Origin of the sequence: 'Nostoc azollae' 0708, assembly GCF_000196515.1 — a bacterium.
Classification (GTDB): Bacteria; Cyanobacteriota; Cyanobacteriia; order Cyanobacteriales; family Nostocaceae; genus Trichormus_B; species Trichormus_B azollae.
This window is the reverse complement of the sequence record NC_014248.1, coordinates 3,095,344-3,210,686: the sequence shown is the minus strand read 5'-3', so window position 1 is coordinate 3,210,686 and position 115,343 is coordinate 3,095,344. Positions and strand designations below refer to the sequence as shown.

The window sequence follows — 115,343 nt, the reverse complement described above, 5'->3', positions numbered from 1 at the left end:
TTTTTGGCAAGCTTTGAATGAGCAAAAATTTAATTTGCGGACTTTAACAGCACTTACTCTCAGTTTCACACCTCAGATCATAACTAATAAGTTACTGAGTGTTTACTAAATATTGTATTCATTTTTATCTGAAATTGATTTATAAAATTGAGAGGTGAGCAATGAGAATTTGCATTGTTACCCATAAAATCCGAAAAGGTGATGGTCAAGGACGAGTCAATTATGAAGTAGCTATGGAAGCACTCCGTCGTGGTCATAATTTGACATTATTGTCGAGTGAAATAGCACCTGAATTAGAACATAATACTGCAGTAAATTGGGTTTCCATTTCTGTTGATGGATATCCGAGTGAATTTGTTCGCAATTTTGTATTTGCTAAAAAAAGCGGTGATTGGTTACGTAAACATCGGGGCGAAGTTGATTTAATTAAAGCCAATGGTGCGATTACCATGGGCGCTACTGATGTCAATGCTGTGCATTTCGTCCATAGTTCTTGGTGGAAATCGCCTGTACATATTGCTCGTCAACGACGAGATTTATATGGTTTATATCAGTGGCTCTACACTGCTATTAATGCTTATTGGGAAAAAGAAGCTTTTCGCCAAACTAAAGTTGTTATCGCTATATCTACAAAAGTAGCTGAAGAATTAGTTAATATTGGCGTACCCCGTGCTAATATTCGTGTGATTGTGAATGGAGTTGATTTACAAGAATTTTCCCCTGGTGCGAGTTCTCGCCAAAAGTTGGGGATACGTGAAAATGTGACGTTGGCATTGTTTGCTGGAGATATTCGCATTTCTCGCAAAAACTTAGATACTGTACTTCATGCCTTAGTAAAAGTTCCTAGTTTACATTTAGCAGTTGTTGGTGAAACCAAAGATAGCCCCTATCCAGAAATGGTTGCGGACTTAAAATTAACTGAACGGGTACATTTTTTAGGTTATCGCCGTGATATGCCGCAAATTCAACAGGCATCAGATTTATTTGTTTTTCCTTCCCGTTATGAACCTTTTGGGTTAGTAGTAATTGAAGCGATGGCTTCAGGTTTACCTGTGATTACTGCTAAAACCACTGGTGCAGCTGATTTAGTAACACCAGCTTGTGGAATTGTTTTACCCGATTGTGATGATATTGATACTTTAGCCAATGCTTTGAAATTATTAAGTAGCGATCGCACACTACGTCAACAAATGGGTAAAGTCGCTCGTACTATTGCTGAACAACATAGCTGGGTAACTATGGCACAAACCTATTTAGATTTATTTGAAGAGTTAATGAAACATGAGGAATACAGTTCTTATCCCCACCTATCGCCGTCCTCAAGACTTGTTACACTGCCTTTCCGCACTGCAAGCCCAAACTAAACCAGTTAATCAGGCTATTATCGTAGTTCGAGATACAGATACAGAAACTTGGCAATTCTTGAACCTATTTTCTCCCCACAACCTACCTTTACAAACTGTCACAGTCACACAACCTGGAGTCGTCGCAGCCCTCAATGCCGGACTAGCAGAAGTAACAGGAGACATAGTTTCCATCACTGATGATGATGCCGCACCTCATCCTGATTGGTTGCAAAAAATCACTGCTCATTTTCAAAACGATGGTTGCATAGGTGGTGTTGGTGGCCGTGATTGGGTACACCGGGGTGAAAAGATAGAAGATAGTTCATGTTCAATAGTAGGACGCTTACAGTGGTTTGGGCGTGTAATTGGCAACCATCATCTTGGAGTAGGCGGACCCCGTGAAGTGGATGTTCTCAAAGGTGTAAATATGAGTTTTCGTACACAGGCAATCGGCAAATTGCAATTTGATCAAAGAATGCGAGGAACTGGCGCACAAGTACACTTTGAAATGGCATTTACCTTTGCACTACAACGATCAGGTTGGAAAATCATTTACGATCCCAGCGTGGCCGTAGATCACTACCCAGCCCAACGTTTTGATGAAGACCAACGTCAAAACTTTAATGAAATTGCCTGTACTAACTTAGTCCACAATGAAACAGTAGTTTTATTAGAACATCTGTCTCCATTACGCCGAATCGCCTTTTTATTCTGGGCAATATTAGTAGGAACAAGAGACTGTTTAGGCTTCGTCCAATGGCTGAGACTTTTCCCCAGTCAAGGCAAAATTGTTAATAAAAAATTGCAAGCATCTTTGCGTGGGCGATGGCAAGGATGGCAAACAAATCAGTTCAAAATACAAAATTAGAAATCTAAAATTAAATAAACTTCTTGCCTTCTGTCAAGTCAATTTTGGATTGACAACTTTAAATTTTAGATCATTCAATCCGAAATCCCAAATTCAAACTTGTATGTTTTCCAAACAGATACTTCCTAATAGTTTTTCACAATCAACCTTTTCTCCACAAGATCGATCTGCACAAAGTTGGATAGTTATTTTCAGCTTCCTATTACTCATCGCAACTTACTACTTTGGTGGTGCAGCGAGCTTATTGCGGATAGTTTTTCCTGCCACATCTTTATTAGTAGCCATATTTTTATACTTGCGTCATCCCATTCTTTACATCGGCTTTACTTGGTGGATTTGGTTTCTCACACCTTTACTCACTCGTTTAGTTGATTATCAGGTTGGTTGGGATCCCACCCGTCAAATGCTCATAGCCCCATATTTAGTGGTATTTGTCACCATTGCCACGTTGCTCAAATACCTACCTAATGCCATCCGTCAAGGTGGTTTGCCTTTTATCTTGGGTGTTATTGGCGTATCCTATGGTGGTTTAGTAGGGTTGATTTTTAATCAACCAGTTCCAGTCATACGCGGTTTTTTAGACTGGTTGAGTCCCATTATTTTCGCTTTTCATTTATTTATGAATTGGCGAGATTACCCTAGCTATCGCCAACACTTTCAGCGTGTATTTATCTGGTGCGTTTTAATTACAGGAGCTTATGGTGTATATCAATTTGTAGCTGCTCCTGAATGGGATCAATTTTGGTTGACAGAATCAAAAATGTTCACCAGCGCTGGTAATCCTGTAGCATTTGGGATGCGGGTTTGGAGTACATTGCACTCACCAGGGCCATTTGGTACCGTGATGCAAACGGGGTTGCTGTTATTATTTACCAGTACAGGTGCATTAATTTTCCCTGCCTCAGCGGTTGGTTATCTATCGTTTTTACTTTCACAAGTACGTACTAGTTGGGGTGGGTGGTTATTAGGAATCATCCTTATTTTTGGTTCAGTGAAAACCAAAATTCAACTGCGCTTAATTACGATCATTTTAGTCATGGCTATGTGTGTCTTACCATTAGTGACTATTGAACCTATTTCCAAAGTTGTGACTACTCGTTTAGAAAGTTTTTCCAACTTGGAAAAAGATGGTAGCTTTAAGGACAGATCAGAAACTTATGATCGGAATCTCAATTTAGCCCTAACTACTGTTCTCGGTAACGGTTTAGGAAATATTTGGAAGGTCAATGAAAAAACTGGACAAATAGAAGTTATCGTCATTGACAGTGGTATTTTAGATATGTTTTTTACTTTGGGTTGGTTCGGTGCTATACCTTATATTACTGGGTTAGTCTTGATGCTGGTCAGTGTGAGCAGGTATACCGAAGGTCGCTTTGATAGTTTTGTCAGTGCTGCTCGTGCTATTAGTATCAGTTCCTGCGCTCAGTTAATTATCTATAGCGGGATGTTGAGTGTGGCAGGTATGATTATGTGGGGATTTTTGGCTATGGCTATGGCAGCACATAAATACTATCAGCATCAAGGAATGAAAATGTAGCTTATATTGCCGTCCTCAATTTTTAGTGAACAACAAGATTCCCGGTTTCTTCAAGAAGTCGGGAATTTGATCCTTGTCAATTTCTAATTTTTATCAAAGTTTTGTCTAGATGAGGTAATTATGAATCCAATCAATCGATTGGCAATTGTGGGAGGAATTCATGGTAATGAATTAATCGGAGTTTATTTAGTCAAAAAATTCCAAAAATATCCCCATTTAATTAACAGAAATAGTTTTGAAAGTCTTGCATTATTAGGCAATCTTCAGGCTATTTTAGCCCGTAGAAGATATGTTGATATTGATTTAAATCGGTGCTTTATAGGAGATAATTTACCAGCTACTAAATCTTCAATTTATGAGGAATTAAGAGCCAAAGAAATTCAAGCAATACTGCAACCAGAAAATCAGGAATTTGTAGATGTAATTATTGATTTACATACTACTACTGCCAATATGGGATTATGTATTATTATTGGTAATATACATCCTTTATTACTTGGACTAGCTGCTTATTTAAGTGCAATTAATCCTTTAGTAAAAGTTTATATTCATCAGCAAGCTAGGAACAGTGGTTTTCTCCGTTCGCTGTGTCAATTAGGTTTTTCTATAGAAGTTGGTGCTGTAGCTCAGGGTACTTTAGATGGGGAATTATTTAAACAAACAGAAAATCTTGTTTATGCAGTCTTAGACTATTTCGAAGATTTTAACAAAGGTAAAAATCCCCTCATTCAGAATAGTGTTACTGTTTATAGAGCTAGTGGTGTGGTTAATTATCCCAGAAATGAAGATGGGGATATTGCAGCTATGATTCACCCCCAACTTCAGTTTAGAGACTATCAACCTCTATATTCTGGTGATCCACTATTTCTAACTTTTGAAAGCAAAGAAATTTTTTATGAAGGAGAATCTACTGTACATCCCATTTTTATTAATGAGGCTGCTTATTATGAAAAAGGAATTGCTATGTATCTCAGCCAGAAGGAACTGATTCATATATAGCAGGTAATAGGGAATAAAAAAGAGGGGAAGTAAATTTGTAAGTAGTTGATAATGGCTACTTACCTATTACTAATTCTCTCGGTTCGATTATTCTGACGAGATTATATTGTCTGGTTAATTCATGGTAAACATTCAATGTTTCTTCATTTACTCGTACGGCGCTAAATCTTTCTAGGTTTTGTTTGGCGCGAAATTTCCATTTCTGCAATTGTTTGGTATCGCTTAGTAATTGGGCCAATGCATTGGCTAACTTTTGACTATTTTTAGGTGGAACTAAAATACCAGCTTGCCGATGATCTAAGGTTTCTGGAATTCCATCTACATCACTGGCGACAATTGCACACCCGGCTTCTCTTGCTTCTGTTAAAACTAAACCAAATGATTCGCAATGTGAAGCTAAAACAAATATATCTGTGGATAACATATAACGTTGAGGTTCTGGTTGAAAACCTTCAAAATGGATACGTTGATGTAATCCTTTATCTCTAAAGATTTTACTATTAATAATAGTCTCAAAAATTACCCGATCTGGCCCATCTCCTACTAGATAAAGATGGGCTTTGGGAAAATCTTTTGCAATCAAATTGAATGCTTCAATTAATTCACCTATTCCTTTACGACTATACATTCCAGCTACAGTGGTGATGGCTGGATGATGGAGTGGGAGGGGTTGGTAATCTTGAATTTTCCTATGTCGAGGACTGTTTAATGTTCCGTTAGCAACTACCCGCAATTTTTTAGCTGGTATACCACGACGGATCATAGAATCACCTACTGCGTGACTAACTGCGATGACGCGATCTGCTAATCCCATTAATACGGCACTACGTTGAAATTCATTATGTACGGTAGAAACTAAACTATATTGACCACTATTTTTGAGAATACCTGCTAACACAACTCCTGTCATCATGTGGGCATGAACAATATCTGGTTGAAATTCTTTGATAATTTCTCGATAGCGCCAAGCAGCTTTGATCATGTTTACTGGTGTGCGCGATTGATCTAATTTAAAGTGGGAAATACCATAATTTGCTAATAATGTTTCATATTCTCCTCCTGCTGATGCCACAGCAACATCAAGACTCTTTTTAGTTTGTAAACAGGCTAAGTCTACTGCCACATTAACAATTCCGTTACCGATTTTTTGGACATGGTTTGTAATGTGTAGGATTCGCATTTAATTTTTCTCCATGGCAATTATTCTAAACAAATATCATGATCCTTATTACTAGATATTTCACCTTGATTCAATTCAGAAATAAGTAAGTTCGCAGGAACTAAGGTTCAGATTTAAAGAAGATTTCTGGTGAATTTAAGAATTGGTTAATAAAGCCACTAGGTAGGGTTTGTATTTGGGAAGGATAGGCTGCGATCGCTTGATTTTTTTTCTCTTGTACTGGTGTAATTGATAACTGATAAGCCGCTGTAATATCCTTTAATTTTAAAAGGATAAATAAGGGAGCTCTCCAGAATACCCAAATCGGATACTGTAGGAGTTCTACCGTAATTTTTGCTTGTGTGATTGCTTCTTTAACCAAATAAAATGTTGCCTCATGATCTTTATGACAATCTTTATGATGAGGAACATAAACTTCTCCTGGTTGATAACGCTTTAGCAATTCGGAAATTTGTTTAATTGTTTGTTCTCTTTCCTCTGCTGTTAAATCTGGTAAAGTGCCATCTGGTTTATCCAAAAAGTAAATTCCCGAAGGCTGTACTCCCAAAATACCTAACGCATTTAAGGATTCTTGTTTACGAATCTGAATAATTTGATTTTGAATATTTAGGTCTGAAGTGTATGAACCTCGTCCATCCGTTAAAAAAGTGACAACTACAGATAGTCCTTGCTCCCTTTTTTGGGCGATCATTCCACCACAACCCAAGGTTTCATCATCTTGATGGGGAGAAAAAACCATTGCTGACTTCTGACTAAATTCTAAGGGCTGACTTCCCCAACGTAAAATCCATCTAGAGAGTAAGTTTGCATGAATATATTGCATTAGGTTTAGTAAATCATTGGGGATGAGTTTTTCTAGTTTAATCAGACTAGTTTTATCCATTTGTTCTTTTTATCTAATACAATTAAATACTTATTTGATACTAATTCAGGTTGGAAATTTTTTAGATTCAATTGAAAATTGACATGAATAAACATTTATTATAACTCATTAAATCAAATCATATTTAAACAAACAACAAGTATTTATTTCTTATAATAATTAAATATGACCCCTCGTATTTATTTTTTCTGTAAATCTGCCTTATCAATATGAAGAATAAATCAGCAGTGACTCAGTAGTTATTTTCTACTTATATGGAAATCCAATTTGATTGCTCAAGCAGGTAATAGAAAAATATTACCAGTAATTAGCCCCACTTACTTAATATGATTCATATTTTGCTGATATTGTGGGAATGAACAATGTATAAAAGATTTTAAATAGGGGCTTAACAATGCCAGAACCCTACAAATTCAGGTTTTCTAGTGAATTTTAGGAATTTTTCTCCTCACATTGAGAAACGGTAAATAATCACCTTTCCGTTCATATTTTCCTCTGCAAACACTAAGTATTCACCATTAGCACGGCGAAAAGCCCGGATACCGTGGGGGATATCAACCCAGCCACTTTCTCCACCAACTTCTGGACCAGGACCGAACTTGAGTACAAGTTTGCCTGTAGCAGTTTTATAGACATAAACTTCTGCGGTTTTCACCGTCACTGCAAACACATAATCACCAGCTACACTGATGGCCGCAGTAGAAACTTCACGCTTCCCAGTAGAATCATAAGGAACTACAGTCCGCCATTTAGGAGTGCGATTTCCTTTACTCCAATTATCAAACCGGGCAATTTCTGATCCTATAACCCTGGTATCATCACCAGAAGCGGGATGTGCTGCTGTGAAACCTGATAAATACATAGTATCTGTTTCAGGAAAATACTCAATATGCCGCAAATCTTTAAACACACTAGGAGTTTTGTGTTTTTGTATTGAAGTATAAGTATAGATGGGATTTCCTTTGCTATCTAATCCCTGTAAAGGATAATGACGAATACCATCTTCAGTTCGCAAAGTTTTCCAAACATCACCTTTAGTATCTACCCACCAACCACCTATGTAGGGATAATCTTCACTGCTGTCATATTCATTTTGATCAAATGCACCATTACCATTTTTATCTCGCCAAATCCATTCACCTTTGGCTGGTTGATAGGGAGGCCAATTACCCTGAATAGATTTACCTTTATCATTAGTTACCACAAATAGCCCCGCAGGAATAGCAATATTACCGTCTGTAGTTGGTTGAAAACGATAAATCTGCAGTAAGCTGCCAAACATATCTGTGAGGAATAAAAAAGGCCTCCCTTGAATACGTCGGAAAATAGGGCCATCTGGGGATGTATGTAAACGAGGATCTTGAGGATATTTAAAAGGATTAAGTGTGTAGACTTTATAAGTCCATTGTTTACCAGATGGTTTACTATAATCTATCAGGTATTTTTCATGCTTGGTGAATACATCTACACCATCACTTTTGGGGTCAGTATCTGCATTATCTACAAATGTTAAACCCAATAATTGCCATTGTTGTTTCCCTGATTCGGAAAATTTTCTTAAATCTGTACCTGATTTATTAAAACCATTATTGTTGATATAGATATTGCCTGTGCTGTCTGTACCGACTCCCGTAATTCCATATAATTTTAAACTTTCAACTTCACCAGGAACACCACTATAGATACCATTTTCAGTCCCTAATGTTCCTACTTGTACAGGCTGATTTTCGATATTGTAAATCAGCACTTGTTGACGGATGCCATTTTCTGCTACTAATAACCTATCTTGTCTGTAAGTTGCGATCGCTGTTGGATCAACCACATCTACAATTTGTTGCGGCAGTTTTTTTCCTGTTTGCGAATAATGGACAATCTGACCAACCATAGTACCTTTTTTAGTTTGAATAATCCACAAATCTCCTTGTGGATCAATGGCTATTCCTCCAGGATTGGTAACAGCGAATTTGCCTATCTCCTGCATTGTTTCAGTATTGTAAATCTGTACAATGTTACCAGCAGCATTACTAATAAATAATTTATCACCTACAGTTGCTAATCCAGTTACTTCATGTTTATCACTGATAATTAACATACTTTTATCCCAGCCATTACCTCCCGGAAAAGGTACAGATTTTCCGGCTAAATTATAACGTCTGACACAGTACCAAATTTTACCTTCTGGTGGATAACCGTCTTTTCCATTATTCATTCCACTTTGGGACATAGCAATATAAATATATTTGCTATTGGCTGTTACTGCTTTACCACCGAGACGATTCCACCCATGAATATCTTCTAGAAAACCCATAACCTTACCATCTTTATATATTCCTGCTTCTCCTCCAGCTTCATCCCAATAACTATTAGTATAAATTTTACCATTAGTTGTTACATACATTGCCTCTACATTATTTTGGACTCGTAATTTACCTTTGCCGATAGTATTACCAAGCCAAGAAGTTTCATAGGTAAATCCAGCTACTGTAGTGGTTTTTGTCGTGGCTGAGTCCATTGTTATACCCACAAATATCACCATTAATCCACAAGTTAGACCGAGTAAAAAATTGAAGGCCATTTTTGTGCCTCCATATCTACTCTGAATTGAATTCCTAATAATTTGATTTAGTTTGTGACTGATATTTTTAATTTGCGAGATAAATATATTTTTCATATAATTGCTCTGATTGCATATTGGCAATTATCATTACTGAAAAAGTTATGGTTGTTCGATTTTGATATATTGCACAATTTCCAACTAATTACAGAGTGTAGGGTCAGCAGGATTGTTATATGTAGTAATGGAGAATTTGTATATGCACCTGTACAAGACATCAATAACCTAACAGATAAATGTTGTTAATTATATATTCTTATCGAAACTTTATAAAGAAAATATATTTCTTTAACACAGCAATTATTAATCAAGAGTAAAGTTTGATTTGCATTGAGAAAGTGTAATGATAAATATCATCTAAGTGAATTTAAATACAGGATTAATAAAGGTTTACCGCTATAAATAGATATACTGATGCAGTAAGTCGTAAATCCTAGAAGGTAGACAGAGAATTATGCACGGAAAACAGAAAATATTGAGCATCTATCCTGATGATTATCCTTTTTTTAAATCAATTATGAGAAGTAACATCTATCATGTGTACAGAATGATCAAAATCATTAAATCGGTATAATTCAAACCAATTTATCCTAGTAACATCACCCATATAAAAATAATTGATTGAAAACTACACTGATGAATGATTTTTTAACCGGACTGACAGTTTAGTCAAGTGATGATTTTGATCATAAATTGAATTTCGATCAAAAATTGGATCACCTGATTCAATTTTGGATTTTGGATTAATTCCACGGATGAATCTGAGGGCTTGTAGATCAAGAGATAAGTGGTCAAACCAAAATACTAAATACAGCCTTGAGAATTTCAACCAGTCAGTAATAGTAATTAAGGGCTGAATGTAAAAAAGTTAATTTTAGTGTGGAAGCAAACTAAATTCCCTAGAGGAGATAATTAGGTGGAAGGTAACAAAAAAGGTTATGAATCAAGTTCTGCATCTATCCTCACATTGGGAACTGGCTGGTTCCCCAAAACCCCAGGAGGATTAGAAAGGTATATTCATGAATTAACTCATAAATTAGCAGACAATCAAGATCAGGTAGAATTATGTGGTGTAGGTTTACCCAGTGAAGCCGAAAATATACCTATTAAGCTAACTAATTTAGCTGATCCAGATAGTCCTATTTGCCAAAGATTGTGGTCAATTCGCACTAATTTTCAGAAAAGCAGATTGGAAACACCAGACGCTATTAATCTACATTTTGCATTATATAGCTTTCCAATTATGGATCTTTTACCTAAAGACGTACCAGTTACTTTTAATTTCCATGGACCTTGGGCTTCTGAAAGTCAAGAAGAAGTTGTAGACCAGAAACTTAGTATTTGGCTGAAATGGAAGTTGATAGAAAAAAATACTTATAATCGATGCGACCGCTTTATAGTTTTGAGTGAAGCTTTTGGCAATATTTTACATCAAAGATATCAAATCCCTTGGAGCATAATTAATATTATACCTGGTGGAGTTGATATTCATCACTTTCAAAATAATCTATCTCGTCAAGATGCAAGATTAAAACTAAATTGGCCGACTAATCGACCGATATTATTCACATCTCGCCGTTTAGTACATCGCATGGGAATCGATAAATTATTGCAAGCATTAGCAATAATCAAACCGAGAATTTCTGATATTTGGTTAGCTATAGCTGGTCGTGGTCATCTTCAGGAAATACTCCAACAACAAGTTCTAGAACTAGGACTAGAAAACAACGTTCAATTATTAGGCTTTTTACCAGATGAAGATTTACCAATAGCTTATCAAGCTGCTAATTTAACTGTAATGCCCAGTCAGTCTTTCGAAGGTTTTGGATTAGCAATTCTGGAGTCCTTAGCATGTGGTACTCCAGTTTTATGTACACCTGTAGGGGGAATGACAGAAATCTTACAAGTATTTTCACCAGATTTAATTACTGATTCTATCACAGTTAAAAGCATTGCAGAGAAATTAGAACTAGCAATCTTAGAAAAGATTCCTTTACCTACTAGAGAAGAATGCCGCTATTACACAATCACAAATTATGATTGGACTAATATTGCTCAAAAAGTAAGGAAAGTTATTTTATCTAGATAAATTTAGAGAGCGACCATAGATAAACACAGATTAATACAAATTGAAAAATAGGATAATGAAAATTTTGTTTTTGGATCAAAGTGGTAAACCAGGTGGTGCTGAGTTATGTTTAATAGATATTGCTAAACCCTATGCGGATAGTTCTCTTGTAGGTTTATTTGCAGATGGTGATTTTAGATCATTACTACAGCAGCATCAAATACCTGTAGAAATTTTAGCTACTCAAGCTATTAAAGTTAATAAAGATAGTGGTTTGTTAGCAGCATTAGGGAGTTTAGGTCAGCTCATACCCCTAATTAATCGAGTAATACAACGTGCCAGGAAATATGATTTAATCTACGCCAATACTCAAAAAGCCTTAGTTGTAGGTGCTATTGCGAGTCTTTTATCTCGTCGTCCTTTAGTTTATCATTTACACGATATTCTCTCCATCGAACATTTTAGCAAAACTAACTTGCGTGTTGCTATTACTTTAATTAATCAGTTTGCTTCCTTAGTAATTGCTAATTCCCAAGCCAGTAAACAGGCATTCTTACACGCTGGAGGAAAATCAAATATTATTGAAGTTGTCTATAATGGCTTTGAATTAAATAATTATCAAATCTCCGCAGAAAGTGTGATGAAAATAAAACGAGAATTAGGTTTACAAGATAAATTTATAATTGGGCATTTCAGCCGTTTATCACCTTGGAAGGGGCAGCATATTTTAATTAATGCACTTGCCCAATGTCCAGACAATATCACAGCAATTCTAGTAGGTGATGCTTTATTTGGTGAACAACATTATGTAAAAGATTTACACCAAAGAGTTACCTCTTTGGGATTAGAAGATAGGGTTAAATTTTTAGGATTTCGTGCTGACATTCCCCAATTAATGACAACTTGTGATTTAGTGACACATACATCAACAGCACCTGAACCTTTTGGCAGAGTTATTGTTGAAGCTATGCTGTGTGGTAAACCTGTGGTCGCGGCTAAAGCTGGAGGGGTAATGGAATTAGTGGAACATGAAATCAATGGTTTTTTAGTCACACCAGGAAACCCACAGGAACTAGCAGAGGTAATTAACAGTTGTATTCATGAGCCGCACAACACTGCAATCATTGCTCAAAATGCTAGAATTAGTGCTAGTTTGCGTTTTGATGTAACAACTATTAATCAGCAGATTGGTAAATTACTGCATTTCTTAGCAAAGAATATACAATAAAGAAATTCCCATAAATACTAATATTGAACACCGTGTCAACTATCAATACTCTACACCCTATTCCCTGCTTATTGGTTCATGTTATATCTACGCTGCTTCTCGCCTTGATAAATTAATATTAACTTCTGGAAATGGCAGTGAAAGTTGTTTCACTGCTGGTACTGCTGCTTCCTCTAAGACGGTTACTTCAATCTTCACACTCACCAAATAACTGCCTGTATCCGCACCCACTGCTTCAGCAATTAATTTGGCAATGTCTGGGCGTTTTCCCCTTAGTGGGTTACTTAATATGTATCGGTCCCATTCATGCTTGGGAGTTGGATTAAGATTGAGAATGTAATGCTTTATCATAAAACTATCCATTGAATCAATCTTCCAAAAGGCTTTTAGAGAGTGGACGCTATAGAATAGGTATAGTATATATATACTATATAACCAAGATCAGATGGAAACCAACAAAACGGATGTATATACTATAAGATATAGAATATAAGAACTAATTACTGGGAGAATTGACTAGAATTCATTGGAGCTAAATAGTAATTACTAATATTAAGTTAGATATACAGGTCATAAACAAGACTAAGTACAAAGTTCCAGTTCTTAGGTTTTTTCTATGGAAAACCTGGTTCAAAATCATTAGACGTCTTGCAGAATTAATTTGATCTTATAAAAGATAACTTTCTTTGTTTTAGCTCAAAATCAGAGTTACACGGTTATGTTTGAATTACCGATCACAAAGAACACTGAAAATACATAAAATCTAAGACTTTCTATCATACCACAGAAACAATTTTTTAATAGGTTTATTGTTCCTTATTGAGAAGGCATCTGAATAAATTTTCCTATCCAAAACTTGTCTTTTTAGGTTTTAGTGCCACTATGAGTACCAAACTAACCTAGTACTGCCGTGAATTCAAACTGGTTCTTTCAGAAGAGCTACCCTAACGAAATTCAAAATATTGCTTCCAGGAGCCTGCGCCAACAAAATGCAAAATGAATACAGCCTGAGCTTTTCAGAGATTTGGAATGGTTGGTTTATTTACGCCGTGCTGTACTAGTAAAAGGGTAGCATCACCTGAATCTTTATCGGGTCGGCATAGGTTAAAGGGGTCTAAATCCCCAAAATTTGTAAGAGATTTCTGAAAAATAATTTTTTTATGCTTTGATGTGAGCAATTAATTTATTAGCCGGACTTCAACAAAAATCAACCCCAAATATAGCCCAAACTGGCTCTATCAGAAGGAAACATGTCCGGATTCAAGTTGAACCAATCAATCAATAGAAAAGATATGGGTGTTCTCAACGCTTCTAAAGCTTCAGTAAAAGTATTCAAAGGTTTCTTAGAGCACCCTTAGTCTTAATCCTCCAGTCCACTGATGGCAAAGAATAAAAGTGTAGGCACAGAAAACCAAAATAAAATGGCGCAGTCAACTACTGTTATCTCCAACTTGATATTCTTTGAATCCTACCCATCCCTTGGCTTCCCTGTAAACAACTTCTACCCAATTTCTTTGAGACTATGTATCAACTATCCATTGGGGTATGACAATTGATGAAGAAACATTGGTAATAAGAGGCTGATAAAGTAAATGTAAAGGGGAGTAGAAAAGGAATGTTGGAATGATAGGATACATCAGATATAGTGTATTTACATAGCTAATCATGGCACGAAAGTCTTACGCCACAGACTTAACTGATATGGAGTGGGAAATCCTAGCCCCATTGATTCCACCAGCCAAAGAAGGAGGGCATCCACCCACAAAAGATATAGGTGAAATATGTAATGCCATATATTTTCATTTGAAAACTGGATGTCAATGGAATATGCTTCCAGGTGACTTCCCGCCAAGGTCAACGGTATATAGCTATTACAGGAAATGGCAGGGCCAGGGGGTTTGGGAAAAATTCAACCATACATTGGGTAGTCAAGTTCGCTCGAAATTAGGTAAATCAACACAACTTACCGCGCTCGCCGCAGACAGTCAGTCGGTCAACACTGACCAAAAAAAGGGGATGTGTATGGTTTTGACGGATGTAAAAAGGTAAAAGGAAGAAAGGGGCAGACTTTAGTTGATAGCCTGGGATTTGTGTTTAAAGTTGTTGTTAGTGAAGCGAATGCCCCAGAACGAATACTTGCTGCCTATGCACTAATGGAACTGCTAGAGGAACCCACAGAATTATTGGAAAAAGTCCAAGTTTTATGGGTTGATTCCGGTTATGACGGTGATAAATTTGCACTTGCAGTTTGGTTCCTGATTCAAGCTCATGTTGAAGTCATAGGACCTACTGAGCAAGAATTTAAAGTTTTACCACAACCCTGGGTAGTAGAAAGAACATTTGGGTGGTTTAACCAATATTATCGTCTAAGCAAGGATTATGAGCGTTTAACACAAATGAGGTAAGGGGCTATATATGCTCTTATGACTAGAATTATGCTACTTCCTCTTCTCTCCTAAACATTTACTTTATAAATCATCTCTTAGTAGTTTTCATTGAGAATGGTCAAATCAGTATGAATATGAAAATTGATCTTCCATGTCCACGGGCTAGAGGAGATGCAAAGTTTGCCAAGACTGTAGAGAAGATCTTAGATAGAATCATGTGCAAAGGATAATCTCTGTCAACAAAGGCTGAAGGTACTTATTTATTGAGTTCCGTCTCTTGATAAATGCTACTATTAGAAAGTATTTGGAGCAAAAATTATGACTATGTCCAGATAATGTCTGCGAAAATCCAAATCTCCACACATATAGATTGGACTGGTCAATGGGAGGTTTTGCTTAACCATAGAGAGAAAAGTTTATACGCAGTAATTTTTCTGCGTCTTATAAGATTATTTAGAGTTAGTCGGTGAAACAGATAATGAACTTCTGTAGAAAACCCGCAGATTACTGTCTTGTGAATGTTAATCGTTAGTTGAAAATGCGATCGCTAATTCAGTTTTCTCTCAAATTCTCTTTCCTAGTCTCAACAAGCACAATATTAACGGGATCTAACAGAATTTACGTATTTTCACTCTCGAAAATCTCCTAGTTGATGATTTGATTCGCTATGTAGATGAAGATGCGATGGGTAAATCCCAAGAAGCCTATTCTCGGATGGTTTCAGTCGGACAATAAGGAAGGAATTACATAATGGTAGGCGGGAAACTTTAGAAATTAGCCCCAAAACCTCTTCACTCTTGCCTTTTGCCTCTTGACTTGTCATAACGACAATTTTTAACGCCCACCTACTTATTTCCCAAGTAAAGAATCGATTACCTAGAATTTTCTGGTTTTTTAACAGAGCAAAATATAAAAAAAGCAGATGCAGATCATGAAAATAAAATAAATAGGTAGAGATAAATAACCATAACTATCTAACAAAATGTAAATTACTTGAATCCCTTGGGATTGCCTGGTTCCGCTTTGCTGCATTCGCCATGACATAGTTATAAATTTTCCCGCCCACCTACTTTACTTATTTTGTTTTTAAATCTCTCTTAGGAGAGTATTCTTTGTTGGATTTTTTAGATAAGAGTTAGTAGTAATAAGTTTGTGGAGAGCAATTTTAAAATTTAAACCTCAATAATGAATTTTGTTTTGCTCAAAATTAACTGATATTATATCGTCTGGTGATCGCCAGAAGTAAGCGATGTTCCCTCTCCCTCTTAATAGCCAAAATCTCCCATACTCCGACCCCATACACCCGATTGTTGTCCATTTTGTAGCGATGGTGTTTTTCTCATTTATTTGTGATGTGGTGGGTTATTCCACGCGCAATGCACGTTTATTTGAGGTTGGTTTCTGGAATGTGTTTATGGGTGCGATCCCTATTTTTGCAGCCATGATTTTTGGACAGTTTGAAGCAGGGCTGGCACAAGTTTATCCAGCAGTCCAGCCCATACTTAATTTTCACACAGTCATGGGTTGGTCACTTACGGCGATCGTTGCTGCTATTACAGCTTGGCGGGTTGTGATTCACAATCGCAACCCGCTAAAATTGCCTCCTGCTTACCTCGGTGTAGCAACCTTTTTAATTGGTCTAGGAGTAATCCAAGTGTATTTGGGGAGCAACCTATTTTGGGTATACGGATTACACTTTAAGCCTGTCGTTGAAGCGATGAAACAGGGAATATCGTCATGAACTCACAGCTAATTGACTAATTAGGATTGAGGTTAGATGCTAATAGACTACCCTAGGAAATTCCCATGCACCCGCAGTTGGTGCATCTGATATTGCGTTTGTTTATAATCAATATCTTAGTTTGACCAGGAGCTATTTTTTCCATATAACGACCAATCTTCAAATTTTTGGGTCTTCCCGCCATCCGTTCTGGTTTCTTCGACGTTGGTCGGTAGATCCTTCTGTGGGCGGCTATTGTGATATTTTTTACTGTCGCCTTTGTTTTTTTCGAGTTACTGCTGACAAAACCACTAGTTAATCAAAAGAGTAATTGGGGGTTGAGCGTTTAGTGGACAATGCTTTTGCATGGTTTAGGTGGTGTTTTACTGCTAGGGGTTATCGTTGCCATAAACGTGTGGAGAGCTTTGTAACGCTACGATTGGCGCAATAATGCTTCTAGATAAGTGCAGTGGAATTATTTGTTAATAGGCATTGTGATGTTCGGTATGTTGTATTTCCACAGAACTTTAGGGGCACAATTAGGGGAGGAGTTTAGCATTCACGTTACGGCGGCTAAATTACTTCAATAGGGCGCAAACCCGCATTTGCTGCTCAAATAATTAAACGAGAAGCATTCTGAGTTTATGGTTAGATGTTTAGAATATTTACTAATAGCTGGTTGTATTGCAGTGCTGCTTGTTATCAGCCATTGGATTGGGCAGTTGGCGTATCCTTCGATGCCGCTTGAAGCTACAGCAGAAGCACAAACAGTCCATAGTTTATTTAGCTTCTTACTTTCAATCGGAGCATTTATTATCCTTGGGCTTGTAGGCATGATCCTGTACTCGGTACTTTTATTTCATGCACCCAAAAATGACTACAGCTAGGGACACTCATCTAGAGGTGATGATATCAAGCTAGAAATCTGATGGACGGCGACTCCAACCTTACTACTGCTGTGGATTGCTTTCCAAGGCTTCAATATTTATCAGCAATTAAATATTCTAGGTTTGAGGCAAATCCTACATTTGCATACACTCCCAAAATCAGAACCGGCCTATGCCGTAGCTAGTGATGATAAACGGAAACCAGCATCTGAAACTATTGAGGTTTTTGTGAAGCAATGGGATTGGTCTTTCCGCTATCCAAATAATATTACTGGCGATGAATTACATCTGCCTGTAAATCTTCGCACTCCTCTCAATATGCACGCTAAGGACGTACTCCATAGCTTTTACGTCCCTGAGTTCCGGTTACAGCAGTATATTATGCCTGGACCCAACATTAACCTTATAGTTACACCCAAACATATCGGCAGACATAGGTTGAAAGATGCCTTATTCAAGGGTACTTACTTTACTTTGATGGGTGCCAATATCCAGGTTGAATCCCTGGAGGAATATAACCAGTGGCTTACGAAAACTGAAAAAGAACCAAAGATGAGAAAAAATCAGGCATTAGCAGAGTATAGCCAATCACCAAAAACATGGTTTAAGACTGGCTGGTACACTGTCGTACCTTATCAAAGAGCGATCGGGCGGAGCGCACTGCCTACGGCAGTGTCAAAGGAAAATACCTAATAAATATTACATACTGATATGGACAATATCATTGGATATAGAGAATCCTCAACATCTCAAAACGAGCCTGAGAATAACTGGCGAAGATACTTCAGCTTCAGCACTGACCATAAAGTGATCGGCGTTCAGTACATGGTGATGTCTTTCATTTTCTTCTTGGTTGGCGGCCTGTTGGCAATGGTCATCCGTGCCAAACTCATTACGCCTCAGTCCAATGTAGTAGATCGTCCCCTTTACAACGGCTTGTTCACCTTGCACGGGACAATTATGATTTTCTTATGGATTATTCCATTCAATGCAGGTATTTCTAACTACCTAGTACCCCTCATGATTGGAGTGCGGGATATAGCTTTTCCTCTACTCAACGCCATCTCTTTTTGGATGATTCCACCAAGGGGTATTTTATTGCTATCTAGCTTCTTGCTGCCCAATGGTACGGCGCAGTCCGGCTGGTAGATATGACCACCAGCCGGACTGCAAATTCCTCCTGGTCAACCAATAAATGGGGAATTGATTTGGATTATCAGTTTAGTAATCATCGGCATCTCTTCAATTATGGGGGCTGTTAACTTCGTAACAACCATTTTTTGGATGCGCGCCCCAGGAATGACCTTCTTCCGAATGCCCGTTTTTGTTTGGTCAGTTCTCAGCGCCCAGTTGTTGCAACTAGTTAATTTACCTTCCCTAACAGGTGCATTAATCCTGCTCTTATTTGACCTCAATTTTGGGATGCAATTCTTCAAACCTTTAGAGAATGGCGACCCGATCATTTACCAGCATCTATTCTGGTTTTACTCCCACCCCGCAGTTTACATTATGACGCTACCAGCCTTTGGTATTTTTGCGGAAGTTCTGCCAGCTTTTTCCCGTAACCCCTTATTTGGTTATCGGTCATTAGCTGTCGCCTCTTTAGGCATTGCTGTAGTTAGTATTTTTGTTTGGGTACATCATATGTTCACCAGTGCTACACCTAGCTGGATGCGGATCTTATTTATCGTGACATCAATTTTGGTTGCCGTGCCTACAGGTGTGAAAGCATTTGGTTGGACTGCTACAATTTGGAAAAGCAAACTGCATTTAGAGACACCCATGCTGTTCGCTATGGGAGGTGCAGCCATGTTTCTGCTTGGTGGTGTCACTGGAGTGATGTTGGCAGCAGTACCATTTGATATCCACGTCCATAATACTCACTTTATAGTGGGATACTTCCACTACATTGTTTTTAACACCATCACAATGGCAATTTTTACCGCCATTTACTTCTGGTTTCCGAAGATTACCGGACGGATGTACCCCGAAGGTTGGGGCAAATTGCATTTTTGGTTAACCTTTATCAGTGCTAACCTTACGTTCTTTCCTATGCTTCCAGTAGGTTTACAGGGAATGGTACGGCGAATTTCCTCTTATGACCGACGCTATCAAGGATGGAATGTTATTGCTAGTCTAGGCGGCTTCTTGTTGGGAGTATCTATATTACCTTTTATTGGTGGCAATATGGTGGGTTCCTGGCTATACGGCACAAGGGCAGTCAACAATCCTTGGCATGCCACAGGATTGGAATGGACAACCACCTCACTACCTCCGCAAGATAACTTTGATGAAATTCCGGTTGTGAAAAGACCACCTTGTGATTACGGTTACCCTAAATACTCAGTGATAGAACCTCCTGACTATCATCAGCTAGAACACTAAGAATAAGGTACTGTATCTGGGATAAAAATTTTACTTAAACTATATAACTATATAACTATATAACTATGACCCGTTGGGTAATTCATGTAGATGAGAGTCCTATCCCTTTGGAACGCTGGTGGCGATACCTACCAAATTGGCTAAAGCGTTTCCTAGCAATTCGTGGTGGACGTGCTAAAAACCATCATGGTAAGGGTATGTTCGGGTTTACCGTGTTCCTGCTATGGGAAAGCATGGTTTTCTTGAGTTTTATCTTCACTTATGTTGCCCTGCGATTGACACATTCACAGAATTGGCTACCACCTGGTGTTTCCGGTTCAAAATTGTCTACCTTTGTGATTATTAACACGGTGGTGTTACTCTCCAGTAGCTTTGTCATTCAACCAGCAGAAAATGCTCTCAAGCACCATCAGCTAAATAAATTCCGTTGGCTTTGGTTGATGACAATTTGCATGGGAAGTTACTTCTTAATTGGTCAAGGAATTGAATGGAGTCAACTCGGTTTTAGGTCAACTACAGGATTAGTTGGTTCAACATTTTACGTATTAACAGGTTTTCATGATTTACACGTTATTAATGGTGTAATTCTCCAGATAATTATGCTTTTCCGTTCCTTAATTCCAGGTAATTACAACAAAGATCATTTTGGTGCAAGTGCAACGACTCTATTTTGGCATTTCGTTGATATAGTTTGGGTGTTCCTCTTCTCAATTCTCTACTTGTGGCAGGCTTAAAAAGTTAGTATTCAAAATACTCTACGGAAAGTAAGCTACAAAATAGTCAGAACCGCAGGCTTACGCTAACAAGGCAAGAACTATTTTTAGGAGTAATTTTATGAACTTATTAGCACAAGAACTACCATTGCCAAAATCAATTCAAGCAACTCCAATACCTGGTAAAAACCAAGACCCACTTATTGCACATAATTTACAAAAAGAGCAGTATGTTGGCATTATTGGATTAGCGATCGCTCTGGTTACGGCTGTGGGATTTTTTAGCCGCAGATTTGAGTACGCTATTGTATTCGCTCTTGTGCTTAGTGCTATTATCATTGCTTTCTTCTTATCGGTATAGCAAATTAATCATTAATCATTAGTCATTTGCTATTTTCCTCCGCGTGCATGTTCAGAAGAGATCTAAATCTGTAAAAATTTCACCCTTGAGGAGTTTTTATGAACAGCCCAGTTTATCAGACTGTGATCGTCGGTGGTGGTTTTACCGGTCTATTTACAGCCTTACACTTAGCTCACGAACACTATCCTCGCTCTGTGATCTTAATTGATAAAAATAAACGCTTTTGTTTTAAGCCATTACTTTATGAATATTTCGATGGAGAAATGAATAGCTCTCAAGTAGTACCACACTTTTCGGAATTACTTAAATGTAGTGGTGTCATTTTTGTTCAAGATATAGTACAGTCAATAGACCTGCATCAATCGGAAGTCGAATTAGCTTCTGGGAATTCCTACAAATACAGTAACTTAGTATTAGCTTTGGGGAGCGTTACTGGCTATCCTCACGTTGAGGGTGCTAAAGAAAATGCCTTTCCTTTTTGGACACAAGCTGATGCGATCGCTCTTGACCGACATTTACGTGACTGTTTACAAAAAGCCATCCAAACAGAAGATGTAGAACAACGCCGCAAACTATTAACAGTAGTTATAGTTGGTGGTGGTCCTTCTGGTGTAGAAATGGCAGCGACTTTAGCTGATTTTCTCCCACATTGGTATGGCGTATTAGGCGGTAGTTCTGCGGAAATCCGTGTGATTCTTCTCAATCATGGTCAGAAAATTCTTGATGGCGATATTAACGATCCGTTGCGTCCAATTGCTGAGACAGAATTACAAAAACGGACTGTAGAAATTGGAATTATTCTGGAAGCAGAAGCCACTGTTGTTCATCCTAACGCGGTGGAATATAAGAGCCATGGTGAAGTAAGAAAATTGCCAACGTATACCACAATTTGGACGGCTGGCACTTCTACCCATCCTCTGATCCAAGACTTACCAATTCCGCAAGAACATCGGGATCATCATCGCCGTCCCCTAGTCACTCCCACAATGCAATTGCTTGATTTTCCAGAAGTATTTGCAGGTGGTGATTGTGCAGCAGTTCAGAATAGTTCGCTACCACCTACAGCACAAGTAGCTTATCAACACGGAGCAAATATTGCTCGGAATTTGACAGCACTTGCTCTAGGAAAAGACCCAAAACCAGTTAAGGTTGACATCCGGGGAACTATGTTGAAGTTGGGCCTCAATGATGCGGCTGCTAACTTATTCAATATTTTTGAAGTTGCAGGTGAACCCGCGCATTTAATCCGTCAAGGGACTTACTTAACACTACTACCAACACCAATTCATAACTTTAAAGCTACTACAGAATGGCTGGATGAAGAAATTTTTCATCATCATATTAACCCCCGCAATTTGGGTCAGGAACTTGTCCATGTGATGGAACTGGTTGGTGCTGGAGTTGTTGGTGTTTTAGTGGCGAGAAAATTATTAAGAATGTTGGGTAATGAGGGGAAAAGGGAATAGCTAATAGTGATTGGGGACTTGGAAAAAACTTTTAGTCTAGATCTAATCCTCAATCTTTGATTTCCAATATCCAACAAGGTATAATTTTCTCATCAATAAAGTATACAGTAGATTGCAGATCAATGAGGTATAAAATCTAAATTGAAACCTAGACAGCAAGAGACTTTTACTCCTCAATCCTGCTGTAACTTTATTACATTTAATTAAATATTCAGAAATTTAAACAACTTCCTTAGGAAACTAACTATGAATCAAGCTGCTATCAATCTCATTGCTGTATTCGTATTCTTGATAACGCTTTCCACTTTGTTGGAACCATTAATACATCTGTCCCCAACTATCCCAATTTTAACTATGGTGGGGTTTTTGGGTATCGCTACCTTGGATAATTTCAGCTTTCAAGGAAAAGGAGGAATGATAGTATTAGATTGGTTAGCGCGATTTTCTCCAGAAAATCCCGATCGCATTTTACATGATGAAACAGGTCATTTCCTCGTCGCTCAACTGCTGGGTATTCCTGTCACTGGCTATACTCTCAGCGCGTGGGAAGCCTGGAAACTAGGACAACCAGGACAAGGTGGAGTGACTTTGGAAGATAGCGAAATTATTGCACAACAGTTGGAAAAGGGCAAGATAGGTGTTTCTATGGTAGAACTCTATTGTAATATTTGGATGGCGGGAATTGCCGCAGAAAATGTGGTTTTTAAATCTGCTGAGGGTGGTGGTGATGATAAAGCCAAGTTAAATCAGTTTTTGCAAGCTTTGGGTTTTGAGGAAAAGATTTTTGAACAAAAACAGCGTTTTTATTTGCTCCAAGCTAAAAATTCTGATTCAGGACAATTGGGATAGTTATCAAGCTTTAGTGGAAGCAATGAGAAAAGGTGTTTCGGTTGCGGAGTGTCAAAAAGCTATAGGTTAGTGAGAAAGCTTTACTTAATTAAAGGCTTACTCAAGAGGTAGGAATCATGAACTAAATAATCATAAATGAAACTAAATAGGGTTTGCTGAAAAGGTCATCAAAAGGCAAGAGAAGAACTGACTAAATTATCAGACAGGGAAAAAGATAAGTTTTCGTGGGCTGCGATTATCCAAAACTTAATTTTCATTAATGAGAAAGGTGAAAAAAGATGTGGTTTTGAAAAATCGCCATAAAAAGACACAAAAAAAGGTGTAAGAGAAGAGTAGCAAGATTCATAAGTAAAAAAGAAATAGCAATTGCAGTTAAAGGAGTATGAGAAAGTTGAGCCATCACTGTCCCAAGGCTAAATCTTCGTTTAGCCTGTCCGAATTCACGCTCAATACAGTTACGAATTCTCTCGTCCCTTAAAGCTTGTTTCTTCTTTTCTTTACTGACGTCTTTAGGTGGTCTTCCTTTCGGAAGACCACTTGTTCTAATACCTCTTTGTTTACACCAAGCACGGTTGTCTCTATTCCGATAAACTTTATCAACATGAACTGGTTCAGGATAATACCCCGTGTAGGTTCTGAATGCTTCAACTTGTGGTTTTAAGTCTTCTGATTCGTTAAAACTATCCCAACTTATGCGGTCTAGAAATACATAGGCGTCAAAATAAAGAGCTGAAAACTTTACCCCAAACTCTACGGCTGTTCCTGCTTTTCCACGGACAATCGGACGAATGTGTGGTTGACTTAAACTGACAATCCAGTTTTCTATACTCTGTTTTGTATTTTCATATAACCACAGTTCTTGACGGTAAACTTCTGCTAATACTAGCAACATCTTAATATTGCCTATTACTCAGTTTTACTAGTGATACACCCAAATATATTAGCGGGACGTAAACAAAAATCAAGCGCAAATGTGGCCCTAACTGGCTTGATAAGAAGGAAACACATCCGGATTCAAGTTGAAACAATCAATAAATAGAAAAGATATGGCTGTTCTCAACGCTTCTAAAGCTGCAGTAAAAGTATTCAAAGGTTTCTTAGCCCACCTTGGTCTTAATCCTCCAGTCCACTGATGGCAAAGAATAAAAGTGTAGGCACAGAAAACCAAAATAAAATGGCGCAGTCAACTCTTATTATCTCGAACTTGATATTCTTTGAGTCCTAACGGGACTTAAACGAAAGTTAAGAGTAAAAAGGAGTATAATGCAATTTTGGTGTAGCTTTCACGTTAAAAGAAGCTGATGAGAGAAACCACTGCCGTAGCAATGGCACGATGGTTTAAAAGATGGTGTCATTTGATGATATATTTACTCATAAAGCGCAAACAAGAGAGTTTAGACATGATTTAGGGGCATGATTGGGTAAAAGTGAGAGAAAAAACCTATTTAAAATGGCAGAGAATACCCTAGGCGTGACTTACCACCGATTACACCACTTTTTAACTGAAGCACCTTTTTTAACTGAAGCACCTTGGTCCAGTTCCCAACTCAATGACCGTCGGTTAGAGATTATGAACAAGTGTAGTCAGAGGAGAATCACCAGAGGATTTAGCTTAATAATTGATGATTCTCTCCATAGAAAAAGGGGGAATTTTAGGGATGGAGTAGGAAGAAAATATATTGGAGAAATTGGGAAAAGGGATAATGGAATAGTAGTAGTAACAACACATCTATATGATGGCAGTTAAGGCTTACCATTAGATATAGAGTTATATCACCACGGCGATTCTTTAGCCAAAGGGAAACAAGACCCTCTATTTGAGAAGAAAGAAGAAACCTGAGTTAGGAATTAAATTAATAGATCTGACCTTAAGCCGTGGTAATCAACCAGGAATAGTAATTATAGATCCTGGATATAGCCACAATAGGTCTTTCTTATTAAAGATAGAAAATCGGCGTTGAAAGTATTGAGGAGGATTAGCTAAACATCCCAAAGTCCTTGCCAGTGACTAAGAGGATAGTCCACAAATAATTAGGTTAGATAAATTAGCACAAAGTTTACCCCAATAGGCTTTTACAGAAATTCAACTGGAGTTAGATAAAACCAAAACATTATGGGTAGTAACTAAAGAAGTAGAAATATCAGCCTTAACTGGAAAGGGTAATATTGCTGTCGTCATCAACACTTCTACTTTCTGTCAAGCAACTGATATTGACTACTTTATGCCCAATATTTCTTCATCAATTATCACACCCCAATGGATAGTTGATAGATATTCTCAAAGAAATTGGCTAGAGGTTTTTACAGGGAAGCCAAGGGATGGTTAGGACTTAAAGAATATCAAGTTGGAGATAACAGCAGTTGACTGCGCCATTTTATTTTGGTTTTTTGTGCCTACACTTTTATTCTTTGCCATCAGTGGACTGGAGGATTAAGACCAAGGTGGGCTAAGAAACCTTTGAATACTTTTACTGCAGCTTTAGAAGCGTTGAGAACAGCCATATCTTTTCTATTTATTGATTGGTTAAACTTGAATCTGGACGTCTTTCCTTCTTATCAAGCCAGTTAGGGCTACATTTGGGTTTGATTTTTGTTTACGTCCCGTTAACTAAATTGCAAACTCCATCATGACCATCGCCCAAACAGCCAAGGGGGTTAACCAAAGACTGGCTATCACATAATCAACTAATGATTGGTTGTTATCAATAAATACGCCATAATAAATTCTAGGACTGACGCAACTGGCACAAATAGGGGGAGGGATGTAGCCCTGGCACGCAACACATTGAACTCAAACCAAGCACATAGGAAGACTTGGGCATTTTAGTTGCTGAGTTAAATAATTAGAAAGCAATCTATGCTTGATTTGATAAACAGTTTAACCAGTTTGATAGGCTAAATTCTTCAATCTAATCCAAATCAATATTGCACAAGCAATATTATTTCTTTGAAACCTAGGTTTACGACATTGACAAGATTAAATGCCAGTTATTTGTTGAATCTCTCGGTGAAAATCCTCGATTTCCTAACGAATTTTACATACCTCTTGTACAACATTCGTAGAACTTTGAGATAAATCCTTAGTAGCGACATAATCCGTTCTGTTGGTAGAAACAGCAACCCGGAATAGTTTCACTTTTTTCTGAGCGGGAAACCACTTAATTTTCATAATTTTACCACATTCTAACTCTTCAGTACTCCATTCTTCTAATAATTCAATAGGTTTATCTTTTTCTTTGGCAAATGTACCATCAACTAACCGATTTTTTTTTAGGGCAATCATGAATTTTGTCTAAATTATCAATCAATATACAGCATTAAACTGTTTACCGCATACCATGTGTCCATCAAAACCCTATCAAAGGGGAAAAGCTGATGATACACCAGGTTTTGCAGCATATCTTTCACATGGTCTATCTTGGTTTTACCATCCACATCAGGATTAAAACCGCGGTAATCTATTACCCCAAATCTTTGAAGTTTAGTATTCACATATACACAACTGACTACACCAATTCCTTGGAGTATGCCATGTTCATTACCACTATATTGTCTCCTCACCATCTCTATTTCTTCAGAATATCTTTTGTCTAAAACACTATCATCAAATATGATGTACCCATTACCATCAGGTTCTACTACCTCTTTCACCTTATCCCATAGTAAACGAGATGTTAACTTTTCGGTTTTTAAATAATAGTTAATTGCATTATAGCTAATACTTTCTAAATGCTCTACTAAATTAGTAATTGTATAATTAATTTGACTACTTCATAAGTATTGCTAGTAATCAAGTTTAGTAAATCTCATGACCGTCAGCAACATTTATCTAATACAATCTCCTACCTATTTTCTCATGAATATTTGAATAATGTTTCCTGTTGCAGCTACTTCTTATGGGTTGATAAAGCTTTCGGTATCCGATTCATTTAATACCGAATGTGCTATATTTCACCCATCGCCTGTGCCAGTTGCCTAAGTCCTGATTCCTTGTAGACGAAAGGTTTTATAGTCTCCCCAGTAGCAGCCTGCTTGTAGTTTACCCCCTAGTCGTACTTTTCCACCATCCATGCTCACTTCACAGACAGCTTGTTTTCCTTGTGGTAGCTCCCAATCTTCTTCCACAACTAGTTTTTGTTGCCTCCTATGGCCAAATTTTAGTCCTGTTAATGCCTCAATTTCAACTTCTGCTATTTGATTTGATATGATTTCTTAGCTGATAGCCTCAAGCAGCACTTTTGAAGTAATGGACTTAATCGACTTCTTAGCTTCAAACCCAGTTTCCGCAACTGTTTAGCTTTTAGTTTTAGTTCTCCTACTAAGGTTTTGACTTTCCTGGTTTTACCTACTTTCCTTCCAGTTATTTCTTCCATAAAAAAAGGGCTATTTCTGGACTTACCACTTCTAATATTTGACTCCTTACTGTTTTTTCTATCCCTTCCAAGTCTGTTATCTGACTTTTCTCTGCTTTTTTATATAACAATGTTGCCTATTCTTCTAAGCAGGCTTTGAGCCCTTCTTTTCCTGGTTCATGGTTACTAATCTACAGTTTATCCTTATATTCTCCTCTCACTTGTGTCTCTTCCAATAGTGGATGCTCCCAGCATCAAATTGAGCTTCGTTACTATATGTTGACATTTCCATAAAGTATTGCAGATAGGGATTCTCCCTCATCTGTTCTACTGTTTCTCTATCACTTATTCCTAATTTCTCTTTGACTATTAATGCTGCCAACACCATCCTAAGTGTTTTGGCTTGTGCCCCTATTCCTTCTGAAAATATGGCTGCATATTCTCCTTTAAATTCTGACCAATGTATCATCTGCCCCATGATTATCCAGCGGTTATCTGATACTAGTTTCCCACCAAAGGGTAGTTCAAAGTTTTCTGGCACTGCTTCCTAGCATTGCGCTTTTATATACATGTAGATGCAGCTTTATGCTATTATTCTCACCTATTTTAACTCTTTCCTTTGCACTTTTTCCACTTGTTATAGCCCGAATCTCTTATTATCAAGGTTTTTCGTTTATATGGCTTAACGCCACGCTACGCTATCAGCAAGCCCTAAATAAACTAAATATTTATGCACATCATTACCTGGAGGAGACTGTCCGACTTTTGGGAAAAACATCCAAATGCACAAACTAGCCTAAAATCATCGTTTAAAGCTGTTCTAATTTTTTCTGGTAAACCTTCTAAGTAGTAACAGTGGCGAAAATTTATTCTAAAATCTCTACTTGCATAAATCAATTATGCCACATTCATCAATTGTTCTAAAGATTTCGCTAAAGGTAAAAGTTTTCAATCTTCTTGATATTCGGCAATGTTAATTGCTATCACTTACTGAGTATTTCCAACAGCTTCTTCACAAGAATCACCATGAGTATAATATTTTTGACAGTATAATATTTTTGAGTAGGAAGTTCAGCTAAATGAACTAAATAGCAATAGAGAGGGATAAAAATTTACAAAGGAGTCTGTGTCTGGCTTTCCATAGTGTTAAGATTAGGAAAGAGCCAAGGAAGGAAGCAGGGTTGGGAATAGTTACGGATAGTTCCTATCCATGAAGATGTTGATGACAAATTCATAAATGACCTCATATCCATAAAATTTATGAAATGGGCAAAGCTAATGAACCAATTACTAATGTGACTAAACCACAAATAGTAAGAATTACTTGTGAGTAAATTGGGAAATTCAGGGGAAATCTTTGTTGAGGTACCCGGAATATTTTTACAAATCTAATGACCTGTTCAACAAAAATACCCTTGGTGGAAAACTCTTTATTTCCTGCCTTTTGTTCTGAGTCGCCATGGTATAAGCGCTATGAGGTTTTTCTACCTGTTTAAGGAGACTAGGAGGGAAAACATCTCGTAATATCTCTAGCCAGTAATGAAATGTGTCCTTTGCTTCCGTTTTCCATATACCGAAATGCAAACCTAAAACCTCAAATGTTGGCATTTTCCTCCAATAGCACAAGCATAGACATACCTGTTGTTTTATCTCTAGTTTCCCTTTCCCCCCTCCTCCTTTCTGATTTATACCTATCTTTTACTTTCTATCTCCCCTTGCAGTTTTCTATGCTAGATTTCACCTTGGGCTAACAAGTCTTGAAACTGATGGTTAGTTATTCCCAGTATTTGTTTTCTACGATGTGGATATTCTTGAATATAGTTAATTTAGTGGATTTTTCCTTTTGGTACACCCTCAAAATTCCCTTCTACCATTTTTTTCACACTGAGTTAATTTTCCTGACAGGTATATTTATGTTCACTACTCCTTTAAATAAGGTAATTTTACGGTTTTGACTCCTCTTCTTGAATTGATTTTAATTTAGCTAATTTCTCGTTTACTTGTTTTTATAGTTTACTTGTTTTTATATATGATAAAACCAACGAGTATGACTTCCTGTTGTCGAACGATAAATAAACTTGGCTTTTTTGAGTAAAATTTTTCATTTTATGATTTTTCTATGCACTTTTTCAACGGAAGTATTATCAAGGTATATCAATTGATGTTAATATTATACATATGAGCAATGGCAAATTCATACAAAAAATTGTGAAAGCTTAGAGGATGTCTAATTTTGTGGCATAAGTTATAAATAGTAATGATGATTTTTGAGTAATGATGCTTTTTGCAAATTTTCCCAAATTAATTAAATTTGATTTCGTAAACACTCATGTCTTTAACTCCTCAGTATCTTAGCGGTAATGATATTCGCGCTTTATTCCTCGACTTCTACACCCAACGAGGACACGAACTCCTTCCCAGTGCTTCCCTTGTACCGGAAGATCCCACGGTGCTACTAACTATTGCAGGTATGTTACCATTTAAACCAATCTTTCTGGGACAGCGCACACCAGATTTTAAACGTGCTACGACTTCTCAGAAGTGTATCCGCACCAATGATATTGAAAATGTGGGACGGACGAAGCGCCATCATACATTTTTTGAGATGTTGGGTAATTTTAGCTTTGGTGATTATTTTAAAGAACAAGCGATTGCATGGGGTTGGGAATTATCAACTCAAGTTTTTCGTTTACCTCCAGAACGTTTAGTTGTCAGCGTTTTTGAAGAAGACGACGAGGCTTTTGGAATTTGGCGCGATAAAATTGGTGTAAACGAAAAACGCATCAAGCGCATGGGTGCAGATGAGAACTTCTGGGTTTCTGGACCAACTGGACCTTGTGGTCCTTGTTCAGAAATTCATTATGATTTTCACCCAGAATTAGGTGAAGATAACATTGATTTAGAAGATGATTCCCGATTTATCGAGTTCTATAACTTGGTATTTATGCAATACAATCGGGATGCTTCGGAAAATTTAACGCCATTGCAAAACAAGAATATTGACACCGGTATGGGTTTGGAAAGAATGGCACAAATCCTGCAAAACAAACCGAATAATTATGAAACAGATTTGATTTTTCCCATTATTGAAACTGCGGCAAAGGTTGCTAAAATTGATTATCATCACAGTGATGAAGATACCAAAGTTTCCTTAAAAGTAATTGGTGATCACATCCGTTCTGTTGTACATATGATCGCTGATGAAATTCGCGCTTCTAATGTTGGGAGAGGTTACGTTTTACGTCGTCTCATTCGTCGCGTTGTTAGACATGGGAGATTAATTGGAATTTGTGAGGAATTTATCAACCAAGTTGCAGAGAGAGCAATTTCTCTTTCTGAGTCAGTTTACCCAAATTTGCGCCAAAGAGAAGCTTCAATTAAAGCAGAATTGCAACGAGAAGAAGCTAATTTTTTAAAAACCTTAGATAGAGGTGAAAAGCTATTAGCAGAAATTATCCAAGAGGTAAAACAAAAAGGATTAACTTCTATGAGTGGTAAAAGTGCTTTTACTTTATATGATACCTACGGTTTCCCATTAGAACTAACCCAAGAAGTTGCAGAAGAAAATAACCTTACCGTTGATGTGGATGGTTTCAATGCAGAAATGCAAAAACAGGTAGAACGTGCAAAAGCTGCACATGAAACTATTGATTTAACTGTACAAGGTTCCTTAGATAAACTTGTAGAACATATCCACACAACAGAATTTATCGGTTATACTGCAGCAGCAACAACAGCAAAAGTTGAAGTTTTGTTAGTTGGTGGTATTTCCGAAGAAACTGCAGAAGCAGGAAGAGAAGTACAAATTGTTTTAGATAGAACTCCATTTTACGCTGAATCTGGTGGACAAATCGGAGATAAAGGTTATATTTCCGGTGATGGAGTCTTAGTTCGTGTTGAAGAAGTGAAAAAAGAATCTGATTTCTTTGTTCATTTCGGACACATTGAAAGTGGTACACTGAGAATAGGTGACAATGTAAAAGCCCAAATTAACACCGCTTATCGTCGTCGTTCTCAAGCTAATCACACAGCAACTCATTTATTACAAGCTGCATTAAAGAAAGTTGTTGATGAGGGAATCTCTCAAGCTGGTTCTTTAGTTTCCTTTGATAGATTGCGGTTTGATTTTAACTGTCCCCGTGCTTTAACGTCTGAGGAAGTTCAACAAATTGAAGAGTTAGTAAATACCTGGATTTCAGAAGCGCATTCTGCGAAAATTGAAGTTTTACCTTTAGCAGAAGCAAAAGCTAGAGGTGCAGTTGCGATGTTTGGGGAAAAGTACGGTAATGAAGTGCGCGTGATTGAGTTCCCTGGTGTTTCCATGGAGTTATGCGGGGGAACTCATGTTAATAATACTGGGGAAATTGGCGTTTTTAAAATAATTTCTGAAGCGGGAGTTTCCTCAGGTATAAGAAGAATAGAAGCAGTGTCTGGTGCTGCCATATTGGACTATTTGAATGTGCGTGATAAAGTGGTAAACGACTTGAGTGATCGCCTTAAAGTAAAACCAGAAGAAATACCCGACAGAATCAGAACTTTGCAAACCGAACTTCGCAACAGTGAAAAAGAAATTCAAACCCTAAAATCACAACTTGCAATAGTTAAATCTGACAGCTTATTAAAAACTGCGAAAACTGTAGCAGAACATAGAATTATTGTCGCCCAAATGGAAGATGTCGATGCAGAATCTTTGAAAGCTGCTGCGGAAAGATTATTGCAAACAATCGGTAACGGTGCGGTGGTTTTAGCTTCTATTCCCGAAGCAGGGAAAGTGAGTATCGTTGCAGCTTTCAGTTCTGAAGTGAATAAGAAAGGTGTAGAAGCTGGAAAATTTGTAGGTGCTATAGCTAGGATTTGTAGTGGTGGTGGTGGTGGAAAACCCAACCTCGCGCAAGCAGGGGGAAGAGATGCAAGTAAATTACCGCAAGCTTTAGAAACTGCAAAAACTGAGTTGGAGGAATCGTTAAAATAGGATTTAGATCCCCGAGTTCTCAAAAAACTCGGGGATCTGTCTAATGTGTAATACTGTATAACTTCAAACATTTTCTTAATCACTTCTGTTAATTTTTCACTTTTAATCTGACCTGCTTTATATATATACGATGATTTGCTTATCAGCAGTAAAAAGAGGAGTTGGTCTGATATTACTTGGCTAATTGAAACCACCAGAGTTAAAACCACAATTATTTACTCTAATAGCATACATATCACCAAGAGATCGACTGGTAATTTGACAAACAATTAAGTGATTTACCTGAAGTGTGGTAATAACTAAAGCTCATCTGCGTTTTGTTTGAGTTAAGTCTGAAAATGGGAGGGTAACAATAAGAAAATCACCTTTTATAAATTCTGCCATGCTGCGTCTTCCTCTGGTTTTAACCAATCTTTTTTTGCAGCAACTATTCACTTATAGTCGTGATTTCTAGGATGTTCTTCGACTGGTATTTGGTTTGCAAAAACTGTACAAAATCTAAGATTTACCGTAACAATGGTTCAGGTAATTTTTCTAGTTCTTGCGTAATTTGTTCTTTAATTGTCATTTGATGTTTACCCTTTCCTATCTGCCAACGGACAGAATATAATATCCGAGACTTTTCAAATCAGGACTTATAGAAAATGCAATAAAAGTAGCGATAATTTATTAGTTAAGACTCGCGAAGAATATAAAACTATTAATCAGTAGTTGTATTTATATCTTCACTGCAACTTTAGTAAATTCTGTAGAAGGTTTGAGTATAGCTTTTCCATGTTATTTCAATATTTCCAAATACCATTCTATAGCTTCTTTAAGATTTCCCTGTACTTCGGGTAAGGTATTGCCAATGCTAACACAACCGGGTGAGTCGGGAAAATAAGCACACCAGTTTGTCTCACCAGGTTCGTAAATGACTGTGTACTCAATCATTTATTGCTCCTAATTTTGTCTGCTTCCAAATTGATGAAAGTGTACCTATTAGAATGTCATCACTTGGGTTTCCAGGTACAACTACGATACCTAACTTATTGTCATTTTTAATTATACGATGACTACCTCTTGTGCATTCTATATACCAACCATATTCTCACAAGAGATTGCCAACTTAATATAAGTATCTTTAATAACAACTAATGTAATACTTATGATATAGTCTAAGTCTTATAAAATATAAACAAATTCAAGGTGAAAGCAAAGATTACTTTTATTGAACAAAATGCTCCAACCGAGTGCAAAAGCCCAAAAAGTGCAGCAACACTTATAAGAATATCAAGATGTAAAAGGGATTAACACTAATAAGATCTGAATGAAACAGCACAGCAAAACTTGGTTGCTAGTTCACATGAGCTTATTAGTGTTAATGCTCCACATTGGCTTTATATAAAAGCAGTGGCACCAAAAATAATTTCCCCTAAGACGAAATTTATTAAGCTGGATTAATTTCCTAATCTATCAACCATGCAAAACCTGTCTAGAATTACCCGTAACCCAGGTAAGGATTCAGGTGGTGGGGTATTGACAAGTATGATAGGTGAGGCAGAATATAGAAGTTATGGAAAAGAAGCTGCCACCAAAACTAGACAGAGAGATATTGAAGCAGTTGGGAACAGAGCAACTGGTAGAAATCATTATTGACTAGGGGAAAAGTATAGAGAACCTAACAATATAGAGTAGTAGAACTAGGAAAAAGAAATAGAGAAACTCAAAGTCAGTAGAGATTTAGAGCCCATAACATGATCCAAACCACCCTTGGGAGACATCCTCAAAGAAACCGAGAACAAACAAGAAGAGAAACCAGAAGAAAACCAGACACGAAAACGGGAACTAGGAGGACAACCAGGGCATAGGGGAAAAAGGAGAAAGGTGTTTGGTAGAATAGATAGAATAAATTTGAGATAGTGGGACGGCAAGTGTGTGGATGGTGAGGTCAGGGGGAATTGTTTGGCGAACCAATAAAAGTGGAAACACAACAAGTAGGGGAGTTGGTGGACAGGCCAATCCAAATAGTAGAATATGAAAGATATACTGGGAACTGGGTCAAATAGAAATTGGAGTGGGAACATTAGTAGGTACCAATGAAGGAATAGATGGTCCAGTGGCTCAAAGTATTCATAGCCTCAAACAGTGGATCAAACAAACCCAGCCTCATATCCTTGGGGATGAAACACCCTGGGTACTCAAAGGGGTGAAACAATGGTTATGGATTTTTGCCAATAGTAACTTCCCTTGATTTCATGGGTCCTGATACTCCTTGTCCTAGCGAATTAGAATCCATTGTGGGTTCAAGTTACTCTGGTGTAATCAGTTCTGATGACTTTACTGCCTATAACGGTTATCCGGTCACAGCTCAACAGAAATGTCAGGCACATCTACCCTACCCCGTCACTTCAAGACACTAATCAAGATTCCTGGCTTCAATCACCAAAAAATTGGCACAAAATTCATCGACCTCATAGATGAAGGTTTTAAAAACTACCCTTTATTCCAACAAACCTAAAACCTTCATGAATTCTTGACTTGCCCATCCTAGTTTCAACCAAAAGTTGAATCTTCCATTCATTCATTGATCAAGCCCCAGGGGAACCTGGTAAACTTTTACCTTCCTTAGGCAATAGACCTTGATCATAATTTAGCTGAACCAAGGTTAGGTTTAGCACTGAAACAACGAAAAGTCTCTGGTGGTTCTCTTTCTCTGGAGCTATTCCAACATACTGCCAATTTATTGACGGTTATACAAACTTGTCACCGTCAAGCACTTTCTCTAATTGAGTTTTTTGACCAACCTATGAAAGCCATGGTTCACTCTGCTTTCCATACACCTTCTTTAATCCCTCTTCCTTAGACCTGAATCCTTACCAACCCAGAAGTAATGGGTGGTAAGCCCTGCATCCTGGGAATACGTGTCACTGTTGGTACTATCATCGGTTTAAGAGTTTGTATTTTACCGATTAATAGACGTTAGTCAACTCAAAAAATGATATGAAAGTTTCACGAAATTAGCCACTTAGATACCTGACTTTTTGAGAAGTCGGGGATCTGAAACAACCTTTTCAAATTAAGATTCCTGTTCAGGAGGACGATTTTGCATAATATCGAGAATACAACGATTTTCAGTTTATAAACCCTGCACATCCATCTGTATTCCTCTAATTTCCGATTGTATTTGCACCATATCCGCACGCATATTTCTAATTTCCATTACCAATGTATTGAAATTGCGCTGATGAACAGCGGTAGTTTCCAGTAAACCACTTACCGCTAACCGCATATCAATCAATTCATTTTCCATTTTATCCATCCTTTCTTCACTACTCATATTTTTATTTTTGTGAATACATAAAAAATACTGGATTATAATGATAATAGAGTTAACAGATTCAAATTATGACTCTTATTCAGCTGAAGAATATCTAGAATTAGAACTAAACTTAGAAATAGGTCACGAATATATCAATGAATTAATTACACAGGTGACAGGCGGAACACCAAATCATAACCAACTTGAACTTAATATCAGTAGTACACTCAATTATATTCTCAAACGTCAAACCTATCAAGTCTCTTTTACAGATCAACGGCTTTGGATTGCTGACAGAAGAATTCATAACTATCCTGAGGTTATGGTTGTCAAAACACAGACTTAATTTATGAAGAAGTAAGAAAAGACACTTTAGTAATCTTTGTGGTGATTGCAGAAGTTCTATCCAAGTAAACGAGAAGCAAAGATAGAGATAAAAAATTCGCAGCTTATCGGACAATTACCACTTTAAAAGTGTATATTCTAGCTGCTCAATATACAACTCACGTTGAATAATATTTTAGAAGTGATAAGAATAAATGGATATTTCCTGGATTTACATATGGGTATGATAGTTTAAATATAGCTTCTATTCCCTGCCAATTATTGTTAGCAAATATTTATGATAAGGTAGATTTTAACTCAGAAGAATAAAAACTCTAAACTCAATGTTCCTTTTTGTGCCTCTGCGTAAAACTATAATAACTACAAATACTAAAGGAGCCAACAAAATGAGTCGCATCAACCCTTACACCCTACAAATGCAAATCACCCAAATGTTTACCCGAGGACAATCATTATTTGCTTTAATGAAAGTTCAAGATTGGTTAAGAGAACATAATCAAAACCCTTTAGAATATGAGATTATCTTCCATCAAAAACCTGGACCTCCTGGTTCAAAGGAAGTGATGGTCATAAAAATTGAATTAAAACGCAGAGATGGAGAACCAGTAGACCCTTGGTTGCAGGAACAAGCTAATTTACACACATGATTAATAATCAGAATAAAATTCCCAATCTCAAACTTATCAAATTGCGGAATACAGATTGATATTTCTGTAGTTAGCAAAGATACCATTCCAAATTAGAGAAATGACAACTCATCAACTTTGGGTTTTTGCTTTTTGGGTTTATTTGGGAATTTTACTTTCTATCTCTATCTCAGCTTACCTGCGAACTATACCCACAACAATAGCACAATTTCCCAACTATGACATAATTTGAATTTACCATTTGCTGTTACTAGGAATTGCTGCTTATCTCAGTCACCAAGAACTAAGAAAAAGTAAATTTGATATGTTAAATATCACTATACCTCTTGCAAGATTAATAGTCTTTAGTACTTGTATCTTTGACGAAATAACTCAATTTTTTGAACCTTATCGTAGTGCTGATATCACAGACTTAGCTGCTCATATTTTGGGTATTATCGTATTTACTCGATCAGCAGAAAAATTCCTAGAATCAGTACATGAATAATATCAATCTTGGGACATCATCACAACAAGCTTTCAATACTGCTCGGTTAATGGGACGTAAACAAAAATCAAGCTCAAATGTAGCCTAAGCTGGCTCTATCGGAAGTAAACACGTCCGGATTAAAGTTCAACCAATCAATAAATAGAGAAGATCTGCCTGTTCTCAACGCTTCTAAAGCTGCAGTAAAACTATTCAAAGGTTTCTTGGCCCACCTTGGTCTTAATCCTCCAGTCCACTGATGGCAAAGAATAAAAGTGTAGGCACAGAAAACCAAAATAAAATGGCGCAGTTAACTGCTGTTATCTCCAACTTGATATTTTTTAAGTCCTAACTATCCCTTGGCTTCCATGTCAACAACTTCTACCCAGTTTCTCTGAGAATATGTATCAACTGTCTATTGGGGTGTGACAATTGATGAAGAAACATTGGTAATAAGGTAGTCCATATCAGTGGCTTGAGGGAAAGTAGAAGCCTTGATGACGACAGCAATATTCCCCTTTCCAGTTAAGGCTGATATTTCTACTTCTTGAGTTACTACCCATAATGTTTTGGGTTTATCTAACTCCAGTTGAATTTCTGTAAAAGCCTATTGGGGTAAACTTTATGCTAATTCATCTAACCTAATTATTTGTGGACTATCCTCTTGGTCACTGGCAAGGACTTTGGGATTTTTAGCTAATCCTCTTAAATACTTTAAATACCGATTTTCTATCTTTCCTAAGAAAAATGTATTGTGGCCATATCCAGGATCTATAATTACTATTCCTGGTTGATTACCACGGCTTAAGGTCAGATCTATTAATTTAATTCCTAACTCAGGTTTCTTCTTTCTTCTCAAATAGAGGGTCTTGTTTCCCTTTGGGTAAGGAATCACCGTGGTGATATCACTCTATATCTAATGGTAAGCTTTTACTGCCATCATATAGATGTGTCGTTACTACTACTATTCCATTATCCCTTTTCCCAATTTCTCCAACATATTGTCTTCCTACTCCATCCCTAAAATTCCCCCTTTTTCTATGGATAGAATCATCAATTATTAAGCTAAATCCTCTGGTGATTCTCCTCTGACTACACTTGTTCATAATCTCTAACCGATGCTCATTGACTTGGGAACTGGACCAAGGTGCTTCAATTAAAAAAGGTGCTTCAGTTAAAAAGTGGTGTAATCGGTGGTAAGTCACCCCTAGGATATTGTCTGCCATTTGAAATAGGTTTTTTCTCTCACTTTCACCAAATCATCCCCCTAAATAATGTCTAAAATCTCTTTTTTCCCCTTGATGAGTAAATACATCATCAAACCTTTAACACCATCTTTCAAACCATGGTGCCATTGCTGGGGCAGTGGTTTCTTTCATCAGCTTCTTTTAACGTGAAAGCTACACAGAAATTGCATTATACTCCTTATTTACTCTTAACTTTTGTTTAAGTCCCGTTAAGGAAAAAGAGGGGGTAAGATCAAGAGAAATGTGTTCGCGTTTTGTTTACGAGAACTAACAGATTGACTTTTTCTCTTTGAGGCTATCGTATAATTCCACCCAATTTTGCCTAAGAGAATCAATACACGACTGCAAGTGGTAAATTTGGGTTCGTCTGGCAACCGAGAGGACAGCATGAATATGATTTGGGCTTCCAGCCTTGCCTAAATGCTTATATTCGCTGAGTTTATCAGGTGATTGAGTAGGGAAAATAGGCTTGTTAGCCTACAACTTGTAATAGCAGTAAGTACCCTGCTGACCCGATGCTTGGTAACAGAAAACGCAACATCCAGGAGGTGCTACCTAGAAGCCTGAATTTGTTGAATAGATAGTTGTAAAGTCGCAATAGCTTGTTGTATTAATTCGGCTCTAGAAATAATATCCGAGTCTTTTGCAGGCATTGACTTACGGGGGGAATGAGAAAAATTAACTTGTTCACGGAATATTTACGAGAACAAATACCCATTCATTTTATAGTTTTTTAAAACTAAAATGAAACTGAACAGAGGTGCAAATGCCACTAATCAACTTTGAAGTCATTGCAGCATCAGTGGCCAAAGCGCAATTGCTTGTGGCGTTAGAACAAGTCATTCCCGCTCAAACTATACACAGAGCAATTATCAATACTTGTTCTTAAGAACGAAGAGAAGGAATACTACCCACTCACGTAGTTGTAGCTTGATTCATTGCCATGAGTTTTTCCTCAACTGACTCCATAGTTGATGTCTTCAAAAATCTGATTCAAGGTTTGAGTGGTTTACAAATACCCCATCGTCTACGTTTTATTGCACCAACTTCTTCATCAATCAGTGAAGCACGTCAAAGAATTAGTCCTAAAGAATTGGTCCTGGTGTGATGACTCCTTTGTTTGAAATGGTAGCAAAACCCCTGGTCACAATATAAACACCAGGTACTTTTTTGGGAGGATTAAGATTGATGGCTGTAGACGGAACAGTTTTCGATATCCCTGATACTCCAGCCAATGGTAAAGTATTTGGTTATCCTGGTTCACCACCGGGTACATATCCAGCTTTTCCAAAGGCCAGATTTGTTTTTTTAGTAGAAGCAGGAACTCATGTAATTGTTGATGCTCTCTCTATTAAGTCCCTATAGAATTGGTGAAAGAAAAAGAGCAATTCAAGTTCTTCCCAGTGTTGGGGAAGGAATATTGTTAATGTGGGACAGGGGGTTGCATTCTTTTAAAATGGTTCATGCCGCAATCAAACAAAAGTATCATATCCTTGGTCGTGTGCCAGCAAATGTGAAATTTGAGGTCGTCAAAACTTTGGGTAATGGTTCTTATTTGTCTTGGGTTGCACCTGATGGTAAATCTAAAAAGAAAGGTGCAAAGAGAATTCCTATTTGTGTAATTGAATATGTGATTGAAGATGATGCTTCTGATAAAGTATACCATTTGACTACTGATTTGATGGATATTTCGACTTTCCCAGCACTGATTTTAGCTCAAGAATATCATACTAGATGGGAAGCTGAGAATACTTTGGATGAATTAAAGGTGCATCTATTGGGGCGTAAAACTCTGATTCGTTCTAAGAGTCCTCGTGAAGTAGTCCAAGAAATTTATGGTTGGTTGTTAGGACATTTTTGTATTCGTTGTTTGATGTTCCAAAGTGCTTCCGAAGCAGGAATCTCGCCATTAGGTTTGAGTTTTACTGGTAGTTTACGATTAATTCGACGTGCTGTTGCTCAATTCCCACAAGCTGCTACTGAAGATTTACATCTATTTTATAGTTGGTTAGTTCCAGAAATTTCATATTTAGAAATACCACCTCCTAAATTTAGAAGTAATCCTAGAGTTTTGAAAAAGACGCGCTCCAAGTTCCTGAGTAAAAAACGATGTCATCGTGGTAGTACCACTGTCAATCAAACTTCTTTTATGTTTTTAACAACTGCTATTTAGTCTTATTATATTTTCGCGTTTCTACCTTTATATCTACCTTTATATTTGAGCAATTAAATATTATTTATTGGTGGTGACACTCTTCTTTGTTCATAGTGTGGCTTTTCGGTTTCAAGGGGGCTTTTAAGCTACATTCGGCACCATAAAGTGCCACAGAGAGAAATTACGGAGAGAAAAAATCCAAGGGAGCATAAAAATAAACATATGCAGTGAAAAAAGGCATTGGAGAAACAGTAAAGCACCAAAAATAGTATCAAAAGCTGTTCTCAGTAAGGAGCAATAAGAAAGAATACCGCCCAGAGGAGTCAACAGATAAATGAAGATATTCAAGAGATAAATCATAACTTAGACTAATATATTGAAGTAAAAAAAGAAATTATGGACATACTAAAATAGAGCTATAAATCAAAGAGATTAGGTTATTTTCTGATAGAAATTAAATTAATAGAGAGAGAAATTAGGTAAGTAATTGATAGTAGGGAAAACAATACTCTAGTAAAAGATTGACAATGAAATCTCTCTCTTGAGTCCAGTAACAGATGTGTTTTTCTTGGTTTAGTGTAACTAAATGAATAGACTGAAAGCATGGAAAGATCCAGCGTAAAGTGGGGCGGTCAGTTGGTTTGCCCAATTGATTTTTTACTCTTGATTTAGACTCTCTCACAGCGGTTCTAATTTGTCGTTGCCCTAAAGTATAAACCAGCAGAGATAAACCCATAATCATTCCCAGGGACTCTATTCTCTCTGGACTTTTTAGGAAAATACTGTCTGCAAAAAATAATGGGTCTTTGAGAAAAGCAAACCCTCTCTGGCAAGACTGTTGAGCTTTATATTTATTCAAGACGGAGTCATGGGTAAGTTCATTGGAATCCAAAAGGTTTGTAGCAATAATAAAAGGCCCTGCCCTCAGAAATTCTGTATTAATTTTACTTTCATTCTGGGAGACTGTAGCTGATATTTCAGAGGACATCTCTCCTGAACTATCTTTTTTTTTAGATTTGATTTGAGTAACTTTACTCTGGTTAATTTGGTGATATTTGAATTGTTTAAATAGTTTAGATAACCCCTTGATAGCATCACCTTCACAAGCAAATTTTTCTGGTGATAACTTTTTGAAATCTTGCACAGCTTTTGATTGTGCCTTGGTAATTTTTTGTGAGAGTTTACCCAGGTCTGATTCTCTTCTTTCTTGACTTTGCACTACTAACCATCTTTGTTCTATTCCTGGATAATTTACTGTTCTTGACGCTAGTTTATATCCGGGTAAGTTACTATCAACCAATTCTGGTTCTGGTAATGTTGATATTAATGATAGTGCTGATTCTACGCTTAATGGCACTGGACATAACCAGCTTAAATCTGACATCATTCATCATTTTTAGACTTGATTCTGTATATAAGGCCCAGTCTGCTACTATGAGACTGTTTTTAATTGCTTTTGGTACTCTACTGGTATTTTACCAAAGCATGATGAATCTGCTTGGTTTCCCGATGCTAGTTTTAAAAATATATATTGGTATGTCTCTATCTCCTGAACATATCATTTCTATGATGAACTGTTTTAACTCCGGTCTATGGTCACCAGAATAACCATAGGTGATGGTTATTTCTTTTGGTGATTTTACTGCTAATTCTTCTAGTTCTTGATTATTTCCTACTTTTTGACTCTCAAATATTACTTCTGGTAAGCTGGTATTATATTGCCCATGTATGTGCATTTATGATGAGTCTAGATGCCCTGCTCATAGGGATACTCCAAATTTTTGGCCTGCTTTTAAGGCGACAATAAAAAATATTCTATCCAATCCTTTTATAAATAGTTCATCCATGACTCTCCCCAGTTTATCATCCTTGAGATATTCTGGTGTTACTCCTGCTCCTATTAGATACTCACAGGGGATTGTTTCAAAATCTTGGGGAAACCTATATAAGGGTTTTTATACAAATCCTAACCCGTTGATTATCATGGGTTTTACTACATGACCCGGACTTACGTTCTCTCCAATTTCAAGGATTATTTCTACTACTCCTATGGCGTCTATTATTCCTGCTACTACGCTTAAATGGTCTAGGTTTTGAATTTCCATTTTTTGAAGCTTTGATTTCACAACAGAATTATCCACAGCTCCTGTTGTGATTAAATCATTTCTTCTTCTGTTCTAATTTAATTTTTAAATCATTAAATTTTCTTTTCTTTTATCTTCTTCACAAAACTTTGTTCTCTTACTCTATTGCCATTTTTATGATACTTATTCTTATTAAGCCTTTTCTTCCTTGCAGGAGCTTTAGTTCTCATGTACTACTATCTGTGACAGTTAGGGTGCGGAAGGTGGGTTTTAATTCTCGTAACTAAAATGCGAACTCTTTTCTCCTGATCTTACCCCCTCTTCTTCCTTAACGGAGGAGTATTGAAAACGCTTTATGCTATTTAGGGAAAGCAGATAAAACTTGTCAGAGCACAGAAGGGGAAGCGGTTTTATTATCTCAAGTCCCCAAAACTGTTAAACACATTCTGGACTTAGGAACAGGAGGAAGTGGTTGGAACTCGCACTGTTCATAGGGGTGAAATTAAGTATTTCTATGATAAAACCAAAGCCATGAACAACCTATTCCCCCTACCCTACAAAGGTTTTTATTTCCCCAGCAACTCATTCCTCAACTGAAAACACCACTCGCAAACCCGACATTCTTAAACCACCTTCTGCTTCATTCCAACTGCGACTAGCACTGCGACAAAGTTCTGCATTGAAATTCCAAGCACCACCGCGCAAAACCCGACGATGTATATCACCATCAACATCCCAAATACTACCATTGGTCGGTGCACCTTCATAATTGTTATGCCAGGGATCAGCACACCATTCCCAAACTAACCCATGCATATCATATAAACCAAAAGCATTCGCTATATCAAAACTGCCGACATTTGTGATTTGTTTACGGAAGTCGCTTTTGGTTGGGACAATATAAAAATCACCACCGCTACAATTAATTAAATCAGAAGTAATTCTTTCCCCAAAATGAAAAGCAGTAGTAGTTCCCGCACGACAAGCATATTCCCATTCAGCTTCACTAGGTAAACGATAATTTCGTCCAGTTTTCATTGATAACCGCAAACAAAATTCCACCGCTTCATACCAAGAAATATTCTCTATGGGTAAATTTGCACCTTTAAATTTTGATGGCTTGGAGTTTAAAGCTTGGGTGACTTGCGGTAATGCTACAACTGCTTTCCACTGTGCTTGAGTAATGGGATATTTCGCCATGAAAAAAGGTTTAACTGTGACTTGATGTTGCGGATATTCCTCAGCATCACCTTCAAATTCTGGTGAACCCATCAGAAAACTACTACCAGGAATTGATACCATTTCTAAAGCGACGTTTTTGTTTAATTGTTCTAGAAACAATTTGGCGCTAAGTGTGTCATAACTAGTTTCTTTTCCTGCTGTGTCTACTGTAACTACATCAAAATCAAAAGCTTTTAAAGGTAGTAAGGGAACGATAACTTTTCGTGCTGGACCTGGAGGTGTTAATGGTGTTTTGATAATATGGAAAATTGCTGAACTTACTGGTTCTAATCCTAATGGCAGTGATAGTTCCGCTGTTAAATCATCTAAAACCTCTGCTGCTGACTGATATCTATCGTTGGGGAAATGTTGCAGTAATTGATCTAAAATGTATATTAATTCCTGACTGATGGTAATACTTTTTACCTGTAAACGTTCTTTCCATAACCATTTCGCAGTCATAGGATCATAAAGAGGATCTTTAAGTCCATAGGTATCTTGCATGGGTAAATCTTGAGTTAATAACCTGACACAGGTTACACCCAAAGCATATAAGTCACTTGCATGACAAGCAAAACCTGCCATTTGTTCGGTTGGTGCATAACCTAAAGTATAAATAGCTGTGGCTTGTCTAGCTATGCTGGTGTGAGTTACTTGTTTTGCACCACCAAAGTCAATTAATACAGGTTTTTGATCTGTATCTCTACGAATAATATTTTCGGGTTTAATATCCCGATGAATTACGTTTCTTTGGTGAATAAAATCAAGAACTGGTAATAAATCTAACAAAAGTTTACGAATTTCTGCTTCGCTATAGGCCTGTTCTTGAACTTCTTCTAGGAGGGTTTTGCCAATAATAAATTCCTGGACTAAATATAAACTAGCACCTTGTTCAAAGTAAGCTAATAAACGAGGAATTTGGGGATGATTTTCTCCAAGTTCATATAATCTGAAAGCCTCTTCCTTGAAAAATTCTGCTGCTTTTGCACGTTGTCCTGTTCCCTGAACTTGGGGGAAAAATTGCTTAATAACGCAAGGTGCGTTGAGTCTGTCTACATCTTCTGCGGCGTAAGTTTTGCTAAACCCACCTTCTCCTAATAAACGCAAAACACGGTAACGGTTTCTGAGGATTTGTCCAAATGTACCGTGTCCACAAACGATGCAAAATTTACTGTAGTCAGGATTGAATGGGTTTGAACAATTGGGATTTTGACAAATTTGCATAGTTGAGGGGAAGATAGCATCTTGTCCAAAGTCAGCCCCAATTATTAATCAGTATGATTAATTATCAGTTATATAGTAGTAATTAATTGTTTGTATATATATGGGCGCACAGATTTCCATTTTTATAAGATAAATAATATAATAAATTTGGGTATTTGTCAAGTACCTGGTTAATCATTTGTAGGGGGATTCATAACATATTTAGTGAGTGAAAATAATTCAATAGATTCCCGTTTTCTAAAGAAATTGGGAATCTTATTTGCGGAGGTTTCAGTTTTTTTCTGGTAGGTTATGTGGTGGGATAGATCTCCCTTGATAAAAAAAATTAGTTTTCTAATTTGTGGATTCTCCACGAGAGTAAACCTAATGCTAGAGGTCTAACTGTCTCGATGATGACTGTTAAAAAAGATGTTGGATATATAATAAATGCTAAAATTACACTACTTGCTAAAGCTGATAGTACTATCATTGCACACCAGAATTTTAATAACTGAATATTAGCGAGGGCTGTTCTACAACTGGCGCATTTTCCTCTATGGGAGTGATACCATTCTAGTAGTGCTTCTGTTGGTAATTGAGGAGGAAAAGGTTCACTGGGAAATGGTTCGGAGTTGTATTTGTTAACTAAGTGATGCAGTTCAAATACACAAGTATCTGCTTTTGTTGCTAGATCAAAGGCTTTGCTAATGTTAAGACTACCACCTTTTGCTTCTACATAAAGTTCTTGGTAATGCAGAAAAATTTGGTCGTCTTCTAAAAGACTATTTTGTCCCAAGTGATAATACCAACGAGGTCTAAGTTTAATAAATATACCGGGCAATCTAGAGGGAAATTTGAAGGAGAATCGTTCAATTATCCGACATTCAACTTTACGAATTGGTGTACCATAAACGATGGTTAGTATTATTGCTCTTTGGGAACTAATATTGTGCCATATGAATCTAGGTCCGATGAACGTTGTCGATAATTCTCCTATTTATTCTGGTTTTAACCCTTGCTTCCATACGCCTTTGAAACAAACCATGTTTTCCGGAATTAATAACTTCTAATTCTAACTATGCGGCTTTGGCGCGATTGCCGACTGTGCGATGATGGGTAAAGGCAACATGACTAGGATTGAGAATGTTTTCTAATACTGTCAAGGTATTAGAAGGAACATCTCTAAATGTGTTGATTATCACCCATCTATCTGGCGGTTCTTCTATGGGTTCTATAATGGGAATTTTCGTCCTTTCGGCGTTCTCTTGGGTGCCTGTATAAACAAATAGTAATCCTTGTTTTTCAGTTATTGGTAATAATCATATACAGGCGAGTTGGGAAGTTTCAGCCTTATGTCCTGGTGCTTATTGGAGAATTATTTGACAAGTTCCGTCTCCTGAAAATGCCCAACCATGATAGGGACATTCTAACAGTCCATTTTGGTTGAGTCTTCCTTCGGAAAGTCTAGTTAAATGATGGGGACATTGGTCTATAAATGTTTGCCAAGATTGAGTTTGTTCGTCCCACCAAATAACTATATCTTTACCTAATAGTGTAAACTTAGTGGGTTTGGTTTTATCTAAGTCTTGAAGGTAGTGAAGTGGATAATAGGCTTCTTCCCACTAGCAATCATGTGGGTTATCGCCACCTGCTAATGTTTATGCTGTCAACTTATTATTATTTATATTTGGCTTTGTTTCTACCATTTTTTTAGGGAAATCAATATTTAAATTTTATGATCTAAAAGGGATAGAATGGACAGAGTTCAATTGGATATTCAGGGCTGTAAAACCATAACTTTTGCTAATAGATTTTCGGGGTTGCTGTCGCTTAACCTAATTTACATTTTTCTGGTAATTGGGTAGTAATTAGGAATTACTTTCCCGTAGTGTGCTGAAAGCATTATTACAAACTATTTTGGTTGTCTCCAGATGCACGAATTAGTTCTGCTATGATAGCGACGGTGGCGGTGATGGAAATTAACATGACGCTGAGGGCGTTAATATCCGGTTTGACTCCGGTTCTAATGCGGCTAAATATTTCCACTGGTAAGGTGTTAGAACCGCTACCAGCGGTAAAACTCGAGATGATAAAGTCGTCTAAACTGAGGATAAAGGCGAGTAAGCAACCGGAGACAATACCAGGCATTAATTGGGGTAAGACAACTTGAAAGAAGGCTTGAATGGGTGTTGCACCTAAATCTAGTGCGGCTTCTTCTAGATGGGGGTTTAGATTATTGAGTCTAGCAGATACGACTAGTCCAATGTAGGAGAGACAAAAAACGATGTGGGCTGCTACTATTGTCCAAATGCTTAAGGGTATGGCGAAGGCAGCTAAACAGACTAGTGTGGCTACTGCGAGCGCAATATCAGGAACTAATAATGGCAGATAAGATATACTACGATACAATGTTTTGCCGGGAAAATTATAACGCGCTAACCCTACCGCCATCAAAGTTCCCAATACCGCAGAAACTGTGACTGCGCTGAAAGCAATTAGTAAACTGTGATTTACAGCCGATAAGATGCGATCCTCACTGAACAGTTCTTGATACCATTCCAGGGTGAATCCTTGCCACGTGGCGCTGTAGGGTGACTTGTTAAAGCTATAAAAGCCTAGTACCACGATAGGCAGGTACATGAACACAAATATCAGCAGTGAGAACACGGACTGCCATGAGATAGGGGCTTTTTTGGTTTGTTTAGAGATATTCACCTTTATACTTAATCTTATAATTATTGTATTAGATTACATGGTTTTTATCGTTTTTATCAAAGTAGTCAAGGTATTTACAGGTAAATTAGCAGACATAAAATAAATTACTGTTTTATGAGGAAATTTTCCAAATGCTAACACTAAAATACAAAAATAATGAATAATCTCTAAATAGTAAGCATATAAGATATGTATTGACAATTTTAACATAGTTTCGATATAAAAACTAATTAATGACTAACTTTAATCATCATCATCTCGTATGTATCTAACTCATTTTATGTCGGTAGCAACGCGATTTTGTGAAGTGGGGCAAAGATTCTGCTTTTAGCTACGCCAACCACAGAGATCTCTAAAAAATTTTTCTGGAATTAAAGTAAAATAAATCACATTAAAAAAGTGAAATTTCAAGATAAAGTATCTTCTCGAAATATCCTAAGAAGACTTGCATTGAATGATTTATGGCTGGTGGGAATAAGCTGCTTAGGTCAGTAATTAAATAAGCATGTATTGATTAGCATAAATAGTTCTGTAAAATGGGAGTTGTAAGTATGAAATATTAGACAGTTTAAAGATGGATAAAACAGGTAAAAATGGAATTACAGAAATTATGCCAACTTCCAGCTATCCATTGAGAAGGAAGATGTAACATAATTCCCGAATTTTCTTTTAACTAAAATTTACTATTTCCTTTCATTCTTAAATTGACAACTTGGTGGATTAAACTTTCCATAGCTCCACTACTAATAGGTAATTTACGGGCTAAAATCTTAGCATAGTTCAAACCTTATTCCCGATAGGCACGTCATAATTTCTTTGTTTAACAAGAGTTATAGAATTCTCTCCTACTGCTGAAGCAATAAATTCGTCCATATTAATGCAGCTTCTCTAAGCTTTTCTTCATGGGCCTTAAAAGTTTGTACATTCCATTAGGGAATATTGTTTTCTAAAAGTTCCGTAACTTACTCTTGAAAGTCTTTCAAACATTTAGTCAAATCAAGACTTCAATATATATCTTTTGTCATTAATCGTAGGTGTTCCCTGTTTTTTCTTTGGAAGTCCTACCTTTTTTTAACCACAATACCAGTCTGTCTCAACTTCTCTCATCTAATAATCAATTTATTTAAGTAATTTCATTTAGGTTACCTGTATATAATATACTAGTTCCACGGTAAATGATTTGTATCGGTGCCTGTTTTGGGTTGAGCGATAGAATCGCACACTTTTTGCCCCACCTCACATCGCGTTGCTCCCTTTATGTCTTGAGTAGAATATATTGTCCCTACCTAAGATAGACAAAAAATATCCAAGTTACGACTTAAGATTTTTAGGCAATTATCAATACAATTGGTATTTTCAGTGATTTACTGCTATAGTTAATAGCTGGCCATTGATTTACATCAAAACAACAAACATCACTAATTTACAGTCTTATCTTTTAGGAGGTTGATCATGAGAATTGCTCAGATTGCTCCGTTGTGGGAGAGAGTACCACCTCCAGCTTATGGTGGCATAGAATTGGTAGTAGGTTTGTTAACTGATGAATTAGTTCGACGCGGACATGAAGTTACGTTATTTGCATCCGGTGATTCTTTAACTTTAGCTAAGTTAATATCAGTTCATCCCTGTGCTTTAAGACTTGATGCTACTGTCAAAGAGTACAGTATTTATGAAGTGCTACAATTGACTTCAGTCTATGAACGAGCGGAAGAGTTTGATATTATTCACTCCCATATGGGGCATAGCCCCTTAGCATACACAAATCTGGTGAAAACTCCGACAGTTCACACCTTGCATGGAACCTTTAGTCCAGACAATGAGAAAATATTTAAATATGCCAAAAGACAGCCCTATATCAGTATTTCTCATGCTCAAAGAGAACCCAGACTAGGGCTAAATTATGTAGATACAATTTACAATGGAATTGATGTTACTAGTTATAAGTTTTTTCCCGAGCCGATAGATGAGCCTTACTTGGCATTTTTGGGAAGAATGTCTCCAGAGAAAGGTCCACATTTAGCGATTGAGATTGCTAAAAAAGCTGGTTGGCGATTGAAAATGGGGGGTAAACTGGATATGGTAGATGTGAAATTTTTTGAGCGAGAAATTCAACCGCTGATTGATGGTGATCAAATTCAGTATTTAGGTGAAGCTAATCATGCTGAAAAAAATGTCCTGATGGGAGGTGCTGTAGCAACGTTATTTCCTATTACTTGGAGAGAACCATTTGGATTAGTAATGGTTGAGTCAATGGCTTCTGGTACGCCGGTAATTGGGATGCGAATGGGTTCGACCGAGGAAGTAATTGCTGATGGTGAAACAGGTTTCCTTTGTAATAATACACAAGATTGTGTGAGTGCAATTGATAAGGTAGCACGGTTAAACCGCTATGCTTGTCGGCGATATGTAGAAGATCATTTTAGTGTCAAACAGATGACTGATGGTTATGAAGCTGTTTATAAACAAATTCTCAAAGAGAAGTTGCCTCAAAAAAATGGATATTTACGCTCTACTCTAGTTAATTAAGTAAGTGGGCGTTAACAATTGTCGTTATGATAAGGTAAGAGTGAAGAGGTTTTCAGGCTAATTTACATTTAGTTACATACTTTTGTTTTTTCACGTCGTTCTACTTAGATTGATTAAATAGTGCGCGAATTATCTCTATACGTTGGTGATGTACTCCTAAGTCTCCATACCCTAAGGGAGAAGGTGAAGGTACATGAATGATGTTAGAGTTACAGTCTAGATAGAATTCTAGATTATCGACAAATCCCATACAAGCTGTTTTGGGTTCGGCATATAATATATATTATAGTCCTCAGTTTCACTAATTATCTCGGTTCTAGGTAAAGATTGAATAATACTTTTAAGCTGAGATAATATCTATTCTCGGGCAGAGGTAACACTCAGCGGTGCAATTTGATAAAGTGAGTCTCTACTCTGACTAGAAAAACAGTTAGGACTAGAAGGACAGGTTGCTAATCTACCATCTTTAACACCTAAGTTATGTAGTCTTGTGCCTCCGAATATCATAGGAATAAGTAGGGGTAAAATAATTAGAATTACAATGATAAGAATTTAGGAGTCAGGAGTAAAAGTGTTTTATAGCATAGCTTGGTGATAAATATTATGCTGTAAAATGTTAAAATCCTCTTTCTGTTTGTTGAAGCCACACAGGAAATAGGCATTTCCTTGTTATTCATTGATTATAAATTAGGGTGGTTGGTTGAAGATTAAAAATTAAAACAAATAGAGTGATAGCAAAGATCCTTATTCTCTGTCACTTGTGTAATGTGTTAATAACCACAAAGCATAACGTTCTAATACTACCAAAATAGCTGTGATTCCCAGCGCCCAAGCAAATAATAGTAGATTACTAAGATTACCAGCTTTTAAGGCAAAACTGAGAGATGTGGCAACGGCGGGGGGTGTATGGTATTGAGGAATATGATCAAGAATATAGCTGATAGCATTGCCAGTCCACCGGAAATATACCCACCACCAAAACATAAATAAGTAGTAAAAGCAATACTAGTAGCCATCACTTGGGCAAGTATCAAAGTGCGGATAGCGTGCCGAAGCCGATTGCCTTAACAGCGTGTTACATCCACTTTAAGACTTTGGGGATATGGCTTCTTCCCACGAATGATAGACAATCATGAGGCTGGTGAAAACATCAGTAATCTAATCGTTTCATCATGCCATTAATACCATTTAGCCTCACATAAATTATGACATCCACAATTTCCATCAACGATAGTCAACCTTTACAACTGTCACCCTTAGAAGTCCCCAACCGCTTATTACTTGGTCGTGCCCCCTCTAACGCCCATCCTACCGTATTACAGGCCATGAACACTACACCCACCATTAGGGCATCTTGACCCTGCATTTTTAGCCTTAATGGATGAAATTCAATCTTTATTGCGCTAAGTATGGCAAACGGAAAACCCCCACACCATTGCCGTTAACGGTACAGGTACAGCAGCAATGGAAGCCATTTTAGCTAACACCGTTGAACCGGGAGATATGGTATTAATTGGTGTAGCGGGTTATTTCAGAAATCGCTTAGTAGATATGGCGGGAAGATATGGCACAGATGTGCGAAATATTACCAAACCTTGGGGACAGGTATTTTCTTTTTAATAACTGACCTCATATCCATAACATTTATGAAATGGGCAACACTCATGAACCAGTTCCTAATGTGACTAAACCACAAAAAATAGTAAGAATTACTTGTGAGTAAATTGGGGAATTCAGGGGAAATCTTTGTTTAGGTAAGGTACCCGGAATGTTTTTACAAGTCTAATGACCTATTCAACAACAATAGCCTTGGTGGAAAACTCTTTGTTTCCTGCCTTCTGTTCTGAGTCGCCATGGGATGATTACTATCATGTTTTTGTACCTGTTGAAGGAGACTAGTAGGCAAAACATTTCGTAATATCTCTAGCCAGTAATGAAATGTGTCCTTTGCTTCCGTTTTCCATATACCGAAATGCAAACCTAAAACCTCAAATGTTGGCATTTTCCTCCAATAGCACAAGCATAGACATACCTGTTGTTTTATCTCTAGTTTCCCTTTCCCCCCTCCTCCTTTCTGATTTATACCTATGTTTTTACTTTCTATGTCACCTTGAAGTTTTCTATGCTAGATTTCACCTTGGGCTAACAAGTCTTGAAACTGATGGTTAGTTATTCCCAGTATTTGTTTTCTACGATGTGGATATTCTTGAATATAGTTAATTTAGTGGATTTTTCCTTTTGGTACACCCTCAAAATTCTCTTCCACCATTTTCTTTTGACACCAAGTTAGTTTTCTGGACAGTTCTATTACCACTAGCCACTGAAAACACTTTAATTCAAGACGGTGTATTATCAAAACCTCGTGGGGGTAATAGTTGCCGCATTTTGGAGTGCAATCTCACCAGCAATCAGCCCGAAAAAGAATACCTCTACCCAACAGAAGCAGTCACACCCCTATTCAATTTTACAGGCAAGTTTAACAGCGGATTATCTGATTTTACTCTCCCTAGATAATCAAGGACACTTCCTCACCCTAGAAAGAACTTTTAGTAGTTTGGGATTTGCTGTTTCCTTATTTCAGGTTTCCTTAGAAAATGCTGACGAAATTCACAATATTTATAGTTTGTCAACTGTTAACATCACAAAAATCAAACCAGTCCAGAGAAAACTACTCCTAGACTTGCAAAATCTGGATTGAGCCTCAGACAACATCGAAGGCCTAACCTTGGGTACTAAACTCCCTAATGGACAGACTTCGTTAATTCTCATCAGCGACAACAATTTCAACAAACTGCAAACCACTCAAATCCTTGCGTTTCAACTCAAACTCGAATCAACAGGTTATTAGATCTGCGGCAAGTCCGTTAACCAACCTCCTAGTACAGTACAGTAGAAATAAACCAACCATTCCAAATCTCCGAAAACCTAATGCTGTATACATTTTGAACTTGGTTCGGGTAGCGTCTCCTTCGGAGACATGTTCTTGGGGTAGCTCTTCTAAAAGAAGCATTTTGAATTCACGGTAGTACTAGTCTGTCAAGCTAAAAATGAAGGGTAAAACCAGGCAGGGGAAGAATAGAACTTTGAAGTTTATCATTATCCGTCAAAATAAATTTGACACACTACTACCAGAAGGAAAGATAACTTCACTATCAGGATAATAGATAATTAACGTATTATTACAGGTACACACTAGCTGCTACAATACGTTACATAAGATTAATTAGAGTTTACCCACCAAAAAAGTGGTATGATATCAATTAATAGGATTGAAGCCAGCTATACCAACTTTACCAAGCCAACATCTGTTATGGCAACCATCAAGGTGTTCAGGACATCATCCGTTGATAAAACTTAGATATAAACTAGACTTTCAACCCTGTCACCTATCACCTGTTTATACGAATAGAGCTTTAGCATTGCTAAAGTTTCACAAGTCAAATATTGGTCTTATAGAATTATTCAGACCTGTATAAATACTCAAAAACAATAGCTGTAATAGATTTGCTAAAGTCTCCTGTAGTAAATATGCATTTGTTTTCTGGTGCAATATAATAACCAGGATATGAATGAGTACCAAACACCATCAGACATTTACATCGGCAAATTATTAAATAATCGCTATTTAATCAGAGATGTACTTGGTCCCGGAGGCATGGGAAGAGTTTACCTTGCAGAAGATATCACCAAGAACTGTGTTTTAGTTGCTGTTAAAATGCTCTCTTTGAGTATAGGCAACACAGAGTTAGCTAAACGCTTTGGGAGAGAAATCTTCATCGGCGCTCAATTAGGGAAAAAGAGTTCACATATTACCCGTGTATTGACCTATGGTATTACTAATGAAAGAGTTACATTTTATGTAATGGAATATTTACGGGGAAGAACCCTCAAACAAATTCTGAGAATTGAGAGTTTAACTCTGTCAAGATTTCTATAAATTAGCCAGCAAATTTACTTAGGGTTAGATTGCGCTCACAAGGGAGTTACCTTAAATGGTAAAATTCATCCGATTGTGCATAGAGATATTAAACCAGAAAATATATTCATTCATAATGATGGTAAAAGAACAGAAATAGTTAAGACCTTGATTTTGGGATTTCCAAATTCTTGACCGAAAGCAGTGGAATTACAATGACTGAGGCTTTTATAGGTAGTTTACCTTATTCATCTCCAGAACAAATGCAAGGTCGGAAAACATTGCATGAGTACTCTGATATTTATAGTTTAGGTCTGTTAATGTTTGAAATGTTAACAGGAAAACATCCATGTCATACAACAAGTCACTGCTTTAGCAGTTGCTGTAAACTTCATTGTATTCAAGCTCAACCTACATTTGAAGAAATTAATCCTTATCTTCACATTCCCCAGGAATTGCAGCAGTTAGTAATGGGTTATTTAGCAAAAGATGTAAATGACAGACCCTATAATATCAGTGAGGTTTTAGAAGTTCTAGCGAAAATCAAGACGTAAATTCAAGAAAATGCTATAGATAATAGTCGAGAATTACAGCTAAATCATAATGTAAAATTAGTACCTTTAATAACAATTTCTGAAAAACAATGTTGCCAGAAGCAGTGGACTAATAATAAACCATTGGCATCAATTTATTTTTCCCATGTTTTACATACAGGAAAAGGGAACATGGCTACTTTGTAGCCAATGTTACCTGAAGCTGAAATTATCAAGCTTAAAAATAAAACCCATACTAATAAATTTATTAGTAACATGGATTATCCAATAGTGTTGTGGATAACAATGTTATATGATGATCACTCTGGTTTGATTACATGGCTATCTTATTAGTTACAGACTAAAGATAGTAGAAAAGAAAAAATATTGTATCATCTATCAGAAATTGGCTACTATCATATGCTATTATTTACCCGTAGAAATCCTCATAACTGTAATGATGTTATGACTTTTTCGCTGAGAGTTAAACAGCCTCCATATCTACAAATATTATAAATCTCAGTCAAAATAGCCATGAAATTGGTTCTTCCAAAGAAGCGGAAAATAGACTCAAAATCGAGTATGGAAAGTTAAAGATAGAAGTGAATAAAAAATTAAATATCGATTCTAAGAAACCAACTATATTTTTCAACTCCTGGGCGGCTAAATTATTTGATATATCTAAATCGCCATGATTTGGAAAATCAACAGTAATTGTTTTCAATAATTTGATTTCGATTAGAGGTTATTTTAAGTGAAAAAAAATCATTTGCGTCTCCAGCAAATCAGAATTTGCTTGCAAGCCATTATGAATTTAAACAATTAATTGGTAAAGGTGGCATGGGTGAAGTTATTTTACCGCATGATGTCCTGCTAGGAGGGACACCAGTTGCGAGCAAATTTTTCACTCAAACGCTACGCCAAAGTTCAAGCCAGGTTTAACCGTGAAGCTCTTTTGAGTGATGCGTTGAGCCAAAAGAGTATACATATTGTGCGGGCTTATGATTATGGTGTGACTAAAGGTCGGAAAGCCTATTGTGTAATGGAATATTTATCTGGCAAAAGTTTAAAAGATTGAATTACTATTACTTTGCATATATTCCTGACTCTAGTACGCCAGATTGGTTTGGGTTTACAGTACGCTCATCAAGGCATTTCTATGAATGGAGAAAATTACCATGTAGTTCATAGAGATATTAAACCAGCGAATATAATTGTGATTCCTAATCCAATTTTAGGACAATTGGTATAGATTTTAGACTTTGGTATTGCCAACTTTTTAAACTCGTCTACACCACTTAATACTAAAGGATTTCATGGAATTTTACCCTATTGTTCTCCAGAACAATTAGACGGAGCAGAATTAGACAGTCGCTCTGATATTTTAGACAGTCGCTCTGATATTTATAGTTTAGGTTTAATGATGTTTGAGATGCTGACACGGCAAAAACCTTGGCAAACAGAAACAGAATATTTTGGTGCTTGATATAAGGCATATCTATTTGAAGAAGTAAGAGTGCTGGCAGATGTGAATCCTTATGTACAAATCCCCCAGCAGTTAAATAACTTAATCATGAGTTGTCTGGAGAAAAAACCCAACCAACTTCCCCAAAATATGGGTGAAATTCTCAAAGTATTCGCCGATATAGAACAATCTATCCAAAAAACCAAAATCACAAACCTAGAGACAAAATCCCTGCTTGATAATTCTGTGACTTCTAGAAATTTAGCAAAAATCACCAATCAATATGGGAAATTTGCCTGGCCTGAAAATAAACGCATTCAAGAAATTGTTTTTCCTCAGCTTTATATATCCTGTTCCAGGATGTATCGTTTATCTGTGGCTAATGTTACCCAAACATGAAATTAAAAGTCGCTCCCATACCAAGGCTTACAATCAGTTTGTCTTTATCACCTAACCCCAACCGATGTTGTTGTGGATAACAGTGCTTTCCAATCGGCAATTGGAACCGAAATGGCTACCCTGCTACCTGGATATGCAAAATACCCAAAATCTCCAGATGGTATCCACCTTGATAACCACTCAGTCTTACCGATTGGTTTTGTTCACTCTAGAACCCGCCCAGAAATGTGTCAAGATTCTCCGCAGTTCCATTAATCCAGCACAGCAAGAAAATTTGAAACCATGGGTTCAACAAACTCAGCAACTACCATTCTCTTCTCAACCCCTAGTCGGCAAAAAGTTGTTAAAGCGGAAATACAAGCAAATCCAATCTTCAGATACTAGAGCGATTGAATACTAACATGCGGGTCATAGTCTAAGTTAAGGGCACTAAGGAAGATCTAATCAAAAAAATAGCACTATTTTTGCTCCTAATTACTTGACAATTAAAAAATAATAGGCAATAATAAAATTGACAACAAACAAGAAGGGACTGTAGTTCAACTGGTTAGAGCACCGCCCTGTCACGGCGGAAGTTGCGGGTTCGAGCCCCGTCAGTCCCGTTTTAAAGTGCTGAGTCCAGATAGATGATTTGAATGCCTTAATCTGGTTTTCATTCATGAATGCTTTTAACTCAGGACTAGGTACTCAGCACTTGTTTTGCTTTGAGAGAGAGAATTAACTGTGTCTGTAAGAGTTCGTATTGCTCCTAGTCCTACTGGAAATTTGCATATTGGTACAGCGAGAACTGCTGTATTCAATTATTTATTTGCCCGTCACCATGATGGGAAGTTTATTCTCCGCATTGAAGATACAGATTTAGAGCGATCGCGCCCTGAATACACTGATAACATCCTCAGCGGACTGCGCTGGTTAGGACTAAACTGGGATGAAGGTCCATTTTTCCAATCTCAACGCTTGCACCTCTACAGAGAAGCAGTGCAGAAACTGTTGGATCAAGGATTAGCCTATCGCTGCTACACAACTTTTGAAGAATTAGATGCGCTCCGGGAAACGCAAAAAGCCAGAAACGAAGCACCCCGCTACGATAACCGTCACCGTAATCTCACCCCAGAACAACGCGCTGCCTTTGAAGCGGAAGGACGCTCCTCGGTGATTCGCTTCAAAGTTGAAGATAAACGGCAAATTGTCTGGAATGACTTGGTGCGGGGTCAAATGTCTTGGTGTGGCAGTGATCTGGGCGGTGATATGGTAATAGCACGCGCTTCTGCTGACGGTATTGGTCAACCACTATATAACTTTGTCGTCGTCGTGGATGACATTGATATGGAAATCACTCATGTCATTCGTGGTGAAGACCATATCGCCAATACAGCCAAACAACTTCTGTTGTATGAAGCTTTGCGTGCAAAAACTCCCGAGTTCTCCCATACACCACTGATTTTCAATCAAGAAGGGCGTAAACTTTCTAAACGAGATGGAGTAACTTCTATTTCTGACTTTCAGAAAATGGGCTTTACTGCGGAAGGTTTAGTCAATTATATGACCTTGTTAGGTTGGTCAGCCCCAGACTCTACTCAGGAAATATTTACCTTAGAATCAGCAGCTAAAGAATTTACCTTTGAGCGCGTAAATAAAGCTGGTGCGAAATTTGACTGGGATAAACTAGATTGGATTAATAGCCAATATATCCATAATATGGACGTTGTTCATCTGACAGATTTACTCATCCCATTTTGGCAAGAAGCTGGATATTCATTAACTTATGGTAGGGAGCGTCCTTGGTTAGAACAGCTAGTGAGTTTAATTGCTGCTAGTCTAACGCGTTTGGTGGATGCTGTTCCCATGACCAAAATATTTTTTACTGAAGGGGTAGAGTTTACCGAAGAAGGTTTAAGTCAACTCCAGCAAGAAGGGGTGAAAGCGACCCTAAAAGCTATTCTGACAGCTTTAGAAAATCAACCACAACTTTCACCTTATACCGCCCAGGATATTATTAAGCAAGTGGTAAAAGAGCAGAAGGTAAAAAAAGGTTTAGTCATGCGAGCGCTCAGAGCAGCTTTAACGGGAGATGTACATGGACCAGACCTGATCCAATCATGGCTATTACTAAATCACATTAGTTTAGATAAACAACGTTTAAATCAGGTAATTTCAGCTGCTAATTAAGTGACAGGTGACAGGTGAGTCAGTCGGTCTTGGGAGAAACCCCCAAGACCGACTGACGTATTGCTAAAGCCTTCGCGCAGCGTGCTGGAGGCATCACCCTTCGGGTGACAGTGATAACTGATAACTGTCTCCTTCTTTCACCCATTGGGAACTAAATTTTTAAGATTTCTGTTTTAACATCGACTTAGAAAGAAAAAAATTTAATACAATGCTAACAGAACCTCCTAATATAGGAAGAATACTATTGTTGATGATACTTACCCTGGGCATCACAACTATGATTCATCATCTTGTTGATGCTGAAGAAGCACCAATTTTTGGAGATATAACCATCAATCGGCAATTTTCCCGAGATCCTTTCAAAGTTCGTGGGATGAGTGGCGGTTCAGTTCCAGCCAGCAAAGTCAACAGAGCAAGTGAAACTTCCACAGGTTCTTGTAGTGGGTTTGTGGATCAGACGCCAGATCACACTCTCAAGCTAACCAGCAAATTCGATTACCTGAAGTTGCAAGTAGAAAGCCTAGCAGATACCACCATGATCATTAAAGGCCCTGGTGGTAATTGGTGCAATGATGATTTTGATGGAAAAAATCCTGGTATTGTTGGTGAATGGTTGCAGGGAACTTACCAAATTTGGGTTGGTTCTTACGAAAAAGGCAAATATCTACCCTACACTTTAAAAATTACAGAAGTTAAGTAATATTAAAGCTTATTCTCACTTTAAATAACAAGATGCAGCTTTAAGAAGCTATCAAAGGCATACCACGCTAAAAAATACCAGGCAATTGCTTCCAGTATGGATGTAAACCCTTAACTCAGGCTACTGGTGTAAAGCCCTGCGGGCATCGCTGCGCTTACCGCGTAGCGTCCTGGAGAAATCACCAGAAGGGATTCACCCCACTGATAAATCCGGGAGCTTACTTTTATTGTTCAGGAAAAGGCCGTAATGGTAGCGCCTCGTAGACAGGGATGAATGGTAATTGGTAAAGAATGTTCTCCTCATCACCCCCATCTTCCCCTAATTTTTTCCGACTGGTAGCATTAATATTAGAACTAAGTTAAATTTAATTAAGATTCTTGATAAACTGAATGAATCAGCTATAAGCAAACGACAGTATTATGGCTGAAATTCAAAATGGATTTATAAACATCCGTTACAAAGCAGTCCTATTGGTATCTAGAGGCAAATTAAAAGATGAAATTCTCTTGGAGAGTCGTAGCACTCTGGTCAGTGCTGGCTTTAGTAATTGGCTTTTTCTTCTGGCAAGGTGCTTTTGCAAATGCTCCTGCTGACACAAGTAAAAATGCAGCTAGTACCCGCATGACTTATGGCCGCTTTTTGGAATACTTGGACGCTGATCGCGTTACTAATGTAGATCTGTATGATGGCGGTAGAACTGCAATTATTGAAGCTAATGACCAAGATATTGAAAACCGTGTTCAACGCTGGCGGGTAGATTTACCTATTAATGCACCTGAGTTAATCAATAAACTCAAAGAACACAACGTTAGTTTTGACGCTCATCCTATTCGTAATGACGGCGCTATCTGGGGTTTGTTGGGTAATCTTGTCTTCCCAGTTTTATTGATTACTGGTTTATTCTTTTTGTTCCGTCGTTCTAATAATCTTCCCGGTGGACCTGGCCAAGCAATGAATTTCGGTAAATCTCGCGCTCGATTCCAAATGGAAGCGAAAACCGGAGTAAAATTTGAGGATGTGGCTGGAATTGAGGAAGCGAAGGAAGAATTACAGGAAGTTGTAACTTTCCTCAAACAGCCAGAAAGATTTACTGCTGTGGGTGCTCGTATTCCTAAAGGTGTACTGTTAGTTGGATCTCCAGGTACTGGTAAAACTTTACTAGCTAAGGCGATCGCAGGGGAAGCTGGTGTACCATTTTTCTCAATCTCTGGTTCTGAATTTGTAGAAATGTTTGTCGGTGTGGGTGCTTCCCGTGTCCGCGACCTGTTTAAGAAAGCTAAAGATAACGCTCCCTGTATCATCTTTATTGATGAAATTGATGCAGTAGGTAGACAAAGGGGTGCAGGTATTGGTGGTGGTAACGATGAAAGAGAACAAACCTTAAACCAACTATTAACAGAAATGGACGGTTTTGAAGGTAATACAGGGATTATTATTATTGCTGCTACCAACCGTCCTGATGTTTTAGACTCCGCATTGTTGCGTCCTGGTCGTTTTGATAGACAGGTGACAGTTGATGCACCGGACATTAAAGGACGTTTGGAAATTTTAGAAGTCCATTCCCGCAATAAGAAATTAGATCCTAGTGTATCCTTAGATGCTATCGCCCGTCGTACACCTGGCTTTACAGGTGCAGATTTAGCCAACCTCCTCAACGAAGCAGCCATTCTCACTGCTAGAAGACGCAAAGACGCAATTACCATCCTAGAAATTGATGATGCAGTAGACAGAGTAGTAGCTGGGATGGAAGGTACTCCCTTAGTAGACAGCAAGAGTAAGCGTTTAATTGCTTACCATGAAATCGGACATGCTTTGGTCGGTACTTTATTAAAAGACCATGACCCAGTACAAAAAGTAACTCTAATTCCCAGAGGACAAGCACAGGGTTTAACCTGGTTTACTCCTAACGAAGAACAAGGATTAATTTCCCGTTCCCAACTTAAAGCCAGAATTACAGGTGCTTTGGGTGGTCGTGCTGCCGAAGAAGTAATCTTTGGTGCTGCGGAAGTGACAACCGGTGCAGGTGGAGACTTGCAGCAGTTATCAGGAATGGCACGACAAATGGTAACACGGTTTGGGATGTCTGACTTAGGACCCCTGTCACTGGAAAGTCAACAAGGTGAAGTGTTCCTGGGTCGTGATTGGACAACCCGGTCAGAGTATTCTGAATCTATAGCCTCTCGTATTGATGCTCAAGTCAGATCAATTGCAGAAGAGTGCTATGAAAGTGCAAAGAGAATTATCCGTGAACATCGCAGTGTTACAGACCGCTTGGTTGATTTGTTGATTGAAAAAGAAACCATTGACGGTGAAGAGTTCCGTCAAATTGTGGCTGAGTATACTGTTTTTCCTGATAAGCAACAGTTTGTAGCACAACTGTAAGGTTTTTTCGGTTAGATGTAAAACTGACGGGGATGGTATCAACCATCCCTATTTTTTTGACTTGTGAAGAAACCCCAAAATAGGAACATGGAATTTGTATAGTAAAAAATGATTTGTGAAAACAATCTTTGATTAAAAATGAATACCCAAGGAAAACTATAAATTAGTACAAAAATACATAACTAGATGAAAGGGATAAACTGTAAACAATAGAAGAAAGAGAAATATAGATAGATGAAATAATTGAGGCTTTGTAAAAGTTCTAATTATCGATAAACAGTAAAACTGGGATAAGAATGATACCAATTATTCTGGATTTAGAACGAGAAAAGTTATTGCAAGAACAGTTAGAAACCGGGAAATATAGAACACCCAATGAAATGATTACCGATGCTTTAAAGCTGTTAGCAGCAAGACAGAATCTCAATTAAGAAAGTCGAAAAATTACAATTTTCTCAGGAGAAGCATTACAAAAACTACTAGAGAATAAAATTAAAATGATGCAGGAAATAAGGAAGAATTATCAATTCAGATCCCTACAGACAAGAATTGGCTGGAGAATTTAGTAAAATATGTCAATAAACCCAGGTATTGCACGCTGACCATCCTTCAACTGATAAAGACATTGATGATGAAATTGCAGCTTATCGGAGAGGAAAATAAGAATTTTCATAGATAATAAAATATTAGTATCTGCGGCTATCTCTGTAGGAAAACTAGAATCTGTTATTAACTGGATTATTAATCAAGCTGATTATCAATGGGTAGTTTCAGAAGGAATTATAGCAGTGAACTAGCCAGGGCGAACGCATGTAAATATGGTCCATATATACTAAGAAACGAGAAAGGTAGGGAGGGCTGATGATATGGAGGTTGACCAATGAGGCTCTGATGGTAAAGTCATTGTAAAAGTAGAAGAAGAAAGTCCCAAAAAGTGTGAAGCTCAAGCCCGAAATCACGATTACTGACCACGTTGCACAGATGGAAGATCCAAGAGTAGAGGGGAGGAAACGACACAAGTTAATTGACATTCTTACCATTGGAATTTGTGCAGTAATTTGTGGAGCAGATAGTTGGGTGGCAATTGAACTCTATGGCTGTACAAAATATAAGTGGTTAAAAACCTTTTTAGAACTAGGAAATGGGCTCCGGTCCCAGGACACATTTGGAAGGGTATTTTCACAATTAAATCCGCAACAATTTCAAAATTGTTTCTTGAACTGGATGAAATCAGTACATAAGATAAGGGATGGTGAAGTTGTGGCAATTGACGGGAAAACTTTATGTAGTTCTCATGGTAAAAATAGTGACTAGAGTGCAATCCAAATGGTAAGTGTATGGGCAACTACAAATAGATTAGTGTTGGGACAGGTGAAGGTGCATGAGAAGTCAAATGAAATTACAGCAATTCCCGAATTATTAAAGGTTTTAGAATTAGCTGGATGTATTGTCAGGATTGATGCCATCAGGTGTCACAAAGACATAGTAAAGTTAATTACGCAAGAAAATGCAGATTATGTAATTTCTTTAAAAAAGAACCAAGGTAATCTGTATGAGTCAGTAGAACAGCTATTTAAGTCAGGGATAAGTACAGGTTTTCAAGAGCTTCAACATAGCACATATAAAACCGAAGAAACAGGGCATGGTCTTCATGACATCCACAATTATGTGATGTTACCTGGAATTGGGTTTCAGCTTGACCCTGATTCAGTTTGGTCAAATCTAAAAAGTGTTGGGATGGTAGAATCTATCGGATAAGTGGATGATAAAACAACAGTAGAGACTCGTTATTTTATTAGTAGTCTTGACTCAAATACAGAACAATTGGCTAATTCTGTCCGCAGCCATTGGGCAATAGAAAATTCATTGCATTGGGTATTAGATGTAGCTTTAAAACAAGATGACTGCCGGATTAGGAAAGATAATGCTCCACAAAACTTTGCAGTAATGCGGCAGATAGCAGTCAATCTTTCGGGTAAAGAGAACCCCGTGAAGCGGGGGATAAAAAATAAACAGTTTTTGGCAGCAATGGATAATAACTCTTGAGAAAGAGTTTTAGCTTTAGCCTCAACTAACTTGTCAACAATTTACTTAATATTTTCTTCTACTTATTTTTACAGATAAGTTTACCTATTTATGGATGAATAGTTAGCTCATTTATCCTTAGCTAAGAGTTATTCACTTGGAGATAAGCTAATTCATCGCCTAATAGAAAAGTGATTGATTTTGTTTATATATCCATCAAGCTTTGTACTTATATATATAGATGATTTTAAAATCCTCATTAGTTTTTATTAGGAAATAAGCTGCGTTTCCCCTGGACACTCATTGAATTAGGAACTAGACCAAGGTGCTTCAGTTAAAACGTGGTGTCATCGTTGGTAGGTCACCCCTAGGGCATTATCTGCCATTTGAAATAGGTTTTTTCTCTCACTTCCACCCAATCATCCCCCTAAATAATGTCTAAACTCTCTTCTTTCCGCTTTATGAGTAAATATATCATCAAACCTTTGACACCATCTTTCAAACCATGGTGCCATTGCTGCGGCAGTGGTTTCTTTCATTAGCTTATTTTAACGTGAAAGCCACACCGAAACCGCATTATACTCCTTTTTACTCTTAACTTTTGTTTAAGTCCCGCTAACGAGACGCTAACGCGAACGGCTTTAGGCTGGAGACTGTAAAAGATTAGACCTCTTGCAGAATTAATTTTATGTTACAATCAGAGTATATCTTTATTTTAGCCAAAAGTTTAGAGTTACACAATTATGTTTGAATTAGCGGGTGCAAAGAACACCAAAAATACATAAAACCTAGAACTACCTATCAGACCACAAAAACAATTTTGCAAGAGGCCTATTATTACTAATTATCGAATTCACGTTATTTTATTTTCCCCTACACCCTTGCATTTTTGCGACTACAATACATAATCAAAAGGATAAATAATCCCATCCCTACTAAATATTTAATTGGGTCTGGAATAGTGGGACCAGGTGATACAAAGCCTTCACTGATACCAGTAATAATTAGCATAGGCACAATCCCAAATACCAATTTGGCAGGTAGAGAACCACAATATTTAGTCCCATCTCGACGGCGTTACTTACCAAGAAGTAAGATTGCTTTTGCTATTAATAATCCTGACCCACCTGCAAGAAAAATGGTAGGTAATTCCAAAGAACCGTGAGGAAATACAAATGCCCAAATATAGATAAGCTAGATTATTTTGACCTACTAAAGAGCCAGTTGCACCAATTAATAAACCATTAAATATTATTAATCATAATGCGGCTGGATGCTAGAGATTCCATCCCAAGTATTGAAACCATCCACAATTCATGCTTATCTCGCACCTGGGAAATCAATCTTTCTTTCGGGTACTATGAGCGACATAAAGCCGGGATCTTGCGACGCATACCACCAAGCTACCAAAGCTCCAAGAATAAACATAGTTATGGCGATCACTAATGGAAATGTTTGCTGCACTACAGCCGGAAATCCATGACGGTAAAATCCTGTGATCGCCTACCATTCTTGTTTGCGAGAACCTTGGTAAATTTGTGTACAAGCACGAGTTGTCAAGGATTGTAAACTTTGGATTAAAGTATTTCCGACTTTTTGGGTATGAGCGCGGGCTAAATCTGCGGCTACGAAACGATACAAGCTCGCTACTTCTCTAATTTCCCCTGACTGTAGTGATCTTAACCGATTCTCTTCAACTTTGTCTAATTATAGAGTCCAGACGCTGCCAATTTTATTCTCTTCGTCCTATCCAACGTTTAATATTCATAAAATTTACGGATACTGAGTTTAATTTACCTTCAGATAGCGACAAATCACGCTCCAAAAATCAAGGAACATTTACCACTATGTATGAAAACAGGCGTTTTCCCAGTGCGGCTGAACCATTGAGTATGGATAACGTAGTCAGTGCGGCAGTTCGTTTATATCGTCCTCATCTCAAAACTTATCTGCAAATAGCATTTACTGCTCACTTCTGGGCTTTAGTTCCTATCTATGGCTGGGCAAAATATGCGGCAATTTCTGGACTCATTTCCCCTTTAGCCTTTGAAGAACTGACAAACCAACCGGAAAGTGTTGAAGATGCTAGGAGTCACTTTAATTGACATTTATGGTCATCTTGGGGAATTTATTTTCGGGTAGGTATTTATGTAGGGTTAGTGTATCTGGGATTAGCGATCCCAGGTTTTATAACTGTTGGTGTGTTAGGAGTAGTATTGAATATGATATTAGATCGTGGAGGAGCGATCATCACAACCACTTTAGTTACTATTTTGATGGTTATTATTCTTGTAATGGGACTAACTTGCTTCTATCCTCGTTGGGTAATAGCTGAAGTACCATTGGCAGTTGAAGAAAATATCAATGCTAGTGAGAGTGTTAAGAGAAGTTGGGAGTTAACTAAAGCCTTAGCTTTCCGTATTCAAGGGGTGGTGATATTTGCGGGTCTTGTGACATTGCCAATTGTGTTTTTATTTAATTACAGGACTTAGGCAACTGGCACAAGCGATGGGTGAAATATAGTACTTCGGTATTAAATAAATCGGATACCGAAAGCTTTATGAACCCATAAGAAGTAGCTGCAACAGGAAACATTATGGAAATATTCATGAGAAAATAGGTAGGAGATTGTATTAGATGAATGTTGCTGACGGTCATGAGATTTACTAAACTTGATTACTGCCAATACTGATTACTGCCAATACTCATGAAGTAGTCAAATTAATTATAGAATTACTAATTTAGCAGAGCATTTAGAAACTATTAGCCATGATGCAATTAACTTTTATTTAAAAACCGAAAAGTTAACATCTCCTTTACTATGGGATAAAGTGAAAGCGGTAGTAGAAGCTGATGGTAATGGGTACATCATACTATTTATAGTGTTTTAGACAAAAGATATTCTGAAGAAATAGAGATGGTGAGGAGACAATATAGTAGTGGTAATGAACATGGTATACTCAAGGGAATTGGTGTAGTCAGTTGTGTATATCTGAATACTAAAGTTCAAAGATTTGGGGTAATAGATTACCGCATTTTTAATGCTGATGTGGATGGTAAAACCAAGATAGACCATGTGAAAGATATGCTGCAAAACCTGGTGTATCATCAGCTTTTCCCCTTTGATACAGTTTTAATGGACACATGATATGCAGTAAACAGTTTAATGCTGTATATTGATAGCTTAGACAAAATTTATTATTACCCCTTAAAAAGGGATCGGTTAGTTGATGATACATTTGCCAAAGAAAAAGATAAACCTATTGAATTATTAGAAGAATGGAGTACTGAAGAGTTAGAATGTGGTAAAATTTTAAAAATTAAAGGGTTTCCCGCTCAGAAAAAAGTGAAACTATTCCGGGTTGCTGTTTCTACCAACAGAACAGACTATGTCGCTACTAACGATTTATTTCAAAGTTCTACGAATGTTGTACAAGAGGTGTGTGAAATTCGTTGGAAAATCTAGGATTTTCACTGAGGGATTAAACAAATAAGTGGCATTGAATCTTGTCAATTTCGTAAAGCTAGGCTTCAAAGAAATCATATTGCTTGTGCAGTGTTGGTTCGGATAAGATTAAAGAATCTAGGCTATCAAACTGGTCAAACTATTTATCAAAACAAGCATAGATTGCTTTCTAATTATTTAATTTAGCAACTAAAATGCCCAAGTCTTCCTATGTGCTTGGTTTGAGTTCAATTTTTGCGTGCCAGGGCTATATCCCGCCTGCTATTTGTGCCAGTTGCGTCAGTCCTGAATTATTTACCCAGTTTATCCTTGCTGCCAGTAGATGCTAGAACCAGTATCTACTGGCTTGTCTATGCTATTGCTATGGTAATCAGTTTGTTAGGAGGAATTTTTGTAATGCCATTCTGGCAATCAATGAAAGCTGTTTTATATTATGACTTGAGGAGTCGCCATGAGGGTTTAGGTTTGCAACTGCGCGATCACGCAATTTAACTGGAATTTCACTATCTTTAATTAATACTTAATAGTGCTGACCGCTGACTATGCGAATTTAATTTCTGCTGTGAATTCCTGCTTATTTATTGCTAACTGTGTTACGGTAGGAATATAAAGCCCTGGTAGGAATTTCGAATTTTCTTGGCGCAGCCTGCTGGCAGCCCTATTGTGTTAGCCTAGATCTTATAAAAGAAGCACTTTAAATTATTTAATATGCACCTATTCAATCGGATTAAATTCAGTACACCAGAAAGCGTTGAGTTAGAATTTACCTAGGCTGGAAGAGGAAGTAGGGCTTGGATGCTGATAATTGACTATAATATTTTGGGTTTGAGTTTAGCCATGTTGATCTTCGTCTGGGTCTAAATTTCAGCGCAGTTAATTTATATTGGACTTAGAGATTCTTGGAACAGGCTTCGGTTTCTGGATGACTGCGATGGCATTCTTGAGTCTATTCTTAATTTACACAGGTTATTTTGTCTTTTTTGAAACTATTTGGCAAGGACAAACTCCTGGTAAATACATTGCCAAAATTCGTATAGTCCGAGATGATGGTAGGCTTCTGAGCATAGAACAAGCTGGACTCCGGGCTTTAGTGCGTCCTATAGATGAGTCTTTGTTTATTGGGGCTCTTTTAATTATGTTCAACAAAAGTGAAAAGTGCCTCGGTGATTTAGTCGCAGGTACTATAGTAATTCAAGCCCAACCAGTAGCAACATCTGTAAATTTGACTATTTCAGAATAAGCAAAATCATTTCATATGAGTTTGCAAGAAATTCCCGATTTATCCCAATTATTACCAGATGATTTTGCTATTATTCGTGAATATTGACAGAGCCGTAATGGAATATCAAATAAAGGTAGGGTATCTTCTCTATCACTAAAATTATCTGAGCAGGTAGAATCTATCATTAACTTGGGAATTATGCCAGGCGATATTCCATCTGATGTTTTTTGAGAAGCTGTTTATTTAGCCTATCAACAACCAGAATTTTAGTCAGCAATCAGAAGTCAGGGAAATGGGGAGAATAACCACTGACAACTGACACCTGACAAATTAAAAATCTAAACTAGTCCAGTCTGGTTGACGATAATATTTTGTCATGTTATCAAACTTCCGCAACTCAACCCGATGGATTAAAATTTCTGGAAAACTTAACAGCCATTGTTGATTTAAATCAGACAACTGATTACTGAGTTTTATCCGGTCTAGTTCAGCAAAGATTTCACCGAAATAGCCTAATGTAATATGAGCAGTAAAGTGATAATGTTGCTCAATACCCAAGCCCATTAAGTTACGATTTTGGTAAATTAGCCGACGGAGTTGAATTATCTCCTCATAACAGCGTTCATCTTTGGGGATTAAACACACACCTATAGCCCTTGGCATCACTATCAGTCCTAGCATTTGCCAAGAAATCGGATCAGTAGCTTTGCTCCTCAACTGTTGATACTGGTTAAACAAATCACCCAAGCAAGAGTTTAACTCCTGTTCAAATTGGGGATTTTTTTCAGTGGCATGAACAAAAGCATGATCCCAAATCAAATCTGCAACAGTCAAATGAAAGCTTGCCGGAGGTACAGGTACAATTAAATCACAGTTGACTGGTAACTCCAACAGCGATCGCTGATAAGTCTCTATTTGTTTGTAAAAGGCTACATTTTCCCTATCTTCTCCTGCTGCTGGGGTTATCAGCGTATAGCCAGGAAAAGGAGCAGCTTCTCTAACTCCAGAATTCTCCCTAAATTTAGAAGATTCCTGGATATGCTGAACTTGGGTTCTGTAAAATTCTGGTAGCGTCATGCGTGCTACCCGATTTAAATAGGTTTGGTAGTTGTCGTCCAATCTTCTTAGCCTCGATCTCTCTTGATAGATTGTAGGGAAATTTACTCAATTTGACCAAGTTATTTTATGAAAGGTGTGTGGGAAACCTCATAATTAAAATCAGGGTTTTCAAATTAGGACATTGTATTTTTTCAACCAGACGCTATGCAAACATTAGAACTCTTGCAGAATTAATTTTATGTTCCAATTAATAGGCAGTTGTCTTTGTTTTACCCAAACGTCAAAGTTACACGGTTATGTTTGAATTAGCGATCCCAAAAAACACCAAAAATACATAGAATGTAAAAATTCCCTATCATAGCACATAAACGATTTTGTAAGAGGTCTACTATACAGCCAACACCGTAAGGATTCAGGTGGTGGGGTATTGACAAGTGTGATAGGAGAGGCAGAATATAGCAGTTATGGAAAAGAAGCTGCTACCAAAACTAGACAGAGAGATATTGAAGCAGTTGGGAACAGAGTAACTGGTAGAAATCAATCATTATTGACCAGGTGAAAAGTATAGAGAAGCGAACAAATAGAGTAGTAGAACTGGAAAAACAAATAGAGAAACTCAAAGTCAGTAGAGATTTAGAGACCATAACATTAACGGAAACCAGGAGGAGAACCAGGGCATAGGGGAGAAAGGAGAAAGGTGTTTGGTGGAGTAGATAGATTTTAGATAGTGGGACGGCAAGTGTGTGGATCGTGAGGTCAGGGGGAATTGTTTGGCGAACCAATAAAAATCCAAACACAACAAGTAGGGGACTTGGTGGACAGGCCAATCCAAATAGTAGAATATGAAAAATATGCGTAGACTTATAGTGTGTGTGGAGAAACACAAAGGGCACACTGGTCACAAGAGATAGTACCGGGACGAGATATAGGAATCACAGGACAAGCTTTTTTGGGATGGATCAATAACTAGGGCCATTGACCCTATGAAAAACAACACTTGTTGTTGTGGGAACTGGGTCAAATAGAAATTGGAGTGGGAACATTAGTAGGTACCAATGAAGGAATAGATGGTCCAGTGGCTCAAAGTATTTATAGCCTCAAACAGTGGATAAAACAAACCCAGCCTCATATCCTTGGGTATGAAACACCCTGGGTAGTTAAAGTGGTGAAACAATGGTTATGGATTTTTGCCAATAGTGACTTCCCTTGATTTTATGGGTCCTGATACTCCTTGTCCTGGCGAATTAGAATCCATTGTGGGTTCAAGTTACTCTGGTGTACTCATTTCTGATGACTTTATTGCCTATAACGCTTATCCGGTCACAGCTCAACAGAAATGTCAGGCACATCTACCCCGTCACTTCAAGACACTAATCAAGATTCCTGGCTTCAATCACCAAGAAATTGGCACAAAATTCATCGACCTCATAGATGAAGGTTTTAAGATGAAGGTTTTAAAAACTACCCTTTATTCCAACAAACCTAAAACCTTCATAAATTCTTGACTTGGCCATCCTAGTTTCAACCAAAAGTTGAATCTTCCATTCATTCATTGATCAAGCCCCAGGGGAACCTGGTAAACTTTTACCTTCCTTAGGCAATAGACCTTGATTATAACTTAGCTGAACCAAGGTTACATTTAGCACTGAAACAACGAAAAGTCTGTGGTAGTTCTATTTCTCTGGCGCTATTCCAGCATACTGCCAATTGATTGACTGTTACACAAACTTGTCGCCGTCAAGCACTTTCTCTAATTGAGTTTTTTGACCAACCTATGAAAGCTATGGTTCACTCTGCTTTCCATAGACCTTTTTTAATCCCTCTACCTTAGACCTGAATCCTTTCTTTTATCCTGAATTTATTGTCAATACTTACGAGTTCCCAGTTGTTGGCAATTTTTATTGTATTGTCTATTTTTAGAGTTACGCATGTAGTACATAATGAAGTGCGGAATGTGGGTTTTAGGTGATGATTTATTCACCTTTTTCGATGTGTATTCCTACTACACCTTTAGGTACCAATTGTTGGATTTGTTCTGAAAGTTGCATGACTACTAATTCCCTTGCATCTTGAAAGCGTTGGGTAAACTGTGTTAATTCTTGGTTGGGTCTACCTTGGACAAAAAGATGATTCCAAATAGAGTACTCATTAAGGTGCAGGTGGTGTGATCGCTATGTAAATAATAAGAACAAGCACCAAATAACAATCCTTTTGGCCAATATCCAGCTTGACGCAGTTGCCAAAATTCATGTCCACTTAAATCACTGCTAAAAGGCCTTGTTGTGGGAGGACGACTAGAAACACCAATGGCTGTCCCAATAGCATTAAATTCGTGCTTGGTCGAAATTATTTGTCATTGAACAAGCATTTTTAGCTAATTGCAATGATCTTCATTTAACACATTCACGGTTAAATTGAGGTAATCATTTAGGAAATATTAACTGTCCCACAAGCATGAACTAAAGGTAATAGGGGACCCATTTGTTCCTGTCCATTGACGGCTAAATTACTGTGACATAAAAAAATTTTCTCACCAACACGCGCCAGTAAATCTGCTATTATGCGGTGTAATCTTTGTGTTTGGGCTTTTTGTTCATTGGCTGCTGTCCAAGGTTCACCTAATCTATCTTGCAAGAACAAAGTAGCACCGTATAAAGTGGCTGCACCGCCTTTAGCCCAGAGCGGTGAACCTGCATCTAGCCAAAAATGCCATTGGTGATTTCTGCGACTAGCACGGTATTGGAAGATGGTTGCTAAGGTAACGGCTTTTCTGGTATTCCCGATGGGATGTAAGGGGTACGGGTTAGCTGTAATTGTACCACGGCGCAGGAGTTGAATAAATTCGGCGATCACATTGGTAAGTTCCGCTCGTTGTAAGTCAGTTTGTTTTAATCTTGTATCTACTTCCCAGTAATGTTGGGCGGTTTCTAATAGTTCTCGCAGTGCTGCTAGTTGTTGATATTGGGGATTGCTATTTTTACAGAGAAAATTTTGAATTGCTAAATATAACAGGGAAATGGGAGTAGGGATAAGATGCTGTTCTTGTGGTGATCGCAGTAGGTATCGCTGTTTTTCAATCCACTGTAAAATATCTCCATAGGCTTGACTTGCCACGTAGCCAATTCTATCCCAGCGTTCAAAGGTTTTTACTTCTAGTAGGTGTGGGTTGTCTGGATGCGGTATAAAACAGTAATCTGCAATTAACCCAGCGCGTACAGGATCAATCTTCGGTTGTGGGAATTCTTTTTTCTCTCCGTCTTCCCAAGTTACTAACTCTCCATCATGGCTATTACTCCAACTCAACACCACCAACATCTCTGCAACTTCATCCCGGTCTACAAGCCGTCCCAAGCCAGGGTAAACTAAAGCTAATAAGGTGAGTAAAGCTCTGATAGCTGCTGAACTAATTAAGGGGCGTTGGTCATTGAGAGATTCGACGGGAATATTTTGTTTAGTTAATATGTCGATGAAAGTATAACGTGCGATAGCATCTAACCCAGGTGCAATAATCGCCACTTCTTCCTGTTCCACTATTCCTGATTTTATCGCTTGAATAATCTCTTCTGCTGTTTTTCGCAAAAGTTGAGCGCGTGAAGAAGTTTGAATCAACTCCACAGACTTTGGTAAGCTCAACATCGCCATTGGTTCGGTGACTAATTCTAGCATCTGTGTAGTCAGTCGATACCCTAGGCTATTTTGTCGCGGACTGACTAAATTTTCTACCTGACAACGCCTTGCTAACCCTTCTAAATATTTGGGATCTGCACCTAAACCCCAGCGCACCGCCCCTTTTGGATTATAGCTAAACGCCCCAATCGCACCATTATCTAACAGAAACTCAAACAAATTACGGGCTATGGCTGGATATTCATCCACATCATCTGCTATAACTCTTTGATAACGTTGCATCAATTTTTGCTGATAATCACCATTAGTTAATAAATGCTGATTGTACAGTTCCGTTATCAGTCCATAACTCAAAAATCCCCTTTCTAAACACCAATTACGCCAATCTAACAGCAAAGAACCTAAAAGTTCTGGTTCTAAATTCCTGCCATTTTCTTCTAAACCTGTTTGCAATATATTCGCAATATCTTCACAAATTAACCCACCATAAGCTGCTAATTGCCACAAGTCCAATATCCGCCTAACTAAGCGATACTCATTCACACCTGCACGTTGCAAAGTTTCAGCATCTAATTGATAACGCCACAATTTGGTTGCTAATTCTTGCTCAGTTTCTGGGCGTAATCTGACCGGGAATTGTGCTTTAATTCGCAAAGATTCAATTAATAACGGCCAAAATAAAATTACCTCATCCTGAATAAACCCCACAGTTGTCTTAGCACGAATTGGGGATTTTCCTGAAGTCAAAGCGACAATATTATCACTTAAGAAACGGCGATTATTATCATTAGAAGCTAAAACCAAAACTCCTGGTTCTGTTTGTCGGAGATTTGCGGTTTTAATTGAGTTTTTACCCTTTTTATTATTTTGATTTTTCCTATAAAATAGTTCTGTATGTTGATTGCCAATTTGTACCCAATGACAAAACTGCTCGGCTAAACGAGTCGTCTTACCACTGCGGCTACTACCGACAATCCAAATAGAATCCAAAACCACAAAAAAACTCCTTATATAGTTGTTAGTATAACTTTTGCGTTAGCTTAAGTTCCATAATCACCAAACTATGTGAAATGATAATCGACGATGAGAAACTCTATGCTTGGTCAAAAAATATACCCTTTCCTATTAGCTGCTTACCGATGGTACTTGCTGACACCAGAACGCTCTTTAAATGAAGCTTATCAATCAGCCTTGAAAATTAAAGAACTCGAAGATAAGCATTTTAATAGTCAAAAAATATGCCCAGATTCTGCTATGTACAGTAGTAGTGTTATGGACTATTTTTATACAGAATTAAAGAAATTATTAAGAAATACTCAGATGCGGCTGACGGAATTTAAAGCCAGTCGTTGGTTTTCCAATGAATCTAAACAACAAGCAGCTGCTAAAACAGGCATAGAATATACAACTCCAGTTTTAGTTTTAGAAAAGCTAGAATTTATTGATCAGGTCATTACCAAATACACAGATGATGATTTAGAAAGAGATTCTACAAATTTAGTGCCTTCACCTAACATTGTAGCCGAAAATCAGATCATTACCCAACTAAATAGACCAATATTACCAGTTAAGAGCAACGATAGAGAACCCAAACGTAAAACTGATACTACAGGAGTTTTACCTCGTTCAATTTTAACTACCATTACTCGTCTACAGTCGGAATTAGATCCAAATTCTGAACAAGACGTAGTGAAAACTTTTAGACAAACACAAAAAAGAACAATTATCTCTATTCGCTTTATTTTATTACTCATCATCATACCACTGCTAACTCATCAAATAGCTAAAGCTGTATTTGTCGGTCCTTTAGTTGAGCATTTTAGAAGTGCAGAAGCCGTGGAAGTCTTTCTCAATGCAGAAATGGAAGAAGAAGCACTTGTAGAACTGCAAAGGTTTGAAGAAAGAATCAAATTTGAAAACTTAATTACTAATGCCCCAACGCTATCACCTGAAGTTCTAGAACGCCAGATGAAAGAGAAAGCACAGGAAATAGCAGAGGAGTTTTGGAGTCAAAGTTCTAATGCGATTAAAAATGTATTTGCAGATATTTTTTCCGTGGCTGCTTTTATCTGGCTGTTATTTATCAGTAAGTCTTCTATTTCCGTTCTCAAAGATTTCTTGGATCATATAGTATATGGATTAAGTGATAGCGCCAAAGCATTTATTATTATATTGTTTACTGATGTATTTGTCGGCTTTCACTCTCCTCACGGTTGGGAAGTAATTCTGGAAGGTTTATCACGACACTGGGGATTACCTGCTAATAGGGATTTTATCTTTTTATTCATTGCTACATTTCCCGTAATTTTAGATACTATATTCAAATATTGGATTTTCCGTTACTTAAATCGCATTTCACCTTCTGCTGTTGCTACCTACCATAATATGAATGAATAAATTCGTAATTGGGAGCAGATCAACTAAAAAAAATCCTGACTCGTTCTTTCTTCTTCTCCCTCCTAACTACTGAACTCCTATGTTAATGTCATAAACAAGATATTTAACGTAACTCTCAGATTACCAATTTTTCCACAATTTTTTTCTTGGAAATAGCAGCGGTGAAAAATAAAAACATCAGTTCTCCAGAATGTCAAATCACAAAATGGGATTTAGCATTTGCCTTGAAAACTGAAGATACCAAAAACTCACCTATACTTGTCCAAAAAATTCCTGTTACTTGTTCTGAAAAGGATCTGTCTTGTTTACATGGGAGAACTTATGATAATGAACAGGATGAAATAACAGATAAAAAAGCGTTATTAAAATCTATTAACCAACGTTAGAAATACTTGAAAACTGATCGTGCTGCGACTGCTTATCAAAAATATAAAATCCCAGGAATTACAAGAGAGCCTGTTGATCAAAGCTTGCAGAGATTCAGATAATTAGTATTATCTACTAATTCTGCTCAAGAATTACACACAGGGAATGAAAAAGAGTTTGTATTTTATCAATCAATTGGGAAATCTAGTTAAGATACAGTTTTGTTTAGTGCATATTATGAACCATTAGGCCTTATGTATGAGTCCAAGATACAGGAGGCAAAATTAAAGGTTTTGGTAGGGTAGATTCTGTCTTTTGAGGTACTGCTGAAGTCGCAGGCGATTGCGCTGGTGTTACAGTTAGTGATGGATAGTTATCTTATTTATTGTTGAAACCTGACAAGTAATACCAATTCAAAATTCAAAGGGAAGTCACGAGACTATTCCATTAACATCAACCGCAAAGGTTCTAAATGTACATACCAAGGAAAAGGTAAGTTTTTGATTTTTACCCATTTTTCCTTATAAACTTCAGCTTGCAAGTGATGATCATGAACATTTCGAGCCGGAGAATGCAACTTTAAAAATAAGGTAATCCGGTGAGGTGTTTCACTGGTTCTGGCTAACCAACAGGGAAAAGTATTTTCCTGATATGGGTCATTGGTAAAAACAATTTGATGGGCGCGAATCCCGATATGAGATAATTTATTAGGAACTGATTCTACAACTTGGAGAGTACAATTCCAATCAATGGCTTCTAGCTGTTGGGATGATATACAAACAGCGCGAGAAAAGTTTTTACATCCAGTTATTTTAGCCACATTCATAGTAGCAGGGTGCTGAAAAATCTCATATTTAGAACCATGATGAGCTTCTTTACCATTTTCTAATACTAATAAATTGGCACAAAGCCGATATGCTTCTTCCATGTTATGAGTGACAAATAAAGTCACACCGGAATAATCAGTTAAAGTCTCTGTCATCTGTTGTTCTAACTGACTGCGTAGATGTGTATCAAGGGCGCAAAATGGCTCATCTAAGAGCAATCCTTCCGGTTGACTTGCCAAAGCCCTAGCTAAGGCTACTCTTTGTTGTTGTCCTCCAGAAAGTTGGTGAGGATAGCGATCACCTAATCCCTGTAGTTCCATTGCTATTAATTGTTTTTCTACCTCTAAATTAAGATTTCCACAAGATAATTTTTTTGGTAAACCAAAGGCGATATTCTGGGCCACATTTAGATGTGGAAATAAAGCATAATTCTGGAATAAAAATCCAATGCGACGGTTACGAACAGGAATATCAATTCCTTTTTTTGAATCAAATAAAACTTTATTATTTAATACAATTACTCCTTGTGTTGGTGTTTCTATCCCCGCAATGCAACGGAGAATCATACTTTTTCCTGCACCAGAAGCACCCAACAATCCTAATGGTTGACTATCTGTATTAAAAGCTACTTGGAGATGAAAATTTGCCAGTTTTTTTTCAATATCTATAAATAAGCCGGATGCAGAAGATCTGGAAGATGCAAGGAAAGATTGATTTTCTGGTTCTATTTGTTTATCTATTTCTTTATTTATGCTTCTAACTTTATGTTTTTGTTCTTGCCATAAGTTAGTTAAAATAATCCCGGATAGAGAAATTGCCACAATTGAGACCGCCCAAAACCAAGCTTCATTGATATCCCCAGCTTCCACAGCAAAATATATTGCCATCGGTACATTCTGCGTTTGTCCAGGAATGTTACCAGCTAACATCAAAGTTGCTCCAAATTCACCCAAAGCACGGGCAAAAGCTAATGTTACACCTGCTAAAATGCCAGGAAAAGCTAAAGGTAAACTAACCCGCCAAAATATTGTTAGTTCCTTAGCACCTAAAGTCCTCGCCACACGCAACAAATTAGCATCAATTTGTTCAAAAGATCCCAATGCAGTTTTATACATTAACGGGAATGAAACTACAGTTGCAGCTATAGCCGCACCATACCAAGTAAAAACTATTGTGAGGTTAAATAGTTCCATCAATTTACCAACCGGACCATTTCTACCAAAAAATAGCAACAACAAAAAACCAACAACTGTAGGTGGTAAAATCAACGGTGCAATAAAAATACCCTCGATGATAGATTTCCCTTTACCTCTATATCCGAACATCCAGTAAGCAGCACCAATACCCATAAAGAAGGTGATGAAAGTCGCTAGAAATGAAGTTTTCAGCGATATCCAAAGGGGTGATAAGTCCTGTGGCATAGTTTGTATATTTCCAACTTAGTTCGTATTATAACAGGTAACAGGTGATTGGTGATTGATGATTGGGCGCAGGGGAGAAAATTAATAATTTGAATAACTGACAAATGATCACTAAATTCAACCTTCTGGTGCTTCCGATTGCATTATGGCATGGCAATATTGAATTAGAGTAGTGAGGCGATTGCTAATGGTTATAAGTCTCGCTTCTGCCGTTACAGACTGCCTTGCACCTTGGAAAAACATCACATCTATTTCCAGCAATCGCAGTTGCTTACTAATCTCCGTCTGATAAGACTGTTCACGCCAGTCCAGATCACATATAGGCACAATTTGCTGGACAAACCATTGCTGCAACTCGCGTAGATGCTGCCGTAAAAAAGGAGCACTTATTTGGTTTTGGGTGACATAAGAGCAGAATTGCTCCAGTAATGTGGAAAATTCTTGATATTTTTCAAGATACTGAGACATAACTCCTAACTCCTGATAGTATAGCGTGGCATAAGCCATACTCCTGAACTCCTTCTTTTAACTCCTACCTCCTATTAGTATTGCAAAATGTCATTGTTTTCCTAGACATTAGACATATTACGTCAAATCAGCTAACATTAGTTAATGAGTTCTGTTGTCAAACAAGCACTGAATGCAGCAGACTTGACTTCTGGAAAGTGAAAATCTACAAAAAGTTTCAACAGCTTTTAGCCAAGGGATAGAGGTTGTTATACTTCATCCTGTCAAGATGAAACTTCCAAACTAATTAACTGGATATTTGTCCAATATAATTAGCTACTATTAATGTGAAGAAAATTTTCTTTTAGAATAAAGCCTTTCATGGACTTAATCAAATTAGAAGCCTAGAATTATTCTCTCAGGCTTTGTTTGTCATATATGGATATTCTGTTTATGTGCCTGCACACCCTTAATGGATGATGTTCACAGGCAATTATACAGTCATCCTCACACTGTTTTTCCTACCTGTACTTGGGACAGCATCTTCTTTTGACGATGCTGTAATTTTCATCTATATCTCTATTATCCACCAAAAATTTATCTTTTCTCTTGTATGAGCAGCTTACTTCTTGATTCCTCAGTTCATGTCAGTCTTCCGGAATGGCTCAAGAAATGTTTACGAGAAACACCAGTAAAGACTAGCACAGCGGAAGATAACCGAATGCATAGCGATATTGCTTTGATTTGTCATGCTTTTCAATTTGCCTATCAACTGCATCAAGGTCAGTACCGCAAGTCTGGAGAAGCTTATATAGCTCATCCTGTAGCTGTAGCCGGATTGCTGCGTGATTTGGGAGGAAGTCCAGCTATGATAGGAGCTGGATTTCTTCATGATGTAGTGGAAGATACAGAAGTCACAATTGAAGAAATAGAAGAGCATTTTGGGGCTGAAGTCAGACAATTGGTAGAAGGTGTCACCAAGCTTTCTAAAATCAATTTCACCAGTAAAACTGAAAGCCAAGCGGAAAATTTCCGGCGAATGTTTTTGGCCATGGCGCAGGATATTCGGGTAATTGTGGTGAAGTTGGCAGACCGTTTGCATAATATGCGAACCTTGCAGTATATGTCAGAAGCTAGTCGTCGCCGTAGCGCCCAGGAAACACGAGATATCTTTGCACCTTTAGCTAATCGTTTGGGGATTTGGCGGGTTAAATGGGAATTGGAAGATTTGGCATTTAAGTATTTGGAACCTGATGCTTTCCGAGAAATTCAGCAGCACGTTTCTGAAAAACGAACCGCGCGGGAAGAAAAATTGGCTAGAGCTACGGAAGTGTTGCGGAAACGAATGCAACAGGCGGGAATCCAATGTTTGGATGTCAGCGGTCGTCCGAAACACCTTTATAGCATTTATCAAAAAATGCATCGTCAGCACAAAGAATTTCATGAAATTTATGATTTGGCTGCACTGCGAATTATTGTGCAAACTAATGAAGAATGCTATCGGGCGTTGGCTGTTGTTCATGATGCGTTTCGCCCGATACCAGGAAGATTCAAAGATTACATTGGGCTGCCTAAACCTAACCGTTACCAGTCCTTGCATACTGGGGTCATTGGTTTGACTGGCCGACCTTTGGAAGTGCAAATTCGGACAATGGAAATGCATCATGTTGCTGAGTATGGGATTGCTGCACATTGGAAGTATAAAGAAACCGGGGGTTCTACTAATAGCCAATTAACAGGAACAGATGAGAAGTTTACTTGGTTACGGCAACTATTAGAGTGGCAAAGTGATTTAAAAGATGCTCAAGAATACTTAGATAGTGTTAAAGACAATCTATTTGAAGATGATGTTTATGTCTTCACCCCAAAGGGGGATGTTGTTCCTCTAAGTCCCGGATCTACGAGTATAGATTTTGCTTATCGAATTCATACAGAGGTGGGAAATCATTGTGCAGGGGCGCGGGTCAATGGGCGCATCGTGCCATTATCGACGCGATTACACAATGGCGATATTGTTGATATTATTACTCAAAAGAATAGCCATCCTAGTTTGGATTGGTTGAATTTTGTCAGGACTTCGGCGGCGAAATATCGCATCAAACAATGGTACAAGCGATCGCGCCGGGAAGAAAATGTGTCACGAGGAAGAGATTTATTAGAGAAGGAACTCGGTAAAACTGGTTTTGATCACTTGCTGAAATCAAATGCAATGCATACTGTGGCTGAAAAGTGCAATTATCACAGTGTGGAAGATTTACTAGCAGGTTTAGGTTATGGAGAAATTACTTTAAACTTGGTGTTAAATCGCTGGCGGGATGTGGTGAAAGCACAACAACCGATGGCTGATGTTATGTCATTTATACTCAAGGAGTCAACATCCAAAACGTCGCGAGATACACCACCAATTACTTCTCGTGCTAGTGATTCACCTATTATTGGTGTAGAAGGTTTGCTTTATCATATAGCTGGATGTTGTACGCCGATTCCTGGGGAAGCGATTATAGGCGTAGTAACGCGGGGAAGAGGTATATCCATTCATCGTCAAGGATGTCATAATGTGGATAATGTGGAATGTGAGCGACTAGTACCAGTCAGATGGAATACTGCCATAGAAAATAGCGGTCGTCCTTACACTTATCCGGTGGATATTCAAATTGAGACTCTTGATAGAGTGGGAATATTGAAGGATATTTTATCGCGGTTGAGCGACCAAGGTATAAATGTGCGCCATGCTAATGTGAAAACAGCTTTGGGACAACCGGCACTGATGGATTTGGGAATTGATATTTGCGATCGCTCTCAATTAGAACACTTGTTTGTGCAAATTAAGAAAATGAGCGATATTCTTAACATTCGTCGCATTGGTCAAGTTGAAGATTCCCAAGTTTAGGGTGTAGGGTGTAGGGTGTATGGGAAAAAACGCCTTGTTTTTGACTTATCAAAAGCCCTGCACCCTCTATTGATCACTAAAATTACAGTAGGAGTCAGGAGTCAGGAGTCAGGAGTTAGGAGTTAGAAGTAAAACTCTCTTGCTGTCTAGTACAGTATGGCGTAAGTAAACCAACCATTCCAAATCACTGAAAAGCTCACACACAGCTTATACATTTTGGATTTTGTTGGCGCAGCCTGCTCTGCTGGAAGCACTATTTTTTTACCGTAGCTCTTCTGAAGGAAGCACTTTGAATTCATGGCGGTACTAGGTTTCGATTTAGATTCTGTACCTCATTGATCTCCAATCTTCTGTAAGGATATAAAAAATCATCATAATATTTAGCGATACATAATATTTAGCGATCGCAGGAGATTTGGTCTATTAACTGAATCGGACCTCTAATCACATGAAGTAATAGTCTATTGAGGGCTTCATCATCATTTATAAACTCATCTAAAATAGCTGCCATCAGTCCGTAGCGATCTGCTAAAATCAAAATTCCACTATCAGCAGAAGTCGCGATGATTTCTGAAACAGCACCAGGAAGAATTTTGATGTGGCGCATGGGGGTTTTCCTTTAACTTCATAATATTAATATCCCCTAGAACCTCTACCTTTGAAGTAATTGACTTAATCAAATAGTGGTAAGAATTATCAATCTTTTTGGTGATAACAACAGCAGTAAATAGGTGATGTCAATCACAATTAGTTATAAGTTATCAGTCTGTTCACTGTCAACTTTCACCTCATCATTGAGGAGTTACCGTCAAACCCTTAGAGTTTAAGGTTTCAATAATTGAACCTGCTTGTTCCTGCATGATTCTAGGTTTGCCTAGAAATTTTTAACCTCATTACAGGTTATCATATTCATCAATTAACAAAATATTTAATTTTTAAAATTAAATGAGTGTTTATGCTTACTGCTCATTGCTTGAGTAAAAAGTATTGTGAGATACATCGCCAGAGACCAAACATAATTTCACACATCAAAATTTCAGAGGTTAATATGGCTTTGATCGCAACCGTTCCTAGTGTCGTGTTCAAAACGCGTGTCCGTGACGAGTCCATTGGTAGACCCAACCCTTTCCGCTGGCAAGATCGCACCACAGAAGAACTGTTTGCTGGCAAGCGTGTAGTTGTATTTTCATTACCTGGAGCTTTTACTCCCACCTGTTCCACCTCACATCTGCCCCCCTATGAGGAACTCTACAAAGAATTTCAAGCATTGGGGGTAGATAGCGTTATTTGTATATCTGTAAATGATGCTTTTGTTATGTACCAATGGGGTAAACAACAAGGCGCTGAGAACGTCTTTTTATTACCTGATGGGAATGGCGAATTTACTCGTAAAATGGGAATGTTAGTTGACAAATCTAACCTGGGCTTTGGAATGCGTTCTTGGCGCTACTCAATGGTAGTAAATGATGGCAAAATTGAAAAGATGTTCATTGAGCCAGGTTTGGATGACAACTGTCCCAGCGATCCCTTTGAAGTTTCAGATGCAGACACCATGTTAAAGTACCTCAAAAGTGTGTAATTCGTGATTGAAGCTAGGGGGCGGAAACATATATTATGCTCCGCATTTCCCTGTTTCCAAATCTCCCCATTTCTGACCGATAGTATAAACCCATAGTATAAATATTTAAGCAAATATTTAATATACAATCCAAAACCCAAAGTCTAAAATTAATATGACCTACGATTTCGACTTATTTGTAATTGGTGCTGGTTCTGGTGGTATTGCGACTGCCAGACGTGCCGCAGAATACGAAGCTAAGGTAGGAATTGCTGAATTTGACCGACTAGGCGGAACCTGCGTTAATCGTGGCTGCGTCCCTAAAAAACTGATGGTTTATGCTTCTCATTTTCCTGAGCTATTTTCGGATGCCAAAGGATATGGTTGGAGTGCTGTCCAGAGTTCTCTAGATTGGGAAAAGATGATTAGTACAGTCAACAATGAAGTCATTCGCCTCAATGGAATTTATCAAAAAATGCTTGATAATTATAAAGTTGAGGTATTCCAAGGATATGGAAAAGTCGTTGATGCCCATACAATTTTAGTTGGCGATCACCAACTAACAGCAGATAAGATATTGATTGCCGTTGGTGCCCATCCTATTAAACCCAACATTTTAGGAGTTGAACACGCTATTACCTCTGATGATATTTTCCATCTTCAGAAACAGCCCGAACGTATGGTAATTTTGGGGGGAGGTTACATCGGCTCAGAATTTGCTTCTATCATGAACGGACTGGGAACAGAAGTCACTCAAATAACACGCAGTGAAACAATCTTGCGTGGTTTTGATCAAGATTTGCAGACTGAAATTCAGCAAGGAATGATTAACCACGGGATTAGAATTCTCAATAACATCCAACTAATTACTCTTGAAAAAGATGCAGAAGGAATTAAAGTAACAGTTCGCAAAGATGGGGAGTCTGAAGAGATAGTTGTTGTGGATGCTGTCAGTTTAGCTGCTCTTGGCCGCAAACCAAATACACAAAACCTGGGTTTGGAAAATACCAAAGTTAAGCTTCATGATGGAGCAGTTATTGTTGATAAATATAGTCAAACAGTAGAAGGAAATATCTATGCAGTGGGAGATTGTACAAACAAGATTAATTTAACTCCTGTGGCGATTAATGAAGGTCGAGCCTTTGCAGATACGGTATTTGGTGGTAAGTCTCGTATTATGAGTTATGAAAATGTCCCCACCGCAATTTTTACGAATCCTGAAGCTGCTACAGTAGGTTTGACAGAAGCAGAAGCCCGAGAAAAACATGGTGATGCACTAAAAGTTTATCGCACTCGCTTCCGTCCCATGTACTACACCTTAGCTGGTAAAGAAGAAAAAACCATAATGAAATTGGTGGTTGATAAGAAAACCGATAAGGTGCTGGGAGCACACATGGTAGGAACGAATGCGGCGGAGATTATTCAAGGAATTGCGATCGCAATCAAAATGGGTGCTACCAAAGCAAACTTTGATGCTACTATCGGTATCCATCCTAGCTCGGCTGAGGAATTCGTTACCATGCGGTAATAATCAGTGATCACTACTTGCTAAATAAACAATAAGGGAGAGACATTAAAAAACTATCCTAATGCTTTTGCTTGGGCTTTGCTAATTGCTCTTTTGCCATTCACAACTTCTGAAGCAACTCCTTTAGAGCTAATTATTCCTACTAGTTGAGCTTGTTTAATTCCACGTCCTTCCATCAGGTGTTGCACTATAGCATAAGGTGATGATGTTTCCATGGGATAGTTTTTTTCAAACTCCTCAGTCAGAGTAACTAAGAGTTGTAATATAGCAGTCTGTTCGGCTGTCCGATCTTTATACGCCATCATTTTTTCAACAGTTTCTAAAGTGCGGTCTTATTCTGCTTCTGCTGTAATAACTTTAGGTTGTAACTCTAATAGAAGCTGACTGTAAGTAACTCTATCAAAAGAAGTCGTCATTTGCTTTTTACCTCACTGACTCCCGTTATCGGCAAAGACCCTTATCATGACTTACTCCAGGGGAAACGCACCTTATTTCCTAATAAAAACTAATGAGGATTTTAAAATCATCTATATTAAGTGCAAAGCTTGATGGATATATAAACAAAATCAATCACTTTTCTATTAGGCGATGAATTAGCTTATCTCCAATTGAATAACTCTTAGCTAAGGATAAATGAGCTAACTATTCATCCATAAATAAGTAAACTTATCTGTAAAAATAAGTAGAAGAAAATATTAAGTAAATTGTTGACAAGTTAGTTGAGGCTAAAGCTAAAACTCTTTCTCAAGAGTTATTATCCATTTCTGCCAAAAACTGTTTATTTTTTATCCCCCGCTTCACGGGGTTCTCTTTACCCAAAAGATCGACTGCTATCTGGCGCATTACTGCAAAGTTTTGTGGAGCATTATCTTTCCTAATCCGGTAGTCATCTTGTTTTAAAGCTACATCTAATACCCAATGCAATGAATTTTCTATTGCCCAATGGCTGCGGACAGAATTAGCCAATTGTTCTACATTTGACTCAAGACTACTAATAAAATAACGAGTCTCTACTGTTGTTTTATCATCCACTTGTCCGATAGGTTCTACCATCCCAACACTTTTTAGATTTGACCAAACTGAATAAGGGTCAAGCTGAAATCCCATTCCAGGTAACATCACATAGTTGCGGATTCCATGACGACCATGCCCTATTGCTTCGGGTTTATATGTGCTATGTTGAAGCTCTGGAAAACCTGTACTTATCCCTGACTTAAATAGCTGTTCTACTGACTCATACAGATTACCTTGGTTCTTTTTTAAAGTGATTACATAATCTGCATTTTCTTGCGTAATTAACTTTACTATGTCTTTGTGACACCCGATGGCATCAATCCTGACAATACATCCAGCTAATTCTAAAACCTTTAATAATTCGGGAATTGCTGTAATTTCATGTGACTTCTCATGCACCTTCACCTGTCCCAACACTAATCTATTTGTAGTTGCCCATACACTTACCATTTGGATTGCACTCTAGTCACTATTTTTACCATGAGAACTACATAAAGTTTTCCCGTCAATTGCCACAACTTCACCATCCCTTATCTTATGTACTGATTTGATCCAGTTCAAGAAACAATTTTGAAATTTTTGCGGATTCAATTGTGCAAATACCCTTCCAAATGTGTCCTGGGACCGGAGCCCATTTCCTAGTTCTAAAAAGGTTTTTAACCACTTATATTTTGTGCAGCCATACAGTTCAATTGCCACCCAACTATCTGCTTCACAAATTACTGCACAAATTCCAATGGTAAGAATGTCAATTAACTTGTGTCGTTTCCTCCCCTCTACTCTTGGATCTTCCATCTGTGCAAGGTGGTCATTAATCGTGATTTTGGGCTTGAGCTTCACACTTTTTGGGACTTTCTTCTTCTACTTTTACAATGACCTTACCATCAGAGCCTCATTGGTCAACCTCCATATCATCAGCCCTCCCTACCTTTCTCATTTCTTAGTATATATGTACCATATCTACATGCGTTCGCCCTGTGACTTATTCTAATCCTCAAAAGTTAAGTGATGACTCTTAGTTGTTAATAACAGCAGCCTAAAAATAATTTTTGCTAACATCTATCATAAGAATGGGTTATTTTTCCATTTTCTGTTATCGTATTCAGCATAAGTTAAAAAATACTGGTAGTAAAGAGTTTGAATTTCATAATCAATATTGATAATTAGGCGCTAGGAATTACCTTTGATGTTGAATATAATAAAGTTACCTAATACATCTGCTGTTGGGTAAAACTGTCTCAGGTGATTGAAGTTTTGCCATGATGCAGACTTAACATATCCATACCAAGAGTTAAGTTGCTCCATTGTATCTGGATATTTTGCAGGATCAGCGCATAAATTACGAATGCTGATCATATGCATATTTAATTTCTTTTATATCAAAGCATATGTTTTGCTTGCAATACAGTCACAACTATAAGTTATCGTATTGAGAACCAGATGTCAAAACTAGTATAATTTTCAGGCAATTTATAAAACTGCTGGAGCAGCAGTTTTTCGCTTAAGATATTTAACTACACAAACCTAACGATTTGGTATATCTCAAACACTAGTCTTGTCTATGTTGCTAAAGCCTCCAATTCCCATGGTTTAATCATTTTGCAGGTTCGCCTATGATTTTACCTATCAACATCACACTTACCCAATAGGAGCAAAGCTGTATTGATTTCTTGATCCATTATTACCAAATAGAATAGTACACTTGTATAGATAAAGCCTCAATTCCAACTTAAATTAACACTTAACATGGTTGTCTATCCAGACCAGGAAAAATCCCACAACAAATACTCTCGCAATGATAATGATTGGCGGTTATTTTTACGTCTAGTACCCTATGCCCGTCGCAATAGGGAGTTACTGGCGCTATCAATGTGTTTACTAGTACCCATTGCTGTTGCTAACTCCGTCCAACCGTTGTTAATTGGACAGGTTATATCTCTGATTCGTGAGGAACCGAGTACCTATGAATTTCTTAAAAACCGCTCCCTATGGGAAGGGTTAAACATCCTGCAAGGATTATTTCTGGCTACAATTATCGTCAGACTATCACTAACAGGGCTTCAGGGTTATCTAGTACAAAAGCTAGGACAAAAAATCACTGCTGCAATTCGTGAAGATTTATTCCATCATGTCACCTCTTTAGCAGTGCGTTTCTTTGAACGTACACCTGTAGGTAAACTTATTACCAGACTCATCAATGATGTTGAAAGTTTAGGAGATGTCTTTGCTACTGGTGCTATTGGCATTGTCTCGGATTTATTTTCCATGTTGATGATTATTGGTTTAATGTTTTCTATTCAATGGCAATTGGCTTGTTTACTACTATTAATTCTGTTACCAATCACTTCGGTAATTATTTACTTTCAGCAGCAGTATCGCCGTGCTAATTACAAAGCAAGAGAAGAACTATCAAAACTAAATTCCCAATTGCAAGAAAATATCGTTGGCATTAATGTAGTGCAGTTGTTCCGCAGAGAAAAATTCAATGCAGAATTATTTCGCGCTACGAATAACATTTATGTTAAAGAAGTTGATGATACCATTTGGTATGATTCCGCTGTTTCTGCGACCTTAGAATGGATTAGTCTGATTGCAATCGCAGGGGTGTTATGGGTAGGTGGTTTGTTGCTATTAGGACAAAATATCACCTTTGGAATTTTATCAGCATTTATTTTGTATGCCCAACAATTATTTGACCCTCTGCGGAACTTTGCTGAAAAATTCACTGTTATTCAAGCTGGTTTCACTGCCATTGAAAGGGTCAACGATATTTTAGATGAACCGATAGAGATCAGAGATCAAACTAACCCTCATTTTTCAATTTTAGATACTCAATTTGGTTATATAGATGAGATAATTAGGGATTTAGAAAACCAGGATTTTACTACTCCACCTGATTTGGGAGAAATCCGGTTTGAGAATGTTTGGTTTGCTTACAAAGATGATGATTATGTAATTAAGAATTTACACTTTACTATTCATCCAGGTGAAAAAATAGCCTTAGTCGGTCCTACAGGTGCGGGCAAAAGTTCTATCATCAGGCTTTTATGTCGTCTTTATGAACCGACTCAAGGACGCATTCTGATTGATGGTATAGATCTCCGTGAGATACCACAGTCAGAATTGCGGCGTTATATGGCAGTAATTTTGCAAGAAGCTTTTTTGTTTGCTGGTGATGTCAAAAGTAATATTACTTTAGGAGATAGCTACACTTTTGAAGAAATTGAGAAAGCAGCAGCAAAAACTAATGTAGCTGATTTTATCCGTCAATTACCTCAAGGCTATGAGACCCAATTACGAGAGCGGGGAAAAAATATTTCTAGTGGACAAAAGCAACTGTTAGCATTTGCTCGTGCTGCTATTCGTAATCCGCAAATTTTAGTATTGGATGAAGCTACTGCTAGTTTAGATGTAGGCACAGAAGCTTTAATTCAACAGGCATTAAATCAGCTTTTAATCAAACGAACTGCAATAATAATTGCTCATCGCTTGTCAACAATCCGCAATGTAGACCGGATTTTTGTCTTGAATCGGGGGGAAGTAATTGAACACGGAACTCATGAACAATTACTAGGACAAGGAGGACTTTACGCAACGTTGCATAATTTACAAATGTTGGGGATTTGATTTAAACTTTAATAAACCAGTTCTTGCGATACATTACAACTGCAAAACCGTACCATAATAATACAGCAACAATACCAAAGAAGAAAGAACCGTTGAGATTTTCCGCCCAAGATGCAAAAATATTTTGGTAAATCCAATTGTAAATACTGATACCAGTTTCACCTGTACCAATTTGGGTTTTAGCTGTAATTTTAATGAGGATGACAGAGGAGACAAAGAGTGCAATCGCATTTAATCCCATGATCTCAAAAGGTTTACTCCAGCGTTTTATTAGCCTTACTTCAATTAGTTCATAACAAGCTGCTAATAACATTAACGCCCAACCAGTGGTAAAAACAACATAGGAACTAGTCCAGAGTTTCTTATTAATAGGAAATGCTACATCCCAAATAATACTAACTACCAAACAACACAAACCAAATAAAACGAAATCCATACTAGTTTGTGAATTTAGGTGTTTTCTCTCCTTGATCCGAATCCCAGCAAAATAACCAACGAGAACAGAAACTATGGCTGGAATGGTGCTATATAATCCTTCTGGATCTCCCAGATAATTAAACCCATCACCTTTATATAAATGTGCCTTAGGAATAATTAAACGGTCAATAAATCCACCGAAATTACCTTCTCGTGTCAGCACTCCCGCACCATAATCTGGAACTGGGACATACATCATTGTTAACCAATAACCAATAAGTAACACTCCTGCTAATACCCATTGATTCTTGCCCGGTACTTTCAAAACTATCAATGATGCAAACAGGTAGGAAAGACTAATACGTTGTAAAACTCCCATAAAACGAATGCTACTTAAGTCAAAAGTCCAAACACCTTTATTCCAAAAGCCGTTGAGTAGTAATCCCAATAAAAAGAGAATAGCAGCGCGGCGGAGTATACGTAAGTAAACCGCCTTAGTGGGTTTGTTATCTGCTGTATATTTTGATAGGGAGAAAGTCATTGCTACACCGACAATGAACAGAAAAAATGGAAATACCAAATCAGTAGGTGTACAACCGTTCCATTCAGCATGGTCTAAGAGTGAATATTTATGATCTGCAACTCCCACCATATTGACGAGAATCATTCCCGCAATGGTGATACCACGAAACACATCAAGTGAAGTCAGACGCATAACCAGAATAGTATTTTTGATAACTATCTACCCTACTCCGCCTGATGCACGTTATCAAGGAAAATTTATATACTACGTTACAAGGTAAAATTTTGTTAAGTAATGTTTGAATTCTGTATTTTTTACTATGTCTATCAAAGTTGGAGATAATGCCCCTGATTTTAGCCTACCCGACCAACATGGGTCTACAGTCAGCCTAAGAGATTTTCGTAGTAAGCAAGCTGTTGTGCTGTACTTTTATCCCAAGGACGACACACCAGGATGTACTGCGGAATCTTGTGCTTTCCGAGATCAATATGAAGTATTTAAGGTCGCTGGTGCTGAAGTTATCGGTATAAGTGGAGATTCTAGTGAATCACATCAGAAGTTTGCAGCCAAATACAATCTACCTTTTACACTTTTGAGTGATAAAGGCGATCAAGTACGTAAGCTATATGGTGCTACTACTGCTTTTGGATTTATCCCTGGCCGGGTGACTTATGTGATTGACCAAGAGGGTGTGGTTCAATATGTGTTTGATTCCATGTTGAACTTTAAAGGTCACGTTGAGGAAACCCTGAAAACTTTACAACAACTAAGCTAAGTGATGGGGACTGGGAAAGATTCTTACCAATTACCAATTACCCAGTCCCCATCACTTAGGCTTTAGACTTCTCCGACATGGCAACATTACCTTGGTCTGTTTTACCGTTCTTGCCGTTGGTATGTCGGTTACCGTTGCGAGGTTGAATTACGCCGTAACCACCGTGGTTACGTTCATAAATGACGTTGATTTCTCCTGTTTCGGCGTTACGGAACATATAAAAGTCATGTCCCACTAGTTGCAGTTGTTCTTGGGCTTCTGCAAGGGTCATGGGGGGCATGGGAAAATATTTGGTGCGGACGACTTCTCCTGGTAGTTCGGGGGTGCGATCACCTATTAAACTGTCTGCAACTGGTTCAGCAACTACCGCTTCATTAGTTGGTATAGGTTGGGTTTTGTGATCTTGTCTTCTTTCTTTATATTTACGTAATTGACGGGCTATTTTATCTGCAACTAAATCAATACTAGCATATAAGTTTTCGCTGCTTTCCTCAGCACGGATGACGCTACCATTAGCGTAAATCGTTACTTCCGCTGCTTGTTTTGTACTAATTCTGGGATTCCGAGCCACGCTTAGATGCACATTTACTTCGTTTGTGATGCTCTGAAAATGATTAACTGCTCTCTCAATTTTCTGATGCACATATTCGCGAATCGCATCAGTGATTTCAATATTTTTGCCGTGGATGACAAGTTTCATGTAAACTCTCCCGCTCAATATTTATTTGATGTGAATGTGTTTTGTATTAACAGAGATTGCGGTAAGGTCTATTACTGCCGCCAATACAATTATGAAATGCTTTTTATGTAGGGGTTTTGCATCTGCTCTCAGGTTGCTGCATCTTAATGATAAGTACCTCTAGCCTCAATTTACCTTGTTAAAGTCTGTGGTGTTATCCAACTGGTTGCTAGACAATTGGATGTCCTAGAAAAAATTCTCCATCAATCAATGTTAGTTGTTTTATACGTGATTTTCCTGTTTGAGCACAACCCTTACAAAGGTACGAGTAGTTGCTCTTGCTCTCTTGGTGTCGCCTTGTTCACTGTTTATGGAGGATCAAACCCTTAATCAGCAGTTTTTCGGATAAATGTAAACAACTTCTGAAGATACCATCAGCTCATTAGACTTCTTATCTTGGCGTGATGCTTATTGTAGAGAATTCCTCCTAACACCATTGAGGTTATATATTCAAATTAGCACTTTGTGGTTTACATAGCTTATTCCGTTGACTTTCCTTTAAGATCCTTTGCATAGCTTGACATTTTTCGAATCAATGCTTGCTTTTAGAAATATATTTGGTCATTTACCCAATTGATTTTTTGTATGATCCATAGTATACAACCCCAGAAAAATGATTGTTTTTTCTATGACCAAGGACTAATACGTTATTTAGATGCTCTTCAATGGCAGCGAGCACTACTCACCGAACGCATTAAGAACCCCAATCTAGAAGACGCACTCATTTTGCTGGAACATCCCCCTGTCTACACTTTGGGACAAGGTGCAAACCTAAAATTTCTCAAATTTGACCTTGGAAAAAGCGTGTATAATGTGCATAGAGTTGAAAGAGGCGGTGAAGTCACTTATCATTGTCCTGGGCAACTCGTTGGTTATCCGATTTTAAATCTGCAACGTTATCGTCAAGACTTGCATTGGTACTTACGGCAACTTGAAGAAGTCTTAATTCGCGTTTTAGCAAATTATGGATTACAGGGAGAACGAATTCCGGGTTCTACTGGTGTGTGGTTAGAAGGCTATAAAGTTGCTGCTATAGGTATTAAAGTCAGTCGCTGGGTAACTATGCACGGTTTTTCACTCAACGTTTGTCCTGATATGACAGGGTTTGAGCGTATTGTTCCCTGTGGCATAGCTGATAAGGCAGTAGGTAGTTTAAGTAACTGGATTCCCAGTATCAAATGCCTGGAAGTACGAGCTTGTATAGCGCAGTGTTTTTCTGAGGTATTTGGTGTGAAGTTAATAAAATCTAAGTATCAAAGCTATACATAACATAAATATAAAACTGTAGAATATTTACATAAGTTCATTAAAGTAGTTGTGATCTAGATCACGGAAAAATCACAATATTACTCATAAAATATGCTCATTTGCCAGGAAATATATTCACTTTTGTATAAATTAACCAAAAACGTGCTTGTGAATTACTCCAATCATCTACAGGTAAACTTTTCCTCGTACAGCACCCTTAAAGAACGTGACTGGGAAGCTTTGATATCACTGTTTGAAAGGGATGACAGTGATGAAATTGAAGCGGAAATCCAAAGTAAATTGGTTTGGTTAGTACCAGAACCATGTTGGGAAGATAATCCTTTTGAATTCTTGCGTGAGTTTCTTTGATTGCTTCTGTCTGCTGATTTGTGAGTGCTGTTAAATTCAGATTAACGGTCTCTAACTTGCAGCTTTGTAAAGATGACGAAAATTGTGAAAAACCTTTAAAGAAGGTATGGGCTCAATAAAGGTGATCAATGCTGATTGAGTCATATTTGATATATGGTAGACTACTTCCACAACTGCAGGTTTTAGAGAATGTTGTATAAGTGATTTTTTTGAATTCAAAATGGAAAATGAAGAAAAAATTTTTGAATTGATTACCAGAAATATAAGGTCCTCATGTGGAACTCCTTATCTACACAAGACTTAGGTAACTAGCACAGGCGATGGGTGAAATATAGTACTTCGGTATTAAATAAATTGGATACCGAAAGCTTTATCAACCAATAAGAAGTAGCTGCAACAGGAAACATTATTAAAATACTCATGAGAAAATAGGTAGGAGATTGTATTAGATAAATGTTGCTGACGGTCATGAGATTTACTAAACTTGATTACTGCCAATACTGATTACTGCCAATACTTATGAACTAGTCAAATTAATTATACAATTACTAATTTAGCAGAGCATTTAGAAAGTATTAGCCATGATGCAATTAACTTTTATTTAAAAACCGAAAAGTTAACATCTCTTTTACTATGGGATAAAGTGAAAGAGGTAGTAGAAGCTGATGGTAATGGGTACATCATACTATTTATAGTGTTTTAGACAAAAGATATTCTGAAGAAGTAAAGATGGTGAGGAGACAATATAGTGGTAATGAACATGGCATACTCAAGGGAATTGGTGTAGTCAGTTGTGTATATGTGAATGCTAAAGTTCAAAGATTTGGGGTAATAGATTACCGCATTTTTAATGCTGATGTGGATGGTAAAACCAAGATAGACCATGTGAAAGATATGCTGCAAAAACTAGTGTATCATCAGCTTTTCCCCTTTGACACAGTTTTGATGGACACATGATATGCAGTAAACAGTTTCATGCTGTATATTGATAGCTTAGACAAAATTTATGATTACCCTTTCAAAAAGGATCGGTTAGTTGATGATACATTTGCCAAAGAAAAAGATAAACCTATTAAATTATGAGAATGGAGTACTGAAGAGTTAGAATGTCGTAAAATTATAAAAATTAAAGGGTTTCCCGCTCAGAAAAAAGTGAAACTATTCCGGGTTGCTGTTTCTACCAACAGAACGGATTATGTCGCTACTAAGGATTTATCTCAAAGTTCTACGAATGTTGTACAAGAGGTGTGTAAAATTCGTTGGGAAATCGAGTATTTTCACCGAGAGATTAAACAAATAAGTGGCATTGAATCTTGTCAATGTCGTAAAGCTAGGCTTAAAAGAAATCATATTGCTTGTGCAATGTTAGTTTGGATTAGATTAAAGAATTTAGCCTATCAAACTGGTCAAACTGTTTATCAAAACAAGCATAGATTGCTTTCTAATTATTTAATTCAGCAACTAAAATGCCCCAGTCTTCCTATGTGCTTGGTTTGAGTTCAATTGTTGCGTGCCAGGGCTATATCCTGCCCGCTATTTGTGCCAGTTGCGTCAGTCCTGTTTAATTATGGGATTCCACACACTCTACGTAACCATTCACATCCCCCTGTCAGCAATCCATTAAGAAGGAGCAGGAATAGGTGGAAATAAATTTCCTTTCCGTACTTCTTCCACAACAGTGCCAATATAATTTCAGGGGTTGATTTATCTGAGATGACAAGTCTCAATCACACTCAATCAAGAGAAATACGCCAAACTACCTTCAGTTGTGCGAGTACCATAGCTGATAAGTCCTGGAATCACAGCATGTCACAGAGCGTTTGCTCTAATTTTTCTAATTGTTCGAGCCCTAGCTTATGAAGATTCCCCGCTACTTCTACTAGTCTCTCTTTATCAAGAGAGAAGTAGCCTTGATTCATTTGGGCAAGGTGTTTTCTACTCAGTCGCTTCATCCAGCTTGTCGTATATATCTATTTTCTCCAACATTATCATAGGAGGGTTACACGATTATTTATTTTTCTCCCAGACCCACTTGTAACTTACTCCCCCTACGAGGGGGGAGTGAAAAGTTACCACTCACTCTACACCCCTTTCATTTTTGACTTTCGCCTTGCATTACTAGTAAAGTACGGCGTAAATAAACCAACCATTCTAAATATCTCAAAAGCTAACGCCGTATACATTTTGAATTTTGTTGGCTCAGCCTACTCGAAGTACTATTTTGTTAGCGTAGCTCTTCTGAAAAAAGCATTTTGAATTCACAGCGGTAATAGGTATTTGGAAGTTTCACCAAATATAGAACAATCCTAATTAGTGAACCTGAAATTAGTGCTATTCTTCTCCAAGAACTAATAGCAAAACCTAATACCTGTCTTTTAGGCTGCTTGATAATATCCCGATGCATAAGCAATGCGTCCTATTGTCCATACCATAAATAAAGCAGAATCCCAAATTGGGCTGATATAAATAGAGAAAAACCATAAAGCTGGTAAAAATGAAATTAGTTGTTCTAAGGTATTCTGTTGAACACGTATAACTCTTTCAAAGTCTGGATTTCCCGTCGTGTCAGGAGGAATAATTTTATATTTAAATATAGCTCTAGCAATGTTGATTGTTACTACAAAGTTAACAATGAGTGCCAGTACTGTAAGAAGGCTAGTCTAAGGAGACATGAATAATTAAAACCTGAAAATTAATAAATGAATTATAGTGCATAACGTTGAGAATTTGAGCTCAAAATTAACTCACCTGCGATATTTGCAGTAAGGATATAAAGGTGCATTCCCAAACTAAACGGGGTTGAGCATAGGATAATAAATTCTCACGACTTTTTTCTAGTTGTTCGATAATACTCCGTTTATATATTTGTTGCCAGTACCATTGTTGTAGGTAGTCAATTAACCATAATTGTGCTTCTATGTCTAATTCTTTATCTACTTTTTTAGCTAATTCCAAAGCGTTTCGATAAGATGTAGGTGTTTTTCTTACCTCTTGGAGTAACTCATTATTTATTGTTTGTAATTGTTGGTAAGCTGCAATCGCACTTCCTGGACTACCAGCAGCTAAACTCAAAACTTCTGGATGTTGTAAAATCTCCCAATTTCCTGTTTGTGTCAATATCTGAGCAACAGAAGCCGTATCTAGTCGATAAAATGGGATTTTTTGACAACGGGAAACTAAGGTTGGTAATACAGATTCTGGAGAAGGTGCAATTAGAATTAATGTTGCTTGTCCCGGTTCTTCCAAGGTTTTTAGTAACGCATTTGCGGCTGATTCTGCCATTCTTTCTGCTTGTTCTAAAACAACTATATTCCTTGTAGCTTCTAAAGGTGGACGGGATAAAAATTGAGTAATTTCCCGAATTTGTTCTAAGCGAATTACTGATGGTGCTTTACGTTTGACTCCTTTTTCTGCTGCTTCTGCTGCGGTGAGTCTTTGTCCTTGGTATTGGTAAGTTGGTTCTACCCAAAATAAGGCGGGGTGATTTCCTTGACGGATAAGATTTTGTAAAGTGGCAATTTGATGGGGTTGGATAGAACTAGAAAACAGCAGTTCAATGAAACATTTTGCAGCTAAACTTCTACCTACACCATCAGTACCAACAAAAAGATAAGCTGGTGCAACTCGGTTTTGTTTAACAGCTTGAGTCAATAATCCTATGGCTTGTTTTTGTCCTATTAGTTTTTCAAACATTTACGAATTCAAAAGGTGTGCATTTAAAATCTCTTGTATCCTCTGTTGTACAGTTTCTTTACTTAAACTGCCATCTACCCGAAAAATTCGTGATGGGTGAGTAGCAGCTAATTCTGTATATCCCTGTTGTACACGACGGTGAAAAGCAATTGTTTCCTGTTCAATACGGTCTAGTGTAGCTTGATCACGTTTCCGCGCTAGTCCTACCTCGACATCAATATCTAGCCAAATCGTTAAATCACTTTCTAACCCACCGGTGGCAATATAATTAAGCTGGTTAATAATACTCATGCTCAAACCCCGTCCATAACCTTGATAGGCAATAGTAGAGTCAGTATAGCGATCACATAGAATATATTTCCCATCAGCTAAATTCGGCTTTAGTTCTTGTTCGATGTGTTGCGCTCTATCAGCACCATATAATAATAACTCTGTAATTTCACTAATAGGCTTATCCTCAGAATTTTCTAGCAATAGTTGCCGTAAATGCGTCCCTAACTCCGTTCCCCCCGGTTCACAAGTTAACGAAAACGATACACTTAAATCTCTTAGCCACTGACTACACAGATGCATTTGGGTAGTTTTACCACAACCTTCGACTCCTTCAAATACAATTAATTTACCACTCATGTTTTTCAATTTTCCCAATACCGTTTTTTTACCCTAAGCCTAAAACAGAATAGATAACTATGTCACGTTCTCATAGTCCAGTCTCAGATCGATTTGCCTTCCAAGGCTTACCAAGAAGTATGAGTACCTTGGAACCATGGACTTTTTTCGGTGTTACAAACCATCTAAGTTGGCCAACATTAGTAGCAACTGTTCATGCCAGTCTGGGAACAGAAGCTATTTTTTTTGGATACCCACTATTATTGTGGGAATATTTAATCAACTATGAAGTTCAACATCTAACTAGAAACTTATTAAATGTATCTGGGGGAACTCCTAACTATATAACTCGGCTTTGGACAGACTACCTCATTATTGCTAGCTATGTAGTTCTGGTTTGGTAGATTGCTTATTTGTTTGGTTATTGAATCTTGATTTCATCCCTATTCCTAAAAACTTAGTCGTGATCTTATTGATCACAATTGCACTTGTGGGAGTTGTGATCGCTTGTTGGACAAGTTTAGCAGAAGTCATCTCTTTGATAGAGGCTAGAGAATCTGCTGAACACCTCTTTGTGGTTGCCCAAGATTGTATTCTAGTAGTCAATGAAGATGAAATACTTCAATAAGTTAACCCAGCTACTGAATCTTTTTTTAAAATTCAAACATCGCAATTAATTAGGATATCAGCTACAAAATTTACTGTCTGAATTAAAAGTAGATCCAGTGGTATGGTCAAAACGGAGTGAACATACTCTGAACCAAAAATCTACAGTCATCACTCTAGAGGTTTCTATCTCCTACCGGACTCAAGAAGATTTCCAGAAATATTTAGTTATTGTCCATGACATCACTCAGCGCACACAAGCTGAAGAAATTTCACGACAATCTGAAGCCCAATTAAGAAAAGAAGCACAGTAATTAGCGCGTCAACTAGTCCAGAGTGAAAAGTGATCTAGTTTGGGACAATTGGTAGCATATATAGCCCATGAGATCAATAATCCAATTAATTTGCTCTATGGCAACTTAGAGCTAGCTAATCAATACATTCAGGATTTAATTATACTCATACAACTTTATGAGCAAAATTATTCCCAACCAAATCTAGAAGTCAAAAATGCTATCCAATATATGGATTTAAGTTTTGTCTTATCAGGTTTACCTAAGTTATGCAATTCTGTGGAAGTTGGCTCTCAATGAATTAAAGAAATAGTATTATCGCTGCGAAATTTTTCCCGACTAGATGAATGAGGAATCAAAGCTGTCAACATTCATGAGAGAATTGATAGTACATTGATGATTTTACAAAGTCGTCTTTAAGCTACATCAGACTGTCCAGGAATTGAGATAATTCAACAATATGGTCAATTACCTCCATTAGAGTGCTATCCTGGACAACTCAATCCAGTACTGATGGATATTCTAGTTAATGGGATTGATACTCTTGAAGAGTTGCTACTTAATGGTTACAAAATTAATCAGCCACAAATTGAGATTTAAACTCAACTCACTAATGATAATCACGTAATTGTTTCTATCAAGGATAATGGTCCTGTTATTCCTGGAAATTTTAAACAGTATTTATTTGACCCTTTTTTAAAAACCAAACCAGTGGACAAAGGTACAGGCTTAGCTTTATCTATTAGTTATCAAACTATTACAGAAAAACATAGTGGCAATTTAAAATGTATTTTAGAGCTTGATTTGGGCAAATAATTTCTAATTATTACTCCCTTAAAACAGCAAAAATCTCCATCTCAATTAACATATAGTAGCGATGAAAGGGTTCTAGGGAATAAGGTGTAGCAGATCAGGCTTGCGACTGGCGTTGTGGGAAACCCCATTATTAGAATAAAGGGTTTCAAGATTATGACTTTGTATTTCTGGCGCTGCGTGTTTCTATTTTAATAGTGAGAAATTGACAACAATCAAGTTAACAGTTAACTGTTAAAAAGGTATGACTATACGGAGATATACTGTACTAGGATTTTAGATAAAGTTATTTTTGGTACCGCACCTACAACAGTATCAATTTGTCGACCCCCCTTAAATATCATTAATGTGGGAATACTACGAATACCGTAATGACTGGCAACTATGGGATTTTGATCTGTGTTCAGTTTCACTACTTTTACTTGTCCTTCATATTCAGCAGCTACTTCATCAACAACGGTTGCCAGCATTCGACAAGGGCCACACCAAGGAGCCCAAAAATCCACCAAGACTGGAGTCTCACTCTCCAACACTTCCTGCTTGAATGTGGCCTCTGTGACATTGGTGACAGTCATGCTTCTTCTCCTAATTTGATTCAGTAATTCCAGATGAGCGAATTACCCTAAAAGCAAGAATTTCGGCATATTTAAGGGAGGTAATCTCGATTCATTAATCTCTGAATAGATTCAGATTAATCCTAAAATGCCCAATTGAGCAATCCTCCATACCTTAAATATTCAGTTATTTAGCGATTTTACCTCAGAAACTTTTACCTCAGAAATTGGTTCTTCCTGGTTTGGAATTGTTTAAATCATTAAAAGTAAGGCTGGCTGAAAACCCAAAACCCTTGATAAACAGGCGCACTTCACCGTATTCCGTACTTTAGACAAGGGATGAAAGCCTCCAGAAGGCGTTTACACCTCAGTGCAGAATCCCCAGCATGAACGTAGGGGAGTATCAATATAATATCTCTATATTATCTCTGTATCTAGAGACAGTGTGATTACCTAAGAGTTAAAATAGGAACAGAAAAATCAACAGAGGTATTTATGATGAGCGATCGTGACTATACATTAATTATTGATAAAAGTGGTAGTATGTCTACTCCCGACCAAGCAGGTGGTAGAAGTAGATGGGATATAGCTCAAGAGTCAACCCTAGCTTTGGCTAGGAAAGCTGAACAGTTTGACCCCGATGGTATTACAGTTTATGTCTTTTCCGGCAGATTTAAACGTTACGAAAATGTGAATTCAGCCAAAGTCGCGCAAATATTTCAAGAAAATGACCCTGCTGGTACAACCAACTTAGCAGGTGTACTCAATAATGCACTTGATAATTACTTTCAGCGTAAAGCTTCTGGTCAAACTAAACCTAATGGAGAAACGATTTTAGTAGTTACAGATGGTGAACCAGATGATCGGAAAGCCGTATTTGAAGTCATTATTCAGGCAACTAGAAGAATGGATAGAGATGAAGAGTTAGGAATTTCTATGATTCAAGTAGGTGCAGATCCACAAGCAACAAAATTTCTCAAAGCTTTAGATGATCAGTTACAGGGTGTCGGTGCTAAATTTGATATTTGTGACACCATAACTTTAGAGGATTTAGAGGATATGAGCCTTGCAGATGTTTTGGCTAATGCAATCAATGATTAATCTGACCACATTATCTCTTTGTTTGCAAAAATCAATCTAAAAGCCAGAATCCAAAATTTAATAATTAATCATTGGAGAACTATGAATTTTAGAAAATCATGACTACACACTAGTTATTGACAGCAGTACCAGTATGGGTAAACCATCTAAACAAGGTGAAAAAAGCAGATAGTTAGCTTTACAAGAATCTACCTTTCCCCTAGCTCGCAAATGTGAAGGAGTTAATGTGGATGCTATAATTCTTTATATGTTTTCCCACACATCTCAACGGTTTGATCATGTTACCTCAGCTAAAGTAGGGCAGATTTTTGCCGAAAATATTCCTGGTGATACGACCAATTTAGTTGGTGTACTCCAAGATGCCATTAATAATTACTTTCAAAGCAAAGCAGTTGGTAAAACTAAACCTAACGGGGAAATAATTTTAATTATTACTGGCGGTATAAAGAATGACCGTCAATGTGTATATTAAGTAATCATCAATGCTACTCATACCAATTCTCTATGAGGCTGCACAGAATAAAGCTTGGTGAAAAAGAGCTTCAAGGATGAAATCATAACTGGTCAAAGAGGAGATGACCTCAGAAGATAATTGAGCTAATTCATGTTGAACTCCTTGACGCAATTGGTCGAGATGTGAGAAACTTTCACCTTTGAACTGACGTTTAATAAACTGCCATAATCGCTCCATGGGGTTAAGTTGAGGAGAGTGAGATGTTTGAAAAATGGGAATAATATTTTCAGGGCAAGACAGTGCCAAAGCTTGGTGTGCAGAAGCTTGATCCATCTGCATTAATGCCATATCAGAACCTAATTCCTGAAATAGGACATCCAAGAATTTCTGAAAATTTTCACTGTTTAGATGAGGATATTCCTGACAAAAATGCCATCCAGAGGTGGGTTCAATAACTCCATAAAGCCAAAATGCTTTTCGTGGCCACTGCACCCTCACTACAGGTTTAACACCACGAGCCGTAATCACTCACTCCTCCAGTTTCGGTCTTCAAACCTAATCTGGTTTCGTCCTGGCACAGGTAACTCAGTCGTTTTCCCCCACCCAATAGTTTCTCTAAAGCTACCAAGGCAAGGGGGATGTTTTTTTTTAAGGTTTATAGCTTGCTCATCTTGTGATGAGCTGATGGGTCGAGGTACTTTCAATTTTGCCCCTAGTTTGTAGGGCACTAAACTGTAAACTGTCTTGTATTTGACTTGGACGTGCTATTCTTGCTCTAGCCATTCCACAATTTGCCTATAACTGCTAAACCCTTAGGGGGATTCTAACTTTGATATTAGTTGTGATAGCATTTCACCTTGTATTAAAGGAGTTGCCCCAGGCGCAGTTTTTACCTCTCAAAGAGAAGATAGTCCTCCTTTTCCATACCTTTGTAACCATCCTGTTATTGTTGACCCATCTCTGCCCAATCTTCGGCTCACTTCTTGATGCTGGGTTACTTGTTCTGTTTTTATCCACCACAGCATTTGTAAACGTTCTTTGTCTAATGCTGTCCGCGCATTTTTCAGGCTTTTTGACAAATACTCAGCACTTTCTTGAACTTCTAGATTGAAAGGGCGTGCCATTGCTTCCTCATGAGTCTTTATCTTCCATGTTCTTTATTCTACAGTTCTATCTACACTCATTTAGACTTGGTATTACAAAATAGAGCATGAAAAAGAATTGGTAATTTCCATTATTGAATTAGTCCATGATCCACAAGCCAGAAAATGTCTCAAAGCTTTATAACCCACATTCGGCACCATAAAGTGCCACAGAGGGGAATTACGGAGACAAAAAATTCAAGGGAGCATAACAACAAACATATGCAGTAAAAGAAGGCATTGGAGAAACAGTAAGGCACCAAAAATAGCATCAAAAGCTATTCTCAATAAGGAGCAATAAGAAAGAACACCGCCCAGAGGAGTCAACAGATAAATGAAGATATTCAAGAGATAAATCATAACTTAGACTAATATATTGAAGTAAAAAAAGAAACTATGGACATGGTAAAATAGAGCTATAAATCAAAGACATTAGGTTATTTTCTGATAGAAATTAAATTACTAGAGATAAATTAATAGAGAGAAAAATTAGGTAAGTAATTGATAGTAGGGAAAACAATGCTCTGGTAAAAGATTCACAATGAAATCTCTCTCTTGAGTCCAGTAACAGATGTGTTTTTATTGGTTAAGTTTAACTAAATGAATAGACTGAAAGCATGGAAAAATCCAGCGTAAAGTGGGGCGGTCAGTTGGTTTCCCCAATTGATTTTTTACTGTTAATTTAAACTCTCTCAAAGGGGTTCTAATTTGTTGTTGAGCTAAAGTATAAACCAGCAGACATAAACCCATAATCATTCCCAGGGACTCTATTTTCTCTGGACTTTTTAGGAAAATACTGTCTGCAAAAAATAAATGCCCTGCCCTCAGAGATTCTGTATTAATTTTAATTTCATTCTGGGAGACTTTAACTGTAGCTGATATTTCATAGGATATCTCTCCTGAACTATCCTTTTTCTTAGATTTGATTTGATTGACTTTACTCTGGTTAATTTGGTGATATTTGAATTGTTTGAATAGTTTAGATAACCCCTTGATAGCATCAGCTTCACAAGCAAATTTTCCTGGTGATAACTTTTTCAAATCTTGCACAGCTTTTGATTGTGCCTTGGTAATTTTTTGTGAGAGTTTAGCCAGGTCTGATTCTCTTCCTTCTTGACTTTGGACTACTAACCATCTTTGTTCTATTCCTGGATAATTTACTGTTCTTGACGCTAGTTTATATCCGGGTAAGTTACTATCAAAAAATTTTGGTTCTTGTAATGTTGATATTAATGATTGTGCTGATTTTATGCTTAATGGTACTGGACATAACCAGCTTAAATATGACATCATTCATCATTTTTAGACTTGATTCTGTATATAAGGCCCAGTCTGCTACTATGAGACTGTTAACTTTTAGTTAACTTTTAATTGTTTTCGGTACTCTAATGCTATTTTACCAAACCATGATGAATCTGCTTGGTTTCCCGATGCTAGTTATAAAAATATTGGTATGTCTCCATCTCCTGAACATATCATTTTTATGATGAACTGTTTTAACTCCGGTCTATGGTCACCAGAATAACCGTAGGTGATGGTTATTTCTTTTGGTGATTTTACTGCTAATTCTTCTATTTCTTGATTATTTCCTACTTTTTGACTCTCAAATATTACTTCTGGTAAGCTGGTATTATATTGCCCATGTACGTCCACTTATGATGAGTCTAGATGCCCTGCTCATAGGGATACTCCAAATTTTGGGGCTGCTTTTAAGGCGACAACAAAAAATATTCTATCCAATCCTTTTATAAATAGTTTATCCATGACTCTCCCCAGTTTATCGTCCTTGAGATGTTCTGGTGTTACTCCTGCTCCTATTAGATGGTCACAGGGGATTGTTTCAAAATCTTGGGGAAACATATATAAGGGTTTTTATACAAATCCTAACCCGTTGATTATCATGGGTTTTACTACATGACCCGGACTTACGTTCTCTCCAATTTCAAGGATTATTTCTACTACTCCTATGGCGTCTATTATTCCTGCTACTATGCCTCAATGGTATAGGTTTTGAATTTCCATTTTTTGAAGCTTTGATTTCACAACAGAATTATCCACAACTCCTGTTGTGATTAAATCATTTCTTCTTCTGTTCTAATTTAATTTTTAAATCATTAAATTTTCTTTTCTTTTATCTTCTTTACAAAACTCCATTCTCTCACTTTATTGCTATCTTTATGAGACTTATTCTTATTAAGCCTTATCGTCATCAACACTTCTACTTTCTCTCAAGCCACTGATATTGACTAGTTTATTACCAATGTTTCTTCATCAATTGTCACACCCCAATGGATAGTTAATACATATTCTCAAATAAACTGGGTAGAAGTTGTTTACAGGGAAGGCAAGCAGGGGATGGTTAGGACTCAAAGAATATCAGGTTCGAGATAAAAGCAGTTTACTGCGCCATTTTATTTTGGTTTTCTGTGCCTACACTTTTATTCTTTGCCATCAGTGGACTGGAGGATTAAGACCAAGGTGGGCTAAGAAACCTTTGAATAACTTTACTGAAGCTTTAAAAGCGTTTAGAACACCCATATCTTTTCTATTTATTGATTGGTTCAACTGGAATCCGGACGTGTTTCCTTCTTATCAAACCAGTTTGGGCTACATTTAGGCTTGGTTTTTGTTTCAGTCCCACTAGTAACGTAGTGCAAATTTTCCAAGCAAATGACCCATCAGGTACTACTGATTTACAATTGGCAGAAAGACTCAAATAGGGTGTATTGAAAAAGGTGTATTGAAAAAGGTGTATTGAAACACGCTAATGAAGATTATTTCCAACGCAAATCTAATAGTCAAATTAAGCCAAATGGTGAACTAAGTGATTTTAGTTTTTACTGATGGTGAACCTGATGATGGTAAGGCTGTGATGAAAGTGATTATAGAAACTTCACGACGTATGGATAGAGATAAAGAATTGGGCATTTCATTTATTCAAGTTGCTACAGATGGCAATACTACCCGTTGCCTGAAAATCTTAGATGATGAATTACAAAGTGCTGGGGCGAAATTTTATATCTGTAACAAAATTACAATGGAAGATATGGAAGATATGAGTTGATCTGAAGTGCTACTAAATGCGATTATTGATTAACTATCTGCATGATTAGCACTTGTACAATGGATTCCATTGATAAATCATTAGCTAAAATTAAGGCTGAATATACTGCACCTAAAACCCAACCACAGGAATCTCAATTAACGTAAGGATTCAGGGGGTAGGGTCTTGACAAGTGTGATAATAGGTGAGGCAGAATATAGTAGTTATGGAAAAGAAGCTGGGACCAAAAGTAGCCCGAGAGATATTGAAACAATTGGGAACAGAGGAACTGGTAGGAATCATTATTGACTAGGAGAAAACTATAGAGAAGCTAACAAATAGAGTAGTAGAACTGGAAAAAGAAATAGAAAAAGAAATAGAGAAACTCAAAGTCAGTAGAGATTTAGAGACCATAACATTATCCAAACCACCTTCGGTATACATCCTCAAGGAAACCGAGAACAAACAAGAAGATAAACCAGAAGAGAACCAGACACGAAAACGGAAACCAAGAGGACAACTAGGGCATAGGGGAAAAAGGAGAAAGGCTTTTGGTGGAGTAGATAGATTTTAGATAGTGGGACGGCAAGTGTGTGGATTGTGAGGTCAGGGGGAATTGTTTGGCGAACCAATAACAATCCAAACACAACAAGTAGGGGACTTGGTGGACAGGCCAATGGAAGTAGATTTCCAGTGTGTGTGGGGAAACACAAAGGGCACACTGGTCACCAGAGATAGTACCGGGACAAGATATAGGAATCACACTACAAGCTTTTTTGGGATGGATCAATAACTAGGGTCATTGACCCTATGAAAAACAGGAACTGGGTCAAATAGAAATTGGAGTGGGAACATTAGCAGGTACCAATGAAGGAATAGATAGTACAATGGCTCAAAGTATTGATAGGCTCAAATAGTGGATAAAAGAAACCCAGCCTCATATCCTTGGGGATGAAACACCCTGGGTAGTCAAAGGGGTGAAACAATGGTTATGGATTTTTGCCAATAGTGACTTCCCTTGATTTCATGGGTCTGATACTCCTTGTCCTGGCGAATTAGAATCCATTGTGGGTTCAAGTTACTCTGGTGTACTCAGTTTTGATGACTTTACTGCCTATAAGGGTTATCCGGTCACAGCTCAACAGAAATGTCAGGCACATCTACCCTACCCCGTCACTTCAAGACACTAATCAAGATTCCTGGCTTCAATCACCAAGAAATTGGCACAAAATTCATCAACCTCATAGATGAAGGTTTTAAAAACTACCCTTTATTCCAACAAACCTAAAATCTTCATCAATTCTTGACTTGGCGATCCTAGTAGGTAGTCTGCCAAGGCAATTTTGCTGGGTTAAATGCTCGGATATCAACGCTGCATTTTCTTACGTGCATCCTTGGTTTTAAAACCCCAATAAACACTGGGTTTTTGTTGATTACGCTGTGACTCCCAAGTAGCAATTTCAGAAGATAATATTTCTACATTAGGAATACGTCGTTCTAAGCATTGGCGAGATAAAACTGATAATTCAATTTCTACTTGATTCAACCAATAAGCGTGTTTAGGAGTATAGAGAAACTCTAATTTTTGAATAATGCGGCGTGCTTATTGTGGAGAGAAAACTTCATATAAAACACTTGGAGTATGAATGTTTAGGTTATCAACAAGTAAAGGTATCACATCAGATTGGGGGTAATAAACATCTACTAAATCTTTTAATTGTTTAGCAAAATCAGCTTTTGTCCGACTTTGTGTAACTTCAATATGCCTCCACCCGGCTATTGGTTCAAAAAAGCCAAATAAATTTACAACACCATTGCGTTTATACTCACAATCATAACCTTCAGGCTGATGTGGTTCTGGTGGCAAAGGAAGTCTTACTTCTTCTAATAATTGATATGGGCGTTCATCTAGGCAGAGTGTAGGTTTTTTCGGATCATATGGCTCATTGTACAAATCCAAAACATCTTCCATTCTTAACACATACTCTGGGTTAACTTCGGGAATACACCACTATTCTTTTAACCACGGTTTAATTTCATTTTTCTTAGAGTTTGGCGTATTGTTTCGTCTGAGATTCAATCTATGATACCAACCTTCACTAAATGCTCCGCTAATAATTGCATTGTCCAACGCACTCTTCCTTCTAGCGGATTAGAACAAGCAGTCGCAATCAAAAATGCTTCTTGTTTTTCATCTAATTTTTTGGGTTTTGGTGGATTTTCCCCATCCTTTAAAGCAAACTCTAATCCACCAATCACAAAGTTTTCTCTTGTCCTTTCCACCGTGGCAACATGAACTCGAACTGCGGCAGCGCCGTGTCCGTTTCTCCCTCAGATGCCATTCAAAGAATGTTTCCACGGGTTATAGTTCTTGCTTTGTGCTTTCCTTTTTTGAGGATTGCTTGCAGTTGTAAAACTTCCTCTTCGCTTAAATCTACAACATACTTTTTTACCATGGTCAACCCCTTTTTTGACTAGTTTATCAATTAGAGGGGCTTACCCAGCATCATTGCCTTGGTGGACTACTAGTTTCAACTGAAAGTTGAATCTTCCATTCATTCATTGATCAAGCCCCAGGAGAACCTGGTAAACTCTTACCTTCCTTAGGCAATAGACCTTGATCATAATTTAGCTGAACCAAGCTTAGGTTTAGCACTGAAACAACGAAAAGTCTGTGGTGGTTCTCTTTCTCTGGAGCTATTCCAACATCCTGCCAATTTATTGACGGTTATACAAACTTGTCGTCGTCAAGCACTTTCTCTAGTTGAGTTTTTTGACCAACCTATGAAAGCCATGGTTCACTCTGCTTTCCATACACCTTCTTTAATCCCTCTCCCTTAGACCTGAATCCTTACGAATTAACTACAAATCAACCCTTGATAAGTTCTGTTTCTAAGTCAGATCCTTTGATACAGGACTTTAGACTAAAAGAGAGTCATTACTAGGGAGTGGGACTACAAAAGTAAAGGGATAGCTGTAAGAACAAGGACCTTAGTAGCGGAAAATGAAATGTCAATTATACTGGTCGAAAGGCTACATTTTTGAGATTTTCGGACAGTCGGAAGCAGGTAAGTGATCGCAAACAGGAATTGGGTTAGGTTTGCCTATCAGTTGCAAGTTTGTAGAACTGATGGGTGGACAACTGACAGTGGAGAGTCCCATTGGTATCGCTAGCAAGTTGCGGTTTGATATTCAAGCACAGAAGCAAGTTCCGGTTTGATATTCAAGCATAGATGGTTGAGTCTCTAGATCAGGAAGATATAAACTCTTAACTACCAGGTTTGATTTCTGCAAAAGTCTTGGTTGTTGATGATAATGCCGTAAATAGGAAATTTGCCTTACTGAGGTTGAAACCTTTGGGATACCAAGAAACACAAGCAGTAGATAATGGAGAATAAGCACTAGCAGTATAGCAACATCACACTTTTGATTTGATATTCATGGATGTGCCAATGCCTGGTATGAATGGACTGGAAACAACTCGAGAAGTTCACACCTTGTATAGTGATAGCTAACAACCAATTACTATTGGCTTAACTGCGGATGTTTCTAGTGAAACTCGTGATAAGTGTTTTATGTATGGGATTAATACTCAATACTTTTGTATCCGCAGAATAAGTAGGGGTAAGAGAAAAAAAGAAAAAGTTGAGGGTGGGACACAGGGCGTTATAAAATATGAGACATGAGGCAAAAAATTTTAGCAAAAGACTTATCACAAACAGAGTTGCTCCAAAGCATTGAGCGAAAAGGAATTGCAGAGGAATCCATGGGTCAGAAGGGTCAGAAAGTAGAGATATGACTGAATCTAAGAGAGCAGTTACAATCAGAAGTCAAAGAATTACGGGCAGAAAACCAAGGGTTAAGAGATGAAAACAACCGATTGAAGGGAGAAAAGGATCAGGCAAAGATAAAAGCCAAGAATCAAAAAGGCTTCACAAGCAATCACTCATGGGAGAAAGAGCGACAAACGCTAAAAAAGGACAACAAAGGCAGTAAGAAGGCTGGGGTTAAAATAGACAGAGAAGAAATACTAGAATATCCCCAAGAATTACTGCCAGCAGAGGCGCAGTTCAAAGGGTATGAAGAAGTAATCATCCAAGACATCATCCTGGCAACCGATAACGTACTATTCCGGAAAGAGAAATACTACTCACCATGAGAAGGAAAAACCTATTTGGCAGAACCTCCTTGGGGTTATGAGGGAGAATTCGGTTTAGGAATAAAAACCCTGATTATCAGCTTGTACTATGGGGGTAACATGACCCAAGGCAATTTGTTAGAGTTCCTAGAGAATATTGACTTGCTCGAGCATTTTCAACTACCAACTAAATGGAGAAATGCTCTCCAAGTATTACCTCAAGAAACTGTGTTGAGTGAGGCAGAGTTTCATACCCTACTGGATACACATCTGCCTAAACTGGGTTCACAACAACGGACTCGAATTATGGAAGCAGCAGCTATTGCTTTCTATCATCAACAAACTGATTGGCCAGTGGTGCAAACTCTGGTCCGTGATGATGCTCCTCAATTGAAGTTACTGACTGATAATATCGCTTTGTATTGGGTAGATGAAGAAAGAAATTATAAGAACTTAAGTGCGTTTATTGCTTGTCACCAAAAGGTTTTAGATAAATTCCTGGATGATTTCTGGAATTACTACCGAGACTTACTCCCTTGTCAAGATTCTCCCAGTCAGCAAACGGCAGATAAACTCCGGTATAAGTTTTGGAAGTTGTTCCACACTGACAGTGGTTATCAACAATTGGATGAGCGAAAACCATTAACTCTGGTCAAAATTTCTGAGTTGCTTTATGTTTTAGAGCATCCTGAATTACCTTTGCACAATAACCCGGTTGAGTTATGTGCTAGAACTATGGTGCAGCGAGGCAATATTAGTTATGCCACTCAGACTCTCGCAGGGACTCAGGCTTGGGATACTTTTATGTCTCTTGTTCCTACTACTCGTAAGTTGGGAATTAGCTTTTCTGAATATATTCGTGACCGCATTTGTAAGGTGGGGAATATTCCCTGTTGGGCGACTATTTTTGACAAAAAATCTGCTCTCAATCCTTTTGGTTGCTCATAGATACCTTAATAGCTTCTTCCCCCAAAGTATTCAGGAGATACAATAATTTCCTCTCTCAACCAATAAAATTAGAAACATTACAACAAGCCTTAATTGTCAATCAACACTATTATAAACTGTCTGGTTAAGCATTGGTTAGGATTCTTAGAACGGAGTTAAAACATAGTAAATGGATATTAGTAATCTTTTTCAAGCCGGTGGAGTGGTAATGTTTCCCCTGCTATTTTTTTCGGTCTTAGGAGTGGGACTCATTATGGAACGGATCACTTTTTGGATAAAACTCACTGGTCGTCAAAATCGCGTAGTCAGGGAAGTTCTAAATTTTTATCGTCAAAATAATGTGGTCAGTGCTTTAGATAATTTGCAAAAAAATTCCGACCTACCCATTGCTCGAATTTTTTTAGCTGCTTTAGAGTTAGAAGAACCAACTCCAGAAGAATTTCGTTTGGCTTTAGAAAGTGAAGCTCAAGCAGAAATTCCTTTACTCAAAAGATTCCAAAACATTTTTGATACAATTATAGGTCTTGCACCTCTGTTAGGGCTTCTCGGTACAGTTCTAGGATTAATTGCTTCTTTTGCTTCCTTAGATATTAGTGATGTCGGTAGGACAAAAACATCTGGTGTCACATCTGGGATTAGTGAAGCATTAGTTTCCACAGCATCAGGATTAGTTGTTGCTATCATTACTCTTTTCTTTGCCAATACCTTTCGTGGACTTTATCTTCGCCAAATTGCTTGGATTCAAGAATATGGAGGACAGTTAGAATTACTCTACCGTCGTCAGTATGAGAGATCCAAATAATGGGGAAGATGGGGGAGATGGGGGAGATGGTGAGAGAAATTATTTCTTACTCCTGATAGTATAGCTTGGTGATCGCCATACTACTGAACTCCTTCTTTTAACTTCTTTGGAATTGCTTATGCGATTACTTGATGAACCAGATATTCCAGCACAAATTAATATTGTGCCGATGATTGATGTGATTTTTGCAATTTTGACATTTTTTATTATGTCTACTCTATTTTTAACTCGGTCAGAAGGCTTACCTGTTAATTTACCTAAAGCAGTGACAGGCAAATCACAAGCAGCAGCAGCACCAATGACGGTGACTATTGATCAAGGGGGAAAAATCAGCTTAAACCATGAACCTATTAACCTCAATGCCTTACCAGAGAAAGTACGGGAGTTAATGGGTAATACCTCACAAGTGGTAGTAATTATTAATGCTGATGAGAATGCTACTCATGGACAGGTAGTTGCAATTATGGATCGGCTCCGTCAGGTAGAGGGAGCCAAATTAGCTATCGCCACAATGTCTGACCCTTCGCGTACAGCAACTCAAAAACCTTAACTTGTTAACTCCTAGTTGGAGGGGTTTAGTTTTTCTAAACCCTTATTATCGATTATCATTTATTTTCTGACAATTTACTAATTAGATAGTATTCTAAAAGAATCAATAATAGTTTTAATCAAAGATTTTGAGGTCATAGTCTATGAAGATTTGGGTAAATGAGCAAATTGATCCATCTGGTATGATTCATGCTTGCATTGCCTGTTGTGATGAGTCTCAGGCTCAACAGTGTCACGAATCCTTTAAAAAAGATTTGACGCAAATTCAAAAAACTAATGGTTGGGTTGCACAATTAAGAACTGTAGACTCTTGGGATCTAGTACCCGTTAATGCTTTAAAACTCAGTTAATACGGAATAGACAAAAATTTAACTAAATACCAATTGCTAATTACCAGATAAAGTTCGGTAGTTGATTAGAAGTTTTGAGTCTATGACTATAACCTAGAAAGAAATAACAAGCTTGCTAAAACTGAATCAATGTGGTGAAATATTCTAGTGTTTGCATTTCTGAGCAAGGCTTTCCCATAAATTTAGTTGGTAAAACGGGACTAGCGGTGCAAATTTCGATTCATAATCCCAGTCAATATATCTGTGCCAACTCCGAACAGATATTACCAGATTGGAAACAACAACAGTTGTTGTGGGTAGTGGTTATTTTACAACAATCAAAATTTCCACTGGTAGAAATAACGGGAGAAATAGAGAGAGAAAAAGAATGGTTGCGGGAAAAGTTTATGCGTTTTGGCTGTGATGTGGCGTTTAATTTGCTCGATCGCGGTTATTTAACAGATTTAATTGACCCCCGTACTGGTTATCCTATACTTTCTCATCCCGGAGCAGTTCCCCATGATGATACAGCAGTTGCCAAGGCTTTACTAGATTATCCAGTGATTAAGAATGAATGCTGTGTACTAGTGCATCCTCAATGGGGTACTGCTGTTTATCCTAGTGTGTTGCTTTCGGAAGCTCCCCCGGAGATGATTGAATTTGTTTGTAAAGCGATCACTCCTCTGCATGGGTGGATGGAGAAGTTAAATTAGTTGTTAACAAGAAACTTAATTGTTTTTTGGTGGTCTCAGTTGCTGAGAATTAATAGGGCCGAGAATTTGATTTAAACTCCGCAGTTGTTCAGCCGTACCCATACAAATTAGAGTATCTCCTGACATTAAAATAGTATCTCCAGTGGGTCCACCAATGAGATTACCATCAAGACGGCGAATAGCTAACACTAATGCACCGGTTTGCGATCGCAACTTTGCCTTTTGTAAACTTTGACCCACAAATGGACAGTTAGCTGGATTAAGTAAAAATTCTTCCATATATAATTGACGGTCTGAACCAGAGAGAATCCCATCTACAAAGTCTAAAATCTGAGGTCTAAGGGCTGCTGCTGCCATGCGCTTACCACCAGTAATATACGGAGAAATCACCGCATCTGCACCGCCCCGTTGTAATTTTTGTAAAGCCTCCTCTGTACTTGCCCGTGCGATCGCACGAATTGCCGGATTCACAGTTTTTGCTGATAGCACAGTATAGAGATTTTCGGCATCAGAAGGTAACGCTGCCACAATACAAGTTGCTCGTTCCACCCCAACCTTTAACAAACTTTCATCCAACGTAGCATCACCTTGGTAGGCAGTATAACCTTGTGACTGAGCTTTCTGCACAGATTCAAACTCAGAATCAATAACCACAAAAGACACACCCTCAGCCTGAAACTCCTTGGCGATTTGCCGCCCTGTGCGACTGAATCCACAGATGATGTAATGTCCTGATAGAGATTCCATTAAACGCCTTTGTTGCCTGAGTCTAATTCCCTCTTGAAAATAGCCTTCAATCACAGCTTCTGTAAATCTATTCACAATGTAACCAATATTGACTACACCCATCAAAATCAAGGCGATCGTAAACAACCTCCCCCGACTACCTAATGGATTAGTTTCCCCATATCCTACAGTTGCTAAAGTGATAACTGTCATGTAAGCCGCATCTTCCCAAGACCAGCCCTCCACCAACCTGTACCATGATGTACCAATTAGGAAAACAAAAACCAGAGCGATTGCCCCGGCCATTAAATCTTTTTGAATCCGTTGATATTTTTCTTCTAAGGTAGAGTACACAGGCAATTAAAAATTAAAAGTTAACGAATTTCTACTTATGTCCAATTCTCTCCTTAATAAAAAGAAGTTTTGAAATATTTTTGGGAAACTGGTAAATAGATTATAGGATAAAGGATTTTCAGGAGGTGCAGTAGTGACATTCCAAAGTCTAGTTAAACAAGCCATAATCCCCCAAGAGTCAGGTTTTATGCTAACTACATCCTTTGATCAAGAAAGTTTCAACCAAGTTGTTATGTCCACTTATGGACGGTTTCCCTTGGCCTTAGAACGGGGTGTTGGCTGTCGGGTTTGGGATAACCAAGGCAACTCATATCTAGATTTTGTGGCCGGAATAGCCACTTGTACCTTGGGACACGCCCACCCAGCAATGATAGAAGCAGTAACACGGCAAATCCAAAAGCTGCATCATGTTTCTAATTTGTACTACATTCCCGAACAAGGTGAATTAGCCAAATGGATTGTTGATCATTCCTGTGCAGATCGGGTGTTTTTCTGCAACTCTGGCGCTGAAGCCAACGAAGCAGCAATTAAACTAGCGAGAAAATATGCCCACACAGTCCTAGATATTGCTAACCCCATAATTTTAACTGCCAATGCCAGTTTTCACGGACGGACTTTAGCAACTGTTACCGCTACCGGACA

General features: G+C 37.7%; 92 protein-coding genes, 1 tRNA gene and 34 pseudogenes (2 of these 127 only partly in view). 77 read left to right on the top strand and 50 right to left on the bottom strand.

Going from position 1 to position 115,343, the window contains the following annotated elements; genetic code table 11:
• The 5 genes from AAZO_RS14855 to AAZO_RS14835 all read left to right on the top strand — a co-directional run.
• Positions 1-109 carry the final stretch of a glycosyltransferase family 2 protein gene (locus AAZO_RS14855; protein WP_013191873.1) on the top strand. 881 nt of this gene lie to the left of the window's left edge, so 109 of the gene's 990 nt are visible here — the last part of the coding sequence; its start codon lies beyond the left edge, outside the window; it ends in the stop codon at positions 107-109.
• Positions 110-161: 52 nt separating this feature from the next.
• Entirely contained in the window at positions 162-1,364 is a 1,203-nt protein-coding gene (locus AAZO_RS14850; RefSeq protein WP_013191872.1) for a glycosyltransferase family 4 protein, read from the top strand.
• Positions 1,282-2,214: a glycosyltransferase family 2 protein gene (locus tag AAZO_RS14845; protein ID WP_013191871.1), complete on the top strand. Its 933-nt coding sequence runs from the start codon at positions 1,282-1,284 to the stop codon at positions 2,212-2,214. The genes AAZO_RS14850 and AAZO_RS14845 overlap by 83 nt, the downstream gene beginning before the upstream one ends.
• 103 nt (positions 2,215-2,317) lie before the next feature.
• Entirely contained in the window at positions 2,318-3,751 is a 1,434-nt protein-coding gene (locus tag AAZO_RS14840; RefSeq protein WP_013191870.1) for an O-antigen ligase family protein, read from the top strand.
• 120 nt (positions 3,752-3,871) lie between these two features.
• Positions 3,872-4,750 carry an aspartoacylase gene (locus AAZO_RS14835; protein WP_013191869.1) on the top strand — a complete coding sequence of 293 codons (879 nt, stop codon included), beginning with the start codon at positions 3,872-3,874 and terminating at the stop codon, positions 4,748-4,750.
• Positions 4,751-4,805: 55 nt separating this feature from the next.
• On the opposite strand, the gene AAZO_RS14830 is transcribed toward AAZO_RS14835, so the two are convergent.
• From AAZO_RS14830 to AAZO_RS14820, 3 genes are all read right to left on the bottom strand, one after another.
• Complete coding sequence (locus AAZO_RS14830; RefSeq protein WP_013191868.1) at positions 4,806-5,930, bottom strand: glycosyltransferase family 4 protein; 1,125 nt, start codon at positions 5,928-5,930, stop codon at positions 4,806-4,808.
• Positions 5,931-6,030: 100 nt separating this feature from the next.
• The gene (locus tag AAZO_RS14825) at positions 6,031-6,813 is read right to left on the bottom strand and encodes a PIG-L deacetylase family protein (protein WP_013191867.1); all 783 of its coding nucleotides are present in this window, start codon (positions 6,811-6,813) and stop codon (positions 6,031-6,033) included.
• A 448-nt stretch (positions 6,814-7,261) separates the two neighbouring features.
• Positions 7,262-9,484 carry an NHL repeat-containing protein gene (locus AAZO_RS14820; protein ID WP_041640594.1) on the bottom strand — a complete coding sequence of 741 codons (2,223 nt, stop codon included), beginning with the start codon at positions 9,482-9,484 and terminating at the stop codon, positions 7,262-7,264.
• An 859-nt stretch (positions 9,485-10,343) separates the two neighbouring features.
• On the opposite strand from AAZO_RS14820, the gene AAZO_RS14815 reads away from it, so the two are divergent.
• Positions 10,344-11,516 carry a glycosyltransferase family 4 protein gene (locus tag AAZO_RS14815; protein ID WP_013191865.1) on the top strand — a complete coding sequence of 391 codons (1,173 nt, stop codon included), beginning with the start codon at positions 10,344-10,346 and terminating at the stop codon, positions 11,514-11,516.
• 55 nt (positions 11,517-11,571) lie between these two features.
• The gene (locus tag AAZO_RS14810; RefSeq protein ID WP_013191864.1) at positions 11,572-12,723 is read left to right on the top strand and encodes a glycosyltransferase family 4 protein; all 1,152 of its coding nucleotides are present in this window, start codon (positions 11,572-11,574) and stop codon (positions 12,721-12,723) included.
• An 87-nt stretch (positions 12,724-12,810) separates the two neighbouring features.
• Here the strand turns inward: AAZO_RS14810 and AAZO_RS14805 are convergent, their stop codons facing one another.
• A complete protein-coding gene (locus AAZO_RS14805) occupies positions 12,811-13,074 on the bottom strand; it encodes a hypothetical protein (RefSeq protein ID WP_013191863.1) in 264 nt (87 codons plus the stop codon).
• 856 nt (positions 13,075-13,930) lie between these two features.
• Positions 13,931-14,297, bottom strand: a pseudogene (locus AAZO_RS38520) (IS701 family transposase); the annotation flags it as partial.
• Between the two features lie 91 nt (positions 14,298-14,388).
• On the opposite strand from AAZO_RS38520, the gene AAZO_RS30630 reads away from it, so the two are divergent.
• The 9 genes and pseudogenes from AAZO_RS30630 (at position 14,389) to AAZO_RS14760 (ending at position 23,561) form a co-directional block, all read left to right on the top strand.
• Positions 14,389-15,128 (top strand): IS5 family transposase gene (locus AAZO_RS30630; protein WP_085940210.1). Its coding sequence is split into 2 segments (ribosomal slippage): positions 14,389-14,740 and positions 14,740-15,128, totalling 741 coding nucleotides; the frame shifts between segments, so codons are not numbered across the junction.
• A gap of 1,231 nt (positions 15,129-16,359) precedes the next feature.
• On the top strand, positions 16,360-16,851 hold the full coding sequence (locus AAZO_RS14790; protein WP_013191860.1) for a DUF2231 domain-containing protein: 492 nt from the start codon (positions 16,360-16,362) through the stop codon (positions 16,849-16,851).
• A 443-nt stretch (positions 16,852-17,294) separates the two neighbouring features.
• Positions 17,295-17,420, top strand: coding sequence for a hypothetical protein (locus AAZO_RS42595; RefSeq protein WP_338026880.1), 126 nt, complete (start codon positions 17,295-17,297; stop codon positions 17,418-17,420).
• 420 nt (positions 17,421-17,840) lie between these two features.
• Positions 17,841-18,410 carry a cupredoxin domain-containing protein gene (locus AAZO_RS38510; RefSeq protein WP_228371215.1) on the top strand — a complete coding sequence of 190 codons (570 nt, stop codon included), beginning with the start codon at positions 17,841-17,843 and terminating at the stop codon, positions 18,408-18,410.
• An 18-nt stretch (positions 18,411-18,428) separates the two neighbouring features.
• Positions 18,429-20,102: pseudogene (locus AAZO_RS14780) on the top strand (cytochrome c oxidase subunit I).
• Between the two features lie 65 nt (positions 20,103-20,167).
• The gene (locus AAZO_RS14775) at positions 20,168-20,836 is read left to right on the top strand and encodes a cytochrome c oxidase subunit 3 (protein WP_013191859.1); all 669 of its coding nucleotides are present in this window, start codon (positions 20,168-20,170) and stop codon (positions 20,834-20,836) included.
• A 100-nt stretch (positions 20,837-20,936) separates the two neighbouring features.
• A complete protein-coding gene (locus tag AAZO_RS14770; protein WP_013191858.1) occupies positions 20,937-21,176 on the top strand; it encodes a hypothetical protein in 240 nt (79 codons plus the stop codon).
• Positions 21,177-21,274: 98 nt separating this feature from the next.
• The gene (locus tag AAZO_RS14765; RefSeq protein ID WP_013191857.1) at positions 21,275-22,642 is read left to right on the top strand and encodes an NAD(P)/FAD-dependent oxidoreductase; all 1,368 of its coding nucleotides are present in this window, start codon (positions 21,275-21,277) and stop codon (positions 22,640-22,642) included.
• Between the two features lie 246 nt (positions 22,643-22,888).
• Positions 22,889-23,561 (top strand): annotated as a pseudogene (locus tag AAZO_RS14760) (ATP-dependent Zn protease).
• 186 nt (positions 23,562-23,747) lie between these two features.
• Here AAZO_RS14760 and AAZO_RS14755 read toward each other — a convergent pair.
• Both AAZO_RS14755 and AAZO_RS33950 read right to left on the bottom strand, forming a co-directional pair.
• Positions 23,748-24,435 (bottom strand): annotated as a pseudogene (locus AAZO_RS14755) (transposase); the annotation flags it as partial.
• A gap of 35 nt (positions 24,436-24,470) precedes the next feature.
• Positions 24,471-24,716: pseudogene (locus tag AAZO_RS33950) on the bottom strand (IS701 family transposase); the annotation flags it as partial.
• Between the two features lie 76 nt (positions 24,717-24,792).
• Between AAZO_RS33950 and AAZO_RS30620 the strand changes: the two are divergent.
• Positions 24,793-26,060, top strand: a pseudogene (locus AAZO_RS30620) (IS701 family transposase).
• Between the two features lie 37 nt (positions 26,061-26,097).
• Here the strand turns inward: AAZO_RS30620 and AAZO_RS33945 are convergent.
• The 6 genes and pseudogenes from AAZO_RS33945 to AAZO_RS33935 form a co-directional block, all read right to left on the bottom strand.
• Positions 26,098-26,216, bottom strand: a pseudogene (locus AAZO_RS33945) (ISKra4 family transposase); the annotation flags it as partial.
• Between the two features lie 66 nt (positions 26,217-26,282).
• Positions 26,283-27,253, bottom strand: a pseudogene (locus AAZO_RS26850) (IS701 family transposase).
• A 222-nt stretch (positions 27,254-27,475) separates the two neighbouring features.
• Positions 27,476-27,974 (bottom strand): annotated as a pseudogene (locus AAZO_RS30615) (ISKra4 family transposase); the annotation flags it as partial.
• A gap of 95 nt (positions 27,975-28,069) precedes the next feature.
• Positions 28,070-28,384: pseudogene (locus tag AAZO_RS14730) on the bottom strand (transposase); the annotation flags it as partial.
• A 717-nt stretch (positions 28,385-29,101) separates the two neighbouring features.
• Complete coding sequence (locus tag AAZO_RS33940; protein ID WP_144031402.1) at positions 29,102-29,254, bottom strand: hypothetical protein; 153 nt, start codon at positions 29,252-29,254, stop codon at positions 29,102-29,104.
• Positions 29,224-29,451 carry a transposase family protein gene (locus AAZO_RS33935; RefSeq protein WP_041640555.1) on the bottom strand — a complete coding sequence of 76 codons (228 nt, stop codon included), beginning with the start codon at positions 29,449-29,451 and terminating at the stop codon, positions 29,224-29,226. Before AAZO_RS33935 ends, AAZO_RS33940 begins: the two co-directional genes overlap by 31 nt.
• 721 nt (positions 29,452-30,172) lie before the next feature.
• Here AAZO_RS33935 and alaS point away from each other — a divergent pair.
• Complete coding sequence (gene alaS, locus AAZO_RS14720) at positions 30,173-32,815, top strand: alanine--tRNA ligase (RefSeq protein ID WP_013191853.1); 2,643 nt, start codon at positions 30,173-30,175, stop codon at positions 32,813-32,815.
• A gap of 777 nt (positions 32,816-33,592) precedes the next feature.
• Here the strand turns inward: alaS and AAZO_RS30595 are convergent.
• The gene (locus AAZO_RS30595) at positions 33,593-33,748 is read right to left on the bottom strand and encodes a type II toxin-antitoxin system HicB family antitoxin (RefSeq protein ID WP_081462794.1); all 156 of its coding nucleotides are present in this window, start codon (positions 33,746-33,748) and stop codon (positions 33,593-33,595) included.
• Positions 33,741-33,890, bottom strand: coding sequence for a type II toxin-antitoxin system HicA family toxin (locus AAZO_RS30590; RefSeq protein WP_081462913.1), 150 nt, complete (start codon positions 33,888-33,890; stop codon positions 33,741-33,743). The genes AAZO_RS30595 and AAZO_RS30590 overlap by 8 nt, the downstream gene beginning before the upstream one ends.
• A gap of 480 nt (positions 33,891-34,370) precedes the next feature.
• Between AAZO_RS30590 and AAZO_RS30585 the strand changes: the two are divergent.
• Positions 34,371-35,660: pseudogene (locus AAZO_RS30585) on the top strand (IS66 family transposase).
• Positions 35,661-35,666: 6 nt separating this feature from the next.
• Positions 35,667-35,747, top strand: a pseudogene (locus AAZO_RS43840) (DUF433 domain-containing protein); the annotation flags it as partial.
• 186 nt (positions 35,748-35,933) lie between these two features.
• Here AAZO_RS43840 and AAZO_RS14710 read toward each other — a convergent pair.
• Positions 35,934-36,107: a hypothetical protein gene (locus AAZO_RS14710; protein WP_228371214.1), complete on the bottom strand. Its 174-nt coding sequence runs from the start codon at positions 36,105-36,107 to the stop codon at positions 35,934-35,936.
• Positions 36,108-36,174: 67 nt separating this feature from the next.
• On the opposite strand from AAZO_RS14710, the gene AAZO_RS42590 reads away from it, so the two are divergent.
• The 3 genes from AAZO_RS42590 (at position 36,175) to AAZO_RS38500 (ending at position 37,595) form a co-directional block, all read left to right on the top strand.
• A complete protein-coding gene (locus AAZO_RS42590; RefSeq protein ID WP_338026879.1) occupies positions 36,175-36,462 on the top strand; it encodes a Uma2 family endonuclease in 288 nt (95 codons plus the stop codon).
• 385 nt (positions 36,463-36,847) lie between these two features.
• Positions 36,848-37,108 carry a hypothetical protein gene (locus tag AAZO_RS14700; protein WP_013191851.1) on the top strand — a complete coding sequence of 87 codons (261 nt, stop codon included), beginning with the start codon at positions 36,848-36,850 and terminating at the stop codon, positions 37,106-37,108.
• 241 nt (positions 37,109-37,349) lie between these two features.
• Entirely contained in the window at positions 37,350-37,595 is a 246-nt protein-coding gene (locus tag AAZO_RS38500; protein ID WP_013191850.1) for a VanZ family protein, read from the top strand.
• 73 nt (positions 37,596-37,668) lie between these two features.
• On the opposite strand, the pseudogene AAZO_RS30575 reads toward AAZO_RS38500, so the two are convergent.
• Positions 37,669-38,953 (bottom strand): annotated as a pseudogene (locus tag AAZO_RS30575) (IS701 family transposase).
• A gap of 634 nt (positions 38,954-39,587) precedes the next feature.
• Here AAZO_RS30575 and AAZO_RS41475 point away from each other — a divergent pair.
• Both AAZO_RS41475 and AAZO_RS14680 read left to right on the top strand, forming a co-directional pair.
• Complete coding sequence (locus AAZO_RS41475; protein ID WP_266885244.1) at positions 39,588-39,710, top strand: hypothetical protein; 123 nt, start codon at positions 39,588-39,590, stop codon at positions 39,708-39,710.
• Positions 39,711-39,725: 15 nt separating this feature from the next.
• Positions 39,726-40,826, top strand: a pseudogene (locus tag AAZO_RS14680) (IS4 family transposase); the annotation flags it as partial.
• A gap of 625 nt (positions 40,827-41,451) precedes the next feature.
• Here AAZO_RS14680 and AAZO_RS43835 read toward each other — a convergent pair.
• From AAZO_RS43835 to AAZO_RS38470, 7 genes and pseudogenes are all read right to left on the bottom strand, one after another.
• Positions 41,452-43,081, bottom strand: a pseudogene (locus tag AAZO_RS43835) (IS1634 family transposase).
• A 561-nt stretch (positions 43,082-43,642) separates the two neighbouring features.
• Complete coding sequence (locus AAZO_RS14660) at positions 43,643-45,505, bottom strand: bifunctional serine/threonine-protein kinase/formylglycine-generating enzyme family protein (protein WP_013191848.1); 1,863 nt, start codon at positions 45,503-45,505, stop codon at positions 43,643-43,645.
• A 325-nt stretch (positions 45,506-45,830) separates the two neighbouring features.
• Entirely contained in the window at positions 45,831-46,400 is a 570-nt protein-coding gene (locus AAZO_RS38480) for a hypothetical protein (RefSeq protein WP_266889555.1), read from the bottom strand.
• A gap of 160 nt (positions 46,401-46,560) precedes the next feature.
• Positions 46,561-46,686 (bottom strand): hypothetical protein, encoded by a 126-nt coding sequence (locus tag AAZO_RS41470; RefSeq protein ID WP_266885238.1) that lies wholly within the window; start codon positions 46,684-46,686, stop codon positions 46,561-46,563.
• A gap of 162 nt (positions 46,687-46,848) precedes the next feature.
• A pseudogene (locus AAZO_RS38475) lies at positions 46,849-47,031 on the bottom strand (Rieske 2Fe-2S domain-containing protein); the annotation flags it as partial.
• A 358-nt stretch (positions 47,032-47,389) separates the two neighbouring features.
• Entirely contained in the window at positions 47,390-48,109 is a 720-nt protein-coding gene (locus AAZO_RS14650) for an ABC transporter permease (RefSeq protein WP_338026878.1), read from the bottom strand.
• Positions 48,110-48,767: 658 nt separating this feature from the next.
• Positions 48,768-49,072: pseudogene (locus tag AAZO_RS38470) on the bottom strand (ISLre2-like element ISCst1 family transposase); the annotation flags it as partial.
• Between the two features lie 579 nt (positions 49,073-49,651).
• Here AAZO_RS38470 and AAZO_RS14640 point away from each other — a divergent pair.
• Positions 49,652-50,725 (top strand): glycosyltransferase family 4 protein, encoded by a 1,074-nt coding sequence (locus AAZO_RS14640; protein WP_013191845.1) that lies wholly within the window; start codon positions 49,652-49,654, stop codon positions 50,723-50,725.
• A gap of 100 nt (positions 50,726-50,825) precedes the next feature.
• On the opposite strand, the pseudogene AAZO_RS30560 reads toward AAZO_RS14640, so the two are convergent.
• Positions 50,826-51,232 (bottom strand): annotated as a pseudogene (locus AAZO_RS30560) (DUF1499 domain-containing protein).
• 359 nt (positions 51,233-51,591) lie between these two features.
• Positions 51,592-51,741, bottom strand: a complete 150-nt coding sequence (locus AAZO_RS43830; RefSeq protein ID WP_420807066.1) for a hypothetical protein — start codon at positions 51,739-51,741, stop codon at positions 51,592-51,594.
• Positions 51,742-51,930: 189 nt separating this feature from the next.
• Between AAZO_RS43830 and AAZO_RS14630 the strand changes: the two are divergent.
• Positions 51,931-52,339 (top strand): annotated as a pseudogene (locus AAZO_RS14630) (alanine--glyoxylate aminotransferase family protein); the annotation flags it as partial.
• A gap of 160 nt (positions 52,340-52,499) precedes the next feature.
• On the opposite strand, the gene AAZO_RS14625 reads toward AAZO_RS14630, so the two are convergent.
• Positions 52,500-52,769: a helix-turn-helix domain-containing protein gene (locus AAZO_RS14625; protein ID WP_081462792.1), complete on the bottom strand. Its 270-nt coding sequence runs from the start codon at positions 52,767-52,769 to the stop codon at positions 52,500-52,502.
• A gap of 272 nt (positions 52,770-53,041) precedes the next feature.
• On the opposite strand from AAZO_RS14625, the pseudogene AAZO_RS30555 reads away from it, so the two are divergent.
• From AAZO_RS30555 to AAZO_RS14580, 14 genes and pseudogenes are all read left to right on the top strand, one after another.
• A pseudogene (locus AAZO_RS30555) lies at positions 53,042-53,573 on the top strand (esterase-like activity of phytase family protein); the annotation flags it as partial.
• A gap of 717 nt (positions 53,574-54,290) precedes the next feature.
• A complete protein-coding gene (locus AAZO_RS38465; RefSeq protein WP_228371212.1) occupies positions 54,291-54,662 on the top strand; it encodes a protein kinase in 372 nt (123 codons plus the stop codon).
• Positions 54,663-54,856: 194 nt separating this feature from the next.
• A complete protein-coding gene (locus AAZO_RS38460; RefSeq protein ID WP_266885229.1) occupies positions 54,857-55,195 on the top strand; it encodes a protein kinase domain-containing protein in 339 nt (112 codons plus the stop codon).
• Between the two features lie 868 nt (positions 55,196-56,063).
• Complete coding sequence (locus tag AAZO_RS42585) at positions 56,064-56,252, top strand: hypothetical protein (RefSeq protein ID WP_338026877.1); 189 nt, start codon at positions 56,064-56,066, stop codon at positions 56,250-56,252.
• Positions 56,253-56,264: 12 nt separating this feature from the next.
• Entirely contained in the window at positions 56,265-56,426 is a 162-nt protein-coding gene (locus AAZO_RS42580; RefSeq protein ID WP_338026876.1) for a hypothetical protein, read from the top strand.
• A complete protein-coding gene (locus AAZO_RS42575; protein WP_338027206.1) occupies positions 56,427-56,660 on the top strand; it encodes a protein kinase domain-containing protein in 234 nt (77 codons plus the stop codon).
• Positions 56,661-56,690: 30 nt separating this feature from the next.
• Positions 56,691-57,038: a hypothetical protein gene (locus tag AAZO_RS42570; protein ID WP_338026875.1), complete on the top strand. Its 348-nt coding sequence runs from the start codon at positions 56,691-56,693 to the stop codon at positions 57,036-57,038.
• A gap of 64 nt (positions 57,039-57,102) precedes the next feature.
• Positions 57,103-57,438: a hypothetical protein gene (locus AAZO_RS42565; protein ID WP_338026874.1), complete on the top strand. Its 336-nt coding sequence runs from the start codon at positions 57,103-57,105 to the stop codon at positions 57,436-57,438.
• 128 nt (positions 57,439-57,566) lie between these two features.
• A tRNA-Asp gene (locus AAZO_RS14605) sits at positions 57,567-57,640 on the top strand.
• A 121-nt stretch (positions 57,641-57,761) separates the two neighbouring features.
• Complete coding sequence (gltX, locus tag AAZO_RS14600; RefSeq protein ID WP_013191841.1) at positions 57,762-59,207, top strand: glutamate--tRNA ligase; 1,446 nt, start codon at positions 57,762-57,764, stop codon at positions 59,205-59,207.
• Positions 59,208-59,415: 208 nt separating this feature from the next.
• Positions 59,416-59,907, top strand: coding sequence for a hypothetical protein (locus tag AAZO_RS14595; RefSeq protein ID WP_013191840.1), 492 nt, complete (start codon positions 59,416-59,418; stop codon positions 59,905-59,907).
• A gap of 495 nt (positions 59,908-60,402) precedes the next feature.
• The gene (gene ftsH2, locus AAZO_RS14590; protein ID WP_013191839.1) at positions 60,403-62,289 is read left to right on the top strand and encodes an ATP-dependent zinc metalloprotease FtsH2; all 1,887 of its coding nucleotides are present in this window, start codon (positions 60,403-60,405) and stop codon (positions 62,287-62,289) included.
• A 296-nt stretch (positions 62,290-62,585) separates the two neighbouring features.
• Positions 62,586-62,720: a hypothetical protein gene (locus AAZO_RS41465; protein WP_013191838.1), complete on the top strand. Its 135-nt coding sequence runs from the start codon at positions 62,586-62,588 to the stop codon at positions 62,718-62,720.
• A gap of 505 nt (positions 62,721-63,225) precedes the next feature.
• A pseudogene (locus AAZO_RS14580) lies at positions 63,226-64,335 on the top strand (ISAs1 family transposase).
• 329 nt (positions 64,336-64,664) lie between these two features.
• Here AAZO_RS14580 and AAZO_RS33925 read toward each other — a convergent pair.
• Positions 64,665-64,853: pseudogene (locus AAZO_RS33925) on the bottom strand (IS701 family transposase); the annotation flags it as partial.
• A 334-nt stretch (positions 64,854-65,187) separates the two neighbouring features.
• Positions 65,188-66,034, bottom strand: a pseudogene (locus AAZO_RS14575) (stage II sporulation protein M).
• Between the two features lie 127 nt (positions 66,035-66,161).
• Between AAZO_RS14575 and AAZO_RS35440 the strand changes: the two are divergent.
• The 5 genes and pseudogenes from AAZO_RS35440 to AAZO_RS43825 all read left to right on the top strand — a co-directional run bounded on the left by AAZO_RS35440 (position 66,162) and on the right by AAZO_RS43825 (position 69,233).
• Positions 66,162-66,419, top strand: a complete 258-nt coding sequence (locus AAZO_RS35440; RefSeq protein WP_049790737.1) for a hypothetical protein — start codon at positions 66,162-66,164, stop codon at positions 66,417-66,419.
• A 117-nt stretch (positions 66,420-66,536) separates the two neighbouring features.
• Positions 66,537-66,806: a glycerophosphoryl diester phosphodiesterase membrane domain-containing protein gene (locus AAZO_RS35435; protein WP_187289492.1), complete on the top strand. Its 270-nt coding sequence runs from the start codon at positions 66,537-66,539 to the stop codon at positions 66,804-66,806.
• A gap of 228 nt (positions 66,807-67,034) precedes the next feature.
• Positions 67,035-67,966 (top strand): annotated as a pseudogene (locus AAZO_RS30545) (IS701 family transposase).
• Positions 67,967-68,047: 81 nt separating this feature from the next.
• Positions 68,048-68,272 (top strand): hypothetical protein, encoded by a 225-nt coding sequence (locus AAZO_RS14555; RefSeq protein ID WP_041640513.1) that lies wholly within the window; start codon positions 68,048-68,050, stop codon positions 68,270-68,272.
• 216 nt (positions 68,273-68,488) lie between these two features.
• Positions 68,489-69,233, top strand: a pseudogene (locus tag AAZO_RS43825) (RDD family protein).
• 99 nt (positions 69,234-69,332) lie between these two features.
• On the opposite strand, the gene AAZO_RS14545 reads toward AAZO_RS43825, so the two are convergent.
• On the bottom strand, positions 69,333-70,121 hold the full coding sequence (locus AAZO_RS14545; RefSeq protein WP_013191837.1) for a hypothetical protein: 789 nt from the start codon (positions 70,119-70,121) through the stop codon (positions 69,333-69,335).
• A gap of 495 nt (positions 70,122-70,616) precedes the next feature.
• Here AAZO_RS14545 and AAZO_RS41460 point away from each other — a divergent pair, with 495 nt between their 5' ends.
• From AAZO_RS41460 to AAZO_RS26820, 3 genes are all read left to right on the top strand, one after another.
• Complete coding sequence (locus AAZO_RS41460; protein WP_266885215.1) at positions 70,617-70,742, top strand: hypothetical protein; 126 nt, start codon at positions 70,617-70,619, stop codon at positions 70,740-70,742.
• Positions 70,743-71,058: 316 nt separating this feature from the next.
• Positions 71,059-71,271 carry a hypothetical protein gene (locus AAZO_RS26825; protein WP_144031309.1) on the top strand — a complete coding sequence of 71 codons (213 nt, stop codon included), beginning with the start codon at positions 71,059-71,061 and terminating at the stop codon, positions 71,269-71,271.
• Positions 71,272-71,275: 4 nt separating this feature from the next.
• Positions 71,276-71,566, top strand: coding sequence for an IS66 family transposase (locus AAZO_RS26820; RefSeq protein WP_049790733.1), 291 nt, complete (start codon positions 71,276-71,278; stop codon positions 71,564-71,566).
• 922 nt (positions 71,567-72,488) lie between these two features.
• On the opposite strand, the gene AAZO_RS14535 is transcribed toward AAZO_RS26820, so the two are convergent.
• Positions 72,489-74,684, bottom strand: coding sequence for a hypothetical protein (locus tag AAZO_RS14535; RefSeq protein ID WP_013191835.1), 2,196 nt, complete (start codon positions 74,682-74,684; stop codon positions 72,489-72,491).
• Positions 74,685-74,783: 99 nt separating this feature from the next.
• Here AAZO_RS14535 and AAZO_RS14530 point away from each other — a divergent pair, with 99 nt between their 5' ends.
• On the top strand, positions 74,784-76,085 hold the full coding sequence (locus tag AAZO_RS14530; protein WP_013191834.1) for a proton extrusion protein PcxA: 1,302 nt from the start codon (positions 74,784-74,786) through the stop codon (positions 76,083-76,085).
• 146 nt (positions 76,086-76,231) lie between these two features.
• Positions 76,232-76,471 (top strand): hypothetical protein, encoded by a 240-nt coding sequence (locus AAZO_RS26815; RefSeq protein ID WP_049790732.1) that lies wholly within the window; start codon positions 76,232-76,234, stop codon positions 76,469-76,471.
• Between the two features lie 419 nt (positions 76,472-76,890).
• Here AAZO_RS26815 and modB read toward each other — a convergent pair whose 3' ends face one another.
• Together modB and patD are read right to left on the bottom strand one after the other, a co-directional pair.
• Positions 76,891-78,699, bottom strand: coding sequence for a molybdate ABC transporter permease subunit (modB, locus tag AAZO_RS14520; protein WP_013191833.1), 1,809 nt, complete (start codon positions 78,697-78,699; stop codon positions 76,891-76,893).
• Between the two features lie 117 nt (positions 78,700-78,816).
• Positions 78,817-79,167: a heterocyst frequency control protein PatD gene (gene patD, locus AAZO_RS14515; protein WP_041643175.1), complete on the bottom strand. Its 351-nt coding sequence runs from the start codon at positions 79,165-79,167 to the stop codon at positions 78,817-78,819.
• A 592-nt stretch (positions 79,168-79,759) separates the two neighbouring features.
• Here patD and AAZO_RS14510 point away from each other — a divergent pair.
• Positions 79,760-82,036, top strand: coding sequence for a RelA/SpoT family protein (locus AAZO_RS14510; RefSeq protein WP_013191831.1), 2,277 nt, complete (start codon positions 79,760-79,762; stop codon positions 82,034-82,036).
• A gap of 397 nt (positions 82,037-82,433) precedes the next feature.
• Here the strand turns inward: AAZO_RS14510 and AAZO_RS14505 are convergent, their stop codons facing one another.
• Entirely contained in the window at positions 82,434-82,643 is a 210-nt protein-coding gene (locus AAZO_RS14505) for a hypothetical protein (protein ID WP_013191830.1), read from the bottom strand.
• A 441-nt stretch (positions 82,644-83,084) separates the two neighbouring features.
• Between AAZO_RS14505 and AAZO_RS14500 the strand changes: the two genes are divergently transcribed.
• Both AAZO_RS14500 and gor read left to right on the top strand, forming a co-directional pair.
• A complete protein-coding gene (locus AAZO_RS14500; RefSeq protein WP_013191829.1) occupies positions 83,085-83,615 on the top strand; it encodes a peroxiredoxin in 531 nt (176 codons plus the stop codon).
• A gap of 154 nt (positions 83,616-83,769) precedes the next feature.
• Complete coding sequence (gene gor, locus AAZO_RS14495; protein ID WP_013191828.1) at positions 83,770-85,122, top strand: glutathione-disulfide reductase; 1,353 nt, start codon at positions 83,770-83,772, stop codon at positions 85,120-85,122.
• A gap of 53 nt (positions 85,123-85,175) precedes the next feature.
• On the opposite strand, the gene AAZO_RS14490 is transcribed toward gor, so the two are convergent.
• From AAZO_RS14490 to AAZO_RS30540, 3 genes and pseudogenes are all read right to left on the bottom strand, one after another.
• Positions 85,176-85,427: a helix-turn-helix domain-containing protein gene (locus AAZO_RS14490; RefSeq protein ID WP_338026870.1), complete on the bottom strand. Its 252-nt coding sequence runs from the start codon at positions 85,425-85,427 to the stop codon at positions 85,176-85,178.
• A 439-nt stretch (positions 85,428-85,866) separates the two neighbouring features.
• Positions 85,867-86,976: pseudogene (locus AAZO_RS14485) on the bottom strand (ISAs1 family transposase).
• 222 nt (positions 86,977-87,198) lie between these two features.
• Positions 87,199-87,441: pseudogene (locus AAZO_RS30540) on the bottom strand (type II toxin-antitoxin system HigB family toxin).
• A 441-nt stretch (positions 87,442-87,882) separates the two neighbouring features.
• On the opposite strand from AAZO_RS30540, the gene AAZO_RS14480 reads away from it, so the two are divergent.
• Positions 87,883-89,763: an ABC transporter ATP-binding protein gene (locus tag AAZO_RS14480; protein ID WP_013191827.1), complete on the top strand. Its 1,881-nt coding sequence runs from the start codon at positions 87,883-87,885 to the stop codon at positions 89,761-89,763.
• 1 nt (position 89,764) lies between these two features.
• Here AAZO_RS14480 and AAZO_RS14475 read toward each other — a convergent pair whose 3' ends face one another.
• The gene (locus AAZO_RS14475; RefSeq protein ID WP_013191826.1) at positions 89,765-90,895 is read right to left on the bottom strand and encodes an acyltransferase family protein; all 1,131 of its coding nucleotides are present in this window, start codon (positions 90,893-90,895) and stop codon (positions 89,765-89,767) included.
• Between the two features lie 127 nt (positions 90,896-91,022).
• Between AAZO_RS14475 and AAZO_RS14470 the strand changes: the two genes are divergently transcribed.
• Positions 91,023-91,478, top strand: a complete 456-nt coding sequence (locus AAZO_RS14470; RefSeq protein WP_013191825.1) for a peroxiredoxin — start codon at positions 91,023-91,025, stop codon at positions 91,476-91,478.
• 55 nt (positions 91,479-91,533) lie between these two features.
• Here the strand turns inward: AAZO_RS14470 and hpf are convergent, their stop codons facing one another.
• Positions 91,534-92,178 (bottom strand): ribosome hibernation-promoting factor, HPF/YfiA family, encoded by a 645-nt coding sequence (gene hpf, locus AAZO_RS14465; protein WP_013191824.1) that lies wholly within the window; start codon positions 92,176-92,178, stop codon positions 91,534-91,536.
• A 624-nt stretch (positions 92,179-92,802) separates the two neighbouring features.
• Here hpf and lipB point away from each other — a divergent pair.
• The 3 genes and pseudogenes from lipB to AAZO_RS30535 all read left to right on the top strand — a co-directional run bounded on the left by lipB (position 92,803) and on the right by AAZO_RS30535 (position 95,331).
• Positions 92,803-93,486: a lipoyl(octanoyl) transferase LipB gene (lipB, locus tag AAZO_RS14460; protein WP_013191823.1), complete on the top strand. Its 684-nt coding sequence runs from the start codon at positions 92,803-92,805 to the stop codon at positions 93,484-93,486.
• Between the two features lie 219 nt (positions 93,487-93,705).
• Complete coding sequence (locus tag AAZO_RS43820; protein ID WP_420807023.1) at positions 93,706-93,834, top strand: hypothetical protein; 129 nt, start codon at positions 93,706-93,708, stop codon at positions 93,832-93,834.
• Positions 93,835-94,366: 532 nt separating this feature from the next.
• A pseudogene (locus AAZO_RS30535) lies at positions 94,367-95,331 on the top strand (IS701 family transposase).
• A gap of 878 nt (positions 95,332-96,209) precedes the next feature.
• Here the strand turns inward: AAZO_RS30535 and AAZO_RS38455 are convergent.
• From AAZO_RS38455 to tmk, 3 genes are all read right to left on the bottom strand, one after another.
• Positions 96,210-96,428 (bottom strand): MAPEG family protein, encoded by a 219-nt coding sequence (locus tag AAZO_RS38455; protein ID WP_266889552.1) that lies wholly within the window; start codon positions 96,426-96,428, stop codon positions 96,210-96,212.
• A 145-nt stretch (positions 96,429-96,573) separates the two neighbouring features.
• Positions 96,574-97,527, bottom strand: a complete 954-nt coding sequence (gene holB / locus AAZO_RS14440; RefSeq protein ID WP_013191820.1) for a DNA polymerase III subunit delta' — start codon at positions 97,525-97,527, stop codon at positions 96,574-96,576.
• On the bottom strand, positions 97,528-98,157 hold the full coding sequence (gene tmk, locus AAZO_RS14435) for a dTMP kinase (protein ID WP_013191819.1): 630 nt from the start codon (positions 98,155-98,157) through the stop codon (positions 97,528-97,530).
• A 59-nt stretch (positions 98,158-98,216) separates the two neighbouring features.
• Between tmk and AAZO_RS14430 the strand changes: the two genes are divergently transcribed.
• The 5 genes from AAZO_RS14430 to AAZO_RS38435 all read left to right on the top strand — a co-directional run bounded on the left by AAZO_RS14430 (position 98,217) and on the right by AAZO_RS38435 (position 99,851).
• Complete coding sequence (locus tag AAZO_RS14430) at positions 98,217-98,540, top strand: hypothetical protein (protein WP_041640502.1); 324 nt, start codon at positions 98,217-98,219, stop codon at positions 98,538-98,540.
• A gap of 59 nt (positions 98,541-98,599) precedes the next feature.
• Positions 98,600-98,764 carry a hypothetical protein gene (locus AAZO_RS38450; RefSeq protein WP_228371211.1) on the top strand — a complete coding sequence of 55 codons (165 nt, stop codon included), beginning with the start codon at positions 98,600-98,602 and terminating at the stop codon, positions 98,762-98,764.
• A gap of 97 nt (positions 98,765-98,861) precedes the next feature.
• Positions 98,862-99,056: a hypothetical protein gene (locus AAZO_RS38445; protein WP_049790731.1), complete on the top strand. Its 195-nt coding sequence runs from the start codon at positions 98,862-98,864 to the stop codon at positions 99,054-99,056.
• A gap of 39 nt (positions 99,057-99,095) precedes the next feature.
• Positions 99,096-99,335, top strand: coding sequence for a histidine kinase dimerization/phospho-acceptor domain-containing protein (locus AAZO_RS38440; RefSeq protein WP_049790730.1), 240 nt, complete (start codon positions 99,096-99,098; stop codon positions 99,333-99,335).
• A gap of 327 nt (positions 99,336-99,662) precedes the next feature.
• Positions 99,663-99,851: an ATP-binding protein gene (locus AAZO_RS38435; protein WP_228371717.1), complete on the top strand. Its 189-nt coding sequence runs from the start codon at positions 99,663-99,665 to the stop codon at positions 99,849-99,851.
• A gap of 245 nt (positions 99,852-100,096) precedes the next feature.
• Here the strand turns inward: AAZO_RS38435 and trxA are convergent, their stop codons facing one another.
• Positions 100,097-100,423, bottom strand: coding sequence for a thioredoxin (gene trxA / locus AAZO_RS14415; protein WP_013191818.1), 327 nt, complete (start codon positions 100,421-100,423; stop codon positions 100,097-100,099).
• Between the two features lie 474 nt (positions 100,424-100,897).
• Here trxA and AAZO_RS14410 point away from each other — a divergent pair, with 474 nt between their 5' ends.
• Positions 100,898-101,503 carry a vWA domain-containing protein gene (locus AAZO_RS14410; RefSeq protein ID WP_013191817.1) on the top strand — a complete coding sequence of 202 codons (606 nt, stop codon included), beginning with the start codon at positions 100,898-100,900 and terminating at the stop codon, positions 101,501-101,503.
• 226 nt (positions 101,504-101,729) lie between these two features.
• A complete protein-coding gene (locus AAZO_RS26800; protein WP_144031308.1) occupies positions 101,730-101,975 on the top strand; it encodes a vWA domain-containing protein in 246 nt (81 codons plus the stop codon).
• A 30-nt stretch (positions 101,976-102,005) separates the two neighbouring features.
• Here the strand turns inward: AAZO_RS26800 and AAZO_RS14400 are convergent, their stop codons facing one another.
• From AAZO_RS14400 to AAZO_RS43815, 4 genes and pseudogenes are all read right to left on the bottom strand, one after another.
• Positions 102,006-102,485 carry a transposase gene (locus tag AAZO_RS14400; protein WP_041640493.1) on the bottom strand — a complete coding sequence of 160 codons (480 nt, stop codon included), beginning with the start codon at positions 102,483-102,485 and terminating at the stop codon, positions 102,006-102,008.
• 368 nt (positions 102,486-102,853) lie between these two features.
• Complete coding sequence (locus tag AAZO_RS33920; protein WP_041640488.1) at positions 102,854-103,081, bottom strand: helix-turn-helix domain-containing protein; 228 nt, start codon at positions 103,079-103,081, stop codon at positions 102,854-102,856.
• A 219-nt stretch (positions 103,082-103,300) separates the two neighbouring features.
• A pseudogene (locus AAZO_RS38430) lies at positions 103,301-103,459 on the bottom strand (C4-dicarboxylate ABC transporter); the annotation flags it as partial.
• A 129-nt stretch (positions 103,460-103,588) separates the two neighbouring features.
• Positions 103,589-105,091, bottom strand: a pseudogene (locus tag AAZO_RS43815) (IS1634 family transposase).
• Positions 105,092-105,301: 210 nt separating this feature from the next.
• Between AAZO_RS43815 and AAZO_RS33915 the strand changes: the two are divergent.
• The 3 genes and pseudogenes from AAZO_RS33915 to AAZO_RS41445 all read left to right on the top strand — a co-directional run.
• Positions 105,302-105,716: pseudogene (locus tag AAZO_RS33915) on the top strand (IS701 family transposase); the annotation flags it as partial.
• Between the two features lie 131 nt (positions 105,717-105,847).
• Positions 105,848-106,163: pseudogene (locus AAZO_RS14375) on the top strand (vWA domain-containing protein); the annotation flags it as partial.
• Between the two features lie 1,046 nt (positions 106,164-107,209).
• Positions 107,210-107,332 carry a hypothetical protein gene (locus AAZO_RS41445; RefSeq protein WP_266885169.1) on the top strand — a complete coding sequence of 41 codons (123 nt, stop codon included), beginning with the start codon at positions 107,210-107,212 and terminating at the stop codon, positions 107,330-107,332.
• 176 nt (positions 107,333-107,508) lie between these two features.
• Here the strand turns inward: AAZO_RS41445 and AAZO_RS38410 are convergent.
• Both AAZO_RS38410 and AAZO_RS38405 read right to left on the bottom strand, forming a co-directional pair.
• Positions 107,509-108,114, bottom strand: a pseudogene (locus AAZO_RS38410) (IS630 family transposase).
• Positions 108,115-108,218: 104 nt separating this feature from the next.
• Positions 108,219-108,425: a helix-turn-helix domain-containing protein gene (locus tag AAZO_RS38405; protein ID WP_228371208.1), complete on the bottom strand. Its 207-nt coding sequence runs from the start codon at positions 108,423-108,425 to the stop codon at positions 108,219-108,221.
• Positions 108,426-109,567: 1,142 nt separating this feature from the next.
• Here AAZO_RS38405 and AAZO_RS43810 point away from each other — a divergent pair.
• From AAZO_RS43810 to AAZO_RS14335, 7 genes and pseudogenes are all read left to right on the top strand, one after another.
• Positions 109,568-109,657: pseudogene (locus AAZO_RS43810) on the top strand (hypothetical protein); the annotation flags it as partial.
• A gap of 365 nt (positions 109,658-110,022) precedes the next feature.
• Positions 110,023-110,301, top strand: a complete 279-nt coding sequence (locus AAZO_RS38400) for a hypothetical protein (RefSeq protein ID WP_081462790.1) — start codon at positions 110,023-110,025, stop codon at positions 110,299-110,301.
• A 15-nt stretch (positions 110,302-110,316) separates the two neighbouring features.
• Positions 110,317-111,228 carry a hypothetical protein gene (locus tag AAZO_RS30500; RefSeq protein ID WP_228371207.1) on the top strand — a complete coding sequence of 304 codons (912 nt, stop codon included), beginning with the start codon at positions 110,317-110,319 and terminating at the stop codon, positions 111,226-111,228.
• 169 nt (positions 111,229-111,397) lie between these two features.
• The gene (locus tag AAZO_RS14350) at positions 111,398-112,030 is read left to right on the top strand and encodes a MotA/TolQ/ExbB proton channel family protein (protein WP_013191814.1); all 633 of its coding nucleotides are present in this window, start codon (positions 111,398-111,400) and stop codon (positions 112,028-112,030) included.
• A 118-nt stretch (positions 112,031-112,148) separates the two neighbouring features.
• The gene (locus AAZO_RS14345) at positions 112,149-112,580 is read left to right on the top strand and encodes an ExbD/TolR family protein (RefSeq protein ID WP_013191813.1); all 432 of its coding nucleotides are present in this window, start codon (positions 112,149-112,151) and stop codon (positions 112,578-112,580) included.
• 142 nt (positions 112,581-112,722) lie between these two features.
• Complete coding sequence (locus AAZO_RS14340; RefSeq protein ID WP_013191812.1) at positions 112,723-112,929, top strand: hypothetical protein; 207 nt, start codon at positions 112,723-112,725, stop codon at positions 112,927-112,929.
• A gap of 131 nt (positions 112,930-113,060) precedes the next feature.
• Entirely contained in the window at positions 113,061-113,621 is a 561-nt protein-coding gene (locus tag AAZO_RS14335) for a methylmalonic aciduria and homocystinuria type D protein (protein ID WP_013191811.1), read from the top strand.
• A 15-nt stretch (positions 113,622-113,636) separates the two neighbouring features.
• Here AAZO_RS14335 and AAZO_RS14330 read toward each other — a convergent pair whose 3' ends face one another.
• Complete coding sequence (locus tag AAZO_RS14330; RefSeq protein ID WP_013191810.1) at positions 113,637-114,701, bottom strand: potassium channel family protein; 1,065 nt, start codon at positions 114,699-114,701, stop codon at positions 113,637-113,639.
• A gap of 133 nt (positions 114,702-114,834) precedes the next feature.
• Between AAZO_RS14330 and AAZO_RS14325 the strand changes: the two genes are divergently transcribed.
• A protein-coding gene (locus AAZO_RS14325; protein ID WP_013191809.1) for an aspartate aminotransferase family protein crosses the window boundary here: on the top strand, positions 114,835-115,343 show its 5' end (the start). The gene runs 775 nt beyond the window's last position; 509 of the gene's 1,284 nt are visible here — the first part of the coding sequence; the start codon lies at positions 114,835-114,837; its stop codon lies beyond the right edge, outside the window.

What these genes read in the sequence shown, in the direction of transcription:
- AAZO_RS14850 (WP_013191872.1), top strand. Translation starts at nt 162, where the DNA reads ATGAGAATTTGCATTGTTACCCATAAAATCCGAAAAGGTGATGGTCAA.
- AAZO_RS14845 (WP_013191871.1), top strand. Translation starts at nt 1,282, where the DNA reads ATGAGGAATACAGTTCTTATCCCCACCTATCGCCGTCCTCAAGACTTG.
- AAZO_RS14840 (WP_013191870.1), top strand. Translation starts at nt 2,318, where the DNA reads ATGTTTTCCAAACAGATACTTCCTAATAGTTTTTCACAATCAACCTTT.
- AAZO_RS14835 (WP_013191869.1), top strand. Translation starts at nt 3,872, where the DNA reads ATGAATCCAATCAATCGATTGGCAATTGTGGGAGGAATTCATGGTAAT.
- AAZO_RS14830 (WP_013191868.1), bottom strand. Translation starts at nt 5,930, where the DNA reads ATGCGAATCCTACACATTACAAACCATGTCCAAAAAATCGGTAACGGA.
- AAZO_RS14825 (WP_013191867.1), bottom strand. Translation starts at nt 6,813, where the DNA reads ATGGATAAAACTAGTCTGATTAAACTAGAAAAACTCATCCCCAATGAT.
- AAZO_RS14820 (WP_041640594.1), bottom strand. Translation starts at nt 9,484, where the DNA reads ATGAAAAATATATTTATCTCGCAAATTAAAAATATCAGTCACAAACTA.
- AAZO_RS14810 (WP_013191864.1), top strand. Translation starts at nt 11,572, where the DNA reads ATGAAAATTTTGTTTTTGGATCAAAGTGGTAAACCAGGTGGTGCTGAG.
- AAZO_RS14805 (WP_013191863.1), bottom strand. Translation starts at nt 13,074, where the DNA reads ATGATAAAGCATTACATTCTCAATCTTAATCCAACTCCCAAGCATGAA.
- AAZO_RS14790 (WP_013191860.1), top strand. Translation starts at nt 16,360, where the DNA reads ATGTTCCCTCTCCCTCTTAATAGCCAAAATCTCCCATACTCCGACCCC.
- AAZO_RS14775 (WP_013191859.1), top strand. Translation starts at nt 20,168, where the DNA reads ATGACCCGTTGGGTAATTCATGTAGATGAGAGTCCTATCCCTTTGGAA.
- AAZO_RS14770 (WP_013191858.1), top strand. Translation starts at nt 20,937, where the DNA reads ATGAACTTATTAGCACAAGAACTACCATTGCCAAAATCAATTCAAGCA.
- AAZO_RS14765 (WP_013191857.1), top strand. Translation starts at nt 21,275, where the DNA reads ATGAACAGCCCAGTTTATCAGACTGTGATCGTCGGTGGTGGTTTTACC.
- AAZO_RS33935 (WP_041640555.1), bottom strand. Translation starts at nt 29,451, where the DNA reads ATGCCAACATTTGAGGTTTTAGGTTTGCATTTCGGTATATGGAAAACG.
- alaS (WP_013191853.1), top strand. Translation starts at nt 30,173, where the DNA reads ATGTCTTTAACTCCTCAGTATCTTAGCGGTAATGATATTCGCGCTTTA.
- AAZO_RS30595 (WP_081462794.1), bottom strand. Translation starts at nt 33,748, where the DNA reads ATGATTGAGTACACAGTCATTTACGAACCTGGTGAGACAAACTGGTGT.
- AAZO_RS14710 (WP_228371214.1), bottom strand. Translation starts at nt 36,107, where the DNA reads ATGGAAAATGAATTGATTGATATGCGGTTAGCGGTAAGTGGTTTACTG.
- AAZO_RS42590 (WP_338026879.1), top strand. Translation starts at nt 36,175, where the DNA reads ATGATAATAGAGTTAACAGATTCAAATTATGACTCTTATTCAGCTGAA.
- AAZO_RS14700 (WP_013191851.1), top strand. Translation starts at nt 36,848, where the DNA reads ATGAGTCGCATCAACCCTTACACCCTACAAATGCAAATCACCCAAATG.
- AAZO_RS41475 (WP_266885244.1), top strand. Translation starts at nt 39,588, where the DNA reads ATGCCACTAATCAACTTTGAAGTCATTGCAGCATCAGTGGCCAAAGCG.
- AAZO_RS14660 (WP_013191848.1), bottom strand. Translation starts at nt 45,505, where the DNA reads ATGCAAATTTGTCAAAATCCCAATTGTTCAAACCCATTCAATCCTGAC.
- AAZO_RS14640 (WP_013191845.1), top strand. Translation starts at nt 49,652, where the DNA reads ATGAGAATTGCTCAGATTGCTCCGTTGTGGGAGAGAGTACCACCTCCA.
- AAZO_RS43830 (WP_420807066.1), bottom strand. Translation starts at nt 51,741, where the DNA reads ATGGCTACTAGTATTGCTTTTACTACTTATTTATGTTTTGGTGGTGGG.
- AAZO_RS38465 (WP_228371212.1), top strand. Translation starts at nt 54,291, where the DNA reads ATGAATGAGTACCAAACACCATCAGACATTTACATCGGCAAATTATTA.
- AAZO_RS38460 (WP_266885229.1), top strand. Translation starts at nt 54,857, where the DNA reads ATGACTGAGGCTTTTATAGGTAGTTTACCTTATTCATCTCCAGAACAA.
- AAZO_RS42565 (WP_338026874.1), top strand. Translation starts at nt 57,103, where the DNA reads ATGTTGTTGTGGATAACAGTGCTTTCCAATCGGCAATTGGAACCGAAA.
- AAZO_RS14595 (WP_013191840.1), top strand. Translation starts at nt 59,416, where the DNA reads ATGCTAACAGAACCTCCTAATATAGGAAGAATACTATTGTTGATGATA.
- ftsH2 (WP_013191839.1), top strand. Translation starts at nt 60,403, where the DNA reads ATGAAATTCTCTTGGAGAGTCGTAGCACTCTGGTCAGTGCTGGCTTTA.
- AAZO_RS41465 (WP_013191838.1), top strand. Translation starts at nt 62,586, where the DNA reads ATGATACCAATTATTCTGGATTTAGAACGAGAAAAGTTATTGCAAGAA.
- AAZO_RS35440 (WP_049790737.1), top strand. Translation starts at nt 66,162, where the DNA reads ATGTATGAAAACAGGCGTTTTCCCAGTGCGGCTGAACCATTGAGTATG.
- AAZO_RS35435 (WP_187289492.1), top strand. Translation starts at nt 66,537, where the DNA reads ATGATATTAGATCGTGGAGGAGCGATCATCACAACCACTTTAGTTACT.
- AAZO_RS26820 (WP_049790733.1), top strand. Translation starts at nt 71,276, where the DNA reads ATGGGTCCTGATACTCCTTGTCCTGGCGAATTAGAATCCATTGTGGGT.
- AAZO_RS14530 (WP_013191834.1), top strand. Translation starts at nt 74,784, where the DNA reads ATGCTTGGTCAAAAAATATACCCTTTCCTATTAGCTGCTTACCGATGG.
- modB (WP_013191833.1), bottom strand. Translation starts at nt 78,699, where the DNA reads ATGCCACAGGACTTATCACCCCTTTGGATATCGCTGAAAACTTCATTT.
- patD (WP_041643175.1), bottom strand. Translation starts at nt 79,167, where the DNA reads ATGTCTCAGTATCTTGAAAAATATCAAGAATTTTCCACATTACTGGAG.
- AAZO_RS14510 (WP_013191831.1), top strand. Translation starts at nt 79,760, where the DNA reads ATGAGCAGCTTACTTCTTGATTCCTCAGTTCATGTCAGTCTTCCGGAA.
- AAZO_RS14505 (WP_013191830.1), bottom strand. Translation starts at nt 82,643, where the DNA reads ATGCGCCACATCAAAATTCTTCCTGGTGCTGTTTCAGAAATCATCGCG.
- AAZO_RS14500 (WP_013191829.1), top strand. Translation starts at nt 83,085, where the DNA reads ATGGCTTTGATCGCAACCGTTCCTAGTGTCGTGTTCAAAACGCGTGTC.
- gor (WP_013191828.1), top strand. Translation starts at nt 83,770, where the DNA reads ATGACCTACGATTTCGACTTATTTGTAATTGGTGCTGGTTCTGGTGGT.
- AAZO_RS14490 (WP_338026870.1), bottom strand. Translation starts at nt 85,427, where the DNA reads ATGATGGCGTATAAAGATCGGACAGCCGAACAGACTGCTATATTACAA.
- AAZO_RS14480 (WP_013191827.1), top strand. Translation starts at nt 87,883, where the DNA reads ATGGTTGTCTATCCAGACCAGGAAAAATCCCACAACAAATACTCTCGC.
- AAZO_RS14475 (WP_013191826.1), bottom strand. Translation starts at nt 90,895, where the DNA reads ATGCGTCTGACTTCACTTGATGTGTTTCGTGGTATCACCATTGCGGGA.
- AAZO_RS14470 (WP_013191825.1), top strand. Translation starts at nt 91,023, where the DNA reads ATGTCTATCAAAGTTGGAGATAATGCCCCTGATTTTAGCCTACCCGAC.
- hpf (WP_013191824.1), bottom strand. Translation starts at nt 92,178, where the DNA reads ATGAAACTTGTCATCCACGGCAAAAATATTGAAATCACTGATGCGATT.
- lipB (WP_013191823.1), top strand. Translation starts at nt 92,803, where the DNA reads ATGATCCATAGTATACAACCCCAGAAAAATGATTGTTTTTTCTATGAC.
- holB (WP_013191820.1), bottom strand. Translation starts at nt 97,527, where the DNA reads ATGTTTGAAAAACTAATAGGACAAAAACAAGCCATAGGATTATTGACT.
- tmk (WP_013191819.1), bottom strand. Translation starts at nt 98,157, where the DNA reads ATGAGTGGTAAATTAATTGTATTTGAAGGAGTCGAAGGTTGTGGTAAA.
- AAZO_RS14430 (WP_041640502.1), top strand. Translation starts at nt 98,217, where the DNA reads ATGTCACGTTCTCATAGTCCAGTCTCAGATCGATTTGCCTTCCAAGGC.
- trxA (WP_013191818.1), bottom strand. Translation starts at nt 100,423, where the DNA reads ATGACTGTCACCAATGTCACAGAGGCCACATTCAAGCAGGAAGTGTTG.
- AAZO_RS14410 (WP_013191817.1), top strand. Translation starts at nt 100,898, where the DNA reads ATGATGAGCGATCGTGACTATACATTAATTATTGATAAAAGTGGTAGT.
- AAZO_RS33920 (WP_041640488.1), bottom strand. Translation starts at nt 103,081, where the DNA reads ATGGCACGCCCTTTCAATCTAGAAGTTCAAGAAAGTGCTGAGTATTTG.
- AAZO_RS14350 (WP_013191814.1), top strand. Translation starts at nt 111,398, where the DNA reads ATGGATATTAGTAATCTTTTTCAAGCCGGTGGAGTGGTAATGTTTCCC.
- AAZO_RS14345 (WP_013191813.1), top strand. Translation starts at nt 112,149, where the DNA reads ATGCGATTACTTGATGAACCAGATATTCCAGCACAAATTAATATTGTG.
- AAZO_RS14340 (WP_013191812.1), top strand. Translation starts at nt 112,723, where the DNA reads ATGAAGATTTGGGTAAATGAGCAAATTGATCCATCTGGTATGATTCAT.